General features: G+C 58.7%; 112 protein-coding genes and 1 pseudogene (1 of these 113 only partly in view). 63 read left to right on the top strand and 50 right to left on the bottom strand.

Features of this window, described 5'->3' with window-relative positions:
• From RUA4292_RS18355 to glyA, 8 genes and pseudogenes are all read right to left on the bottom strand, one after another.
• Positions 1-1,277, bottom strand: a pseudogene (locus RUA4292_RS18355) (glycine dehydrogenase); the annotation flags it as partial.
• A gap of 112 nt (positions 1,278-1,389) precedes the next feature.
• Complete coding sequence (gcvH, locus tag RUA4292_RS18350) at positions 1,390-1,755, bottom strand: glycine cleavage system protein GcvH (protein ID WP_058271403.1); 366 nt, start codon at positions 1,753-1,755, stop codon at positions 1,390-1,392.
• Positions 1,756-1,774: 19 nt separating this feature from the next.
• On the bottom strand, positions 1,775-2,869 hold the full coding sequence (gene gcvT / locus RUA4292_RS18345; RefSeq protein ID WP_058278895.1) for a glycine cleavage system aminomethyltransferase GcvT: 1,095 nt from the start codon (positions 2,867-2,869) through the stop codon (positions 1,775-1,777).
• A 16-nt stretch (positions 2,870-2,885) separates the two neighbouring features.
• The gene (locus RUA4292_RS18340) at positions 2,886-3,308 is read right to left on the bottom strand and encodes a universal stress protein (protein WP_058278894.1); all 423 of its coding nucleotides are present in this window, start codon (positions 3,306-3,308) and stop codon (positions 2,886-2,888) included.
• 79 nt (positions 3,309-3,387) lie between these two features.
• Entirely contained in the window at positions 3,388-4,758 is a 1,371-nt protein-coding gene (locus RUA4292_RS18335) for an alanine/glycine:cation symporter family protein (protein ID WP_058278893.1), read from the bottom strand.
• Between the two features lie 25 nt (positions 4,759-4,783).
• On the bottom strand, positions 4,784-5,728 hold the full coding sequence (gene lipA, locus RUA4292_RS18330) for a lipoyl synthase (RefSeq protein WP_058278892.1): 945 nt from the start codon (positions 5,726-5,728) through the stop codon (positions 4,784-4,786).
• A gap of 14 nt (positions 5,729-5,742) precedes the next feature.
• On the bottom strand, positions 5,743-7,125 hold the full coding sequence (lpdA, locus tag RUA4292_RS18325) for a dihydrolipoyl dehydrogenase (protein WP_058278891.1): 1,383 nt from the start codon (positions 7,123-7,125) through the stop codon (positions 5,743-5,745).
• A gap of 11 nt (positions 7,126-7,136) precedes the next feature.
• Positions 7,137-8,390, bottom strand: a complete 1,254-nt coding sequence (gene glyA / locus RUA4292_RS18320; RefSeq protein WP_058278890.1) for a serine hydroxymethyltransferase — start codon at positions 8,388-8,390, stop codon at positions 7,137-7,139.
• Positions 8,391-8,537: 147 nt separating this feature from the next.
• Here glyA and RUA4292_RS18315 point away from each other — a divergent pair, with 147 nt between their 5' ends.
• On the top strand, positions 8,538-9,140 hold the full coding sequence (locus RUA4292_RS18315; protein ID WP_058278889.1) for a helix-turn-helix domain-containing protein: 603 nt from the start codon (positions 8,538-8,540) through the stop codon (positions 9,138-9,140).
• Between the two features lie 71 nt (positions 9,141-9,211).
• On the opposite strand, the gene RUA4292_RS18310 is transcribed toward RUA4292_RS18315, so the two are convergent.
• The 3 genes from RUA4292_RS18310 to RUA4292_RS18300 form a co-directional block, all read right to left on the bottom strand.
• The gene (locus RUA4292_RS18310; protein WP_058273646.1) at positions 9,212-9,595 is read right to left on the bottom strand and encodes a carboxymuconolactone decarboxylase family protein; all 384 of its coding nucleotides are present in this window, start codon (positions 9,593-9,595) and stop codon (positions 9,212-9,214) included.
• 120 nt (positions 9,596-9,715) lie between these two features.
• The gene (locus RUA4292_RS18305) at positions 9,716-10,804 is read right to left on the bottom strand and encodes an aromatic ring-hydroxylating oxygenase subunit alpha (RefSeq protein ID WP_058278888.1); all 1,089 of its coding nucleotides are present in this window, start codon (positions 10,802-10,804) and stop codon (positions 9,716-9,718) included.
• Positions 10,801-11,688 carry a MurR/RpiR family transcriptional regulator gene (locus RUA4292_RS18300; protein WP_058278887.1) on the bottom strand — a complete coding sequence of 296 codons (888 nt, stop codon included), beginning with the start codon at positions 11,686-11,688 and terminating at the stop codon, positions 10,801-10,803. The genes RUA4292_RS18305 and RUA4292_RS18300 overlap by 4 nt, the downstream gene beginning before the upstream one ends.
• A 68-nt stretch (positions 11,689-11,756) precedes the next feature.
• Here RUA4292_RS18300 and RUA4292_RS18295 point away from each other — a divergent pair, with 68 nt between their 5' ends.
• The 7 genes from RUA4292_RS18295 to RUA4292_RS18265 all read left to right on the top strand — a co-directional run bounded on the left by RUA4292_RS18295 (position 11,757) and on the right by RUA4292_RS18265 (position 19,722).
• Positions 11,757-14,210, top strand: coding sequence for an FAD-dependent oxidoreductase (locus tag RUA4292_RS18295; protein WP_058278886.1), 2,454 nt, complete (start codon positions 11,757-11,759; stop codon positions 14,208-14,210).
• On the top strand, positions 14,210-15,292 hold the full coding sequence (locus RUA4292_RS18290; protein ID WP_058278885.1) for an alcohol dehydrogenase family protein: 1,083 nt from the start codon (positions 14,210-14,212) through the stop codon (positions 15,290-15,292). Before RUA4292_RS18295 ends, RUA4292_RS18290 begins: the two co-directional genes overlap by 1 nt.
• Entirely contained in the window at positions 15,289-15,867 is a 579-nt protein-coding gene (locus RUA4292_RS18285) for a dimethylsulfonioproprionate lyase family protein (RefSeq protein ID WP_058278884.1), read from the top strand. Before RUA4292_RS18290 ends, RUA4292_RS18285 begins: the two co-directional genes overlap by 4 nt.
• 88 nt (positions 15,868-15,955) lie before the next feature.
• A complete protein-coding gene (locus RUA4292_RS18280; protein ID WP_058278883.1) occupies positions 15,956-16,240 on the top strand; it encodes a cupin domain-containing protein in 285 nt (94 codons plus the stop codon).
• Positions 16,237-17,343, top strand: a complete 1,107-nt coding sequence (locus RUA4292_RS18275; RefSeq protein WP_058278882.1) for a mandelate racemase/muconate lactonizing enzyme family protein — start codon at positions 16,237-16,239, stop codon at positions 17,341-17,343. The genes RUA4292_RS18280 and RUA4292_RS18275 overlap by 4 nt, the downstream gene beginning before the upstream one ends.
• Positions 17,340-18,443, top strand: a complete 1,104-nt coding sequence (locus RUA4292_RS18270; RefSeq protein WP_058278881.1) for a mandelate racemase/muconate lactonizing enzyme family protein — start codon at positions 17,340-17,342, stop codon at positions 18,441-18,443. Before RUA4292_RS18275 ends, RUA4292_RS18270 begins: the two co-directional genes overlap by 4 nt.
• A gap of 1 nt (position 18,444) precedes the next feature.
• The gene (locus RUA4292_RS18265) at positions 18,445-19,722 is read left to right on the top strand and encodes an aspartate aminotransferase family protein (RefSeq protein WP_058278880.1); all 1,278 of its coding nucleotides are present in this window, start codon (positions 18,445-18,447) and stop codon (positions 19,720-19,722) included.
• Between the two features lie 228 nt (positions 19,723-19,950).
• Here the strand turns inward: RUA4292_RS18265 and hemC are convergent, their stop codons facing one another.
• Entirely contained in the window at positions 19,951-20,910 is a 960-nt protein-coding gene (hemC, locus tag RUA4292_RS18260; RefSeq protein WP_058278879.1) for a hydroxymethylbilane synthase, read from the bottom strand.
• 108 nt (positions 20,911-21,018) lie between these two features.
• Here hemC and hemE point away from each other — a divergent pair, with 108 nt between their 5' ends.
• Positions 21,019-22,062, top strand: a complete 1,044-nt coding sequence (hemE, locus tag RUA4292_RS18255) for a uroporphyrinogen decarboxylase (protein ID WP_058278878.1) — start codon at positions 21,019-21,021, stop codon at positions 22,060-22,062.
• 47 nt (positions 22,063-22,109) lie between these two features.
• Here hemE and RUA4292_RS18250 read toward each other — a convergent pair whose 3' ends face one another.
• Positions 22,110-23,219, bottom strand: a complete 1,110-nt coding sequence (locus RUA4292_RS18250; protein ID WP_058278877.1) for a CaiB/BaiF CoA transferase family protein — start codon at positions 23,217-23,219, stop codon at positions 22,110-22,112.
• A 66-nt stretch (positions 23,220-23,285) separates the two neighbouring features.
• Between RUA4292_RS18250 and RUA4292_RS18245 the strand changes: the two genes are divergently transcribed.
• The 7 genes from RUA4292_RS18245 (at position 23,286) to uvrC (ending at position 31,396) form a co-directional block, all read left to right on the top strand.
• Complete coding sequence (locus tag RUA4292_RS18245; RefSeq protein WP_145975013.1) at positions 23,286-24,608, top strand: TAXI family TRAP transporter solute-binding subunit; 1,323 nt, start codon at positions 23,286-23,288, stop codon at positions 24,606-24,608.
• A gap of 101 nt (positions 24,609-24,709) precedes the next feature.
• Positions 24,710-25,639 (top strand): ABC transporter ATP-binding protein, encoded by a 930-nt coding sequence (locus RUA4292_RS18240; RefSeq protein ID WP_058273632.1) that lies wholly within the window; start codon positions 24,710-24,712, stop codon positions 25,637-25,639.
• Positions 25,636-26,397: an ABC transporter permease gene (locus RUA4292_RS18235; protein WP_058273631.1), complete on the top strand. Its 762-nt coding sequence runs from the start codon at positions 25,636-25,638 to the stop codon at positions 26,395-26,397. Before RUA4292_RS18240 ends, RUA4292_RS18235 begins: the two co-directional genes overlap by 4 nt.
• A 104-nt stretch (positions 26,398-26,501) precedes the next feature.
• Positions 26,502-27,299 carry a S49 family peptidase gene (locus RUA4292_RS18230; RefSeq protein WP_058278875.1) on the top strand — a complete coding sequence of 266 codons (798 nt, stop codon included), beginning with the start codon at positions 26,502-26,504 and terminating at the stop codon, positions 27,297-27,299.
• A 168-nt stretch (positions 27,300-27,467) separates the two neighbouring features.
• Positions 27,468-28,430 (top strand): calcium/sodium antiporter, encoded by a 963-nt coding sequence (locus RUA4292_RS18220; protein ID WP_058278873.1) that lies wholly within the window; start codon positions 27,468-27,470, stop codon positions 28,428-28,430.
• 21 nt (positions 28,431-28,451) lie between these two features.
• The gene (locus RUA4292_RS18215) at positions 28,452-29,231 is read left to right on the top strand and encodes an SDR family oxidoreductase (protein ID WP_058278872.1); all 780 of its coding nucleotides are present in this window, start codon (positions 28,452-28,454) and stop codon (positions 29,229-29,231) included.
• A 290-nt stretch (positions 29,232-29,521) separates the two neighbouring features.
• Complete coding sequence (uvrC, locus tag RUA4292_RS18210; RefSeq protein WP_058278871.1) at positions 29,522-31,396, top strand: excinuclease ABC subunit UvrC; 1,875 nt, start codon at positions 29,522-29,524, stop codon at positions 31,394-31,396.
• Here the strand turns inward: uvrC and RUA4292_RS18205 are convergent.
• On the bottom strand, positions 31,393-32,277 hold the full coding sequence (locus RUA4292_RS18205) for a DMT family transporter (protein ID WP_058278919.1): 885 nt from the start codon (positions 32,275-32,277) through the stop codon (positions 31,393-31,395). The two genes, uvrC and RUA4292_RS18205, sit on opposite strands and share 4 nt — an antisense overlap.
• A 178-nt stretch (positions 32,278-32,455) precedes the next feature.
• Between RUA4292_RS18205 and pgsA the strand changes: the two genes are divergently transcribed.
• From pgsA to RUA4292_RS18190, 3 genes are read left to right on the top strand one after another with little or no spacing between them, the layout of a single operon-like run.
• Positions 32,456-33,124 carry a CDP-diacylglycerol--glycerol-3-phosphate 3-phosphatidyltransferase gene (gene pgsA / locus RUA4292_RS18200; protein WP_058278870.1) on the top strand — a complete coding sequence of 223 codons (669 nt, stop codon included), beginning with the start codon at positions 32,456-32,458 and terminating at the stop codon, positions 33,122-33,124.
• 3 nt (positions 33,125-33,127) lie between these two features.
• On the top strand, positions 33,128-33,373 hold the full coding sequence (gene moaD, locus RUA4292_RS18195; RefSeq protein ID WP_058278869.1) for a molybdopterin converting factor subunit 1: 246 nt from the start codon (positions 33,128-33,130) through the stop codon (positions 33,371-33,373).
• A 4-nt stretch (positions 33,374-33,377) separates the two neighbouring features.
• A complete protein-coding gene (locus tag RUA4292_RS18190) occupies positions 33,378-33,821 on the top strand; it encodes a molybdenum cofactor biosynthesis protein MoaE (protein WP_058278868.1) in 444 nt (147 codons plus the stop codon).
• A 49-nt stretch (positions 33,822-33,870) separates the two neighbouring features.
• On the opposite strand, the gene RUA4292_RS18185 is transcribed toward RUA4292_RS18190, so the two are convergent.
• The 4 genes from RUA4292_RS18185 to ubiA all read right to left on the bottom strand — a co-directional run bounded on the left by RUA4292_RS18185 (position 33,871) and on the right by ubiA (position 37,859).
• Positions 33,871-34,401 (bottom strand): hypothetical protein, encoded by a 531-nt coding sequence (locus tag RUA4292_RS18185; RefSeq protein WP_058278867.1) that lies wholly within the window; start codon positions 34,399-34,401, stop codon positions 33,871-33,873.
• Between the two features lie 173 nt (positions 34,402-34,574).
• On the bottom strand, positions 34,575-34,895 hold the full coding sequence (locus RUA4292_RS18180) for a hypothetical protein (protein WP_058278866.1): 321 nt from the start codon (positions 34,893-34,895) through the stop codon (positions 34,575-34,577).
• A gap of 1 nt (position 34,896) precedes the next feature.
• Positions 34,897-36,831: an OmpA family protein gene (locus RUA4292_RS18175; protein ID WP_058278865.1), complete on the bottom strand. Its 1,935-nt coding sequence runs from the start codon at positions 36,829-36,831 to the stop codon at positions 34,897-34,899.
• 65 nt (positions 36,832-36,896) lie between these two features.
• Positions 36,897-37,859: a 4-hydroxybenzoate octaprenyltransferase gene (ubiA, locus tag RUA4292_RS18170; protein ID WP_058278864.1), complete on the bottom strand. Its 963-nt coding sequence runs from the start codon at positions 37,857-37,859 to the stop codon at positions 36,897-36,899.
• A gap of 12 nt (positions 37,860-37,871) precedes the next feature.
• Here ubiA and RUA4292_RS18165 point away from each other — a divergent pair, with 12 nt between their 5' ends.
• From RUA4292_RS18165 to RUA4292_RS18110, 12 genes are all read left to right on the top strand, one after another.
• Positions 37,872-38,597, top strand: coding sequence for a 16S rRNA (uracil(1498)-N(3))-methyltransferase (locus RUA4292_RS18165; RefSeq protein WP_058278863.1), 726 nt, complete (start codon positions 37,872-37,874; stop codon positions 38,595-38,597).
• Entirely contained in the window at positions 38,594-39,442 is an 849-nt protein-coding gene (locus RUA4292_RS18160) for a GNAT family N-acetyltransferase (RefSeq protein WP_058278862.1), read from the top strand. The genes RUA4292_RS18165 and RUA4292_RS18160 overlap by 4 nt, the downstream gene beginning before the upstream one ends.
• Positions 39,439-39,966 (top strand): hypothetical protein, encoded by a 528-nt coding sequence (locus RUA4292_RS18155; RefSeq protein WP_058273616.1) that lies wholly within the window; start codon positions 39,439-39,441, stop codon positions 39,964-39,966. The genes RUA4292_RS18160 and RUA4292_RS18155 overlap by 4 nt, the downstream gene beginning before the upstream one ends.
• A gap of 64 nt (positions 39,967-40,030) precedes the next feature.
• Positions 40,031-41,401 carry a glutamate--cysteine ligase gene (locus RUA4292_RS18150; RefSeq protein WP_058273615.1) on the top strand — a complete coding sequence of 457 codons (1,371 nt, stop codon included), beginning with the start codon at positions 40,031-40,033 and terminating at the stop codon, positions 41,399-41,401.
• A 64-nt stretch (positions 41,402-41,465) separates the two neighbouring features.
• The gene (locus RUA4292_RS18145) at positions 41,466-42,587 is read left to right on the top strand and encodes a Hint domain-containing protein (RefSeq protein ID WP_233493491.1); all 1,122 of its coding nucleotides are present in this window, start codon (positions 41,466-41,468) and stop codon (positions 42,585-42,587) included.
• 65 nt (positions 42,588-42,652) lie between these two features.
• Positions 42,653-43,726 (top strand): phenylalanine--tRNA ligase subunit alpha, encoded by a 1,074-nt coding sequence (gene pheS, locus RUA4292_RS18140; protein WP_058278860.1) that lies wholly within the window; start codon positions 42,653-42,655, stop codon positions 43,724-43,726.
• Entirely contained in the window at positions 43,723-44,277 is a 555-nt protein-coding gene (locus RUA4292_RS18135) for a hypothetical protein (protein ID WP_058278859.1), read from the top strand. Before pheS ends, RUA4292_RS18135 begins: the two co-directional genes overlap by 4 nt.
• An 89-nt stretch (positions 44,278-44,366) precedes the next feature.
• Positions 44,367-45,161 (top strand): CE1 family esterase, encoded by a 795-nt coding sequence (locus RUA4292_RS18130; RefSeq protein WP_058278858.1) that lies wholly within the window; start codon positions 44,367-44,369, stop codon positions 45,159-45,161.
• Positions 45,162-45,202: 41 nt separating this feature from the next.
• The gene (locus tag RUA4292_RS18125) at positions 45,203-45,634 is read left to right on the top strand and encodes a cupin domain-containing protein (protein ID WP_058278857.1); all 432 of its coding nucleotides are present in this window, start codon (positions 45,203-45,205) and stop codon (positions 45,632-45,634) included.
• Between the two features lie 88 nt (positions 45,635-45,722).
• On the top strand, positions 45,723-48,119 hold the full coding sequence (gene pheT, locus RUA4292_RS18120; RefSeq protein ID WP_058278856.1) for a phenylalanine--tRNA ligase subunit beta: 2,397 nt from the start codon (positions 45,723-45,725) through the stop codon (positions 48,117-48,119).
• Between the two features lie 81 nt (positions 48,120-48,200).
• Complete coding sequence (locus RUA4292_RS18115) at positions 48,201-48,647, top strand: YtoQ family protein (RefSeq protein WP_058278855.1); 447 nt, start codon at positions 48,201-48,203, stop codon at positions 48,645-48,647.
• Positions 48,648-48,720: 73 nt separating this feature from the next.
• Entirely contained in the window at positions 48,721-50,328 is a 1,608-nt protein-coding gene (locus RUA4292_RS18110) for a GMC family oxidoreductase (RefSeq protein ID WP_058278854.1), read from the top strand.
• Here the strand turns inward: RUA4292_RS18110 and RUA4292_RS18105 are convergent.
• Positions 50,309-51,007: a glutathione S-transferase family protein gene (locus RUA4292_RS18105; RefSeq protein WP_058278853.1), complete on the bottom strand. Its 699-nt coding sequence runs from the start codon at positions 51,005-51,007 to the stop codon at positions 50,309-50,311. The two genes, RUA4292_RS18110 and RUA4292_RS18105, sit on opposite strands and share 20 nt — an antisense overlap.
• A gap of 217 nt (positions 51,008-51,224) precedes the next feature.
• On the opposite strand from RUA4292_RS18105, the gene RUA4292_RS18100 reads away from it, so the two are divergent.
• Positions 51,225-52,031, top strand: coding sequence for a mechanosensitive ion channel family protein (locus tag RUA4292_RS18100; RefSeq protein WP_058278918.1), 807 nt, complete (start codon positions 51,225-51,227; stop codon positions 52,029-52,031).
• A gap of 194 nt (positions 52,032-52,225) precedes the next feature.
• Here RUA4292_RS18100 and ald read toward each other — a convergent pair whose 3' ends face one another.
• Positions 52,226-53,344, bottom strand: coding sequence for an alanine dehydrogenase (gene ald, locus RUA4292_RS18095; protein ID WP_058278917.1), 1,119 nt, complete (start codon positions 53,342-53,344; stop codon positions 52,226-52,228).
• A 138-nt stretch (positions 53,345-53,482) separates the two neighbouring features.
• Between ald and RUA4292_RS18090 the strand changes: the two genes are divergently transcribed.
• Complete coding sequence (locus tag RUA4292_RS18090) at positions 53,483-53,941, top strand: Lrp/AsnC family transcriptional regulator (protein ID WP_058278916.1); 459 nt, start codon at positions 53,483-53,485, stop codon at positions 53,939-53,941.
• Positions 53,942-53,944: 3 nt separating this feature from the next.
• Here the strand turns inward: RUA4292_RS18090 and RUA4292_RS18085 are convergent, their stop codons facing one another.
• Positions 53,945-54,784 carry a CPBP family intramembrane glutamic endopeptidase gene (locus RUA4292_RS18085; RefSeq protein WP_145975012.1) on the bottom strand — a complete coding sequence of 280 codons (840 nt, stop codon included), beginning with the start codon at positions 54,782-54,784 and terminating at the stop codon, positions 53,945-53,947.
• A gap of 288 nt (positions 54,785-55,072) precedes the next feature.
• On the opposite strand from RUA4292_RS18085, the gene ppk2 reads away from it, so the two are divergent.
• Positions 55,073-55,990, top strand: coding sequence for a polyphosphate kinase 2 (gene ppk2, locus RUA4292_RS18080; RefSeq protein WP_058278914.1), 918 nt, complete (start codon positions 55,073-55,075; stop codon positions 55,988-55,990).
• A 60-nt stretch (positions 55,991-56,050) separates the two neighbouring features.
• On the opposite strand, the gene RUA4292_RS18075 is transcribed toward ppk2, so the two are convergent.
• A complete protein-coding gene (locus RUA4292_RS18075) occupies positions 56,051-56,998 on the bottom strand; it encodes a CAP domain-containing protein (protein ID WP_058278852.1) in 948 nt (315 codons plus the stop codon).
• Positions 56,999-57,291: 293 nt separating this feature from the next.
• A complete protein-coding gene (rpsU, locus tag RUA4292_RS18070; RefSeq protein ID WP_005614280.1) occupies positions 57,292-57,498 on the bottom strand; it encodes a 30S ribosomal protein S21 in 207 nt (68 codons plus the stop codon).
• Between the two features lie 111 nt (positions 57,499-57,609).
• Here rpsU and RUA4292_RS18065 point away from each other — a divergent pair, with 111 nt between their 5' ends.
• Positions 57,610-58,302, top strand: a complete 693-nt coding sequence (locus RUA4292_RS18065) for a COQ9 family protein (protein WP_058278851.1) — start codon at positions 57,610-57,612, stop codon at positions 58,300-58,302.
• Positions 58,303-58,357: 55 nt separating this feature from the next.
• Complete coding sequence (locus tag RUA4292_RS18060; RefSeq protein WP_058278850.1) at positions 58,358-59,344, top strand: NAD(P)H-quinone oxidoreductase; 987 nt, start codon at positions 58,358-58,360, stop codon at positions 59,342-59,344.
• 35 nt (positions 59,345-59,379) lie between these two features.
• Here RUA4292_RS18060 and RUA4292_RS18055 read toward each other — a convergent pair whose 3' ends face one another.
• Complete coding sequence (locus RUA4292_RS18055) at positions 59,380-60,237, bottom strand: DUF2189 domain-containing protein (RefSeq protein ID WP_058278913.1); 858 nt, start codon at positions 60,235-60,237, stop codon at positions 59,380-59,382.
• Positions 60,238-60,428: 191 nt separating this feature from the next.
• Between RUA4292_RS18055 and RUA4292_RS18050 the strand changes: the two genes are divergently transcribed.
• On the top strand, positions 60,429-61,412 hold the full coding sequence (locus RUA4292_RS18050) for a quinone oxidoreductase family protein (RefSeq protein WP_058278849.1): 984 nt from the start codon (positions 60,429-60,431) through the stop codon (positions 61,410-61,412).
• 92 nt (positions 61,413-61,504) lie between these two features.
• On the opposite strand, the gene RUA4292_RS18045 is transcribed toward RUA4292_RS18050, so the two are convergent.
• From RUA4292_RS18045 to RUA4292_RS18015, 7 genes are all read right to left on the bottom strand, one after another.
• Positions 61,505-61,978: a YHS domain-containing (seleno)protein gene (locus RUA4292_RS18045; RefSeq protein ID WP_058273690.1), complete on the bottom strand. Its 474-nt coding sequence runs from the start codon at positions 61,976-61,978 to the stop codon at positions 61,505-61,507.
• 194 nt (positions 61,979-62,172) lie between these two features.
• Entirely contained in the window at positions 62,173-62,439 is a 267-nt protein-coding gene (locus tag RUA4292_RS18040; RefSeq protein WP_058278848.1) for a hypothetical protein, read from the bottom strand.
• Positions 62,436-63,041 carry a glycerol-3-phosphate 1-O-acyltransferase PlsY gene (gene plsY, locus RUA4292_RS18035; protein WP_058278847.1) on the bottom strand — a complete coding sequence of 202 codons (606 nt, stop codon included), beginning with the start codon at positions 63,039-63,041 and terminating at the stop codon, positions 62,436-62,438. The genes RUA4292_RS18040 and plsY overlap by 4 nt, the downstream gene beginning before the upstream one ends.
• The gene (gene pyrC / locus RUA4292_RS18030) at positions 63,041-64,321 is read right to left on the bottom strand and encodes a dihydroorotase (RefSeq protein ID WP_058278846.1); all 1,281 of its coding nucleotides are present in this window, start codon (positions 64,319-64,321) and stop codon (positions 63,041-63,043) included. Before pyrC ends, plsY begins: the two co-directional genes overlap by 1 nt.
• The gene (locus RUA4292_RS18025; RefSeq protein ID WP_058278845.1) at positions 64,318-64,704 is read right to left on the bottom strand and encodes a hypothetical protein; all 387 of its coding nucleotides are present in this window, start codon (positions 64,702-64,704) and stop codon (positions 64,318-64,320) included. Before RUA4292_RS18025 ends, pyrC begins: the two co-directional genes overlap by 4 nt.
• Complete coding sequence (locus RUA4292_RS18020; RefSeq protein WP_058278844.1) at positions 64,689-65,207, bottom strand: hypothetical protein; 519 nt, start codon at positions 65,205-65,207, stop codon at positions 64,689-64,691. Before RUA4292_RS18020 ends, RUA4292_RS18025 begins: the two co-directional genes overlap by 16 nt.
• Positions 65,204-66,139: an aspartate carbamoyltransferase catalytic subunit gene (locus RUA4292_RS18015; RefSeq protein WP_058278843.1), complete on the bottom strand. Its 936-nt coding sequence runs from the start codon at positions 66,137-66,139 to the stop codon at positions 65,204-65,206. Before RUA4292_RS18015 ends, RUA4292_RS18020 begins: the two co-directional genes overlap by 4 nt.
• A gap of 759 nt (positions 66,140-66,898) precedes the next feature.
• Here RUA4292_RS18015 and RUA4292_RS18005 point away from each other — a divergent pair.
• The 6 genes from RUA4292_RS18005 to RUA4292_RS17980 all read left to right on the top strand — a co-directional run bounded on the left by RUA4292_RS18005 (position 66,899) and on the right by RUA4292_RS17980 (position 74,393).
• Positions 66,899-67,666: a uracil-DNA glycosylase gene (locus RUA4292_RS18005; protein ID WP_058278842.1), complete on the top strand. Its 768-nt coding sequence runs from the start codon at positions 66,899-66,901 to the stop codon at positions 67,664-67,666.
• Entirely contained in the window at positions 67,663-68,262 is a 600-nt protein-coding gene (locus RUA4292_RS18000) for a metallophosphoesterase family protein (RefSeq protein ID WP_058278841.1), read from the top strand. Before RUA4292_RS18005 ends, RUA4292_RS18000 begins: the two co-directional genes overlap by 4 nt.
• A complete protein-coding gene (locus RUA4292_RS17995; protein WP_058278840.1) occupies positions 68,259-68,879 on the top strand; it encodes a LysE family translocator in 621 nt (206 codons plus the stop codon). The genes RUA4292_RS18000 and RUA4292_RS17995 overlap by 4 nt, the downstream gene beginning before the upstream one ends.
• A 6-nt stretch (positions 68,880-68,885) precedes the next feature.
• The gene (gene moaB, locus RUA4292_RS17990; protein ID WP_058278839.1) at positions 68,886-69,428 is read left to right on the top strand and encodes a molybdenum cofactor biosynthesis protein B; all 543 of its coding nucleotides are present in this window, start codon (positions 68,886-68,888) and stop codon (positions 69,426-69,428) included.
• 106 nt (positions 69,429-69,534) lie between these two features.
• Entirely contained in the window at positions 69,535-70,989 is a 1,455-nt protein-coding gene (locus RUA4292_RS17985) for an efflux RND transporter periplasmic adaptor subunit (protein WP_058278838.1), read from the top strand.
• Between the two features lie 5 nt (positions 70,990-70,994).
• On the top strand, positions 70,995-74,393 hold the full coding sequence (locus tag RUA4292_RS17980) for an efflux RND transporter permease subunit (protein ID WP_058278837.1): 3,399 nt from the start codon (positions 70,995-70,997) through the stop codon (positions 74,391-74,393).
• Here the strand turns inward: RUA4292_RS17980 and RUA4292_RS17975 are convergent.
• Entirely contained in the window at positions 74,390-74,809 is a 420-nt protein-coding gene (locus tag RUA4292_RS17975) for an NUDIX hydrolase (protein ID WP_058273587.1), read from the bottom strand. The two genes, RUA4292_RS17980 and RUA4292_RS17975, sit on opposite strands and share 4 nt — an antisense overlap.
• 13 nt (positions 74,810-74,822) lie before the next feature.
• Positions 74,823-75,629, bottom strand: a complete 807-nt coding sequence (locus RUA4292_RS17970) for a protein-disulfide reductase DsbD domain-containing protein (RefSeq protein ID WP_058278836.1) — start codon at positions 75,627-75,629, stop codon at positions 74,823-74,825.
• Between the two features lie 145 nt (positions 75,630-75,774).
• On the opposite strand from RUA4292_RS17970, the gene RUA4292_RS17965 reads away from it, so the two are divergent.
• On the top strand, positions 75,775-76,329 hold the full coding sequence (locus RUA4292_RS17965; RefSeq protein WP_058278835.1) for a YqgE/AlgH family protein: 555 nt from the start codon (positions 75,775-75,777) through the stop codon (positions 76,327-76,329).
• Here RUA4292_RS17965 and RUA4292_RS17960 read toward each other — a convergent pair whose 3' ends face one another.
• A complete protein-coding gene (locus RUA4292_RS17960; RefSeq protein ID WP_058278834.1) occupies positions 76,330-77,280 on the bottom strand; it encodes an L-threonylcarbamoyladenylate synthase in 951 nt (316 codons plus the stop codon). It lies immediately after the preceding gene.
• A 137-nt stretch (positions 77,281-77,417) separates the two neighbouring features.
• On the opposite strand from RUA4292_RS17960, the gene RUA4292_RS17955 reads away from it, so the two are divergent.
• The 7 genes from RUA4292_RS17955 to RUA4292_RS17925 all read left to right on the top strand — a co-directional run bounded on the left by RUA4292_RS17955 (position 77,418) and on the right by RUA4292_RS17925 (position 83,928).
• Entirely contained in the window at positions 77,418-79,121 is a 1,704-nt protein-coding gene (locus RUA4292_RS17955; protein WP_058278833.1) for an acyl-CoA dehydrogenase family protein, read from the top strand.
• Complete coding sequence (locus RUA4292_RS17950) at positions 79,121-80,167, top strand: MBL fold metallo-hydrolase (protein ID WP_058278832.1); 1,047 nt, start codon at positions 79,121-79,123, stop codon at positions 80,165-80,167. Before RUA4292_RS17955 ends, RUA4292_RS17950 begins: the two co-directional genes overlap by 1 nt.
• Before the next feature lie 4 nt (positions 80,168-80,171).
• Positions 80,172-80,624 carry a DUF6173 family protein gene (locus RUA4292_RS17945; RefSeq protein WP_058273581.1) on the top strand — a complete coding sequence of 151 codons (453 nt, stop codon included), beginning with the start codon at positions 80,172-80,174 and terminating at the stop codon, positions 80,622-80,624.
• Between the two features lie 64 nt (positions 80,625-80,688).
• Positions 80,689-82,527, top strand: a complete 1,839-nt coding sequence (locus RUA4292_RS17940; protein WP_058278831.1) for a glycerophosphodiester phosphodiesterase — start codon at positions 80,689-80,691, stop codon at positions 82,525-82,527.
• Positions 82,514-83,074: a hypothetical protein gene (locus tag RUA4292_RS17935; protein ID WP_058278830.1), complete on the top strand. Its 561-nt coding sequence runs from the start codon at positions 82,514-82,516 to the stop codon at positions 83,072-83,074. Before RUA4292_RS17940 ends, RUA4292_RS17935 begins: the two co-directional genes overlap by 14 nt.
• Positions 83,075-83,142: 68 nt before the next feature.
• Positions 83,143-83,277: an aa3-type cytochrome c oxidase subunit IV gene (locus tag RUA4292_RS17930; RefSeq protein ID WP_058273578.1), complete on the top strand. Its 135-nt coding sequence runs from the start codon at positions 83,143-83,145 to the stop codon at positions 83,275-83,277.
• Between the two features lie 18 nt (positions 83,278-83,295).
• Positions 83,296-83,928, top strand: a complete 633-nt coding sequence (locus RUA4292_RS17925) for a hypothetical protein (RefSeq protein ID WP_058278911.1) — start codon at positions 83,296-83,298, stop codon at positions 83,926-83,928.
• Here RUA4292_RS17925 and RUA4292_RS17920 read toward each other — a convergent pair.
• Positions 83,917-84,249 (bottom strand): AzlD domain-containing protein, encoded by a 333-nt coding sequence (locus tag RUA4292_RS17920; protein ID WP_058278829.1) that lies wholly within the window; start codon positions 84,247-84,249, stop codon positions 83,917-83,919. The two genes, RUA4292_RS17925 and RUA4292_RS17920, sit on opposite strands and share 12 nt — an antisense overlap.
• Complete coding sequence (locus RUA4292_RS17915; protein ID WP_058278828.1) at positions 84,246-84,962, bottom strand: AzlC family ABC transporter permease; 717 nt, start codon at positions 84,960-84,962, stop codon at positions 84,246-84,248. Before RUA4292_RS17915 ends, RUA4292_RS17920 begins: the two co-directional genes overlap by 4 nt.
• Here RUA4292_RS17915 and RUA4292_RS17910 point away from each other — a divergent pair.
• The 5 genes from RUA4292_RS17910 (at position 84,961) to RUA4292_RS17890 (ending at position 89,421) form a co-directional block, all read left to right on the top strand.
• The gene (locus tag RUA4292_RS17910) at positions 84,961-85,902 is read left to right on the top strand and encodes a formate dehydrogenase accessory sulfurtransferase FdhD (protein ID WP_233493490.1); all 942 of its coding nucleotides are present in this window, start codon (positions 84,961-84,963) and stop codon (positions 85,900-85,902) included. The two genes, RUA4292_RS17915 and RUA4292_RS17910, sit on opposite strands and share 2 nt — an antisense overlap.
• A 111-nt stretch (positions 85,903-86,013) precedes the next feature.
• Positions 86,014-86,967 (top strand): AEC family transporter, encoded by a 954-nt coding sequence (locus RUA4292_RS17905; RefSeq protein ID WP_058278827.1) that lies wholly within the window; start codon positions 86,014-86,016, stop codon positions 86,965-86,967.
• Between the two features lie 59 nt (positions 86,968-87,026).
• Entirely contained in the window at positions 87,027-87,671 is a 645-nt protein-coding gene (gene mobA / locus RUA4292_RS17900) for a molybdenum cofactor guanylyltransferase MobA (protein WP_058278826.1), read from the top strand.
• On the top strand, positions 87,668-88,159 hold the full coding sequence (gene mobB / locus RUA4292_RS17895) for a molybdopterin-guanine dinucleotide biosynthesis protein B (RefSeq protein WP_058278825.1): 492 nt from the start codon (positions 87,668-87,670) through the stop codon (positions 88,157-88,159). The genes mobA and mobB overlap by 4 nt, the downstream gene beginning before the upstream one ends.
• The gene (locus RUA4292_RS17890) at positions 88,156-89,421 is read left to right on the top strand and encodes a molybdopterin-binding protein (RefSeq protein ID WP_058278824.1); all 1,266 of its coding nucleotides are present in this window, start codon (positions 88,156-88,158) and stop codon (positions 89,419-89,421) included. The genes mobB and RUA4292_RS17890 overlap by 4 nt, the downstream gene beginning before the upstream one ends.
• Here the strand turns inward: RUA4292_RS17890 and RUA4292_RS17885 are convergent, their stop codons facing one another.
• The 3 genes from RUA4292_RS17885 to RUA4292_RS17875 all read right to left on the bottom strand — a co-directional run bounded on the left by RUA4292_RS17885 (position 89,422) and on the right by RUA4292_RS17875 (position 91,521).
• On the bottom strand, positions 89,422-90,414 hold the full coding sequence (locus RUA4292_RS17885; RefSeq protein WP_058278823.1) for a hypothetical protein: 993 nt from the start codon (positions 90,412-90,414) through the stop codon (positions 89,422-89,424).
• A 14-nt stretch (positions 90,415-90,428) separates the two neighbouring features.
• The gene (gene greA / locus RUA4292_RS17880) at positions 90,429-90,899 is read right to left on the bottom strand and encodes a transcription elongation factor GreA (protein ID WP_058278909.1); all 471 of its coding nucleotides are present in this window, start codon (positions 90,897-90,899) and stop codon (positions 90,429-90,431) included.
• Between the two features lie 241 nt (positions 90,900-91,140).
• On the bottom strand, positions 91,141-91,521 hold the full coding sequence (locus RUA4292_RS17875; RefSeq protein WP_058273569.1) for a VOC family protein: 381 nt from the start codon (positions 91,519-91,521) through the stop codon (positions 91,141-91,143).
• A gap of 88 nt (positions 91,522-91,609) precedes the next feature.
• On the opposite strand from RUA4292_RS17875, the gene soxR reads away from it, so the two are divergent.
• From soxR to RUA4292_RS17855, 4 genes are all read left to right on the top strand, one after another.
• A complete protein-coding gene (soxR, locus tag RUA4292_RS17870) occupies positions 91,610-92,065 on the top strand; it encodes a redox-sensitive transcriptional activator SoxR (RefSeq protein WP_058278822.1) in 456 nt (151 codons plus the stop codon).
• Positions 92,066-92,200: 135 nt separating this feature from the next.
• Complete coding sequence (locus tag RUA4292_RS17865) at positions 92,201-93,847, top strand: electron transfer flavoprotein-ubiquinone oxidoreductase (protein WP_058278821.1); 1,647 nt, start codon at positions 92,201-92,203, stop codon at positions 93,845-93,847.
• A 104-nt stretch (positions 93,848-93,951) separates the two neighbouring features.
• Positions 93,952-95,664: a tetratricopeptide repeat protein gene (locus RUA4292_RS17860; RefSeq protein WP_058278820.1), complete on the top strand. Its 1,713-nt coding sequence runs from the start codon at positions 93,952-93,954 to the stop codon at positions 95,662-95,664.
• On the top strand, positions 95,654-96,475 hold the full coding sequence (locus tag RUA4292_RS17855) for a 4-(cytidine 5'-diphospho)-2-C-methyl-D-erythritol kinase (RefSeq protein WP_058278819.1): 822 nt from the start codon (positions 95,654-95,656) through the stop codon (positions 96,473-96,475). Before RUA4292_RS17860 ends, RUA4292_RS17855 begins: the two co-directional genes overlap by 11 nt.
• Here RUA4292_RS17855 and RUA4292_RS17850 read toward each other — a convergent pair.
• Complete coding sequence (locus tag RUA4292_RS17850; protein WP_058278818.1) at positions 96,468-97,466, bottom strand: polyprenyl synthetase family protein; 999 nt, start codon at positions 97,464-97,466, stop codon at positions 96,468-96,470. The genes RUA4292_RS17855 and RUA4292_RS17850 overlap by 8 nt on opposite strands.
• A gap of 56 nt (positions 97,467-97,522) precedes the next feature.
• On the opposite strand from RUA4292_RS17850, the gene RUA4292_RS17845 reads away from it, so the two are divergent.
• From RUA4292_RS17845 to RUA4292_RS24230, 3 genes are all read left to right on the top strand, one after another.
• Positions 97,523-97,738, top strand: coding sequence for a putative signal transducing protein (locus RUA4292_RS17845; RefSeq protein WP_037316655.1), 216 nt, complete (start codon positions 97,523-97,525; stop codon positions 97,736-97,738).
• Positions 97,735-98,508 (top strand): tRNA1(Val) (adenine(37)-N6)-methyltransferase, encoded by a 774-nt coding sequence (locus RUA4292_RS17840; RefSeq protein WP_058278817.1) that lies wholly within the window; start codon positions 97,735-97,737, stop codon positions 98,506-98,508. Before RUA4292_RS17845 ends, RUA4292_RS17840 begins: the two co-directional genes overlap by 4 nt.
• Before the next feature lie 121 nt (positions 98,509-98,629).
• Complete coding sequence (locus RUA4292_RS24230; protein ID WP_082637184.1) at positions 98,630-98,794, top strand: YdcH family protein; 165 nt, start codon at positions 98,630-98,632, stop codon at positions 98,792-98,794.
• On the opposite strand, the gene yddG is transcribed toward RUA4292_RS24230, so the two are convergent.
• From yddG to RUA4292_RS17790, 10 genes are all read right to left on the bottom strand, one after another.
• Positions 98,791-99,657, bottom strand: coding sequence for an aromatic amino acid exporter YddG (gene yddG / locus RUA4292_RS17835; protein ID WP_058278816.1), 867 nt, complete (start codon positions 99,655-99,657; stop codon positions 98,791-98,793). The two genes, RUA4292_RS24230 and yddG, sit on opposite strands and share 4 nt — an antisense overlap.
• A complete protein-coding gene (locus RUA4292_RS17830; RefSeq protein WP_058278815.1) occupies positions 99,654-100,601 on the bottom strand; it encodes a transcriptional regulator GcvA in 948 nt (315 codons plus the stop codon). Before RUA4292_RS17830 ends, yddG begins: the two co-directional genes overlap by 4 nt.
• Before the next feature lie 303 nt (positions 100,602-100,904).
• The gene (gene phbB, locus RUA4292_RS17825) at positions 100,905-101,627 is read right to left on the bottom strand and encodes an acetoacetyl-CoA reductase (protein WP_058278814.1); all 723 of its coding nucleotides are present in this window, start codon (positions 101,625-101,627) and stop codon (positions 100,905-100,907) included.
• Positions 101,628-101,814: 187 nt separating this feature from the next.
• Positions 101,815-102,990: an acetyl-CoA C-acetyltransferase gene (locus tag RUA4292_RS17820; RefSeq protein ID WP_058278813.1), complete on the bottom strand. Its 1,176-nt coding sequence runs from the start codon at positions 102,988-102,990 to the stop codon at positions 101,815-101,817.
• 183 nt (positions 102,991-103,173) lie between these two features.
• A complete protein-coding gene (locus tag RUA4292_RS17815) occupies positions 103,174-104,007 on the bottom strand; it encodes an EAL domain-containing protein (RefSeq protein WP_058278812.1) in 834 nt (277 codons plus the stop codon).
• A gap of 103 nt (positions 104,008-104,110) precedes the next feature.
• On the bottom strand, positions 104,111-104,299 hold the full coding sequence (locus tag RUA4292_RS17810; RefSeq protein ID WP_145975011.1) for a hypothetical protein: 189 nt from the start codon (positions 104,297-104,299) through the stop codon (positions 104,111-104,113).
• A 90-nt stretch (positions 104,300-104,389) separates the two neighbouring features.
• Positions 104,390-105,361 carry a sterol desaturase family protein gene (locus tag RUA4292_RS17805; protein WP_058278810.1) on the bottom strand — a complete coding sequence of 324 codons (972 nt, stop codon included), beginning with the start codon at positions 105,359-105,361 and terminating at the stop codon, positions 104,390-104,392.
• Positions 105,358-105,744: a hypothetical protein gene (locus tag RUA4292_RS17800; RefSeq protein WP_058278809.1), complete on the bottom strand. Its 387-nt coding sequence runs from the start codon at positions 105,742-105,744 to the stop codon at positions 105,358-105,360. Before RUA4292_RS17800 ends, RUA4292_RS17805 begins: the two co-directional genes overlap by 4 nt.
• Positions 105,745-105,804: 60 nt before the next feature.
• Positions 105,805-106,134 carry a hypothetical protein gene (locus tag RUA4292_RS17795; protein ID WP_058278908.1) on the bottom strand — a complete coding sequence of 110 codons (330 nt, stop codon included), beginning with the start codon at positions 106,132-106,134 and terminating at the stop codon, positions 105,805-105,807.
• Between the two features lie 92 nt (positions 106,135-106,226).
• Positions 106,227-106,286: the 3' end of a TlpA disulfide reductase family protein gene (locus RUA4292_RS17790; protein WP_058273552.1), read on the bottom strand. Its footprint extends 507 nt past the window's final position; 60 of the gene's 567 nt are visible here — the last part of the coding sequence; its start codon lies off the right edge, out of view; the stop codon is at positions 106,227-106,229.

Genomic DNA, 106,286 nt, shown 5'->3' with positions numbered 1-106,286 from the left:
TCCAGGCTTATCCCCACCTTGTTCTCCCCCCCCTTGCGCAGGTGGACCCCGCGGGCCTCGGCGGCCTCCATCACGACATTCTGCAGGTGGCCGACCTCGACGGTGTTCGTGTCGAAGAACACCTCTGGCTCGACGGCAAAGCCCGCCTCTTCCAGACCGGCGGCCAGACGCGAGGTCTTGCGGTGCACCGATTGCGCGATGGCCTTGATGCCGTCGGGGCCGTGATACACGGCATACATCGAGGCAATGACGGCCAGCAGCGCCTGCGCGGTGCAGACGTTCGAGTTGGCTTTCTCGCGGCGAATGTGTTGCTCGCGGGTCTGCAGCGCCAGGCGGTAAGCCTTGTTGCCGCGCGCGTCGATCGACACGCCGATGATCCGGCCGGGCATCGACCGCTTCAGCTTGTCACTGGTCGCCATATAGGCTGCGTGCGGGCCACCATAGCCCATCGGCACGCCAAAGCGCTGGGTCGAGCCGATGGCAATATCCGCGCCCATCTCACCCGGTGACTTCAGTAGCGCCAGCGACAGGATGTCGGCAGCAACAATGGCAATGGCTTTATGTTCGTGCAGCGCGGCGATCTCGTTCGTGAAGTCGCGCACATGGCCGTGGGTGCCGGGATACTGGAAGATCGCGCCAAAGACCGATCCCGCATCCAGCGTGTCCGGGTCGGCCACCTGCACGTCGATGCCCAGAGGCTCGGCGCGGGTTTTGATGACCGCGATGGTCTGCGGGTGGCAGTTCTTGTCCACGAAGAAGGCCGCGTTGTTGGCCTTTGACCGCCCGCCGCGTTTGGCCATCGCCATCGCTTCGGCTGCGGCTGTGGCTTCGTCCAGGAGCGAGGCGTTGGCCACGTCCAGCCCGGTCAGATCGCTGACCATGGTCTGGAAGTTCAACAGTGCCTCAAGCCGGCCCTGGCTGATCTCGGGCTGATAGGGCGTGTAGGCGGTATACCAGGCCGGGTTTTCCAGGATGTTGCGCAGGATCGGCGCCGGCGTGGTGGTGCCGTAATAGCCCTGGCCGATCAGCGAGGTCAGAACCTTATTCTTGCTCGCTACCTCTTTCATGTAGAACAGCGCATCGCGTTCGGTCATCGCCGGACCCCAGTCCAGCGGCTCTTTCTGCCGGATCGCAGGCGGGACGGTGGCGTCGATCAGCTGGTCCAGCGTCTTGAAGCCAATCACCTTGAGCATGTCGCGCATTTCCGTCGGGCTGGGCCCGATATGGCGGCGGTTGGCGAAGTCATAGGCTTCGTAATCAGTCAGTTTGAAGGCCATAGGTCATGCTCCTCAGGGAATGTCTCGCCCGGCCGCTCTGGCAGGAGCCTCCGGCGGGGATATTTTTAGCCAGATGAAGGGGCGGATCCGCGAAAGGACCCGCCGTTTGGGTTTACCCGATCAGGGCCTTGTAGCCGTCCAGATCCATCAGATCTTCCAGCTGCGCGGCATCCGCGATCTTGATCTTGTAGATCCAGGCCTCACCCTCGGGGTCTTCGTTCAGCGCGCCGGGGTTGTCGGCCAGCGCTTCGTTCACTTCCGTGATCTCGCCATCGACCGGGGCATACAGCTCGGAGGCGGCCTTGACGGATTCGATCACGCCGATCTCACCGCCTTTTTCAAACTCATCGCCTGCTTCCTGCTGCTCCACAAACACCACGTCGCCCAGCTGTTCAGCCGCGTGCTTGGTGATGCCCAGAGTGGCCGTGTCGCCTTCGACGGTCAGCCATTCATGCTCTTCGGAATAATAGGTTGCCATGTTTGTCTCTCTCCTGACTTCAACGCTTGTAATTCTGTTTGACGAAGGGCAGCGCCACGATCTGCGCCGGCTGCGGCTTGCCCCGGATGATCAGGTTCACCGTTTCGCCCGGCTCACCGTGGCCCTTGGAAACATAGCCCATCGCCACCGGTCCGCCGACCGTGGGGCCAAATACGCCCGAGGTGATCTGACCGATCGTATTGCCCTCGGCGCACTGGATTTCCACGCCCTGACGCGCTGGAGCGCGGCCATCGGGCTTGATGCCAACCAGCTTTTTAGCAGGGCCTTCGGCCAGTTCCTTCTGCACGCGGTCTGCGCCCGGAAAGCCGCCTTCTTCCTTGCGGCGCTTCTGGATCGCCCAGCCGAGGCTGGCCTCAATCGGCGAGGTGCTCTGGTCGATGTCATTGCCATAGAGGCACAGACCCGCCTCCAGCCGCAGGCTGTCGCGCGCGCCCAGACCGGCCGCTTCGCAATCCTCATGCGCCAGGAAGGCTTTCGACACTTCGATCGCCTTGTCCTCGGGGATCGAGATCTCGTACCCGTCCTCGCCGGTATACCCCAGACGCGAGATGCGGCAGTCTACGCCGTTGATCGGGGCCTCAGTGGTTTCCATGAACTTCAGGTCGCGGGCGGCAGGGCAAAGATCACCCACAACGTTTTCCGCCGCCGGGCCCTGCACCGCCACCAGCGCGCGGTCGAAGATCTCGATCACTTCGACGCCGTCTAGATTGTCCCGCATATGCGGAATGTCCTGATGGCGCAGCGCCGCATTCACCACCACGAAATAGTAATCGCCCGCATTCGACACGATCAAATCGTCCATGATCCCGCCATCCGCGTTGGTAAAGAAACCGTACCGCGCCTTGCCCGGCTTCAGGGTCGCGTAGGCCTGCGGGCACAAAGCTTCCAGCTTCTCACCCAAATTCTCACCGCGCAGGATCACCTGGCCCATGTGAGACACATCAAACAACGCCGCCTTCTCACGACACTGCTTATGCTCCCCCATAATCCCCAAAGGATACTGAACAGGCATCTCCCACCCAGCAAAATCAACCAACTTACCTCCCAACTCAACGTGCAAAGAATGCAATGGGGTGCGTTTTAATTCGGTCATATCTGTAGCCTTTCGATCAACGAGACTGGTCACGAACGACCATGACGGTGCAATGTGCGTTGCGCACGACACGGGCCAGGTTTGGGCCAATCTCATAATTCGGGAAATCGCCTTTGGTTGACGCCATGACGATCAGATCAAAGCCGTCCTTATAGGCCAGCTTCAGGATTTCGCGGTAGACGCTGCCTTCTTCGACATGCACTTGCACGTCAGAGGCGTTGCCGTGATCCAGTATGGCCTGAACCGCATTGCGCACATGGTCTTTGGCACCAGCGCCGTAGTTGGCAGGCAGGTTCGGCAATAGGATGATCTCGGGGATGACGGCAACCGCATGCAGTTCGGCACCGTAGAACTTCGCCTGTTCCAGTGCGACCGGCAGGGCCAGTTTCCACGAGCGGTCGTCGGTGTGGTCAATAGGCAGCAGGATTTTCGTGGCCATCACGTCTCTCCTCGAGATATGGAATTCTATTTCAAAGGCGGGGGGCCGGAATGGCCCCCCCGTATTCTTCAGGGCCGGATTATTCGGCAGGCGTGCCGCCCGGCTCTTCGGACTTGCCGCCCGAGGCAAAGAACTCTTTCGTCAGTTTGAAGACGATCGGGCTCAGCAGGGCCAGGGCGATCAGGTTCGGAATGGCCATCATGGCGTTCAGCGTATCCGCCAGCAGCCAGACAAAGCCCAGATCCCCGGTTGCGCCGAAGTAGATCGCGACAATCCACAGAACGCGGTACGGCATCAGGGATTTAACACCCAGAAGGAACTCGACGCATTTTTCGCCGTAGAACGACCAACCGAGGATGGTTGTGAAGGCGAAGATCGACAGAGCGATTGCGATCAGAGCACCGCCACCCGGCAGCGACGTGGCGAATGCCAGCGAGGTCAAGGCCGCACCGGATTCACCGGAGGTCCATGCACCTGTGGAGATGATCGCCAGACCGGTGATCGAGCACACGATGATTGTGTCGATGAACGTACCCAGCATCGCGATCAGGCCCTGGTTGACCGGACCTTTGGTTTCGGCTGCCGCGTGAGCAATCGGAGCCGAACCCAGACCGGCTTCGTTCGAGAACACACCACGTGCCACACCAAAACGGATGGCGGCCCAAACGGCTGCACCTGCAAAGCCACCTTCGGCGGCGGACGGCGTGAAGGCGTAGGTGAAGACCAGTGACAGCGCGTTGCCGATCTCGCCGATATTGATGATCAGAACCAAAAGGCCTGCAACAATGTATGCAATTGCCATGGCCGGAACCAGTTTACCAGCAACCGCACCGATGCGGGTGATGCCGCCCAGAATAACGGCTGCGGTCAGGACCATCAGAACAACGCCGGTGACCGAAGTGTTCACGCCGAAGTTCGATTCCAGAACCTGCGCCACGCCGTTGGCCTGCACGCCGTTTCCGATGCCAAAGGCTGCAACTGCGCCGAACAGGGCAAATGCAACGCCCAGCCAGGCCCATTTCGCGCCGAGGCCGTTTTTGATGTAGTACATCGGGCCGCCGACAAAATTGCCCAGCTCGTCTTTTTCACGGTATTTAACCGCGAGAACGGCTTCGGCATATTTGGTGGCCATGCCCACCAGGGCGGTCATCCACATCCAGAACAAAGCGCCCGGACCGCCCAGGAAGACAGCAGTGGCCACACCGGCGATGTTGCCGGTACCAATGGTTGCCGACAGCGACGTCATCAGCGCGTTGAACGGGCTGATCTGACCATCACCTTGGCCTTCGCGGCCAGCAAACAGCAGCTTGAAGCCGGTGCCGATTTTCAGGATTGGCATGAATTTCAGCCCGACCTGCAGGAAGAAGCCGACGCCAAGGATGAGGACCAGCATCAGCGGCCCCCATACGACGCCATTGATGGCTCCTACGATTGAATTTAACGCTTCCATGGTTTCCCTCCCATTTGCGTTTGGTTTATGCCCCGTTGGCGATGGCCCGCTGGCGGGCCTGATTGAGGGCGGCAAAATCTTCGTCGGCGTGGAACGAGGAACGTGTCAGCGGCGTCGCCGACACATGCAAAAAGCCCTTGGACCTTGCGATCTGTTCCAGTTGGGCGAACTCCTCCGGTGACCAGAACCGGTCAATTGGATGGTGTTTTGGGGTCGGCTGCAGGTATTGACCCACGGTCAGAAAATCGACCTGAGCCGCGCGCAGATCGTCCATGACCTGACGCACGTCATTCAGGCTCTCGCCCAGGCCAACCATCAAGCCGGATTTCGTGAAGATTTCTGGGTTTGCGCGCTTAGCATCATCCAGAAGTCGCAGTGAAGTATAGTAGCGGGCGCCGGGGCGAACGGTCGGGTACAGGTGCGGAACGGTTTCCAGATTGTGGTTGAACACGTCCGGGGCAGCATCGAACACCAAATCCGCCGCATCGCCTTTGCCCAGAAAATCGGGGGTCAGCACCTCGACCGTGGTGCCGGGGTTCTGATGACGCACGGCACGGATGGTTTGGGCGATATGCTCGGCCCCGCCGTCTGCCAGATCATCGCGGTCGACCGAGGTGATCACAACGTGGCGCAAGCCTAGTTTCTTAACCGCTGCAGCAACACGGCCCGGCTCGAACAGGTCCAGTGCATCGGGGCGTCCTGTTGAGACGTTGCAGAAGGAACAGCCGCGGGTGCAGACCTCGCCCATGATCATCATGGTGGCGTGGCGCTTGGACCAGCATTCGCCAATGTTGGGGCATGCAGCCTCTTCACAAACCGTCGTCAGATTGTGGTCGCGCATCAGGCGACGGGTCTCGTAATACTCGGGCCCGTCGACCTTTTTCTTGCGAATCCACTTGGGCTTTCGCGGGATGACGCTGTCAGCCTTTTTGGCTTTTTCCGGATGGCGGGTGCGAAGCTGGATGGTCATCTGGCTGTTCCCTCTCAGGCGTGGATTACGCGGCCCATGGCGTCCAGGCAGGCTTCCTTGACGGCCTCGCCCATTGCCGGGTGCGCATGACATGTTGAGGCGACCTCGCCGACGGTCGCACCCTTGGTCATGGCCAGAACCAGCTCGGCGATTAAGTCACCGCCATGTGCGCCGCAGATATGCGCGCCCAGGATTTTGCCATTTGGGTCGGCCAGTACTTTGACGGCTCCGTCTGTCTCGCCAGTCGAACGCGCGCGTGAGTTGGCCATGAAGGCAAACTTGCCAACCGAATATTCGGTGCCAGCCTCTTTCAGTGCTTCCTCGGTCAAACCGACCGAGGCGACCTCGGGGTCAGTATACACAACGCCCGGAACGGTGTTGTAATCTACATGACCGGCTTCACCTGCCAGCATCTCGACACAGGCGACGCCGTCTTCTTCGGCCTTGTGGGCAAGCATCGGGCCGGGGACACAGTCGCCGATTGCATAGATGCCGGGAACCGAGGTGCGGAACGACGTGTCCACCTGAATGAAGCCGCGCGGGTCGAGGGCTATCCCCAGATCTTCCAACCCAAGCCCGCGCGATACGGGGCGGCGTCCGACGGCGATCAGAACCTTGTCGGCTTCGATCACCTCTTCCTTGTCTTTGCCGACCCGGTCCAGTGTCAGAGTCAATCCAACGTTGGTTTTGTCGATGGTTTTCAGTGCGCGTCCCAGCTGAAGCTTCAGGCCACGCTTTGACAGGGCGCGCTGTGCGAGTTTTGCTATCTCGCCGTCGATTCCGGGTAGAATACGGTCAAGGTATTCAACAACCGTGACCTTCGCGCCCAACCGGGACCAGACCTGCCCAAGTTCCAGACCGATCACGCCAGCACCGACGACAACCAGATGTTCGGGTACAGTGTCCAGCGCGATTGCTCCGGTCGAGCTCAGTATGTTCTGCTCGTCAATCTCGATCCCGTTCAGCGGGGTTGGCTCGGAACCGGTCGCGATCAGGATGTTTTTGGCTTCATAAACATCGTCGCCAACTTTTACCTGTCCGTCAGAGGGGATACTGGCCCAGCCCTCGATCAGATCGACGCCGTTTTTCTTGAACAGAAACGCAATGCCCTTGGTCAGATCGCCGACGATCTTGTCCTTGCGCCCCATCATCGAACTCAGATCGATGCTGGCCCCCTCGACAGCAATGCCATGGGAGGAGAGATGTGCAAGCTCGGCATATTTGGCCGAGGAGGTCAGCAACGCTTTGGAGGGTATGCACCCCACATTCAGACAGGTTCCGCCAAGCGAACCGCGGCCTTCAACGCAAGCCACTTTCAGTCCCAACTGTGCGGCGCGGATCGCTGCAACATATCCGCCGGGTCCGCCCCCGATGACGATTAGGTCGTAGATACTCATTGAACGGTCTTTCAGTAGATCGGGTGGCTGGCGCAGAGCGCGCGGACTTTTTCGCGGGTTTCGGCTTCGATCCTCGCGTCGCCCTCGGGGGACTGAGCTAAAGCCTCGAGCACGTCGCCGATCAGGTGACCGATCTGTTTGAACTCTTCCGGTCCAAACCCGCGACTGCAGCCTGCTGCGGTGCCCAGCCGGATACCGCTGGTCACGGTAGGTTTTTGCGGATCGCCCGGCACGCTATTCTTGTTGCAGGTGAACCCGGCACGCTCCAGCGCGGCTTCTGCGTCTTTGCCGGTCACGCCCAGCGGGCGCAGATCGACCAGCATCAGGTGGTTTTCCGTGCCGCCCGAAACGATGTCACATCCACGCGCCATCATGACGTTTGCCAGCGCCGATGCGCTATCCACAACGCGTTGCATGTAGTCCTTGAATTCGGGCTTTAGCGCCTCGCCAAACGCGACAGCCTTACCGGCAATCACATGCATCAGGGGGCCGCCCTGAAGGCCGGGGAATACGGCCGAATTCATCTTTTTCGCCAGCGCCTCGTCATTCGTCAGAATGATCCCGCCGCGCGGACCGCGCAGGGTTTTGTGCGTGGTCGAGGTAACCACATGCGCGTGGCCGATAGGCGAGGGGTGCAGCCCGGTTGCGACCAGACCGGCGATATGTGCCATATCCGCCAGCAGCCAAGCGCCGACCTCATCCGCAATGGCGCGGAAGCGGGCGAAATCGATCTTTTGCGAATAGGCGGATGCGCCAGCGATGATCAGTTGCGGCTTTTCGGCTTTCGCCAGTTCTTCGACCTGATCATAGTCAATCAGACCGGCATCGGTCAGGCCGTACTGAACCGGGCGGAACCACTTGCCGGATTGTGCTGGTTTGGCACCGTGCGTCAGGTGGCCACCCGCATCCAGTGACATGCCCAGGATTGTGTCGCCGGGGCTGAGCAGGGCCAATTTAACAGCGCCGTTTGCCTGCGCGCCCGAATGGGGTTGAACGTTGGCGTATTCGCAGCCGAATAACTGTTTCAGACGATCGATGGCCTCGGATTCAACTTCGTCTACAAATTCGCAGCCGCCATAGTAGCGACGGCCAGGGTACCCTTCGGCGTATTTGTTGGTCAGGACCGACCCTTGCGCGTCGATCACAGCTTGCGAGACAATATTCTCGGACGCGATCAATTCGATCTGTTCAGCCTGACGTTTGCCTTCTCGCGCAATTGACGCAGCGACAACCGGATCTGCTTCGGTAAGCGACGTTTTGAACATGGTTTCCTCCTCAGGCACCGAATCCTCAGTACGAAATTTTGTTTCCTATAGTGGAATTCGTGCAGCTAAAGCAACATATATCTCACATTTGTGAAGTTGTGTGGTTTGAGGGAATTCTGTAACCTCCGGTAAAACAGGGAGATATTTATGGGCGACGAGACTCGCGGTGATGTTTCCTCACCGGAAGATCAGGACGAAGGTGAGGTTCTGGGGCGTTCCATCCGCGATGCACGACGTGCAAAAGGCTGGACTTTGGAGGAAGCCGGACGCGCGGCGGGAATCGGTCGGTCCACCCTGTCGAAGATCGAGAACAACCAGACGCGGCCAAGTTTCGACATCGTGCGCAGGCTGACACAGGCGCTGAATATGAGCACCCCTCAGCTGTTTCTGCAGTCCGGGCAATCGGGGATTTCGGGAAGGCGCGACTTTACCCCGAAAGGTGAAGGCGAGATAAAAAGCACACCGACCTATTTGCACGAATTGCTGTGTCCCGAGCTGACCAGCAAGCGGATGCTGCCCTATATCGCGACAATCAAAGCTCGCGACCTGTCAGAGTTCGAAAACTGGATCCGGCATACGGGTGAAGAGTTCATGTATGTCATCAGCGGCGAGCTGATCTTTGTATCAGAGCATTATCGCCCGCTGCCAATGAAGGCTGGTGACTCGCTTTATTATGACAGCGGGATGGGGCACGGGTGCATTTCAACCAGTGAGGAAGATGCGAAGGTGCTGTGGGTGTCACTCGAGTAAGCGCGACGCACAAGGCATGAATAAAAGCGGCCCCAGCGGCCGCTTTTTTGTAGGATAAGGCGGTCACTGGGTCAGGTGTGGCCCAGTACCTTGCGGGCAACGCGGAAACACTCCAGTGCTTGCGGGACGCCACAGTAGATGCCAATCACGTGGATGATGGCTCGGATTTCCTCGGGCGAGACGCCGTTGTTGATCGCGCCTTTGCAGTGAATTTCCCATTCATGCATTTTTCCAAGCGCGCCTATCATGGACAGGTTCATCATCGATCGCGTTTTGGCATCGATCACGTCATCGCCCCAGCCAAACCCCCAGCACCACGCCGTCATCGCTTCTTGAAACGGGCGGGTAAAGTCATCGGCCGCCGCCAGGTTCTTTTCCACATATTCTGCACCAAGCGTGTTCTTGCGCTGCTCCAGGCCTTTCAGGAACAGGTCTTCGTCGAAAATATCAGCCATTTAAGGTCTCCGGTTCTTCATCGCTTTGCGCGGTGTTCGCAAATGCGATCATATTGTGGGTTCGTTTTGAACTGTACCCGTTCGATCCGATCCTGCAGGTCACTTTTGGGCGCGCACAGATTACTCCACCGCCTCGCGCATCCATTGTTGCAACCGGGCAATTGAGTGTTCCGACATCACCCCACAACTGGGGTCCAGCACGAGCGGACCGGGGCGATACCCGCGGGATTTCAGGCCGCGATGGACGCTTTCGACCAGATGGATGTCTTCTTCGACCGTGGTTTCGCGGTCCTGTACGGCCAGTTGTCGGATCACCGCGCTTTCGGATCCACCCTCGGTGTACCAGCCGCGCCAGACGGTGCAGTGATCGGCATCAATGGCGCGCCAGTGATAAGTGTTAAGCACATTGCCGGGATAGCATTGGAACGAGAACATCGGCCACAAGAACCATGACTGATAGTCGCCCGCATGTGGCACCGACAGGTCGATCGGGTAGGTCATCTTGTCGAGGCTTTGGCATTCGGTCGTATGACGCAGCACGTAACCGCCGCCTGCATCGGGCTGGATGTCGTAGGTCTCCGGCTTGACCACACCTTCGGCAAAGGTCGGGTGGTTGGTCGGGCAATGATAGCACTCCGAGTAATTCTCGATACTGACCTTCCAATTGCAGTTTTCCGGGATTTCGACCCATTCCAGCGGTTCCAGATCATCGATATGCTGAACGAACGCGCGGATTTCCTCGCGCACGCCGGGGTACCATTCATCCATCGGGGCGGCGTTGTCGTCGAGGTTAACGAAGATGAATCCGTTGAACACCTCGGTCCGAACCGAAGTCAGGCCGATGGCGCTGCGGTCAAAACCGGGGACGGATTTGATATTGGGTCCGGCGCGTAATTGGCCTGACAGCTCATAAGTCCACGCGTGATAGGGGCAGACCACGACGCGGGTGTTACCAGCACCGGTGACCATTTCATGCGCGCGATGCTGGCACACGTTATAGAACGTTCGAATTTCGCCGTCTCGGCCCCGAATGCAGAACAGGTTTTGCCCAGCGATTTCAAAAGCAAAGTAATCGCCCGATTCCCGAACCTGCGCCACATGCCCGGCGAATTGCCATGTGCGGGCCAGAAGCCCCTGCATCTCCTGCTCGAAAATCGCGGGGTCCGTGTAGTATCGGGCGTCCAGTGAATGCGTCAGAGGTGCGTTCATTCGGGTTCCTCCGTGTAGAGGCCAAGCTGGTGGCGACGTTGGTGAAATCGTTCCACCCGTTCAACGATCTCATCGCTGGAAACGGCGATCACAAAGGACAGCAGCGTTTCCAGCAAGGCGATTGTCGAAACCGAGGACGGAAAGAACTGTGGTGTGTCGGCGGCAACGACAAAACCGTGCTGTGCATTCAGGATCACTGGGCTGGCCGGGCTGTCGGAAATGCCAACGACGGTCATTCCCTGTTGCCGCGCCAGTTTGATCGCGTCGATGACTTCAGTGCGGTAGGGGTGGCAGGTGATCGCGATCAGTACGTCTTGCTCATCCGCCCAAGCCAGATCGTCGACTGGGGTCGAGCCGGGGCGCGGGATGGCGTGAAACTGCTTCATGCCGGTTGAGGCCAGATAGGTGAAGTTTCGCGCGTTAGAATTGTTGACGCCAACGCCCAGTGTGAAAATCTGGCGACAATTCCAGATATCCTCGGCCGCGGCCTTCAGCTTTGCAGCGTCGATCCCGGCAAAGGTTTCTTCGATATTGCGGATCGCGGCGCCGATCATATCGGCATAGAGGCCGCCCAGTTCCCCTGACTTGCCGATGTCCTGCAACCAGCGGGCGCGGTCCGGAAATGACACACGTCCCTGCCGGATCGCATCCCGGAACGGGGCACGGAAATCTTCGTAGCCTTCGAACCCCACCTGCTGGGCCATCCGCACGAAGGTGTTCGGTTTTACTCTGGCGGCCTCGGCAATCTCGCGCACAGTAGAAACCCCAACGTCAGTCGGGTTTTCCAGCACGTAGCGCGCGGCCTTCTGCGCCTCGGGCGTCAGGGCGTCCCATTCTTCGGACAAGCGTTCCAGAACGATTGATGATACATTTGTGTCATTCATGATTGACGATGGTACATTTGTGGAATTAGCCTGTCGAGCAGAAACGCGACTCGGGAAGAGGAAAAATCATGTCCGAGAAGAATCTGCCGTCCCATGCCCGCGTGGTGATTGTCGGTGGCGGCGTCATGGGGGTCGGTCTGGCCTATCATCTGGCGCACGAAGGCTGGGGCGACGACACCGTCCTGCTTGAAAAGGCTGAGCTGACCAGTGGCAGCACTTGGCACGCCGCTGGGCAGATCACGCATTCGACGTCCAGTTTTGGGTTGGGCAAATGCGTCGACTACAACATCGGTTTGTATTCCGGCCTGCTGGAGGCTGAGACCGGCCAGCCGGTGACATGGCATGGGTGCGGATCGTTCCGTCTGGCCTATACTGAGGACGAGATGGACTGGTTGCGTCACACCCTGTCTGTGGGCCGGTCGCTGGGGTTCAACATTGAACTGGTCGGCCCTGAAAAGGTGGCCGAGCTGCACCCGTTCTACAATCTCGAAGGCGTTCTGGGTGCACTGCACACGCCGGATGATGGACATGTGGACCCGACCAACGTCACCATGGCGATGGCAACCGGGGCGCGTCAGAAGGGCGTGCGCATCTTCCGCAATTGCCGCGCCACCAACATCACGCAGGCCGAAAACGGTGAATGGGTAGTCGAGACCGAGCAGGGCACCATCACATGCGAGCATGTGGTGAACGCTGGCGGTACCTATGCCCGTCAGATGGGCGAATGGTCGGGGCTGCAACTGCCCATGACTTCGATGACACACCACTATTTTGTGACCGAGCCGGTGCCCGAGTTCCAGAATCTGGACAAGGAGCTGCCGGTGATTCGCGATGACCGAAAGGTCTCGGGCTATATCCGGATGGAGCAGCAGCGCGGCCTGATCGGGATATACGAGAAAGAGAACCCGAACTCGGTCTGGCATGATCATTGCCCCTGGGAATACGAGAACTGGCTGTTCGATGCGGATTACGACCGGGTGATGCCGTGGCTTGAAGAAAGCCTGAACCGCATGCCGATCTTTGCCGAGCTGGGTATTCAGCGCGATGTGCATGGGGCAATCTCACACCCGCCAGACGGCAACCCTCTGATCGGGCCTGCGCCGGGTGTGCGGAACTACTGGTGCTGTTGCGGGACGCAGATCGGCATCGGCTGGGGGCCGGGTCTGACCCGCGAGTTGGCACGCTGGATGGTGCATGGGGCCGCCGATATTTCGATGCGCGAATACGATCCGCGCCGGTTCGGCAGCTATGCGACCAAGGACTGGCAGGTGATCAAGGCCGAAGAGGATTATTGCCTGCGCCATGAAATTCCATTCCCACATTTCAACCGTCTGGAAGGACGTCCGATAAAACCGTCGCCGCTGTATGAACTGCTGAAATCCAAGGGCGCAGTGCATGAGGAAGTGTACGGATTCGAGCGCCCCCGTTGGTTTGCGCGGGATAGAGTGGAACAGTGCGATCACTATTCCTTCCGCCGGACCCCTGCCGACGACATGGTCGCGGTTGAGGTCAAAGCGGTGCGCGAAAGCGTTGGCATCATGGATGTCACGGCCTTCACCAAGGTCGAGGTTTCGGGACCGGACGCCTATGCCCTGCTGGACCGCTTGACCGCCAACCGGATGCCGCAAAAGGTCGGCTCGATCACGCTGACCCATATGCTGAATCGCCGTGGCCGGATCGAGCTGGAGACCACGATCGTTCGCATGGCCGAAGACCGCTTCTATCTGGTCTGCGCCGCCTTCTTCGAACAGCGTCTGCTGGACTATCTCGCGCAACAACGCGCAAAGGAGAATGTTCAGGTCACAGCCTTGTCTTCCGACTGGTCGGCCCTGTCGCTGAACGGTCCGAGGGCGCGGGACGTGTTGGGGCAGTGCACCGATGCTGATCTGACCAACGCTGGTTTCCGCTGGCTGTCAGCACAGGCAATAACCGTTGCAGGTCACAAGGTCTGGGCCTTTCGTATGTCCTATGCCGGTGAGTTGGGCTGGGAGCTGCACATGCCCAATGCCGCCTGCCTCGATGTCTACAATGCGCTTTGGGCAGCGGGCGAGCCCCACGGCATCACCGACTATGGCAGCTTCGCCATGAACGTGATGCGGATGGAGAAGGGCTTCAAAGGCGCGAGCGAACTGACCAACGAAGTCACGCTGGCCGAGGCTGATGTGCTGCGCTTTGCGCGCACGGACAAAGAGTATCTGGGCAAAGACAAAACCCTGAACTCGGATCTGCCATGGGTCTGCGCGTACTTGGAGATCAAGCCGGATGGTGAAATAGACGGCCACGGTGGAGAAGCGGTGATACTGGATGGACGTGTCGTGGGCTCAACCGCCTCGGTCGCCTATGGGCACACGGTCGGCAAGATCCTGGCCTTTGCGTACATCAAGCCCGAGGCTACCGACCCCGGCACCGAATTGGAGGTCGTCATCCACGGCCAGCCCCGCGCGGCCCGTGTTCTGGGCGAACCTGCTTATGATCCGCAAAGCCTGCTGCCCCGCACCGACGCTATTCTGGAGACTGCATAATGAGCTTGCCTGACACAATGAAGGCCATGGTCACGATGGGCCATGGCGGCTTAGAGCAAATGGTGCTGCATAAGGACTGGCCGCGCCCGGAACCCGCGTCCGGAGAGGTGTTGATCAAGGTCGCAGCCTGCGGGCTAAACAATACCGACGTCAATACGCGATCCGGCTGGTACTCAAAAACCGTGACCGATGCGACGACAGGCGACGCGTTCGAGGAAGTCAGTGACGAGGATCCGACATGGGGCGGCGCGCCCATCACTTTTCCCCGCATCCAAGGGGCTGACATTTGCGGGGAAATTGTCGCCGTGGGTGGCGGTGTCGATCCCGGGCTGATCGGTCAACGCGTTATCACCGATGGCTGGCTGCGCGACCCGTCTGATCCGGGCAATAAGGACAAAACGGGTTATTTCGGCTCGGAACGGGACGGTGGTTTTGCTGAATACGCCACGACCCTGGCGGTTAACGCGGTGCCGATCCGATCCGACCTGTCGGATGCCGAACTGGCCACGTTCTCGTGTTCCTATTCGACCGCCGAGGGCATGCTGACCCGCGCAAATGTAACTGACACTGACACGGTTCTGGTGCCCGGAGCCTCGGGCGGGGTTGGCGGTGCCTTGGTGCAACTGGCCAAACGCCGGGGTGCACGGGTGATCGCGATGGCGTCGGACGCAAAACACGCAGACGTTGCCGAACTGGGTGCCGACAAAATCTTGTCTCGTGCCCCGGAAAATCTGCGCGCGGCGCTTGGCGATGAAAAGGTCACCGTTGTGGCCGATGTAGTTGGTGGTCCCTACTGGCCAAACCTGATCGACGTTCTGGAGCGTGGCGGGCGGTACACCTGCTCGGGTGCGATTGCCGGGCCCATGGTCGAATTCGATCTGCGCACGTTCTACCTTCGTGATCTGACCTTCACCGGCTCTACTGTGATTGACCCCCAGGTGATGCGTAACATCGTTCAGTATATCGAGGCCGGTGAGATCAAGCCCGCCCTGGCTGCGACCTATCCCCTGGAAGAGTTGCGCGAGGCACAGGCAGCTTTCATTGCCAAGCAGCACACCGGCAACATCGTGGTGATCCCATGACGATGGGCGACGTTCTCGAAGCTGCCCGACAGCTGCATCAATCAAATCCTGAGCTATCAGAATTCGGAGCCTGGCCTGATGACCTGACGCCAACGGATCAGGAGCCAAACCAAATCCCTGCCGTTGAACTGATTCAGCGGACCGGTTTCCGGACCGGGGATGCAACGCGATCCCTTTCAGACGCGATCAGGGCAACCGCACATCTGGCGCGGTGGCAACACACCTATACGGAAGAGGAGGTCGGAGCCGATTTCCTTAATCGCTATGGCTATTATGAGCTGTTTGGCCCAACTGGGCATTTCCACTCGACCCAAATGCGCGGCTACGTCGCTTACTGGGGGGCGGGTCTGAATTATGATTGGCACAGCCATCAGGCCGAAGAACTCTATCTGATCGTAGGCGGTGGGGCGATGTTCCGCGTCGAAGAAGACGAGACTTACGTCGGCTCCAATCAGACACGACATCACAGCAGCTGGCAAAGCCACGCCATGACAACAACCGACGAGCCAATTCTGGCTTTCGTTCTTTGGCGAGGACAAGGATTGAACGACTTGCCACAAATGGATGCGGCATGAAAACCATTCCGATACCTATCTGGCCATCCCAATGCGGGCATGCCTGTGTTGCGAAATGGCCCAGTAGCCCGATTGAGGAGTTCCGTCTATGAGACCGCAAGCCGAAGCCACTCAGATGATTGATGACGCCCGCGTGCGTGTGACGCGATTTGACTTTGCACCGGGGGCCGAAACGGGATGGCATCGTCACGCAATGGATTACGTCATCACCGCCATAACGGATTGCCATATGCGGCTGGAACTGCCCGATGGTTCGGCCAATGAAGTGACGGTTGCTGCGGGAGTAACTTATCGCCGCGACGAGGGTGTCGAACACAACGTAATCAATGCCGGGGACGCGCCGATGACCTTTGTTGAAGTGGAACTGAAATGAAAATCACCCGTCTCTCGGTCTACCATGTCGACCTACCGCTCGAGCATCCCTACTGGTTGTCCGGTGGCCGGCTGAAGTTCGAAGTGCTGGATGCAACGTTGGTCAAAATCGAAACCGATACGGGTCTAATCGGCTGGGGCGAGGGTACGCCGTGGGGCCACACATATGTCCCAGCACACGGGCCGGGTATTCGCGCCGGGATTGAGACGATGGCGCCATTCATTCTTGGCATTGATCCGCGACGGGTGCTGGACGTCGAACGGGCGATGGATATCGCTCTGCCCGGCCATCTTTATGCCAAAAGCCCCATTGATATGGCTTGCTGGGATATTGCGGGTCAGGCCGCCGGCCTGCCAATTGCCGATCTGATGGGCGGCGGGTCTCGCACGCCGCGCCCGATTGCCTCGTCGGTCGGTGCGAAGACCGTCGAAGAAACGCGCGAAGTGATGGAGCGCTATCGCAACCGCGGCTACCTTGCGCATTCGGTCAAAATTGGCGGCGATGTAGAACGCGACATTGCCCGCGTCCGTGACGTGGAAAGCATCCGACGCCCCGGCGAGATCGTCCTTTATGACGTCAACCGTGGCTGGACCCGGCAGCAAGCCCTGCGGGTGATGAGCGCCTGTGAGGATCTGAACGTGATGTTTGAACAGCCCTGCGAGTCGCTGGACGATATCGCCGCGATTTCGGGCCGCCACGCCTCACCCGTTTCAGTGGATGAAAGTCTTGTAACCCTGCAAGACGCCGCCCGCATTGCCCGAGAAGGGTTGGCTGAGATGTTCGGAATAAAGCTGAACCGTGTCGGTGGCCTGACCAAGGCGGCACGGATGCGGGACATCGCGTTGGCGCATGGAATCGACATGTTCGTGATGGCCACCGGTGGTTCGGTTCTGGCCGATACTGAGGCGCTGCATCTGGCGGCCACCATTCCGGACGATAATTGTCACGCGGTCTGGGCGTGCCAGGATATGATCACCGTCGATGTCGCTGGTGGGCGAGGCCCCCGCAATATCGACGGCCACCTGCATTTGCCGGAAACGCCGGGACTTGGTGTGCACCCTGACGAAGATGCGTTGGGCGATCCCGTCGGGGTTTATCATTGAGGGTCATCAGGATAACGCTCTGGGCCGTCGATCTGACGAGTCATGAGACCTATCACATGGCTGAGGGTAAGACCTGCGCGACCGTGACCTCTCATATCCTGTGCCTTGAGACAGATACAGGCTTGAGCGGTTGGGGCGAGGTCTGCCCGATCCCGCATTACCTGCCAGCGTTTGCGGGCGGAGTGCCGGGCGCAGTGACAGAGATGGGCCGCGAGATTCTGGGCATGTCCCCCTTCGGGGTAGATGCGCCGATGCGAAAGCTGGACGGGTTCCTGCAGGGGCATCTCTATGCCAAGTCACTCGTCGACATCGCACTTTGGGATTTGTTCGGACAAGCGACGGGTCAACCAGTCTATGCGCTGCTGGGTGGGCGGACACGAAAGGACATGCCGCTGTACCACTCGATCACCTGTGTCGCGCCGGATGATATGGCGCGGATCGCCAAGACGGCTTACCAGACCGGCATTCGCCAGTTTCAGGTCAAGCTGGGGGTCGAAGGCGACTGGCAGGCCGACGCCGAGCGTTTGACCAAAGTGCGTGAGGCCGTGGGACCGGGTCCTCTGGTTTATGGCGACTGGAACTGCGGTGCGTCACGCCTGCAAGCTACGCGAACGGGCAGGGCGGTGGCCCACTTGGATGTGATGCTGGAACAGCCCTGCAAAACACTTGAGGACTGTGCGGCGGTTCGGCAGGCCACTGGTTTACCTATGAAGATAGACGAGAACGCCCATGATCTGGCGTCGCTGCAGCGTGCGCATGAGCTGGGTTGTTTGGATGCTGTCGCGCTCAAGCTTTCGAAGTTCGGCGGTTTGTCGGCCATGCGTCGGGCGCGTGATCTGACCGTGCATTTCGGGGCCGAAATCTGCGCCGAATGCACCTGGGGCTCGGATATAGTCACCGCCGCTTCGCTGCATTTTGCGGCCTCGACCCCGCACGGGTCACTGATGAACACGTGCGACCTGTCATCGTATGTGTCACCCCGCATTTGTCCCGACGCACCAAACCGTGAAAACGGCCGGATTGCGCCACCCGAAGGACCGGGGTTAGGTGTTGTGCCAGACCCAGAGGTTCTTGGTCCGCCAATATTGGAGATCGTTTGAGATGCTGAAAATCAACACCCAATCCGAATGGATCGCCCGCGCGAATGAGGTACTGCCCGCCGGTGGGTTTGGTAATTTCGATCCCGGTATCGTCATCGCACGCGGCGAGGGCAGCCGTGTCTGGGATGAGGATGGCAACGAATATGTGGACTACCTGATCGGTTCGGGCCCGATGTTGCTGGGCCATGGTCACCCCGAAGTCATAGAAGCCGTGCTGGAACAGCTGCCCAAGGGTATGACTTTCTTTGCCAACAACGCGCGGGGTATCGAACTGGCCGAAGCGATTGTTGACGCGGTGCCGTGTTGCAAACAGGTCCGCTTTGTCGCTGCGGGTGGTGAGGCGGATATGTACGCCATCCGCCTGGCCCGTGCCTTTACTGGCCGTAGCAAGATCCTGAAATTCGAAGGCGGCTATCACGGGATGAGCGCCGAGGCACAGATGAGTCTGGCCCCCAGCCGCCACGTCAACTTCCCACAGGCGGTCCCGGACAGCGCGGGCATTCCGGACAGCGTGGCCGAGCAGATGCTGATCGCGCCTTTCAATGATCTGGAAGCCGTTGCCAACCTGCTGGCCGAGCATGATGACGTTGCCGCGATCATGGTTGAGCCGTTGCAACGAATTGTCCCTCCGGCACCCGGATACCTTCAGGGATTGCGCGATCTCTGCGACAAACACAATGTCCTGTTGATTTTCGATGAAATCGTCACTGGATTCCGTTTGGCCTATGGCGGTGCACAGGAAAAATATGGCGTAACGCCCGATATCTGCACACTGGGCAAGATCATCGGCGGCGGTTTCGCCTTGGCCGCGCTGGGCGCAAGCGCCGAGATCATGCAGCATTTTGACAAAGCGAAAGTAGGCGAGGAAGGCTGGCTGATGCAATTGGGCACGCTGTCGGGCAACCCCGTCGCCTCGGCTGCCGGTTTGAAGACAATGGAGGTTTTGCGGCGCGACGGCATGTATAACCGTCTGCGTGAAATCGGTGCCGAGCTTCAGCAGATGCAGGTGGATGCACTGACCGGGGCCGGTATTCCGCATCAGATCTGCGGGGACGAAACGCTGTTCGACATCTATTTCACCGATGCGGACTGTCGCGACTACCGCAGCGCCAAACATGATGACCCCCGCCGTAACGCCATCTACAACGATTCGCTGCGCGCACATGGGATTTTCAAAGCCCCCGGCAAACTCTATCCGTCTCTGGCTGTGACCCAAGCAGATCTGGATCAGACGCGGATGGCCGTCGAGAAAGCGGTTCAGGCGATCAGCGCAGCCTGAGGTCCAAAAGGCCATAAAATTAAGCGGGCCGCTGTCATTTCTGACAGCGGCCCTAACTGGTTGGATTTCAGGGTCTGGTCTCGCCCCCTCGAATACCACTTAAAAGAGAACGGACTAAAAAAACTTTCGACTATTTCGAGACCGACCCGACTTCACAACCGGTATGAATACTTTATGCGCCATCAACGGCACTGTCTCAGTGAAGTAGTTCACTTTTCATAAACTTTTTTATTTTTTCCAATCAAAAAAGCCTGGGCCTGCCTGTTTCAGCAATGATTCTGCCATGGCGCGACCTATTTCCGGGCCGTCTGCGATCGACCCTGAGGTGTCCTCGGATATGGATTCGGATCCATCGGGGCGCAAAACCTCACCGCGCAGGCGTAGTTGATCACCTTTTATTTCTGCCAAACCCGCGATCGGCGTTTCGCAAGAGCCGTCCAAAGCTGCCAGTAATGCGCGTTCTGCTGCCAATCGCTGCGCGGTCTCAGCATGGTGGATGGCCTCGAGCATTTCGGCCGCACGGGAATCATCGCCACGGCGTTCGATGCCGATCGTGCCTTGGGCGATGGCGGGCAGCATATCTTCGGCGGCGATGGCGGTTGCGGGAACCTCCTCCATATTCAGGCGCCGGATGCCGGCCATGGCCAGAAACGTGCAATCGGCCACACCATCTGCCAACTTCTTAAGGCGCGTTTGAACATTGCCCCGAAACTCGACCACGTTCAGGTCCGGGCGACGGTTCAACAATTGTGCCCGCCGCCGCAGCGATGAGGTGCCCACAACTGCACCCTGCGCGAGGTCACGGATCGAGCTCAGGCTGGGTGAGATAAAGGCGTCGCGCACATCTTCGCGCGGCAGAAACGTGTCCAGGACCAGACCTTTTGGCTGTTCAACCGGCATGTCCTTGGTTGAATGCACCGCGATGTCGATATCTCCGCGCAGCATCGCCTCTTCGATTTCCTTGGTGAACAGGCCCTTGTTGCCAATCTCTTTCAGCGGGCGGTCCGCATCAATCATGGCGCGGTTGTCACCGGTGGTCTTGATCACCACAATCTCAAACGCGTCTTCGGGCAGATCAAAGGCTTTGCCAAGTCGCTCTCGGGTTTCATAAGCTTGCGTCAGCGCCAGCGGTGAGCCACGAGTGCCGATTTTGAGCGGTGATGCGGGGGTTGGCAGGGTCAGTGTCATGTGCACAGCTTTAGTCGCGTCACATTGCCCTGACAATGGGGGCAGACCTTGACAAATTGACGCCGAAGGCAGACCCGTTTGCCGCAAACCAGACGAGTGGGGACAAAGATGGCCGAGACAAAGAAACTGCTGCGGGCGCTGGCTGGCGAAGTACAGGACGTGCCACCGATCTGGATGATGCGGCAGGCGGGGCGTTATTTGCCGGAGTACCGCGCAACCCGGGCGCAGGCCGGGGACTTTTTGTCTTTGTGTTATAACCCCGAGTTGGCGGCCGAGGTGACGTTACAGCCGATCCGCCGCTATGGCTTTGACGCGGCTATCCTGTTTGCTGACATTCTGTTGGTGCCGCAAGCTCTGGGTGCGGATCTGTGGTTTGTCACAGGTGAGGGGCCGCGGTTGTCGACGATCACTCAGCAATCCGATTTCGATGCGCTGAAACCGGTATCGGATATCCATGAAACCCTGTCGCCGGTGTACGAAACTGTCCGAATCCTTTCGCGAGAATTGCCATCTGAGACCACCCTTATCGGGTTCGCAGGCGCGCCATGGACGGTTGCGACCTACATGATCGCCGGTCGCGGCACGCCAGATCAGGGACCGGCTCATGCGCTGCGCGAGGAAAACACCGCCCTGTTCGAAGCGCTACTGGAGCGGATCACGCTGGCCACCATCGAATATCTCTCGGCCCAAATCGAGGCCGGGGCCGAGGTGGTAAAGATTTTCGACAGCTGGGCCGGGTCGCTGAAGGGCGATGCCTTTCAAAAATATGCGGTCGAGCCTTGCCGTGTGATCACGCAGGCCATCAAGCAGCGCCATCCGGACATTCCGGTGATCGGTTTCCCGCGCGAGGCAGGTGATGGTTACATAGGTTTTGCCAGAACCACCGGTGTGGATTGCGTTGCGCTGGACAACTCCGTGTCGCCGGATTGGGCGGTCGACCATGTGCAGGTGGATGGCTGCGTTCAGGGCAATCTGGCCTCGTCACACATGGTGACCGGCGGACAGGCGCTGATGGATGAGACGCGTCAGATTGTTGAGGCGTTCTCGAAAGGACCGCATATCTTTAATCTGGGCCACGGGATCACACCCGATGCCGATCCCGATAATGTTCAGCTGATGATCGACACGGTGCGGTCGTGGCGGGACGCGTAGAGGGGCCAGCCCCTCTTGGATTTCGGCCAACTCACCCAGGGAAAATTTTAGCGAGGTGAAGGATCAAGAGACGCGTTGGTGGACAGCTGATCCAGAATATCCTGCCTGTGTTCGCCTCGGCGTGGGCTGGTTTTGGGCTGCCATGTCTCGGTCGAAAAGCGGGGCGCGGCCGCAGCCTGCAGCGTTCCGTCATGGTCGATCCAGGTACGGCGCGCGGCGTTCATGGGATGGGCTTGCGCCTCGACCGGGTCGAGTACGGGCGCGACGCAGGCGTCGGAACCTTGGAATATATCGGCCCAGTGGGCGCGGGGTTTGCTGGCGAATAAGTCGGTGAGCCGTTGCGTGAGTTTGGGCCAAAGTGCCGGAACATATTGGTTTTTGAATTCGGTATCGTTGGTGAGTCCCAGTTTTTGCAGGAATTCGGCGTAGAACTTGGGCTCAAGACACTGAACGGACATGAAGCCCCCGTCCAGGCACGCGTAAGTGCGGCTCCAATGCGGGCCATCCAGCAGGCTTTGACCGCGCGCTTCAGACAGGTTTCCGGTTTGGCGCATACTCATCAACAAGTTCATCATGTGGGCCGATCCGTCATAAATGGCGGCATCAACCACGGTACCCTGTCCGGTCCGCTGCGCATTGAGAAGCCCGGCAAGAATACCGGCAACTAAATACATGGCACCGCCGCCAATATCCCCGACCAGGGTCGCCGGGGTCTGCGGGGGCTGGCCCGCTGCTGATGCATACCACAATGCCCCGGACAATGAGATGTAGTTCAGATCGTGTCCGGCCGTTTCGGACAACGGGCTGTTCTGACCCCATCCGGTCATGCGACCATAGACCAGTTTGGGGTTCGACGCGTTGAACGTGTCGGGACCCAGTCCCAGTTTTTCCATCACGCCGGGGCGGAACCCTTCGATTAGCGCATCGGCCGAGGCGATCAGACGCCTTGCGATGCCCAGATCGGCGGCATCCTTCAGATTTAAGTCAATCGAGCGTTTGCCGCGATCCAGGATGGATTGCTCGGGCATACCCGGCACGGCGGGCTGGTCCTTGCGGTGGATCGTGATGACGTCCGCCCCCAGATCGGCCAGCAGCATGGCAGCGAATGGACCTGGCCCCAAACCTTCAATTTCAATGATCCGTATTCCGCTGAGCATGAGCCCTCTCCTTTCTGCGCAGGTTTTCGGGGATGCCCGGGGATTGCAAGCCCGGATTCTGCTGACTTGCCAGATGGTCACGCGATCCTTAGCGTTCCAAACGGGATGGAGAGCGAGGCTCGGATGCGGTTGTGGTTCCTTTTTGGTGGCGCCGTTGCGCTGGCGGTGTTGGTAGGCGTGTTTTCGCGCCTGCATCCCCCTGGCAGTATGATGTTGGCGGCGGGTCCAGTAGGCGGCGCTTATGAAACCGTTGCGCGGGACTACGCCGCAATTCTGGCGCGCGATGATATTCAACTGGAAATACTGGATACCGCTGGTTCGGTCGAAAATGCTGAACTGCTTAGTGCGGGCGATGTCGACGCTGCATTTCTACAAGGCGGTATCCGGGTTGATCCAAAAAAGGCTGAGGCCGTCGGGGCAGCGTTTTTTGAACCTATCATCTTTTTGGTCAACGAAGGCGCAACTATCCCCAAAAACCCCGCCTTGTGGACCGGTTTGAGGATCAACAGCGGCGCACCAGGCTCAGGTACGGCTGCGGCTTTTCGGGATTTCGAAAAGGCGGTCGGCTTGAATGAGGGGGACAATACACATTTCTCAATCCCCTATGCAAAAGCCGCGGCCGCTTTGTTGGACGGAGATTTGGATATCGCCGTCTATGTTGCGCCCATCGAAGCTCCCTATCTGAAGGCCGCATATGCAGAGCCGGGGCTTCGCGTGCTGGCGCTGGATCATGTTCAGGCGATCTCGCGGCGGTTGGAATACGCGACGGTGGTGACAGTTCCGGCGGGAGGAATGTCGTTGGACCCAGTTCTTCCGCCGCGACCGGTAGAGTTGATAGCGATCGAAGCCCGCCTGGTCGTGCGACCGGATTTGCACCCTGCGCTGATCAACCGTCTGACGATGGCGGCGATTGAATTGCACAGTGCCCGCGGAATTATCGCCGATCCGGGGGCATTCCCCAACCTCGAAGGTGCAGGGATGACGATCAACAATACGGCCCGGCAGCTAATTGTTGATGGTCCTTCGACATGGCATAATTGGCTGCCCTATTGGATCGCAGCACAGATTAACCGGGTTCTTTTGCTGTTGCTGCCGTTCTTTTTCATTGTGGTGCCTCTGATCCGGCTTGTGCCTATGGCCTATGCCTACGTGATGCGGTGGCGGGTTTGGCAGCACTACCCCGAAATCCGGGAAATTGAGGAGGAACTGGCCAACAATCCCGGTGTCAACGAGCTGCGCGAGATGCAGGCGCATCTGAACGCCCTAGATGAACGCCTCGCAACGTTGCGGCTGCCCGCGGCCTATCGGCAAGGACTGTACGATGCGCGGTTGCATGTCGAACTTGTACAAAAACGGGTGGCCGAATTGCAGCAGCATAGTCAGACCTGATCCAGCCGCGCGCCCACAAAAAAGCGCAGAACAATGTGCGGAATTGACCTGTTCTGTGACGGGCCGTCGGGGTAGTGTCCCCGCCAGAACAGGGAATGTGTATGACAACTATTCTGTCCATCAGGGATTTGCGTAAGTCCTATGCAGACGGATTCGAGGCGCTCAAAGGGGTGTCCTTGGATATCGAGCAGGGCGAAATTCTGGCGTTGCTGGGCCCAAATGGGGCTGGCAAGACAACGCTGATTTCCACCGTGTGTGGCATAACCACTCCGACTTCGGGCACCGTTACCGTAGGTGGGCATGACATCCAGACCGAATTTCGTGCCGCGCGCCGGATGATCGGGCTGGTGCCGCAGGAAATCGCGCTTGAGCCGTTTGAGAAAGTTTGGAACACGGTCCGGTTCTCTCGCGGCCTGTTCGGATATGGCAGCGACAATGCCCGGATCGAAGAGATCCTGCGCAAGCTGTCTCTGTGGGACAAGCGTAAAAACGCGATCAAGGAACTGTCCGGTGGCATGAAGCGCCGCGTGCTGATTGCCAAGGCCCTGGCGCATGAGCCGCGCGTTCTTTTCCTGGATGAGCCGACCGCCGGCGTAGATGTCGAACTGCGCAAGGACATGTGGGAGATCGTGGCCGAGCTGAAAAAGGCCGGGGTCACCATCATCCTGACGACACATTACATCGAAGAGGCCGAAGCCATTGCCGACAGGGTAGGTGTGATCGACAAGGGTGAGCTGCGGCTCGTCCAGGACAAGAACACCCTGATGGCCCAGATGGGCAAGAAACAGATCGAGGTTATGCTGGCCGATCCTATCCAGGCCATTCCCGACAGTCTGGCTGTGCATAACCTGACGTTGAACGGCAATGGCGATGCGCTGGTCTATACCTATGACACCCACGCGGACCGCACTGGGATCACCACATTGCTGAACGACGTGGCGCAGGCGGGGCTTGTTCTGCGCGACGTTCAGACCCGGCAGTCGAGCCTGGAAGAGATTTTCGTGAACCTGGTATCCGGAGAACCTGCATGAACTGGTCTGCCATCGCTGCAATCTACCGGTTCGAAATGGCCCGGTTCTTCCGCACTCTGGCACAGAGCTTTCTGTCGCCGGTCCTGTCGACCTCATTGTATTTTGTGGTCTTCGGCACTGCGATCGGCAGCCGCATCCAAGAGGTCGAGGGTGTATCTTATGGCGCGTTTATCGTGCCGGGGCTTATCATGTTGTCCGTTGTGATGCTGGCAATCTCGAACGCGTCTTTCGGGATCTACTTCCCGAAATTCCTTGGTACGATCTACGAACTGTTGTCGGCGCCAGTAAATTTCATAGAGATCGTAATAGGTTACGTCGGAGCCGCCGCTACTAAGTCGCTATTTGTCGGGTTGGTAATCCTTGTGACAGCCACATTCTTCGTGGACATACGCATCGAACATCCCTTTGCGATGGCAGCGTTCTTGATCCTGTCCTGCCTCAGTTTTTCGCTGTTGGGCTTTATCGTCGGGATATGGGCCAGCAACTTTGAGCAGATATCTTTGGTGCCCCAACTGGTTGTCACGCCACTGATCTTTCTGGGCGGCACGTTCTATTCGATCTCGATGCTGCCGCCGGTGTGGCAGACGATCACCCTGTTCAACCCGGTTGTTTACCTGATTTCCGGGTTCCGCTGGTCGTTTTACGGGTTGGCGGATGTGCCAATTGGTTTCAGCCTGCTGGCGATTCTGGTCTTCACGGGGACTTGTCTGGCTGTGATCGGCTGGATATTCAAAACCGGTTGGCGCATTCGCAGCTAGGGCGTTGCATTTTTGCCCGCCATGTGTGTGAATTTGGTTCACGTCACGTCTAAGGCCCGAAGGGTCCCTTGTTTAGGACCCAGCCGCACTCTACATCGGCACCCATGAAGCTCAGCCTGCCATTTGTCAAAAAGCAGCCCCTCGTGGCCGTGGTTCGCCTGTCCGGCGCCATCGGAATGGCGGGGCGTGGATCGTTGAACGACACCTCGCTGGCCCCCGTTCTGGAAAAGGCGTTTCGCAAGGGTAAACCTGCGGCCGTGGCGCTTGAGATCAACTCGCCCGGTGGATCGCCGGTACAAAGCTCTCTGATCGGGTCGCGAATCCGGCGGCTGTCGGAAGAGCTTGAGATCCCCGTTATCGCCTTCGTCGAAGACGTTGCAGCGTCTGGCGGCTACTGGCTGGCCGCTGCCGCCGACGAAATCTGGGCGGATGACAGCTCGGTCCTGGGGTCGATCGGCGTGATTTCGGCTGGGTTTGGCGCGCATGTCCTTCTGGCGCGGCAAGGCATCGAGCGGCGCATACATACGGCGGGTAAATCAAAATCAATGCTCGACCCGTTTTCGCCGGAGAAAGAAGAAGATGTCGCGCGGCTGCAAGCCTTGCTGGGTGATATCCACGCGAACTTCATTGACCATGTCAAAGCCCGTCGCGGTGACAAGCTGGATCAAAGTGCGGATCTGTTCACGGGCGAGGTCTGGCTTGCCAGACGTGCGCAGGAACTGGGCCTGATTGACGGCGTCGCGCACCTGAGGCCGAAATTGCAGGAGCGGTTCGGCGACAAGGTGAAGTTCCGCCGCTATGGCCTGCGCAAACCGTTCTGGTCGCGGTTCGGTTCCACACTTGCCCAAGACGCCATAACCGGAATTGAGGAGCGGGCGGCTTACGCGCGCTTTGGTTTGTGACGTGATTGTCAAGATTGTCACCCTTTTCCTGATTGTCATGGGTGTCCTGGCGATGTTCGGCAAACTGCGCTTTCCGGGGCAGAAGAAGTTGCAATCTGCAAGATGCTCGCGCTGTGGACGGTTCAGTATCGGTAAGGGGCCTTGCTCCTGCGAAAAAGGAGGCCGTACATGACGGCATGGCTGTTATCCGGCCTCGGCTTGCTGATCTTGCTTCTCGCAGGTGATGCTCTGGTCCGCGGCGCAGTGAACCTGAGCCTGCGCCTGGGTGTACCAGCCCTGATCGTCAGCCTGACCATTGTGGCCTTTGGCACCTCGGCCCCCGAGCTGTTAATCGCGATCAGTGCGATCAAGGAAAACGCGCCGGGGATCGCGCTGGGTAACGTGGTCGGGTCGAACACGGCAAACATCTTGCTGGTTCTGGGTTTGCCAGCCTTGCTTGCCACGCTGCACACCAGCGAATGCAACACCAGAAGAAACTATGTTTTCATGCTGCTGGCCACGGTGCTGTTCATCGGCCTGGCATTTTGCGGCGTGTTCAACATTGCCAGTGGTGCGATCTTGCTGGCTGCTTTGGGATTGGTCCTGCTTAACGCGTTCCGCGATGCGCGCGCGCATCGCAAAGCCTGCGGTGAAGCCTGCGCGGAAGAGGATGAGCTGGAAGGTCTGGAAGAGGCCGATCCGGACATGCCCTATTGGAAACTATCGATCTATCTGGCCCTGGGCCTGATAGGCCTGCCGATGGGTGCGCATCTATTGGTCGACAACGCCACGATCATTGCCCGCACATACGGCGTCAGCGAAACGATTATCGGACTGACGCTGATCGCAGTTGGGACATCCCTGCCGGAACTGGCAACGACTGTGATGGCGGCCTTACGTAGGCAAGCGGATGTCGCCTTGGGTAACGTGATCGGGTCGAACATGTTCAACCTTTTGGCCATCGTCGGTATCGCCACTTTGTTTGGACGTATCCCGGTGGACCCGGAATTCCTGCGTTTCGATCTGTGGGTCATGCTGGGCGCATCGCTTCTGTTGATCCCGTTCGTGTTCTTGAAACAAGATATCACACGCGGCTGGGGTCTGGTGTTGACGCTGCTGTATGCCGTCTACATCGTCTCGCTGTTGGCGTGACCTGAAGATAGGGGGAAATCCATGGCCCGAGCGTTGGTGACCGGTGCAGGTATTCGTCTTGGTCGGGCAATGGCCCTGTATCTGGCAAACCGGGGATATGACGTCGCAGTGCACTATGCGACGTCTGAACAACCTGCCGCCGAAACCGTAGCCGAGGTGCACGCGCTTGGGCGCAAGGCGGTCGCCTTGCACGCCGATCTGCTGGATGAGGCGCAGGTCCTGACCTTGCTGCCCCGTGCGGCAGAGGCGCTGGGCGGACCGATCACCTGTCTGGTGAACAACGCATCGATCTTTGAATACGACAACCTTCAATCCGCCACGCGGCAAAGCTGGGACCGGCATCTCGACAGCAACCTGCGTGCGCCATTCGTTCTGACGCAGGCCATGGCCGCGCAGGGGCTGAAGCCGGGCACGGACGAGGCGGGTGAGCCTGTTGCCACCGGGCTGATCGTGAACATGGTGGATATGCGGGTGCGCAAGCTCACGCCAGAGTTCATGACCTATACGATTGCCAAGATGGGTCTGTGGGCCTTGACGCGCACCTCGGCGCAGGCGCTTTCGCCAGCGATCCGGGTTAACGCGATCGGGCCTGGTCCAACGATGCAAGGTCATCGGCAAAGCCAAGAACACTTCAATGCGCAGCGCGCGAACACGGTGCTGGAGCGCGGGTCAAACCCATCCGATATCACCGCGGCTTTGGGTTATTTCCTGGATGCGCATGCGGTCACAGGCCAACTATTGTGCGTCGACGGAGGTCAGCATCTGGGGTGGAAAACACCGGATGTTCTGGGGCTTGAATAAGTAAAACTGCTGCAAGTTTTGCACCGCTCTCGGTTCTGTTACCTTCGCGTTACAAAAATGTCTTTTTTTTCATACACTTGCCTTGTGAATGAAATTAAATACAATGAAAACAATGAGTTAAATATTTGCTTATTTTTTGTGCAAATCAAGGATTCCTTAATGAATCAAGGGAAATTCGCCACGCTCAGAAACTTATCTTCACACTTATCCACAGAAACCGTGGATTTGTTTTCTCTTGATCTGGGGGCCACAAGATTGCAGCCATGGTCAGAGAATCATATCTCAGGCAAATGACAACAGACAGCGACTCGACCCCTGACACTCAATTGACCGGCTATGCCTGCATATTGCGGTATGTGAAGACGCTGGACAGCTCACCCGGTGTGTATCGGATGTTGGATGCGGACAGCCGGGTGCTGTACGTCGGCAAGGCGCGCAACCTCAAAGCGCGGGTGTCGAACTATGCGCGGCCGGGACATTCGGGGCGGATTGAGCGGATGATCGCGGCGACAGCCTCGATGATGTTCCTGACCACGCGGACCGAGACCGAGGCGCTGCTGCTTGAGCAGAACCTGATCAAGCAGCTCAAGCCCAAGTACAACGTGCTGCTGCGGGACGATAAGAGTTTTCCCAATATTCTGGTCGCCAAGGACCATTCCTTTCCGCAGATCAAAAAACACCGTGGCGCGAAGAAAGAGAAGGGGACCTATTTTGGCCCCTTCGCCAGTGCTGGCGCGGTCAATCGAACGTTGAACCAGCTGCAAAAGGCGTTTCTGTTGCGCAATTGCTCGGATTCCATGTTTGACGGCCGCACGCGGCCCTGTCTGCTTTATCAGATCAAGCGGTGCTCGGGGCCATGCGTTGGCCTGATCTCGGAAGATGAATACGGCGAAAGCGTCAAAGATGCCGAGCGGTTCCTGTCGGGGCGGTCGACCAAAGTGCAAGAAGAGCTGGCCGAACAGATGATGGCCGCGTCCGAGGCGATGGAGTTCGAACGCGCCGCCGGGCTACGGGATCGCATCCGGGCGCTGACGCAGGTGCAGACGTCCCAGGGTATCAATCCGCGCGGTGTGGCTGAGGCGGATGTGATCGGCCTGTATATGGACAGCGGGCAGGCTTGTGTTCAGGTGTTCTTTATCCGCGCCAATCAGAACTGGGGGAACAAAGATTTCTATCCTCGTGTCGGTGCGGATGTGTCCGCAGCAGAGGTGATGGAGGCGTTTCTTGGCCAGTTCTACGACAACAAGGAACCGCCCCGGCAACTGATCCTGTCGGACGCCGTCGAAAATGCCGATCTAATGCACGAGGCGCTGAGCGAGAAGGCAGGGCGCAAGGTCGAAATCCTAGTGCCTCAGCGCGGTGAGAAACAGGAACTGATTGCTGGGGCCTTGCGCAACGCGCGGGAATCCCTGGCCCGTCGGATGTCGGAAAGTGCCACGCAGGCCAAGCTGCTGCGTGGTGTGGCCGAAGCGTTTGATCTGGACAGCCCACCGAACCGGATTGAGGTTTACGATAACTCTCATATCCAGGGCACCAACGCCGTTGGTGGGATGATCGTGGCAGGCCCAGAAGGGTACATGAAAAACGCCTATCGAAAGTTCAACATTCGGGGTGATGACCTGACCCCCGGTGACGACTTTGGTATGATGAAAGAGGTTCTGACCCGCCGCTTTACTCGCCTGCAAAAAGAGGATCCGGATCGTGACAAGGGGTTGTGGCCCGACCTGTTACTGATCGACGGCGGCGCGGGGCAGGTGAGTGCTGTGCGCGAGATCATGGTGGAACATGGGGTCGAAGATATTCCTATGGTGGGTGTTGCAAAGGGCGTTGATCGCGATCACGGCAAGGAAGAGTTCCATCGTACCGGCCAGCGCCCCTTTGCCTTAAAACGCAATGACCCGGTGCTGTATTTTATTCAGCGTCTGCGCGACGAGGCGCACCGGTTTGCAATCGGTACTCACCGTGCCAAACGGGCCAAAGCGGTCGGCGCGACGCCGTTGGACGAAATCCCCGGAGTTGGTGCTGCGCGCAAACGGGCATTGCTGGCGCATTTCGGCAGTGCCAAGGCTGTTAGCCGGGCCAATCTGGCGGATTTGAAAGCGGTCGAGGGGATCTCAGCCGGGTTGGCGCAGAAAGTTTATGATTTCTTCCACGACAAGGGCTAGACCTTGCGCCCGCGCCACAGGATGTAGAGGCCGGAGGCCACGATCAGACCACTACCGATCCACATTGTCTGGTCCAGATCCTCGCCGAAAAAGATCACGCCCAAAGCAACACCGAACAGCAGGCGGGAATAGCGGAAGGGCGTGACGGCGGACACCTCTCCGGTTCGCATGGCCTTCATCAGGGATGTATATGCGATTGCGCCAAGGCCCACAGCTCCGGCGATATGCAGGCTTGTGATCAACGGCACAGGCGCGATGGGGGCCTGTTCCCAAAAGCTGTAGGCAAACCCGGCGACAAACACGCTGACAAAGCCATAGAACCCTAAAACTTCGGTTCCAAGGCTGGCGGGTGCGACCCGACTGGCCAGATCGCGACCAGCAAATCCCAACATCCCAAGCACGGCCAACAGAGACAAGATGGTGAAACTGTCTCCGGTTGGTTGGATGATGATCACAACGCCGATCAGGCCAACGAGAATGGCGCTCCACCGCCGCCAACCAACGGTCTCTCCGAATAGAAGCGCGGCACAGGCGACGACCACAAGCGGGGTGGCCTGCAGGATAACAGTAGCTGATGACAAGGGCGTCAATGTAATGGCCAGTACGTAGAACAGCCGCCCAAGAATTTCGAAAACCGCGCGGATCTTCATTGCAGGCGACAGCACATCCGGTTGCAGCAGCCGCGTGCCACGTGTCATTGCGACACAGGCAAAAATGACCGCGCCACCCAATCCGAACAGGACAAGAATTTGCCAGACGGGCAAGGCAACCGCCGCTGCTTTCAGCAGCGCGTCTTCCAGTGCGAAACATGCCATCGCTCCGATCATCCATGCGCTACCGATCAGGTTGGCGCGCGCGTCGGTCTCAATATTCGGGGTCATCAGTTCGTCTTTGCCATTGGGCTTGGTCGGCTGCACTCTGACGACAATCCGACCCGGGGCCAAGGCCAATAACCGGTGCCGCGCCGGACTGCGGCGCTTTGACCAAGCCTCTGTGATCGATACAGTTTTTTTCCACCCCGTCTTTCCTGTCCCCGGTCAGCGATGTAGGGTCTTCTTCATGAAGTGGAACCTGCCGAATATCCTGACCGTACTGCGCCTGTTGGCCGCGCCCGGTCTGGCCGTAATGTTTCTGTATTTCACCAGGCCCTATGCGGACTGGTTTGCGCTGATCCTGTTCTTGTCTGCCGCGATTACCGACTGGTTTGATGGGTACTTGGCGCGCGCGTGGAAACAGGAAACCAAGATCGGCGCCATGTTGGACCCGATTGCGGACAAGGCGATGGTGGTGATCGCGCTGATGATCCTTGTGGGTTACTCCGCTGAGCACTGGACGCCCTGGCTGGTGCTGCCTGCGACGGTCATCCTGTTCCGCGAAGTTTTTGTCTCGGGCCTGCGGGAATATCTGGGTGATACGGCCGGAACGCTGAAGGTCACAAAGCTGGCGAAATGGAAAACGACCGCGCAGATGGTGGCGATTGCCATTCTGTTTTCGCAGGGGGTTTTCGAGCACTATTTTGTGATGGCTACATTCGGCATGGATGCCGCAACGATGGATCAGGTTCTGACGGGTCAATTGGAAGACCTGAATCATATGCGCTGGCACCTTGAGGCGATGTTCTGGTCCGGTCGCATTGGGCTGTGGCTGTTGTGGATCGCGGCAGCGCTTACATTGATCACCGGCTATGACTACCTACGTAAAGCCATGCCCCACCTGAAGGAGAGCTAAGGGATGGACGTGCTGTATTTTGCTTGGGTGCGTGAACGGATCGGCCTGCCGAAAGAGCGGATCGAAACCGAGGCCGCAACCGTATCCGATCTGGTCGCCGAGCTGAGTGCGCGTGAAGACCGCTATGCTGCCGCATTTGCGGACCTGTCCGCACTGCGTGTGGCACTGGATCAGGAGCTGTCCGATTTTGACGCATCGCTTTCTGGCGTGCGCGAAGTGGCTTTTTTCCCGCCGATGACCGGCGGCTAAATCCATGCGCATCTCGGTTCAGGAAGAAGAATTTGATCTTGGGGCCGAAGCCAATACCTTCGCCGCCGGAGACGATGCCAACGGCGCCATCGTGACCTTTACCGGCGTGGTGCGCGATCTGGCATCCGGTGATCTGGATGTGATGGAGATCGAGCATTACCCCGGTATGACCGAACGGGCGCTCACCAAAATAGCCGAAGAGGCACAGCAGCGCTGGTCGTTGGGCGATGTTCTGGTGATTCACCGCCACGGGCGCCTTGCCCCCGGGGACCGGATCATGATGGTGGCTACTGCCGCGCGGCACCGCAAGGATGCGTTTGAGGCGGCAGAATACCTGATGGATTACCTAAAATCCCGCGCGCCATTCTGGAAAAAAGAAATCACCACATCCGGCGCGGAATGGGTCGCAGCCAAGGATGAGGATGAAGATGCGCTGACGCGGTGGTAGGTTCTGTGCCCGGCACCGGATTATCTGGTGCCGGGTCTATCATAGCGAGTTAGGTGCTTTGTTCGGTGTTACACTGCCGTGCCGCTTCGATGGCTTTTTTAGTACCATCCAGACTAACGGTGAATGCGAACTCTTTCTTCGGAAACACGGTCATTTCGTATTTGTTCATGACGTCATCCACAAACTGGGCGTTGTTCGCAAGGATGTATCCGCCTGTATATCCGTCGGCGAGATGCTTAGTCTTCTTGTGCGCCTCAGCTTCGTAGACGTTGCCGTCGAGTGACAGGAAGATCTTTTCCTTCTTACCCTTCAGGCCAATGTCGTTCTTCGTGAACACACCAAGATAGCCCATCTCGTGGTCCTTGGTCAGACCCATCTGAACGACGTTCTGGTTTTCGTCCATACGCTCGATCAGGCAGGACCCGCGGGAGTCATCCACAAAGATAGTCCAACCGGATTCTTCGCCCCAGTTGGTGAAGGTATCGTTCTCTGACGGTATGACGTCACTTGAAGCCCAAGCGGCTACAGCAGAGAAGATGCTTAGAGTCGCAGCGGTTGTTAATGATGATTTGAAATTCATAGTACACTCCAATTTTCTGGATAGTGAACAGTGATGTGCATGTGTAAAAAATGCACCAATTCCTAATATTGAATTTGTTTTAAGAATTGAAGGCGATTGCCTCGGATCGGCTGATTTGCGCCGAAGGTGCAGTCGGCCCCAACCGGGGTCAGCTATTAAGCCCGGGGCTGGGATCAATCCGCGTTGTTGATACGCCCGCGTAGTTCTTCCGCCTCTTGCCGGGCGGCGCGCAGGCCGTCCATGGCGGCGGCCAATTCGGCCTCGGTCTGGGTCAGCTGGTTGGTCAGTTCGGCCTCGCGCTGCTGCAGATAGGTGATGGCCTGGTCGCGGGTTTCTTCTGCCTCATGCAGCTCCTGGCTCATGCGGTCCAGATCGGCGACGTCGCTTTGCCGGACGCGCGACAGGCGATGGGCCAGCCAGTTGGCGAACCATCCCATGCTAAAGGCGGCAAACAATATGACGGCGGTCGCGATAATGAATTCGATTCTGTTCAATTTACTGGTCCCCTGCGCCCGAGTCGGTTTCCGCATCCGTTTCCGCGGCTTTGGCCTCTGGCTCTGCGTCTTGTGACGTCTCTGTTTCGTCTTCCATCGCTTCCAGCGCGGTTTGAGATTCGGCGGTGGATTCGGGCCGGATCAGGCGGAATTCGATGCGTCTGTTTTCTTCCCGCCCGATTTCGGTGTCATTGTCGGCGATTGGCTGGGTTTCACCATAGCCCAAGGCGGTAAAGCTGGCTGTGGGCACGCGCCGCGCGCGCAGTTCATTTAAGATGGATTGTGCACGCGACTGGCTGAGCTGCTGGTTCATCTCTTCGCGACCTTGGCTGTCAGTGTGGCCCTGAATCTCCAGCCGGATGGGTCCGCATTCCCGCAGGATGTCGGCGATCTGATTGACCGTATCGCGCGATTCGGCGGCGACCGTGGCAGAACCTGGTTCAAAGGCGATTTTGGAACCCGCCTGAACCTCGGCGATGCGCTCTTCGCAAACATCCGGGTCGGGCAGCTTGTCTGCGGGCTCGGGTGGCTTTTGATAGGTGATCGACAGGCTGAAATCTTGTGCCTCGCCCAGTTTTTCCGACAAAAGCCCCGAAACATAGGCCCGGGTTTTGGGATCGTGGCTGATGCCGTTCAGAACCACTTCGTCCGGTGTCACGGTTAGCGCGCCATTGTGCAGTTGCGACAATGCCTCAAGCCCGCTGAGAACGCGAATGGGCCAATCAGCGGGCAGGTCAGGGGCCACGCGGGTTGCGGTATGGACGTGTTCATAACCAAAGGCTGCACGGGCATAGCTGTCGACCATGTCGCGCTGGGTTTCATCCCCCAGGCGGCCGCGCATTTGCACCAGGCCTTCGGGACTTCGTGTTGCTGAGAATTCGGGCGGGCCGGATTGGTTTTCCGTTTCGGGTTCCGGCAGAACCGCGTGCAGGGCAAAGACCTCGGGCAGCGCGTTTTCCAGTTCACCGATCACCTGATCAAACAGCGCGGCACCAGTGCCTTCGGCCGCGACCAGAGTGATATCTGCATCTGACAAAGTCACCGTACCCTGGCCGATTTCTGACAGCGCCCGAATGCTTAACACGGCGGCGTCGGGCCAGCGAGGCGAGGGTTCACCCAGACCGATGGTGCAGGAATAAGGCCCGGTCAGACCAGCATCCTGGGCGGCTGCGACGATCCGGTCCCGCGCCTTTTCATCCTGGGCCGAACAGGCGTCGAATTGCCCGCCATTTTCGTCGATCAGATAGCGCAGGGTGAAGGGTGTAATGACCGGGCGCGGTGCGGAAATGGACAGGCCAATGCGCAGGCTGGGCGGTGCCGCGCGCGTCAGCTCTTGCTCCAGCCGTTCTTTTTCCTGCTGGCTGTCGGCAATTGCTGTCACCTTTACAAGCCCGGGGCTGGCCGAGATTTTGGCCCGCGGCAGTCGGGTCAGCGCCTCAACAGCAAAAGCGATCGCATCGTCCCAGCCTTTGGGCTTTGGATAGTCGGCGGTTTCCAGCAAATCAGATATCGGCCCGTCATTCAGCGTTCGCAATCTTTTCGTCAGTGCGTCGCGGTCTTCGCTCGCCGGGATCAGGCCAATAACCGAGATACCGCTGTCATTGCGGAGAATTTCGGCTGAAAAGCGTGGGGAGGCCAACTGCGTCGAAGGCGCGACTTCCATTTCATCAATCACGCGCGAGGTGTCGACCTCGGTCCCCGCCGCCGTCAAAGCGTTGAATCGTGTGGCCTCATCTGTGGCGGTGCCGGTCAGAACCACCCGCAGCCCGTCTGACTGTACCTCGGCCCAGTTATGGCCTTTTAGGTCCAGCGCACGCCGAACGGCGAATTCCGAGGCTTCTTCGACCTTTGTTACGGCAAAGCTTGCCGCCAGCAGAGACAGCCCGGCGGACGCAAGGAAGACAAAGGCAACGACGAAGAAATAAGGCAGACGCATGTGCGAACTATCGACTCCTCGGGTGAGTGTTCAGAACTCTTACAGAGGCCTCGGCCCGGGTGCAATCAGAGCAGCAAGGCGACGCAAAGGAATATCAGAGGAATAAGGCCGGTATCACGGTTGGCGCGGAACAATTGCAGCAGTTTGGCGTTGTCCTCGATATCAAGTCCCCGCAATTGCCATGCCATGTGCCACCCCATCGCCCAAGGCCCCCCAAGGGCCACTACCAGGGCAATGATTGACGCCTGGGTCGTCGCGGCGTCAATGATTGCCAGTCCCATAAGCGCCACTGTTGCCATCAGGAAATACTTCAACCACCGCGCAGTATCGGTGCCAAACAGCCGGGCGGTGGACTTGATCCCGATCAGCTCGTCATCTTCGGCGTCCTGATGGGCATAGATCGTGTCGTAAAACAGCGTCCACGCGATCCCGGCTAGGTACAGCGTGATTGCGGGTATACCCACGGTTCCCGTGTGGGCAGCCCAGGCCAGCAGGATGCCCCAGTTGAATGCCAGCCCCAGAAACACCTGTGGCCACCAGGTGAATCGCTTGGCAAAGGGGTAGATCGTCACCGGCAACAGCGACAGTACGCCCATCGCAATTGCGGCGTGGTTGAAGGTCAACAGAATCATCAGCGCCAGCAGGCATTGCAGTCCCATCCAGGTAACGGCCTGGCGCACACTGACCTGACCGGACGGGATTGGGCGGGACCGTGTGCGTTCGACCTGACCATCGAATTCGCGGTCGGTGATGTCGTTCCATGTACAGCCAGCACCGCGCATCAGAAATGCGCCGAACGCGCAGCCGATGGCGATCCACAGATCCTCCCACCGCGGGGTGCCGTCGCTGAGGATGGCCAGTGCCAATCCCCACCAGCAGGGAATCAACAGCAACCACGTGCCGATGGGCCGGTCAGCGCGGCTCAGGCGCAGGTAGGGGCGGGTGAACGCGGGCGCATATGTATCGACCCAGTTGCCGCTGACAGCGTCGGCAACCTGACCGTCTGGTGTTGGGGCATTGCCTTGCATATGTAAGGTCTCATGAGTGCAAAGATCAGACTGTATGTAGAGCACCCTCTGGGTCAGGGGCAATCGGTTCCTTTGACGCGCGAGCAGGCCCATTACCTGTTTGGCGTTATGCGCCTGTCCGTCGGTGGACATGTCGCGCTGTTCAATGGGCAGGACGGAGAGTGGCTGGCCGAGGTAATAGTGGCAGGCAAGCGGGGCGGCGTCTTGTCCTGCGTTGAGCAATCCAAACCGCTGCAACTGCCCCCAGACCTGTGGTTCCTGTTCGCGCCGATCAAAAAGGCGCGGACTGACTTTATCGTTGAAAAGGCAGCGGAAATGGGAGCGGCGCGGATCATGCCGGTGCAAACGGAATTCACCAATTCGGAACGCATTCGTCAGGACCGCTTGCAGGCGCACGCCGTTGAGGCGACCGAGCAATGCGGTGGAACATTTGTGCCCGAGGTGGCTGATCTGCAGCGATTGGATCGCGTGTTGGAAAGCTGGCCCGAAGGGCGGCAACTGATGTTCTGCGATGAGGCCGAGGTAGGCTCGGCCCTACGGTTGGCTGGCAATGAAACGGACCAATCCTGGGCTATTCTCATCGGCCCCGAAGGTGGCTTTTCCGAGCGTGAACGCGCGAGGCTGGCCGCGTTGCCATATTCACATGTGGTCAGCCTTGGCCCGCGCATCCTGCGCGCCGATACGGCTGCCGTAGCGGCGCTGACCATGTGGCAGCAGGCGCTGGGGGACTGGGTGTGAACTGGCAAGAAGCGCAAGGCGCAGACGTTCCAAAGATCGACAGGTTCCTGTTCGAACACATCCAGACGTCCATGTTCCCTCTGGCGAACCTGCGGGATTTCGGCTTGCGCGGCTCAGACCCGCGCGCCGTGAACTTGTGGAAATTGGGTGAAGGTCCGCGGGCGGTTTTTGGAATCACAAATGAAGGTATGGTTCTGCCGCAATGCCCAGAATGCTCGGACGAAGACCTGAGCCATGCGATTCGCCTGATCCGAGGGCGCAAGTTGTTCGGTCTGGCGGCTGAGGCCACTCAAGCTGGTCGGATCATGCAGCTTGCGGGATGGGAAGACCGGCCTGCAACCCTAAACAGTGACGAGCCGGGATTCTCGCTGGATCTGAATCAACTTGTCATGCCGGACGCCACCGGCGCGAAACTGGTGCCGCTGGATGAACTGGACCGATCCATAACAGTGGGATGGCGACAAGACTACCTGATCGAAGCAATGGGCTTTGACCCCGAACGCGCGCAACCTCAGGCACAAAAAGATATCGCTGCCTATATCGAACGCGATTCTCATCGGGCCTTGTTGATGGATAACCAGCCGGTAGGAATGACCGGGTTCAACTCGCGTTTGCCAGAGGTTGTCCAGATTGGGGGCGTGTACACGCCGCCCGATCTTCGGGGGCATGGATACGCCCGACTGGCAGTGGCGCTGCATCTACGCGAGGCGCACAGCAACGGCGCAACCCGCGCTGTTCTGTTTGCCGCTAGCGATGCTGCCGCGCGTGCCTATATAGCAATTGGGTTCCGGCCAGCAGGCCACTATTCCCTGATTCTGTTCAAAAACCCCGAGGACACGGCATGAGTTTCATCCGACCCGAAGCCAAACTGGCCCTGTGGCGCTGGCGCGAAGTGCTGGTGGCAGGGGTCGTCTTGTTGGTCGGCCTCAGCTGGATCGGCGGACCCGGTGGATTGCTGGGTTGGCTGGGCTGGGTTCTGATCGCAGTCTCGGTGGCGCTGGCCGTTATTGGCATTCAACGGGCCCGGTTCCGAACCGGTGCAGGTGGCCCTGGTCTGGTGACAATCGATGAAGGTCAGATCACTTACCTGGGGCCGCTGACAGGCGGCATCGTTGCGACACGTGAAATCGAGCGCCTTGCGCTGGACCCGACATCGTCCCCGGCGCATTGGATTTTGGATCAACAGGGTCAGCCGACGCTTCACATTCCTGTGAATGCAGAAGGCGCCGAAGCTCTGTTCGATGTGTTCTCGGCTCTTCCGGGCTTGAAAACTGAACAAATGCTGTCGGAACTGAACGGTGGCGCGACGCATCCTGTGGTTATTTGGGAACGCACGCCTCTGCGTCCGGCCCATTTGAGGCTGCATTGACACTGGCGCGGTTTAAGACCACGACTGACCAAACGACAGACACATCAGGATCGGAGCACGGTTCATGTCCATTCCCCAGTCCGGCGGCGGACCGATCGAACGCCATGAGCAACTGGCCGAATATCTGGAATCGGGCTGCAAGCCCAAACAGGATTGGCGCATCGGAACCGAACATGAGAAGTTCGGCTATTGCAAAGACACGCTGAAACCGCTGCCCTTTGAGGGCGAGCGCTCTATCCTTGCCGTGCTGCAGGGTTTGCGTGATCTGCACGGCTGGGCCCCGGTGGAAGAGGCCGGCAAGCTGATCGGGCTGGAAAAAGACGGCGCCAATGTTTCGCTGGAACCCGGTGGGCAGTTGGAATTGTCAGGCGCGCCGCTTGAGACCATTCATGAAACTTGTGACGAGGTGAACGCGCATCTGCGCGATGTGAAGGATATCGCGGACAAGATCGGTGTCGGCTTCATCGGCCTTGGGGCCGCCCCGATCTGGACCCACGAGGAAATGCCGCTGATGCCCAAGGGGCGTTACCGGCTGATGAATGACTACATGGAAAAGGTCGGCACCATGGGCCGGTCGATGATGCGCCGGACGTGTACGGTTCAGGTCAATATCGACTTTGGATCCGAGGCTGACATGGTGCAGAAACTGCGCGTCGCGCTGGCGTTGCAGCCGGTGGCAACCGCACTATTTGCCAATTCGCCGTTCTTTGAGGGTAAGCCAAACGGCCAAAAAAGCTGGCGCAGCTATATCTGGCGGCATCTGGATGATGCGCGCACCGGGATGCTGCCTTTTGTGTTCGAAGACGGGTTCGGGTTCGAGGCTTGGGTCGAATACGCCTTGGATGTGCCGATGTATTTCGTCTATCGCGACGGCAAGTATATCGACGCGCTGGGCCAGTCCTTCCGTGACTTTCTGCAAGGCAAACTGCCTGCATTGCCGGGCGAAACGCCGACTTTGTCAGACTGGGCTGATCACCTGACCACAGCCTTCCCCGAGGCGCGGATCAAGAAGTTCATGGAGATGCGCGGGGCCGATGGTGGCCCATGGCGGCGCCTGTGTGCCTTGCCCGCATTCTGGGTGGGTTTGACCTATGATCAGGGTGCGTTGGATGCGGCCTGGGATCTGGTCAAAGGCTGGGACGCCGAAACGCGCGAAGAGCTGCGGGTTGCCGCGGCCCGGGACGGTTTGCAGGCGCAGGTCGGCGATATCAACATGCACGATCTGGCTGGTGAGGTGGTTTCGATCGCCCAAGCCGGCCTGAAATCCCGCGCCTTTCCCGGTGCAGGTGGGTTGGTACCGGATGAGACGCATTTCCTGAATGCGCTCAAGGACAGTATCGAAACAGGCAAGGTTCCGGCGGATGAATTGCTGGATCACTATAACGGCGACTGGAACGGCGATCTGACCCGGATTTATCCCGATTTCAGTTACTGACTGTCTCTTAGGTCTGTTGCCTTTAGGAGAGTATTTGCCAATTAACGCGATGTGACCTTGCCATGTGGCAGGGTCCTGCGAGTATGATTGGCGGGATATTCCCGAGCGTGATGGCGTCATGGCCCGTATCAGCGAACTGCATTATTCCAATGCCTATGCCGCCCAAAGCGGTGTGTCCGAGTTCCTAGAGGTTGCGCTGAGATCCGATGAGGATCCGGCCAATTTCACTGTGTCCTTCTATCAGGCGAATGGTCAGGTTGGGATCGAAATTCCGCTGGATCACCCGTCGGTTCAGGTTTCGACAGACCCTGACAACAACGAACAAGTCTTTGTGATTTCAGCGGACTTCTTTCCGATCTTGCTGACCGATCCCAATGGCGGTGGCTCTACCAACTATGAAGCTTATGCGCTGACCAATACGTCGACGGGCGAGGTCATTGATTTCTACGATATCGGTGGCGGAACTACAGATATCGTCGCTCAAAACGGGTTGGCCGCCGGCGAAACTTCGGAAAATCTACCGGTTCTTGTCGGGCCGAACCAAACCACAACGACCCTGCAATTCAATCAGCCCAACCCGGACACACTGGTGCATGCGCCGCTCTCACCCGGCGATTCAGGCGCGCCGTGTTTCGCGGCTGGCACGTTGGTCGACACGCCAGACGGCCCGCGCAGGGTTGAAACTCTGGGGCCGGGTGATCTGGTATTAACGCAGGACGATGGTGCTTGCATCATTCGCTGGGCCGGTGGCTGCACTGTTTCAGGACGGGGTCGTTTTGCACCCGTTCGCATCCGTTCCGGCGCGTTGGGGGCCGAAAAGGACATTTACGTCTCGCCGCAACACCGTCTGCTGGTCGCAGGTTGGCAGGCGCAACTGTTGTTCGGAGAAGATGAGGTTCTTGTCGCGGCCAAATCAATGGTCAATGACACGACCATCACATCCGCGCCTTGCGACCTTGTCCACTATGTCCACCTGTTCTTTGACCGGCATCAACTGGTGTCGACCTCTGGTCTGATCTCGGAAAGCTTCTTTCCCGGGGCGCAGGGCCTGTCGAGTCTTGCTCGCGAAGCCGCAGACGAGCTGTTCGCCCTGTTCCCCGAGCTTTTGGATCAGCCACAAACTTATGGCCCGACCGTGCGCCCGGTCCGGTGCGGCCCACAAGTGGCAATGCTGCGGGCGATCTGATCCGCCCCTCTTGCTTTCGCAGACTGCTGTGATAGCAGAGCTTCAACAGCATTCAGGGAACCGTCATGGACGATCTTAAGGGAAAATATCTGGGTCAGATCGCCGATGCAGGCGACGAAAACGCACTCGAAGCGATCCGTGTCGCAGCTGTCGGCAAAAAGGGCGAGGTCGCGCTGAAGATGCGTGAGCTGGGCAAGATGACGCCCGAGGAACGCCAGGTTGCAGGCCCCGCGCTGAATGCCCTGAAGGATGAGATCAACTCGGCCCTGTCCGCCAAGAAAGCCGCTTTGGCCGATGCCGCCCTGGATGAGCGTCTGCGCACAGAATGGTTGGACGTCACCCTGCCGACCCGCGCGCGCCGTCAGGGGGCGATCCATCCTGTTAGCCAGGCGACCGAGGAGCTGACCGCGATCTTTGCCGAACTGGGCTTTTCGGTGGCCGAAGGACCGTGGATCGAAGACGACTGGTACAACTTTGACGCCCTGAACATCCCCGGCCACCACCCCGCGCGGGCCGAGATGGACACGTTCTACATGCACCGCGCCGAGGGTGACAATCGCCCGCCGCACGTGCTGCGCACCCATACCTCGCCGGTGCAGATACGCTCGATGGAGAAACAGGGCGCGCCGATCCGCATCATTTGTCCGGGCGGCGTGTACCGCGCCGATTATGACCAGACCCACACGCCGATGTTCCATCAGGTCGAGGGTCTGGCCATCGACAAGGACATCTCGATGGCGAACCTGAAATGGGTTCTGGAAGAGTTCGTGAAGGCGTTCTTCGAGGTCGATGATGTCGAACTGCGCTTCCGCGCCTCGCACTTCCCCTTCACCGAGCCATCGGCCGAGGTCGATATCCGCTGTTCCTGGGATAACGGTCAGCTGAAGATCGGCGAGGGCGACGACTGGATGGAGATTCTGGGGTCCGGCATGGTCCACCCCAAGGTGATCGCCGCAGGCGGGATTGATCCCGAGGTCTATCAGGGCTTTGCCTTTGGCATCGGTATCGACCGTCTGGCAATGCTGAAATACGGCATCCCGGATTTGCGGGCGTTCTTTGACAGTGACCTGCGCTGGTTGCGCCACTATGGGTTTGCGGCGCTGGATATGCCGAACCTGCATGGTGGTTTGTCGCGTTGAGCGAAGTTGAGGTGATCACGGCATGCGAAAACGTGTGCCGTGATTTTGGTCTATTCGGCGAAATCCTCAGTAGTCTTGAACCCTTTGTGCCTGTGCTAGCGGCATTGGTTGCGGCTTGTGGTGCATATTTGATTGCTGTGCGGGCTTACGCGCAGCAAAAAGAACTTGATAGAAATTCTCGCATCGTTGAAGAAAAACAAAGGGTTTATCAAGAATACCTAAAAACCATAGCGGATGAATTCGGTATCATTGGTGGAGAGGTGGATCAGGAAAAGCTCCGCAAACTTCGATTTGAAATAGTTCGACGCCGTATTGAAATCCTCTGTATTGGATCGGACGAGGTCGTTCGGTTGGTCAATCAAGTCTCAGATACTAGAAGTGGCTGGAAAACAACGGAAGATATTGAGAACTATTGGAATTGTATTGCTGAACTCGCGTTTATTATGCGGAAAGACTGTTTTCCCGATACGAAGGCCACAGTCGACGACTTTTTGGTAGCGCTTCCTTTTTCCTTTAAGGAGCAAGCTGGAGATATAGCGGAAACTCAATGAAGCTTGGCAAGTTCTCACGTGAAGCAATCGCTACTTTTCTGACAATTATTTTACGTGACAGCGGGCGAAGGCTCGCTAGGTTTCTGTGGATGATTTACCGACTGTTTTGCCTCTTTCTGCTGACTGCTACCCAAGCCGCCGCCGTGGACACTTGTCACGGCGATACCGCCTGTGACCTCGGCGACCGCTCATACCACGTGTTGGAGCCGGACGACTGGGACAGTGAAACACCCTTGCCAGTGCTGCTGCATTTCCACGGCTGGGCACGGCAGGGGACGGTGGTGGTGAACCATGAACGCATCGCCGGAGCCACAAAGCTGCGCGGTGTGTTGCTGGTGGCCCCGAACGGGTTGGGAAAAAGCTGGGATTTCTGGACCTCGGACACGCGCGATGTCCCCTTCGCTGATCGGGTGCTTGAGGATGTGGCCAAACGCTATCCGATTGATCCGGAACGCATCTATGTCTCGGGCTATTCCTTTGGCGGTGCGATGGCGTGGCGCTATGTGTGCCAGTCGGGCAATGACACGGCTGCTTTGATGGCGGTCGCGGGGTCGATCCGTCAGACCGAGCACTGCCCGCAAGCTCCGGCCGAGGTGCGCCATGTGCACGGGACCAGCGACACCGTGATGGATTTCCCTTTTGGGCCGGGCGGGGACACGACTTATCCAGTGGCGCTGTGGCGGCAGAAATATGGTTGCCACAACGCCACCCCGGGCGGGGATTGGAGCGTCGTGCCGATCCTGACGCTCAGCCGGATGGAATGGACCGATTGCGCGCAGGGGCAGGTGGTGCTGGACACACATTCCGGTGGACATTTCATTCCCCACGGCTGGATCGGACGGCAGTTGGATGAGCTGCTGGGGCGCGAGCCGACATATCCCTGATCATTTGACTTGCAAAGGTATTTCCAGCTTGGTTGCCCGGAATGATCCGAAAATGGAACTGCCCGATGCGAACCTTGCTGCTAAGCGCCCTGATCCTTGCAACCACACCTGTTCTGGCGCGCGATACGTATCCGCCGGTTGAGGTTCTGTTGCAGGCCGATAAGTCCGTGATTGGTGAACCGCTGGAATACCCCGAAGGCAAGGCGCAGATAACCATGGCCATCGTGACCATGCAGCCCGGCCAAAAAACCGGCTGGCACCGGCACGAGGCCCCATTGGCGGCTTACATGCTAGAGGGTGAAATCACCGTGATTTACGGAGATGCCGGGACCAAAACCTACAAAACCGGCGATGCGTTGGTCGAGGCATTCCGCTCCCCTCATGCCGGGGTGAACTCAGGCGAAGATATCGCTCGGATTCTGGCGGTGTTTGCCGGTGCAGAGGGCGTTTCCAACACGGTCGCGGAAGAGTAGGCACCCAAGCCCCCCGCACCCTCTTTCCCCTGTCCGCAATATCCGTTAAACGCGGTCTGACCCTAGATTTACTGGCGGATACCGACCGATGAAATTCACTCTTTCCTGGCTGAAAGACCACCTCGACACCGATGCGTCGGTGGATGAGATTGCAGAGACGCTGACCGATCTTGGACTGGAAGTCGAAGAGATCGTGAACCCTGCGGACCGTCTGGCAGGCTTTACGCTGGGCTATGTGAAACACGCGGAAAAGCACCCGGATGCGGATAAGCTGCGCGTTTGCACGGTCGCGACTGATGAAGGCGATCTGCAGATCATCTGCGGCGCGCCCAACGCACGCGAAGGTATCACGGTCGTGGTCTGTAAGCCGGGCATGTATATCCCCGGTCTGGATCTTACGATCAGCGTGGGCAAAATCCGCGGCGTCGAAAGCTTTGGCATGATGGCCTCGGAGCGGGAGCTGGAGCTGTCAGAAGAACATGACGGCATCATCGAGCTGCCCTCGGGCGAAGTCGGCGACAAATTCGTCGACTGGTTGGCCGAGAACGAGCCGGCAAAAGTTGATACGATGATCGAGATCGCGATCACGCCGAACCGCCCCGACGCGCTGGGCGTAGCCGGGATCGCTCGCGATTTGGCTGCACGTGGCGTCGGTACGCTGAAAGAACGCGGCTATACACCGGTGCCGGGTGAGTTCGAAAGCCCGATCAACGTAACGATCGACGAGGATACACGGGACGGTGCGCCGCATTTCACCGGCCGCCTGATCAAAGGGGTCAAGAATGGCCCCAGCCCGCAATGGCTGCAGGATCAGTTGAAGGCAATCGGCCTGCGTCCGATCTCGGCTTTGGTGGATATCACCAACTATATGACGTTCGACCAGAACCGCCCGCTGCACGTTTTCGATGCGGACAAGGTGCAGGGTAACCTGCGCGTTCACCGAGCCAAGGGCGGTGAAAAGCTGGTTGCGCTGGACGAGAAAGAATACACTCTGCAGCCCGGTATGATGGTGATTTCGGACGATAAGGGCCCGGAGTCGATTGCCGGGATCATGGGCGGTGAGGAAACTGGTTGTACCGAGGACACCGTGAATGTGTTCCTTGAAAGCGCGTTTTGGGATCATGTGCAGATCGCTTTGACCGGCCGTGCGCTTAAGATCAACTCGGACGCGCGCTATCGGTTCGAACGTGGCGTGGACCCTGAATACACGCTGGAAGGGTTAGAACATGCGACGCAGATGATCCTGGATATCTGCGGTGGCGAAGCCTCGAAAGTGGTCGAAGCTGGCAAGGCACCGGATCACTCGCGGGCCTACAAGCTGGACGCTGAACGCGTGCAGTCGCTGGTGGGCATGGACATTCCGGAAAGCGAGCAACGCCAGACCCTAACCCGCTTGGGCTTTCGTCTGGAAGGCGAGATGGCGCATGTCCCCAGCTGGCGTCCCGATATCATGGGTGAGGCCGATCTGGTGGAAGAGGTCGCGCGTATCGCATCCCTGACCAAACTGCAGGGCAAGCCGCTGCCGCGTGTGACGGATGGTATTCCCAAGGCGGTGATGACCCCGACGCAACGGCGTCAGTCGATGGCGCGTCGCACTTGTGCGGCGCTGGGGTACAATGAATGCGTCAGCTATACGTTCATCGATCAGGCTTCGGCTGCCTTGTTCGGTGGCGGGGATGAAGCGACGCAGTTGGAAAATCCGATCTCGTCCGAGATGAGCCATATGCGCCCCGATCTGCTGCCCGGTCTGCTGCAGGCCGCCGCCCGCAATCAGGCGCGAGGGTATGCAGATGTCGCGCTGTTCGAGGTTGGCCCGGTTTTCCATGACGGCGAACCTGGCGATCAGAAAACCCAGATTACCGGGCTGCTTGTCGGTCGCAACGGCCCCAAGGACGTGCACGGTGCCTCGCGCCCAGTTGACGTGTTCGATGCCAAAGCAGATGCCGAGGCCGTGCTGACGGCCATTGGTGCACCCGCCAAGGTGCAGGTCCTGCGCGACGGTGACGCCTGGTGGCATCCTGGTCGTCACGGCAAAATTTGTCTGGGTCCCAAAAAGGTGTTGGGCGTCTTTGGGGAACTGCATCCACGGGTGTTGCAGGCGATGGGCATCAAAGGCCCGGCGATGGCCTTCACCATCTGGCCAGAAGAGGTGCCTCTGCCGCGTAAATCCGGCGCTACCCGCGCCGCGCTTGAACTGCGTGATTTGCAGGCGGTCGAGCGGGACTTTGCATTCGTCGTCGACGAGAGTGTCGAGGCGCTGACATTGGTGAACGCCGCAGCCGGCGCCGACAAAGCTTTGGTTGAGGACGTCCGCGTCTTTGACGAATTCATTGGCGGCAGCCTGGGTGAAGGCAAGAAATCACTGGCCATTACCGTGCGCCTGCAGCCGACGGATGCGACGCTGAAGGAAAAAGACATCGAAGCGGTCGCCGAAAAGATCATCGCCAAGGTTACCAAGGCAACAGGCGGTACATTACGCGGTTGATGCCTGGCCGCCGCTGGCGGGAGTGTTTTTGAAAAGATGAAGGGGCGGTCGCGCCCTTTCTGTTTTTGCGGAGGACAAAAGATGCTGAACGTTTACCTATCTGGCGAAATCCACACCGACTGGCGGGAACAGATCATTGAGGGTGCTCAGGGTCTGGATATCACTTTCAACAGTCCAGTCACCGATCACGCGGCCAGCGACGATTGCGGTGTGGCCATTCTGGGGGCCGAGCCGAACAAGTATTGGCATGACCACAAGGGCGCGATGGTCAACGCGATCCGCACGCGCAAGGGTATTGCGGATGCCGATGTGGTAGTGGTCCGGTTCGGCGAGAAGTACAAACAGTGGAATGCAGCCTTCGATGCGGGTTATGCTGCGGCTTTGGGAAAGTCCTTGATCGTACTGCACGGCCCTGATCACCAGCACGCGCTGAAAGAAGTGGACGCTGCGGCGCTGGCCGTGGCCGAGCACCCGGGCCAAGTGGTTGATGTTCTGCGCTATGTTCTGACGGGCGCCCTGCCAAAATAACTCACGCTACGTTTTGCTTGCCGGATTTCAGGGCACTTTCTACCGTCTGATAGGGCAGTAGGGGAGAGCAGCCATGGAATTCGATTACGTCATCGTGGGCGGCGGGTCCGCTGGTTGTGTGATGGCCGCGCGGCTGAGCGAACAACCAGACTCAAGCGTTTGCCTGATCGAAGCGGGCGGGGCGGGTGAGGACCTGGTGATACGGGCTCCGGCCCTGGTGGCAGCCATGGTGTCGGGGCGACCCAAGCTGAATAATTGGGCCTTTCAAACGGTGCGCCAGCCCGGGTTGAATGGTCGGAAAGGGTTTCAGCCACGCGGCAAAGCGCTGGGGGGCTCATCGGCGATCAATGCCATGCTTTACGTGCGTGGTCATCCCAGCGACTATGATGAATGGGCGAATTTGGGGTGTGAAGGTTGGAATTGGAAGAATGTCCTGCCTTACTTCCGCAAGACCGAGGGCAATGCGCGCGGTGCGGATGATCTCCTTGGCGGTGATGGTCCCTTGCACGTGTCGGACCAGTCCGAGCCGCGTGCCATCTCTCGTGCGTTTGTCGAAGCCTGCGGCCAGCAACAAATTCGCGAGACAAAGGATTTCAACGGGCCGGAGCAGGAAGGCGCAGGCCTGTATCAGGTCACGCAGTTCCACGACGGGGCGCATAAGGGTGAACGTTGCTCGGCGGCTGCGGCCTATTTGCGGGGCGTCAAATCTCGGCCGAACCTGACAATCATGACAAGGGCAGAAGCCCAGAAGATCCTTTTTGACAAAAAGCGGGCAACCGGGGTTTTGCTGCGTCAGAAAGGCAAAGAAGTCGAAGTTCGCGCCCGCCGGGAAGTCATCCTTTCGGGGGGTGCATTTGGTTCGCCACAATTGCTGATGTTGTCCGGTATCGGGCCTGAAGACGAGTTGAAACAGCATGGTATTCCTGTTCTGCACGACTTGCCCGGCGTTGGTCAGAATCTGCAGGACCATCTGGACTATGTCCTCAGCTATCATTCGAAACGTAAGGATGTCATCGGGCTGACCCCGGGCGGGCTATGGAACCTGGCCAAGGCGGGGTTGGACTGGCGCCGCACCGGAGAGGGGCTGTTTGCGACTCCCTTTGCCGAAGGCGGCGCGTTCTTCAAATCCGATCCATCCGTTTCCAAGCCGGATCTTCAGCTGCACTTTGTTGTTGGAATCGTTGACGACCACATGCGCAAGATCCACTTGCCGCACGGGTATTCGTGCCATGTCTGTGTGTTGCGCCCGTTCAGCAGGGGCAGCGTTGGGCTAACCTCGGACCGGGCAGGAGAGCCGCCGCGTATTGATCCGGCTTACCTCAGCGATGACCGCGATCTGGATCTGTTGAAGCGCGGGGCTCGTATCATGGAATCAATTCTCGAATCCGAACCGCTGGAACCCTGGCGTAAAAAGCGGCTCTATGCCCATGACGGCAGTGATCGGGCCTTGGAGGCTGATATCCGCAGCCGTGCCGACACGATCTATCACCCGGTGGGCACCTGCAAGATGGGGATCGACGATATGGCCGTTGTCGATACCGAAGGTCGGGTTCATGGGGTCGATGGGCTGCGGGTGGTGGACGCTTCAGTCATGCCGACTTTGGTCGGTGGCAATACCAATGCGCCCACTATCATGATTGCCGAAAAGATCGCCGAAGCAATCAGTCCCGGGGCGGCGTAACCAGGCCTTTTTGCACCGCCGGTCGCTCTAGGAACCGGTCGAGATACGCCACCAGATTGGCGTGGTCTTCCCAACCAACAAGGTCGTGGGCATTGTAGAATTCGAGCCCGCGCAGCCACGGCGCGATTGCGATATCGGCAATCGAATAGTCTCCGGCAATCCAATCCTGGCCTTCAAGCTGTTGGTTCAGGACATTCAGCAATCGCTTGGCCTCGTTCACGTAGCGTTCGCGGGGGCGCGGGTCGTCGATCTCGCTGCCTGCGAATTTGTGAAAATAGCCCAGTTGCCCGAACATCGGACCGATGCCGCCCATCTGGAACATCACCCATTGGATCACGCGATATTTGTCGGCTTTGGTTTGACCCAGAAACTTGCCGCTTTTCTCGGCGAGATATATCAGGATCGCTCCGCTTTCGAACAGACCAATGGATTCTCCGTCCGGACCATTCGGGTCGATGATCGCCGGGATTTTGTTGTTGGGGTTCAATGACAGGAATTCGGGGCTTTTGACATCTGAGTCCGAAAGCGTAACCCGATGGGCTTCATAGGGCAGGCCGGTTTCTTCCAGCATGATCGACGCTTTGACGCCGTTCGGCGTGGGGAAAGAATAGAGCTGAATCCTGTCGGGAAACTGCGCAGGCCAGCGGGCTGTTATCGGGTGAGAGGCGGTGTCCAGCATGGGGGGCTCCTGTCATGGGTTGCCAGCAATAGTTAGGTACACCTGCCCAGTCTTGCCAGTATCCGGGCTGTGCATACAAGGTCAGGGACTGTGTGCGTGAGAACAACGGGGAAAACCTGCGTATCTCACACCTAGACCGACGCGCGCTTATGGATCACTATTCCACCAATCCCGCGCTGAGAGACGCGGGTTTGCCGTGAATCGAAAGGAGATGCGCGTGGATGATGTCGTAACACAGGTGGGTGCCTTTGCCCCGCTGATCATAAGCGCAGTCAAAGCGCTGGTAGTACTGATCCTCGGATGGAGCATTGCTGGCGCCATTGCCGGTGTAGTCCGGCGCAGGATCAATGCGACACCGCATATTGATCAGACGCTTGGGAATTTCGTCGCCAGTCTGGTGAAATGGGTCATATTGGCCATGGTACTGGTTGCAGTGCTGGGCATCTTTGGCATTCAGGCGACAAGCATCGTCGCCATTTTGGGTGCTGCTTCTCTGGCCATTGGTTTGGCCCTTCAAGGAACGCTGAGCGATCTTGCTGCGGGCGTTATGCTGGTTGTCTTCCGCCCTTACAAGCTGGGTCAGTATGTCGATATCGGCGGCACCGCAGGCACCGTTAAGGATCTGAACCTGTTCACGACCGAGCTGGTGACGCCGGACAACGTGCAGATCATCGTTCCCAACGGACAATCCTGGGGATCGATCATCACAAACTACTCGGCGCATGACACGCGGCGTGTCGATCTGGTGTTCGGCATTGATTACGGTGATAGCGCTGATGAGGCGATGAAGATCATTCTGGATGTCGCGAAGGCCGATGACCGAATTCACTCAGATCCAGAGCCGTGGGTGCGCGTGACCAACCTGGGCGACAGCTCGGTCGATCTGACCGCACGCCTGTGGTGCAATGCCGCCGATTATTGGGACCTGAAGTTTGAGATCACTAAGGCCGTGAAAGAGGCGTTTGACGCCAAGGGTGTGTCGATTCCGTACCCACATACCGTGGAAATTCGGAAAGAGGGCTAAACCCTCCCGCCCGTCGAGCGGGAATTGGAAATGCCCTCCTCCGGTTGGGCCCGGCGCCGCGCATTTAGCGCGGCGTTTTTTTATTGATGCAAAAGTCGTTCGATCAAAAGAAAAGCGGCGCGCCAAAGGCGCGCCGCCATGCCCAACGCTGCAAAGCAGCCGCTTCAGCGGCAACTTTCAGGGGCGGGAGTGCTTCAGGCGTTGACGATTGCCTCAGGCGAGACAACGTCCAGACCCAGCGCCGTACCAACAGCTTCGTAAGTCAGCTGACCGGCATGGACGTTCAGACCTGCCAGCAAATGCGGGTCGTCCTGACATGCTTTCTTCCAGCCTTTACCCGCCAGTGCCAGCAGGAACGGTATGGTCGCGTTACCCAATGCGATGGTCGAAGTCCGCGCAACCGCGCCCGGCATGTTGGCAACGCAGTAGTGCATGACGCCGTCCACTTCATAGATCGGGTCAGCATGGGTGGTCGCTTTGGAGGTTTCAAAGCAGCCGCCCTGGTCGATGGCAACGTCAACCAGAACCGCGCCGGGTTTCATGGTGGACAACTGCGCGCGCGAGATCAGCTTGGGTGCCGCAGCGCCAGGAATCAGAACCGCACCGATGACCATGTCGGCATCCTGGATCAGCTCGGCCGTTGCGCCGGCTGTGGAGTACTGGCTCTTGAAGGTGCCGCCAAAGACGTCGTCGAGGTAACGCAGGCGTGGCAGCGACCGGTCCAGTACGGTGACATCAGCGCCCATGCCGGCCGCGATCTTGGCTGCGTGGGTACCAACAACGCCGCCGCCGATCACAATGACTTTGGCCGGGCCAACACCGGGAACGCCGCCCATCAGAACGCCGCGGCCGCCATTGGCCTTTTGCAGGGTCCACGAACCGACCTGAGGTGCCAGACGACCGGCAACTTCGGACATCGGCGCCAGCAGCGGCAGGCCGCCGTTGCGGTCAGTTACGGTTTCATAGGCAATCGCGGTGCAGCCCGACGCCAGCAGGTCGTGGGTCTGGTCTGGATCAGGTGCCAGGTGCAGGTAGGTGAACAGCAGCTGGCCTTCACGCAGCATCTTGCGCTCGACCGCCTGGGGTTCTTTGACCTTTACGATCATGTCCGCGGTCGCAAAAACTTCTTCTGCGGTGTCGACGATGCGCGCACCTGCGGCAACATACGAGTCGTTGTCAAAGCCGGAACCCATGCCGGCATTGGTTTCAATGATGACCTCGTGGCCGCGCGCAACAGCTTCTTGCGCAGCGTTTGGGGTCATGCCAACACGGAATTCCTGGGGTTTGATTTCCTTGGGGCAACCGATTTTCATTTCTCGCTCCTCCATTCATAAACTGCCCAAATTATGTGCAATTCGGGATGCAATTTCTATGAAACTCTGCCCGTCATTCGGGTTTTCTTTGCGAGAATCTTCGGTATTATTGGAATTTCTTGCAAAGGACTTGCGCGTATGAGCCTCGATACGACCGATAGAAAGATTCTGGCCGCCCTGCAGAGAAACGGCAGGATGTCGAATGCCGAGTTGTCAGATCAGGTGAATCTGTCGCCGTCGGCGTGTCATCGGCGGGTCCAACGGCTTGAGGCCGAAGGGTACATCCGAAACTATGTTGCGCTGCTGGATGCACGCAAGATGAACGTCCCGACCACCGTGTTTGTTGAGATCACCTTGCAGGGCCAGGCCGAAGAGCTTTTGGATGCGTTCGAAAAAGCGGTGGCGCGCATTCCGGACGTTCTGGAGTGTCATCTTATGGCGGGGACGGCGGACTATATTCTGAAGGTCGTCGCCGAGAACACCGAGGATTTCGCCCGAATTCACCGTCAGTACCTGTCGCGTTTGCCCGGCGTAGCGCAAATGCAAAGCTCATTTGCCTTGCGCACTGTGTTTAAGACGACGGCCTTGCCGGTGTGACCGTCAGACTGGGGTCGGGTAGGTGAACAGGATCAGATGCATGGCATTGAAGCCGAAATGCATCATAACGGGCACCCACAACCGACCGGTCGCATAAAATCCCAAACCACAGGCCGCGCCAAGAATCGCGGCATAAGCGACCAGGGCCTGACCCCCTGCAAAATGCGCCAGACCAAACAGAAAGCTGGCCAGAGTCACACCAAGTGCTGCACCAAGTTTGGACGCAATAAGCGACTGCAGGTACCCGCGGAAAAAAGCCTCTTCCGTCAGGCAGGTCAGAAACAGGTTCGACAATGCAAAAATCAGCCACCAAGGCGGTAGGCTGAGTTCTGGCCGGATGGCCTGCGCGGCCAGCCCAAAGGCGAAGAGGGCGGGCAAGGTCGCGAGGCCCACCAGCAACGGTGTTCTCTGGACAGGTCTCGCTGAATCGGTCATTCCCGGCCAGGCCAGCAGGACCGCGAACAGCACCATTGGCTTGTCCAGATTCAAGTACATTGAAAACGCCGAGCTGTCCGGCCCGGCGTAGATCCGGTCAAGTACCAGCAGGTTTTGAAATCCGGGCACCAGATGCGCGCCCAATGCAAGACACCAACCGATCAACATGACGTGGCCAACCGCCGCGCCGGTGCCTGTGAGATGGTTCAGGGCCGCAGCACCCAGCAATCCAGCTGCAACAACTCCAACAGCCAAAGGCGTGACCAGCCCCATGGCGAGGGCGGCAAAACCAAACACCAACAGCAGCGTCAGGCCAAGTTGCCGCCGGCCCGAGGCCGCACTGACCATGCCGGCGATCAGTATGAACCAGGGCCATATCAATGGCAGAAGAGATACAAAATGCGCCACGGCTCTCTCATGTATTCAGGTGCGTATTGATGCCGTCGGACACCCCCAAATGGCAAGGCCGTGCAGGGGCAGCCTGTGCCTAACTGCTGGCGTTGCGTCAATTCAGACGCTTGTATCCAGGCGCAGGTCGGTTCAATTATAGGGATGACCGTACATCTGCCTGTTTTACGGCACCGCACCAACTTGATATTGAACCGGCGCGGAGCGTTCATCAATTATTTCTGATGACATCAGGCGGTCACACTCTCTGGGTATGGTCGGAACCCGTTGACTGATAAGGAGCAGATCTTGGCTTACCAACAAAATGACGCCCCAAAAGACTGGCTGGAAGCCGAGCTCGAAGACACGTTGGACGAAGATTTCGAAATCGAATTCAGTGAGCCGATGCTGTCGATGGAAGTTCGCAAGATCTACAAGGAACAGCATCCCGACATGTTGGACCGCAAGGTCTACTTCCAGAACCTGCTGCGATTGCAGGCCGAACTGATCAGAGTGCAGGATTGGGTTCAACATACCGGCGCCAAAGTGTGCATCCTGTTCGAAGGTCGCGACAGCGCCGGTAAAGGGGGGGTAATCAAGCGGATTACCCAGCGCCTGAACCCGCGTGTTGCGCGTGTGGTTGCGTTGCCTGCACCGAGTCGCAGGGAACAAAGCCAGTGGTATTTCCAACGCTACGTGCCGCACCTGCCCGCAGCTGGCGAAATCGTTCTGTTCGACCGGTCCTGGTATAACAGGGCCGGTGTCGAACGGGTCATGGGTTTTGCCAGCGAAGATCAGGTCGAACAGTTCTTTCAGGACGTTCCCGAATTCGAACGGATGCTGGTCCGGTCGGGGATCATCCTGCTGAAATATTGGTTCTCGATCACCGACGAAGAACAGCAGTTGAGATTCCTGATGCGCATTCACGATCCGATGAAGCAGTGGAAGCTGTCGCCGATGGATCTGGAATCGCGCATTCGGTGGGAATCCTACACCAAGGCCAAGGAGGACATGTTGTTCCGCACGAACATATCCGAAGCGCCCTGGTACATCGTCGAAGGCAATGACAAAAAGCGCGAGCGCCTGAATTGTATTGAACACCTGCTGACCAAGATCCCGTATTCGGATGTGCCGCAGGAAAAGGTCGATCTGCCAGATCGAAAGTACAACCCGGAATATGAGCGCCGGATTCTGCCGGACGATCTGTACGTTCCAAAGGTCTATTGAACTATAGAAGTAGAAATTGGTGCGAGGCAGGGTCGCCCCCGCCCCGCACCGTGGTATCCGTTAAGCGGCGTCCATCATGCAGTCGAAATCATAATAGTTGAACACAAAGACATCACCTGAGTTGTCGCCGGCCATGTCAGAACATGTCTCAACATCGTCCACAGGATTGTCATCGCCGGTCATCACCATATCGAAATCGTCGGTTTCGGGGTCCGCATCGGCATAGTCCGTGTCGTTCCAATCAAACTGGTCGAACTGCGCCTGAATCGATTGGGCGAATGCCCGGATCTCGGCAAGAAACTCCTGAACGTCAAAACATGCGACTTCTTCCGGTTCTTCGGTTCCAGGTGTTTCAGGCTCCGGCTCTTTGGTCTCGGTGACATCGGTGTCAGGCGTTTCTGGTGCCGGTTCCTTGGTGTCGGTATCCGGCGTTTCGGCTACGGGTTCCTCAGGCTCGGTAACCTCGGGTTCTGGCACTTCGGCAACCGGCTCTTCGGGCTGCGGGGTTTCTTCAACCGGTGGCGTCGGCGCCGACGGAGTGGCAGAGCCGTTGTCCAGCATGACCTCCCCCTGGGTGGCAGCAAAGTTCTGCGTCACCATCACAGCGTCAAAACCCTGCATGTCGCCGGTTTCAATGCCGATTCCGATATATTTGAAATCCGGGTTCAGAATATTGGCGCGGTGACCGGGGCTGTTCATAAGGTTCTGATGAAGCTGGGCGATGTCATCGCTGATGCCTGGCGCGCCGCGCTCGGATTGCCAGGCGATGTTTTCACCTGACCGCCAGTTGCCCGAGAAGTCGAACCCGGCCATTTCCATCCGCTGCGTGGCGCTGGAACCACCCGAGCCGGTGTGGCTGAACCTGTCAGTTTCCAGCATCCATTCACTGTGATCCTCGGACGAGTCGTTCAGCCGCGTTTCAAGCTGTAGGGGGTCCAGCCCGCGGGATGTGCGCTCTTGGTTAATCAGCGCCAGCATTTCTTGTTCGATACTACTTGCAGTCGACATTTTTGCCTCCGATTGGTTTTTTGTCGTGGTAGACGGCGCCAGTTACAAAGGCTCGATACGGCCTTCATAGGGATGGCGTGTTCAGAGGCGAGTTTTGGCGGGTCAGTGCTACCGCCACGGGATTCGCTGCGCTGCAAAATGCCGGGCAAAATGTTGCTGAGGGGGAAATGGCAGCTTGTCGCGCGTGGGCGGCCCGAGTCGGCATAAATCATCCGACCCTAAAAACGACAAACCCCCGGGCGATGCCTCGGGGGTCGTCAAATAGTGTCATCCAAAGCTGGACGAGCGAGGTTTTAGAGCAAACCTTCGCGCTGTGCTTTCTTACGTGCCAGTTTACGGGCACGGCGGATCGCTTCAGCTTTCTCGCGCGCTTTTTTCTCGGACGGTTTCTCGAAATGTTGCTTAAGCTTCATTTCGCGGAACACGCCTTCGCGCTGCAGCTTTTTCTTCAGGGCACGAAGCGCCTGATCGACGTTATTGTCGCGAACACTAACCTGCATGTGGTTGTCACCACCTTTCTAGATAGAGTTGCAAGGAAATTGCAGGAATTGGCCGTATAGCAAAGCCGTTCTATCTTGTCTAGTACTGGTCCCCAGAACCGGAGAACCGCCATGACCACCACATATGAAGACACCAAGCAGCAGTTGTTGGACGCGATTTTGATCCATGTGCCGTTTGACGGCTGGTCCGAAGCCAGCTTTCGTGCAGCTATCTTAGATTGCGATATAGATGACACGCTGGCGCGCGCGATTTGCCCCCGTGGCGCGGTTGATCTGGCACTGGCCTTTCACGCGCGCGGCGACGCGGCGATGGAGGATCGGCTGAAGTCGTCGGACCTGAGCGAGTTGAAGTTCCGCGAGCGAATCGCCGCTGCGGTTCGGTTCCGGCTTGAGGCGGTTCCGGACAAAGAGCTTGTTCGCCGGGGTATGACGTTGTTTTCGCTGCCCACCCACGCAGCCGATGGGGCAAAAGCCTTGTGGCAGACCTGCGATCTGATCTGGGACACGCTGGGCGATTCCTCGGAAGACGTGAACTGGTACACGAAACGGGCGACGTTGTCGGGCGTCTATTCCTCGACCCTGCTGTTCTGGCTGGGCGATGATTCCCCCGATCACCAGAAAACCTGGGAGTTTCTGGATCGGCGGATAGACAACGTCATGCAGTTCGAAAAGATCAAGGCGCAGGTGAATGACAACCCGTTGTTCAAACCGTTTCTGGCGGTGCCGAACTGGTTGGCTGGTCAGGTAAAAGCGCCGACAAAGATACGGGCTGATTTGCCGGGTATGTTGAACCCGCGCAAGTAAGCGTCTGGGCCTTCCAGAAATTGCCTGCTAGGCATTGGGCAAAGGAGATTTGCCCATGACCCAGATGATGCGCGCTGTCGAAATCACCAAACCCGGTGGTCCGGATGTTCTGCAACTGACGGAACGCCCGGTGCCGGAACCACAAGCCGGGCAGGTGATCCTGAAAGTGGCCTATGCGGGTGTGAACCGCCCGGATGCGCTGCAGCGTGCCGGGGCCTATGATCCGCCGCAAGGCGCCAGCGATTTGCCGGGGCTTGAAGCATCGGGTGAGGTTGTTGCCGTTGGTGCCGGGGTCGAGGGTCTGGCTATCGGCGATCAGGTCTGTGCCTTGCTGCCCGGTGGCGGATATGCGGAATATGTGGCCACACCCGCTGCGCACTGTCTGCCAGTTCCTTCGGGAATGGGGATGAAAGAGGCCGCGTGCCTGCCCGAAACCTTCTTTACTGTGTGGTCCAACGTTTTCACGCGCGGCGGTCTAAAGGCAGGTGAGCGTTTTCTGGTGCATGGCGGGTCCAGCGGCATTGGCACAACAGCGATCCAGCTGGCGAACGCGTTTGGTGCGCGGGTGTTTGCAACCGCCGGATCTGCTGAGAAATGCGAGGCCTGTGTGAACCTCGGGGCCGAGAGGGCGATCAATTACCGGGATGAGGACTTCGTGGGCGTCATGCGGGCTGAGGGTGGGGCGAACCTGATCCTCGACATGGTTGGTGGCGACTATATCCCGCGCAACGTCAAAGCTCTGGCCGAGGATGGGCGTCTGGTTCAGATCGCTTTCCTGCAAGGTCCGAAGGTCGAGTTGAACTTTGCGATGATGATGGTCAAACGCCTGACCCTGACTGGCAGTACTTTGCGCCCTCAAAGTGATCTGGCAAAGGCGAAGATTGCGCAGGATTTGCGCGAGGCTGTCTGGCCATTGCTGGAGGCTGGGAAGGTGGCCCCCGTCATGGACAGTGAGTTTGATCTGGCCGAGGCGGCAGCCGCCCATGCGCGGATGGAAAGCTCGGGCCACATCGGCAAGATTGTCCTCAAGGTCGCTGGTTAAAACTTTGGCGCGGGTAGATCCCGCGCTTTTTCCGATCAGACCACTGCGCGGCGGTAAAGATGCCAGGTTGCATGGCCCAGGACTGGCATGACAACGATCAGCCCCAGCAGCATCGGGATGGCTCCGATGATCAACAGGGCCGCTACGATGAACCCCCATGCCAAAATCACACCGGGGTTATGCCGCAACACCCGGACCGACGTCACGACCGCCACCGGCAGACCGACCGGACGGTCCAACAGCAATGGAAAGCTGACGACGCTCATGGCCAATGCGACCAGCGCGAATAGAAACCCGATCGCATTGCCGAAAATGATCATGGACCAGCCTGCGCCGGTGGTGAATACCTGAGTCACGAAAGCCCCGAGTGAGGTGGGCAGATCAGGCCCAAGCGTATGCACATAGATGCTCTGCGCGACCATCAGCCAAATCAGCAGCAGCATGACCAGATAGAACCCCAAGGCCAGAATTGCACCGAAGGACGGGGACCGGAAGACGCCCAAGGCGTCCAGCCAATGGACCTCGCCGCTTTGCTCGCGTTTGCGGCTGATTTCGTAAAGGCCCACGGCTGCTATCGGACCAACTAGTGCGAAACCCATGATAAGCGGTGCCAGAAGGGGAACCATGTTGCGATTAAGGCCGAACCCGAACATCAGCAGACCTGCGATCGGGTAAACCAGTATGATGAAAATCGCATCCGCCCGTGTTTCCAGAAAATCATTGTACCCGGCCTGCAAACAGGCCTTCAGGTCCTGCATCGTCAGTGTTTGCACCTGCGGTAGATGCCGGGTGTCCGCGCTGCCGATGTGGTGCACGCTTTCGGTAATATGATCGCCGGTCGCGCCGATGTTTCGGGCGGCCCAACTGATCGGATTTCCTATTGTTTTGGCCATCTTGATCCCCTCCCTTTGCCAGTGCGCAACGGGTTGAATCCGGCGGTGGTTGCCTTTGGCCGGACCAGCCGGCAACGCTCAGGCCCCAGTATAGCACAGTTTTTCCCGTTGTGGTTGCGCGGCAGCGAAAACCTACCAATTGCCCTGTTTCACAGGCGTGTTAGCTTGGCGTCAGGCAACAGGAGGTCAGCATGCAGCAAACGGCAAGAACCGTCGTCATTCATGAAAACGGCGGTCCCGCAGTTCTAAAGATCGAAGACCGGCCCTTGGGCGACCCCGGACCCGGCGAGGTTCGCATCCGCCACCGGGCCTGTGGGCTGAACTTCATTGATGTCTATCAGCGCACCGGGTTGTACCCGATGGATTTACCGCACGCGCTGGGCATGGAAGCGGCAGGTGTGATTGAGGCCGTTGGCGAAGGTGTTACCCATCTGAAATCGGGCCAACGCGCGGCTTATGCCGCAGCACCCGCCGGGGCCTATTGTGAAGCGCGCGTGATGCCAGCGGCGCAGGTGTGTCCGATGTCCGAAGGGATTTCTTTTGACGCGGCTGCGGCGATGATGCTCAAGGGGATGACGGTCGAGTATCTGTTTCACCGGACAACGCCTTTGAAACGGGGTGACACGGTTTTGTTTCACGCGGCCGCCGGTGGCGTTGGTCTGATCGCCTGCCAATGGGCCAAGTCCGAGGGCATCACCCTGATCGGAACAGCCGGAACAGACGAAAAATGCAGCCTCGCGCAGTTCAACGGGGCTGCGCATTGCATCAACTACCGGACAGAGAACTTTGCCGAACGAGTGGCCGAAATCACCGGGGGCAAAGGTGTGGATGTGGTCATGGATTCCATCGGCGCGGACACGTTCAATGGCTCGCTGGACTGCCTGAAACCCCTGGGAATGATGATCTCATTCGGCAATGCCTCAGGTCCGGTCCCGCTGATGGATATCGGTATTTTGGGCAAGAAAGGTTCCTTGAAAATCACCCGACCGACGTTGTTTACCCATATCGCCGACCCTTCCGTTTGTCAGGCAATGGCACGGCGGCTGTTCGGCAAGGTTGAGGGCGGCGAGGTCAAAATCCACATCGACCAGCGGTTCCCGTTGGATCAGGTGGCCGAGGCGCATCGGGTTCTTGAAGCGCGTCAGACTACAGGCAGCACGGTCCTGGAGCCGTAAGACCGACTGAGCCCGGCTCGTTGGTGTTTGATCTTGAAACGAAAAGCGGCGGCAGAATACTCTGCCGCCGCCTATTTGGGGAATGTCAGAAATTATTGCTGCAGTTCCGCCGGTGTTTTATCCGCGATGGTTTCCCAATTGGCGCTGGCTTGTTCGACAAAACCAGGGATGTCACCTTCCCAGCGCTGCTGGATGTCTTGCGACAGGTTCAGGTACAGCTTGTTGTCGACGATCTTCCAGTAGGTCGGGTCACCGTCAAACTTGAAGCCCATCGCAGCGCCGAATGCGCAGTAGCCGCCATATGCAGGCAGGTAGGCCTCGGGGTTTTCTTCGAACGCGGCTTTGTTTTCTTCATTGGCAAAGCGATACATTGCGTCGTTGTGCAGTGTGGTGATGCGGTAGTCACCTTTGGTCGGCTCGCCAGCGGTGAAGTAGGCAACGGGATCATAGCCCTGCATGGCCAGACCGGTCGAGCTTGCGTTCAGTTCAACACCAGCGGCCAGAGCCGAGCTTGCAATGGCAACAGACAGAGCGACGCCGCCGATAAGAGATTTGAACTTGTTCATTGTTTTCACCTTTCGTGAAGGGGCCGCCACGTGGCGCAGAAAATTGCGCCCAGACGACCCAAGAGTTTTTTGTCCGTGAGACCCGCAATTGGCCGTCACGGAACCCAAGTGGGCAGGCGGCTCATCACGTTCAAAGCAATCAATTGTGAATGTGCAGGGGCGAAGAGGCATTGTTCACAAATGCAGGGTAGGCCTTAGGTATCGGGCGCCAGATCCAAAACGAATTCGGTGACTTTTTCCGCGGGCATTTCGCAGGGGTGAAGAAGAGATCCGCGTTTGGTCAGATAAAGGTTCAGGCTGATGTAGTCGCGGCCGTCCAGTGCGCGTGCGACAAGTTTCTGCGACTTGCCGTCTGAAAATTCCGTTCGACTGACGATATACCGCCTGCCGTGGGCACGCCCGGTCGACGACCCCTTGGGGATGGCAAAAAAAGCGTTAAGGAAGGCGTTCGGGGCGCTCAAGACTGCCCGATTTTTGGTTCAGTGCCGGATTTGATGCGGGCAATATTCGCGCTGTGGCGCCAATAGACCAACAGGGTCAGGACGCCAGCCAGTAGCAGCGTTTGCGAACCTGTCAGCAGAAGGGTCCAGATAGTGGACGTTGCCGCCGCTGCAAGTGCCGCAAGGGATGAGATGCGCCAGACTGCAGCAGCAACCAACCAAGTCAAACAACAGGCTACACCGACGCGCCAATCCAACGCCAGCCAGATCCCCAGAAACGTGGCGACCCCTTTGCCGCCCTTAAATCCCAGCCAAACCGGAAAGCAATGGCCCAAAAGTGCTGCCAGCGCTGCAATCTGCGCGGCATCCTCGCCCGCCAGTGCGCGTGCTACTAGAACGGCAACCCCGCCTTTTGCGGCGTCGAAGATCAGGGTCAGGGCAGCGGCGGTCTTGTTGCCCGTCCGCAGAACATTGGTTGCGCCGATATTGCCCGATCCGATGTTGCGCAGGTTGCCCAGCCCCATCACCTTGGCCGTGACCATACCAAACGGGATCGATCCCATCAGGTATCCAAGTGCCGCCCACAGGATCAGCTGGGTCATTGTACTGTCGATGATCGGCATCAGGGTCTCCGGTAAACTTCTTGTCCTGCAACGAAAGTTGCGGTGACCTTACCCTGCATGCGCTGGCCGTCAAACGGTGTGTTCTGAGATTTGGATTTGAGCGAGAACCGGTCCAGCACAAAGGGCACATCCGGGTCAAACAGCACCAGATCCGCAGGCGCGCCTTCGGACAGACGGCCACTGCCCAGCCCCAGTCTTTTCGCCGGATTCAGCGCCATAGAGCGGAACAGTGTCGGCAGGTCCAGCTGCCCGACATGATACAGCCGCAGGGCGGCGGGCAGCAGGGTTTCCAACGCTACCGCGCCGGAGGCCGCCTCTTCAAACGGCAGGCGTTTGCTTTCCTCATCCTGAGGCGTGTGCATAGAACTGATCGTATCAATCAGACCGGTCCGCACCGCTTCGATTACCGCTTGCCGATCATCCTCAGATCGCAACGGCGGCTTGACTTTGAAGAAGGTCCGATAGTCGGCCACGTCCAGCTCGTTCAGCGTCAGGTGGTGGATCGACGTGCCTGCGGTGATATCCAGACCGTTCCGCTTGGCCCGCTCCAGCGCGGGCAGGGCGCGGGCGGTGGTGATCTGGTCGGCGTGATAGGTTGCCCCGGTCATCTCTAGCAGAGCGATGTCGCGGTCCAGTCCCATCCGCTCGGCCATTGGTGAGACGGCGGGCAGGCCGCGCAGCACGGCGAACTTACCACTGGTGGCTGCGGCACCATTGCTGAGGATGGGTTCTTGCGGGTGGGCGATGACCAGCGCGCCACAGGCCCGGGCATAGGTCAAGGCACGGGAAAAAACCTTGGTGTTGGCGATCACGTGATCGCAGTCGGTAAAGGCGACAGCACCGGCATCCTGCAGGAACCCGATCTCGGTCATTTCGCGGCCTTCGCGACCCTTGGTCAGCGCGGCCATTGGCAGCACGTTCACCGGTGCGTCGGCCTGCGCTCGCCGTGTGACGAACTCCAGACTTTCGGGCGTGTCGATAGCGGGGCTGGTGTCGGGGCGGGTGACGATAGTGGTTACGCCCCCGGCCGCAGCGGCCAGACCGGCGGATTTATAGCTTTCCTTGTGCCGCTCACCCGGTTCACAGACCTTGACGCCGATATCGACGATACCGGGGGCAAGACATTGCCCACCACAATCGACAACCTGAGCCTCCAGCGCCGGAGCAGCCCCTTCGCCGCGCGTAGCAATCCGACCGTCGGATACATGCAGCCAGCCAGGGCTGTCGGTGCCGGTTTCCGGGTCGATCAGGCGGGCATTAGTGAAAAGAGTATTGTTCATGCCATTGCCCTTTCGATGGCGGCTTTGGTCGCCGCTGGATCTGCCTGGTACTTGATCAGGTGTTTGTCGCCGCCCTTGGTGACGATCTGGACAAAGCTGCCCATGAGGTTGACCGCCTCTATCTGGTTCAGCGCCACATTGCGCGGGCCGGGGCCGGTTAGGGTGGTGTCCGTCATTTGCCATGTGGTGGTCAGTTCTTCTGAGGCCAGGTACCATGCGCGAAAGGCAACCGCAGCGAGACCCGCGGGCGCCCCGGTCCAGACGTAGGGGTTTCCGACCAGCCACAGCACGATCATCGCGACAGCCATGGCCCCGGCGGCCAGCCATGTATTCGTGCGGATATACGCGCCTTTGTCGGGGGTGAACGTCACAGGATCAGCCATAGGATGCCTCCGATGACCACCAGCACCACTACTGCCAGCATGACCGACCCAATACGGCCGGGTTTGTCGTCCTGTGGTGGCGTTTGCGGGGCCGAGAACGGTTTCGCGCTTTCGGTTTTAATTGCTCCACCGGTCCAGCTTGTCGCCTCTTCTGTGTAAAGGCCGATCAGTTGCACTTTGGGGTCCGGTTGCAAAGTGGCGGCACGTCCCTGAAACGCAGCACTGCGCACGACCATGACCCAGCCTTCAATGCTTTCCAGCGCAGCTCGGTCCAGCTGATCTTTAGGGATACCGCACCCTTCGTTGAGATAGCCAAAAAGACCCAGTTCCTCGAGGTCCGAGACAGGAAATACGTCGATCTGGGTCTGATCCAGACCCTCGACACCCAGAATCTGGTCTGCCGCACCGGGTTCGCGGAGGAACTTTGCCTCTTCCGGGCGCATGTCCAGCTGAAACAAGCGCAGGACGCCGTGTTCATGTGGGGCGACGTTCAGATCACTCATGCGGCCTCGCGCAAGTTGCGGGCCAACAGTTCCATTGCGGCCATGCGAACGGCGACGCCCATTTCGACCTGTTCCTGAATAACGGACCGGTTGATGTCGTCTGCCAAAGTGCCATCGATCTCGACCCCGCGGTTCATCGGGCCGGGGTGCATGACGATGGCGTCCGGTTTGGCCTGCGCCAGTTTGGCGGCGTCGAGGCCATAGCGGTGATAGTACTCCCGCTCTGACGGGATAAAGCCGCCGTCCATCCGCTCTTTCTGAAGGCGCAGCATCATGACGACGTCGACGTCCTTGAGGCCCTCGTTCATGTCGTCGTAAATTTCAGCACCAAACTCGGCAAACTGGCTTGGGAGCAGCGTCGGTGGTCCAATTAGACGAATACGGTTTTCCATTTTGCCCAGCAGGATCAGGTTTGACCGCGCCACGCGGGAATGGGCGACGTCGCCGCAGATCGCGATGTTCAGGCGGTGCAGGCGACCTTTGGCGCGGCGAATGGTCAGAGCGTCCAGCAGAGCCTGCGTCGGGTGTTCATGTTTGCCGTCACCGGCATTCAGCAGCGCGCAATTCACCTTCTGCGCCAGCAGGTCGACCGCGCCGGAATGCGGATGGCGCACCACCAACAAATCGGGGTGCATAGCATTCAGCGTCATCGCTGTGTCGATCAGCGTCTCGCCTTTTTTGATCGAACTGGCCTGCATCGCCATGTTCATCACATCCGCGCCCAGCCGCTTGCCTGCGATTTCGAAACTGGCCTGCGTGCGGGTTGAGTTCTCGAAGAACATGTTGATTTGGGTCAGCCCTGACAGCACGTCGGAATGCTTGGTCGACTGGCGGTTCATGTCGACATACTTCTCGGCCAGGTCGAGAATGGCAGTAATATCGGATTGCGACAGGTGCTCGATGCCAAGAAGGTGACGATGGGCGAAACGCATTGGCGGGCTCCTGTCTGACAATCGCGCCGCTTATAAGAAGCCGCGCTGCTCAAGGCAACCTAAGGTTCGGTTCCCTCGGGCAGTTTCTCGCATCCGCCTTCGGGCAGGCACTGTTCGCCCGGTTTGCACCACTTACCATATCCGCAGTCGACGGCCTTGACGGGAACACAGCCTTGGTTTTTGGAACACTTGAACCCCTGACGGCACTGCGATCCGGTTTTTTCGCAAAGATACCAGCCGGGGCGTGAACATCCGCCACCCGGCAGGCAAGACGATCCGGATCCGCAAATGCGACCGTCGTCGCATGTCAGTGAAGGCAGTTCCAGAATGTCAGGTGTATTGCGCTCGCATTCGCCACGGGCATTGCAGATGCTGCCGCCGGGGCAGTCCAGGCGCGACCTGCACTTATTTTGCCCCGCTGGTGCGCATCGGGTGCCGCCTGCCACGCAGCGCTCGAATGGGCCGCAGGTACGGCCGCCGCCGCAATAGGTGCCGCCCAATGGAATGCAGTGCCCGTCAAAGCTGCATCTTTGCCCGCCCGAGCAGCATGTGTTGCCACATTTGAATTGGCCCGCGCGGCACTGGCCATATCTGTCTTTGAACTGCGCAGAAGTAGGACTGCTGAGAATGATCAGCAGCAAACCAAGAAACAAGAATCGCAATACAGACAACATGAATATGGCAATCGTCGGCGCGATGGACTGACCAATCAAGGTCTATCTGCTTTCCCTCGTTCAAAAGGTGGTTAGATTGAGGGGTATGGAATCGGCTTTGGACTATCATACTGCCCGTGCTCTGCTGGAATGGCAGATCGAGCTGGGCGCAACGGATGCTATCGGTGATGCACCGGTGGATCGCTATGCGTTGCCGGATACTGCGCCCAAAGCCAAGAAACCCGCAAAGGCCCAGACCGCACCGGAAAAACCCAAGCAGGTTGATCCGGTTGTGGTTGCGAAATCTGCGGCACAGTCTGCAGGGTCACTGGATCAGTTGCAGGCGGCCATGGACGCGTTTGACCATTGCGAGTTGAAACGCGGTGCGCGGCAGTTGGTCTTTGCCGCCGGCACCCCGGGTGCGCGGGTGATGATTATCGGAGAGGCCCCGGGCCGCGATGAGGACCGCGAGGGCAAGCCTTTTGTCGGACGCGCCGGTCAGTTGTTGGACCGGATGCTGGACGCGATTGATCTGAATCGGACCGAAAACGTCTATATCACCAACGTCCTGCCGTGGCGCCCACCGCAGAACCGGGATCCAAAGCCCGAAGAGATTGGCATGTTGAAGCCGTTTCTCGAACGGCACGTGGCCTTGGCCAAACCCGAGGTTCTGGTGGTGATGGGCAATATCAGCTGTCAGGCTGTTCTGGGTAAACGGGGGATCACACGGCTTCGCGGTCAGTGGGATCAGGCGATGGACTTGCCGGTTATGCCGATGTTCCATCCTGCATATCTGCTGCGACAACCACAGATGAAGCGGCAGGCATGGGCTGATTTGCTGGAACTCAAAGCAAGGCTGGAGGGCAAGGCATGAAGATCCTCGCATTCTCGGACCTGCATATGGCGCGAAACCGTGCCGCAGACGTTGTTGCAGCAAGCGATGAGGCCGATCTGGTTATCGGAGCCGGAGATTATTGCAACATGCGGCAAGGGCTGGATGACGCGATGGCGATGCTCTCTGCTATCAATGCGCCGCTGGTTCTGGTTCCGGGCAATGCCGAAAGTGCAGGCGAACTGACCGACGCAGCGCCTGAAGGCGTGCATGTTTTGCACGGTACAGGCATGACCGTGGATGGGCTGCGTCTGTTTGGCCTTGGTTATGGCGTACCGGTGACGCCATTCGGTGCGTGGTCCTGTGATATGACGGATCCTGAAGCGGCTGAGTTGCTGAATCGTTGCGAAGGAGCTGACATCCTGGTCGCGCATTCTCCGCCCAAGGGTCACGGCGATCTTACATCGACGGGTGATGCGGTAGGTTCGGTGGCGGTCCGTGACGCAATCGAGCGGTTGCAGCCGCAAATTGCCCTTTGTGGCCATATCCACGACAGCTGGGGTTACCGAGGCGCAATCGGCGTGACGCAGATCGCCAATCTTGGCCCCACAGTAAATTGGTTCGAGGTCACCACGTGATTGATACAGTTACGCTGCTGGCGTTCATCCCGGCGGCAATTGCCCTGAATCTGACCCCCGGGGCGGACATGATGTTCTGCTTTGGGCAGGGGCTGCGGTCCGGGGCGCGGCCTGCAATCGCCGCCAGCGCAGGTATCTCCGTCGGATCGATGGTTCACGTTCTGGTGGCGGGTCTCGGTCTAGGAGCGGCTGTGGCGACGATGCCCTGGCTGTTCGATGTGATCCGCTGGATGGGCGTTGCTTATCTGCTGTATCTCGCCTGGGGGGCGTTTCGGAATGGGGCGGTCTCTGCGGATGCTCCCTCCGGTCCCACCCAATTGGCATTCCGGGACGGGCTGGTGGTGAACCTGACCAACCCTAAGGTAATTCTGTTTGTTCTGGCTTTTATCCCTCAGTTCTTGAACCCGGCGGCGGGATCGATCCTGCTGCAGTTCCTGATTTTCGGGTCCATCATTGCGTTGGGCGGATTTGTGGTGAACGGGCTTGTTGGAATATTTGCCGGTGGTGCGGGGCGGGTGCTGATCGCAAACCCGCGCGCCTCACGCATCATGGGCTGGGTGACCGGGGGAATCTTCACAGCCCTCGCCATCCGGCTTGCCATCTTGGAAAGGGCCTGAGGAAACATGTCGCGCATTGATGAGACCAAAGATTTCATTCCGGTCCGTATCGCCGTGCTTACCGTTTCGGACACGCGGTCGATGGATGAGGACAAATCCGGCCAGACACTTGTTGATCGCATCGAAAGGGCAGGGCACAGGGTTGCCGATCGCAGCATCATCCGCGATGAGCGCAGCGAGATCGCCGATCAGTTGCGCGTCTGGATTGCGGATCCTGAGATAGACGTGGTGATTTCGGCCGGTGGTACGGGCCTGACGGGCCGCGACGTAACGGTCGAAGCGCATCGCGATGTCTATGAGAAGGAAATCGAGGCTTTCGGCACGGTGTTCACAATCGTTTCAATGGAGAAGATTGGAACGTCGGCCGTGCAATCACGTGCGACCGGTGGGGTCGCAGGCGGCACATATCTATTTGCATTGCCCGGCAGCCCGGGCGCTTGCAAGGACGCCTGGGACGGCATTTTGGAAAAACAGTTCGACTACCGCCACCGTCCCTGCAATTTCGTCGAAATAATGCCCAGATTGGACGAACATTTGCGACGGAAGTAGACTGGTCGCACGTTAAACCGTTCATAACCGCTTTGTGGCTTGGCATTTTTTGCTGCCCAGCTACCTTTTGCTAATGGCAGCCTGATGCAACCGGGGTGAATTTTATATGCGATTTCTGAGGCAAAGCCTTGTTGGAGTCTTTTTGACGTCGTTGACGGTGGCCCTGTTGTTTGTGGCGGCACAGATGATTTCGGGTGCCGTGCAAGACGTTCTGACACGGGAAGAGTCCGCTCCGCAGGCCCGCGAGCGTGTCTTTGCCGTTTCTGTTCGGTCCGCGGAATTGGAAACCGTCACCCCAAATCTCGAAGCCTTTGGCGAGGTTCAAAGCCGTCGCAGGTTAGAACTGCGCGCCGCGCTGGGCGGGCGTGTTGTCGGGCTGGCCGAAGATTTTGAAGATGGCGGTGTGGTAACAACAGGCGAAGTTCTGGTTGAACTTGATCCCGCAGACGCCCAATCCGCACTGGATCGGGCAAAATCCGACTTGCTGGACGCGCAGTTTGAAGAGCGTGACGCGGAGCGGTCGCTGCTGCTGGCGCAGGATGAATTGAATTCGGCCGAGGCACAGGCAGAGCTGCGTGGGCGCGCCTTGCAGCGCCAGCAGGATTTGCAGACACGTGGCGTCGGGGCCGCAGCATCTGTGGAGGAGGCCGAACTGGCCAAGGCCGCCGCACAGCAGGCGGTGCTGGCGCGGCGGATTGCGCTGGCTCAGGCAGAATCCCGCGTCGATCAGGCGACCACCCTGTTGTCACGAGCCCGCATTGCGCTTGAGGCTGCTGAACGCGATCTGGATGATATGACAATCCGCGCCCGGTTCGGGGGCACCTTGACGGATGTAACACTGGTCGAAGGACGGCTGGTGTCCGCGAACGAAAAGCTGGCGGAACTTGTCGACCCCAATGCGTTGGAGGTGGCATTCCGCGTCTCAACCGCGCAATACGTCCGATTGTTGGACGCAGCCGGTGATCTGATCGACGCACCGGTGACAATCTCGCTTGAGGTCACGGGCACCGACCTGACCGCACAAGGCCGCATTAGCCGCGACAGCGGATCGGCGGGCGAAGGGCAGACCGGGCGTTTGATCTATGCCCGACTGGATGAGGCGTCGGGGTTCAAGCCGGGTGACTTTGTTACTGTCACCGTGCAGGAACAACCGTTGGACAACGTAGTGCGGTTGCCATCGTCGGCCTTGGATGCGGTCGGAACGGTGTTGGTTTTGGATGAAAATGACAGGCTCGAAGCGCTTCCGGTGCAACTGATCCGGCGTCAGGGCGATGAGGTTTTGCTGCGCGGCGATGGGCTGGTGGGGCGTGAGGTCGTGATCGGCCGGACACCTCTACTGGGATCGGGCGTACGTGTCCGGCCCCTGCGGACAGATGACAGCGCCGGGGCTGCACCGGATATGGTTGAGCTGTCCGAGGAACAGCGCGCTAAGTTGGTAGCTCAGGTCGAGGCCAGCACCCGCATGCCAAAGGACGTCAAAGAACGGGTTCTGGGCCAATTGAGTGAGGCCAAAGTACCGGCCTCATTAGTTCAGCGGCTTGAAAACCGGGCGGGGGGTTAAGCGCCATGATGCGCGAGATCCCCAGCGCGGCAGGCGGCATCCTCAGTTACTTCACGCGTCACAAAACGGTGGCAAACCTGCTGCTGCTGGTGATGCTGGTACTGGGTGCGGCGGCAATCCCGAATATGCGGGCGCAGTTCTTTCCCGATGTGGTTCTGGAACGTGTCGACGTGAGTGTGGACTGGGATGGGGCTGGTCCCGAAGATGTGGACAACGGAATCATTCAGGTGCTTGAGCCCGCCTTGCTGGCGGTCGAGGGTGTCGCCAGCACCGAAGCGACCTCGCGCGAGGGGCGCGCCAGCATTCGGCTGGAGTTCGAGCCGAATTGGGACATGTCCCGCGCAGTTGAGGAGGTCCGGACTGCCGTCGACAGTGTCACCAGTCTGCCCGACGATGCCGAAGAACCAACAATCCGGCGGGGTGCCTGGCGGGACCGGGTTACAGACGTGGTTGTCACCGGGCCTGTCGATCCTGATCAGCTGGCCAAGTTCACGGACGAGTTGATCAACCGTCTTTTCGCAGTCGGGGTTACCCGTACCACGATTCGGGGGCTTGCTGCGCCGCGCATCGTGGTCGAGATACCGACCGCCCAACTGATTGCCAACGACATCACCCTGTCCGAGGTCGCATCAGCTGTCGCGGCCGAGGTCAACGCAAACCCAGCAGGTGATGTGACCGGCGCGAATGCCCGTATTCGCACGGGTACGGAAAAGCGCACACCCGAAGAAATCGAAGGTATCGCCCTGCGCAATTTTGCGGACGGATCCAAGTTGCTGGTGGGCGATGTAGCGCAGATCCGTGTGGAGGGGGTCAATCGCAATCGCAGCTACTTCGTGGGCGAAAACCCGGCAATGTCGGTCCGCGTAGATCGCTCAAACCTGGGTGACGCGATTGAAATCCAGCACGCGGTCGAAGACGTTGTGACGGAAATGCAGGCCAGCGTTCCCGAAGGCGTGACGATCGAGCTGATCAGAACCCGCGCTCAGGCGATCACCGACCGTCTGGATATTCTGGTCGACAACGGCCTTGTTGGCTTGGGCCTTGTGGTCTGTCTTCTGTTTCTGTTCCTGAATGCGCGGATCGCCTTTTGGGTCGCAGCAGGTATTCCGGTTGCCATGTCTGCCGCGATTGCCTTCATGTATATCGGCGGGCTGTCCATCAACATGGTGTCCCTGTTCGGCCTGATTATCACGCTGGGCATTGTTGTGGATGACGCCATCGTCGTAGGTGAGCATGCCGATTTTCGCGCGCGCCGATTAGGTGAGGCCCCAATGGTGGCCGCTGAACGCGCGGCGCGGCGCATGGCGATGCCGGTCTTTGCGGCGACTCTGACGACAGTGATCGCCTTTTTTGGCCTGACCCTTGTCGGCGGCCGGTTCGGAGAGTTGATCCGCGACATCCCCTTTACCGTTATCGCGGTTTTGATTGCGTCGCTGATCGAATGCTTCCTGATCCTGCCGAACCATATGGCGCATGCCATCGCGCATTCCACGAAAGAGCACTGGTATGATCTGCCCAACCGCGTGGTCAATCGCGGGTTCCGCTGGGTACGGGATCATCTGTTCCGACCGCTGATCGCCTGGGTTGTCTGGGCACGCTATGTGGTGGTTGCCATGATGGTGGTGATCCTGGCCAGCCAAGTTGCCCTGTTCATTCGAGGTGATGTGAACTGGCGGTTCTTTAACGCGCCCGAGCGCGGCTCGGTCACGGGCAACTTCATAATGGTCGAAGGTGCCACCCGCGCCGAGACTGTGGCCATGATGCATGAGCTGCAGCGTGCGACCGAAGAGCTGGGCCAGATCTATGAAGAACGCCACGGTCGTAACCCGATCGACTACGTGCTGGCCGAGGTTGGCGGGTCCGCAGGATGGGGATTGGCCGCCGCTGATGGAAAAGACGCAGATTTGCTGGGTGGTATTTCCATCGAGTTGATCGACGCGGATCTGCGCCCCTATTCCAGCTTTGAGTTTGTGGGTGAGTTGCAGGATTTTGTACCGCGCCACCCGAAGGTTGAACTGCTTAGCTTCCGGGGATGGCGCTCTGGGCCGGGTGGCGATGCCATTGACGTTCAGTTCTATGGCGCGGATGTGAATACGCTCAAATCCGCATCAGAGGATTTGCAGACCGAGCTTTCAAAATATCCTGAAGTTTCGGCGCTGGAAGACAATCTTGCCTATGACAAGGAAGAGTACATTCTGGACCTGACAGCGCAGGGTCAGTCGCTGGGGTTCAGGATCGAAATGCTGGGACGCGTGTTGCGTGACCGGTTAAACGGGATCGAGGCGGCGACCTTCCCGGATGGCCCGCGCAGTGCCGAGATCAGGGTTGAACTGCCCGAAGGAGAGCTGACCGCCGATTTCCTGGAGCGCACTCTGATGCGAACACCCGATGGAGTGTATGTGCCGTTGGCCGATATCGTGTCGGTCGAGCGAAAGTCCGGCTTCTCGACCGTCCGGCGCGAAAATGGCCTGCGGGTGATATCGGTGAATGGCGACATCTCGGAAGATGACCCGACGCGCGCGGCTGAGATTGCACGTGCCATGGGCGAGGAAATCCTGCCGAAAATCGCCTCGGAACGACAGGTCGAATGGCGGATGGCCGGTCTGAGCGAACAGGAAGACGAGTTCCTGTCCGAGGCGCGCACCGGCTTGATTCTGTGCCTGACGGGTATCTATCTTGTACTGGCCTGGGTGTTTGCCAGCTGGACGCGGCCACTGGTGGTGATGGCGATTATCCCATTTGGGTTGGTCGGCGCGATCTGGGGGCACTACCTGTGGGAAGTTCCGCTAAGCATGTTCACGGTCGTCGGTCTGCTGGGGATGACGGGGATCATAATCAACGATTCGATTGTTTTGGTGACGACCATCGACGATTACCAGAAAGAGCGCGGGCTTGTGCCTTCGATAGTTGAAGGCACCGCAGACCGGTTGCGGCCTGTGATGCTGACGACGCTGACCACGGTTCTGGGGCTGACCCCGTTACTGTATGAAGGGTCGCAGCAGGCGCAGTTTCTTAAACCCACAGTCATTACTTTGGTCTATGGGCTGGGCTTTGGAATGTTGCTGGTCCTGCTGCTAGTCCCGGCGTTGCTTGCCATTCTGAACGATCTGTCTCGCCCAATGACCGCGATGCGTCGGGCGGCACGTGCCCCGGACCGTGTGGTGCAGGGGACGTTGGCGTGTTCGGGCCTCGCCCTGCTTTCATGGTTTACGGTCACGATGGTGTGGCCCGCAATTTACGGCGCGCCCATCGGGTTCTTGTCCGGGCTTTATGCGGGCGAGGATGGCATGGCTATTCTTCGGATGGGCTTGGGCGCATTCGTTACAGGTGCCGCGCTGATACTGTTCCTCAGCGTGGCAGTCTCTGGCTTGCTTTATACCCGGCTCAAAAGGCCCGCGACCTAAGTCCGGCGCAGGGCGGTTTCCAGCAGATCGATGACACGGTTGCTCATCTCTAGTTCGCCGCGGCGGATCTGATCCACAGGGAACCAACGCGCATCGAGCGCGTCGTCACCTGCAATGGGGTCGCCGGTTTGATACTGACAGGCCACGCCTACCAGCAGGTAGTGTGTCTGGACGTCGCCGTTTTCGTTCCAGCGCAGCAAATCAAGATTGTCTAAGTAGTGCTGAGGGTCTGCAATGACCGAGGTTTCTTCGCGCAGCTCTCTTTGCGCGGCTTGCAGAACAGTCTCGCCCCATTCCACATGGCCACCGGGAAAGCCCCACAGGCCAGCATCGGGTTGCTTGCTGCGTTGAACCAGCAGCACTTGGTCCTGATGCAGGACTACTGCCAAAGCGCCGATTTTTGGAGTTTGTGTCATGAAATCACCGGGCTTAGCTTGCGCTGCATCCCCGAATGTCGACTGCGTGATTTGCACCCAACACGGTGATCCGAATTTCCGACCGATCCAGCGCAAACGGTCCACCGGATGCATTAATCACCTCAGAGGTTGCGATCAGAGTGTTGCCGGTTCGCGTCGTCTCGGTCTGCGAAGCCCAGAGCGCCGGGTTCCCCGGCTCGATCACGGCCACCTCGCGACCGCCTGCCGAGGGCATGGTCACCCGGGCCTCGATCTTCATCCCGTCTGATGTGGGTGAGAGGTGACAGGTGGTTTGGGCCACTCTGGCCTCGTGTTCGGAAAAGGGCCTTTGTGCCAGTGCAGCGGCGATGGTGGGGTTGCGCCCGGCGTCTGCGTTCAGCGTGTGGTCGAAATCCAGCTGTTCCGGGATGCAAACATCCTTGCAGACGCCCAGATCCATCGTTCCCTGCAGGCGTACGGGCTTGGCCGGGTTTTTCGGCGTGATCTCGACTGGCAAAACCAGTTGGTTTTCGTAGCCGATTGATTGCAATCCGTTCTGGTCAAAAACACTGGGTGCGGGCCATGTAATCGACACATCCCCGACGTTGTTCGAACGGTTCCAGTCGAATTGCGGCGGAATGCCAGCATCCCCCGGCGCACGCCAATAGGTTTTCCAACCGTCCTGCAGCGTCACACGCACGGCGCTGAGGTACGTTCCTTTAGCGGTGCGTCCGCCATCCAGAATATCCAAAGCGGCAATGGGGCCGTTGACCTGCGCTGTTGCAGGTAAGGCCAGACCAAAGGTTATGGCGATTGCTGGTAATACATTTTTTACGCTCATGGTTCATAAATGCGCGGTTGCGGCACAGAATCCAAGTCACGTTCCGGTAACCGGGATGAAATCTGCGGAAATGTGCGCTGATCCCTTGCCAATCCGGGTGACCAAGGGTCATTGTTGAAGCATACCTGATAAGAGATGTCGGCCCATGGATCTTACCGGAAAACTGTTGATTGCGATGCCTGGCATGGGCGATCCGCGTTTTGATCATTCGGTGGTGTACCTGTGCAGCCATGGCGAAGATGGTGCTATGGGGTTGATTATTAACAAACCTTCGGATCTGCGGCTGAAAACTCTGTTGAGTCAGCTCAACATCCCCTGCCGGATTCCGGTTGTGGGTGAACGTTTGGTCCATTTCGGCGGTCCGGTCGAGATGTCGCGTGGTTTTGTCCTGCACAGCTCGGATTACGAGGCGAACCTGCATTCCATGCACATCACGGATGAGTTCAGCATGACGGCAACGCTGGACATCCTAGAGGATCTTGCCTCGGGGCGCGGGCCTTTGAACTCCACTTTGGTGCTGGGCTATTCGGGTTGGGGACCTGGTCAGCTTGAGGATGAGATCGCGATGAACGGCTGGCTCACGACCGAGGCGTCGTCCAAGCTGGTCTTCGATGTAGCCGATGATGAGAAATGGGGAGATGCGCTTGCGACTTTAGGCGTTGACCCCTTGATCCTGTCTGCCGAGTCCGGACGCGCCTGATCAGCCGTTACGCGGGGCGGCAGCGCGGCGCAGACGGTCGTTAATGGCCGCACCCAAATCATGTTCGGGAATTTGGGTCACCGCAATTGGTCTGCCGGTGTCATTCAGGGTGTGCAGTGCGGCGAACAGGTTGGCAGCGGCCTCGGCAAGATCACCTTTCGCTGACAGGTTCAGATCGCAGTCCACCGGGCCAAACCCCAGTAGAACTTCATCGCCTTGGGCGGTGCTGGCGTTCAGACGAACGGGCGCATCCGGAGCATAATGCGATTGCAGCTGGCCTGGCGCGTTCAGCGCATCACCCGGCTGGTGGTGGTGCAGCTGAGTATCCAGAACCACCTCGATCTGTTCCAGCGAAACGCCGCCGGGGCGCAAAAGGGCAGGCTCGCCCGCAAGGCCCACGATGGTGCTTTCCAAACCGACCCCGCAAGGCCCATCATCCAGCACCGCAGCGATGCGCCCATTCAGGCCGGACAGGACGTGCGCGGCTGTGGTCGGGCTGATTTGCCCGGACGGATTGGCAGATGGCGCGGCGACCGGGCCGTCGAATTCGGACAGTAGCGCACGGGCCGCAGGGTGGGCTGGCACTCGCACGGCGAGAGTGTCCAGCCCGGCTGTCACCAGCGATGAAATCCCGTGATCCGGTCGCAGTGGCAGAACCAGAGTCAGCGGTCCGGGCCAGAACGCGGCCACTAAGGCCTCGGCCTGATCGGACCATGTCACGAACCGCTGGGCGGCTTCAATCGAGGCCACATGCGCAATCAACGGGTTGAAGCTGGGTCGTCCCTTGGCGGCATAGATGCTTGCCACCGCTTCTCCGTTACGGGCATCCCCGCCCAAGCCGTAGACCGTCTCTGTCGGGAAAGCCACCAGAAGGCCTTGCCGCAGCAGGTCTGCCGCCTGCGCAATTCCGGCAGGATCGGCGTTTAATGTCAGAGTGCCGTTGGGGATCATTGGTGGTGACGCCGCGTTTTGATTGCGTATAGCATTTGGACCGATACCTATTCGGTGGAACCCAGATGCATAAAGGTGGGCGGTGGAAATTCCAAGCCCGTCGGCGTAAACGCAATCAGACAGCCTAGAGGGAAGACATGCCATATCGCGCCCCAATCTCTGATTATGAATTCTTGTTCCGCCACGCGGTTAATTTTGACAAGATCGCTGCTACCGAGAAATTCTCGGAAGCCAGCGACGATGTGGTCAGTGCCATTCTGACCGAAGCCGGAAAACTGTGCGAAGAGGTGATGGCCCCTCTGCAACGCCCCGGTGATCTTGAGCCCGCGCGCTTGGAAAACGGCGTGCTGCGTACCTCGACCGGGTATGCTGGTGGCTGGAAAGCCATAGCCGAAGGCGGCTGGGTCGGGATGAGTGGTGATCCGGATTATGGCGGCATGGGTCTGCCGATGACGCTGACCACCGCCGTGAATGAAATGATGTCTGCCGCCTGCCTGTCGCTGCAACTTGCGCCGCTGATGACACAGGGCCAGATCGAAGCGCTGGAACATCACGCCAGCGATGAGCTCAAGGCGCTGTATCTGCCTAAGATGATGGCAGGTGAATGGTCTGGTACCATGAACCTGACCGAACCACAGGCCGGGTCGGATGTGGGGGCGTTGACTTCGAAAGCCGAAGCCAACGGGGATGGCACCTTTTCTGTGACAGGGCAGAAAATCTTTATCTCATGGGGTGACAACGATTTTGCTGAGAATGTCTGCCATTTGGTACTGGCGCGCCTGCCCGATGGCGTTCCCGGAACCAAGGGCATTTCGCTGTTCCTGGTGCCCAAGCTGCTGCCGGATGAGAACGGCAATCCCGGTGTGGCCAATGATCTGAAGGTCGTATCGGTTGAGCACAAGATGGGCCTGCACGGCTCACCAACCTGCGTGATGCAGTTTGACGGTGCCAAAGGCTGGCTTGTAGGCAAGGAACATGGCGGCATGGCCGCGATGTTCACCATGATGAACAACGCGCGCCTAGGTGTTGGCGGTCAGGGTGTGGGTGCAGCCGAAGGTGCCTATCAGCACGCGCTGGCCTATGCGTTGGAGCGGAAACAGGGCAAAACCCCCTCGGGCACCATTATCGACCACGCGGATGTGCGTCGGATGTTGATGAGCATGCGTGCTGACACTTTTGCTGCGCGTGCGATTATGCTGGCCAACGCCGCGGCCATCGATATGGCCAACGCAACGGGCGACGTTGATTGGATGTCTCGTGCCGCTCTTTTGACGCCGATTGGCAAGGTTTTTGGCACCGAGACGGGAATGCGCGTATCTGAGACCGGTGTTCAGGTCCACGGCGGTATGGGCTTCATCGAAGAATCCGGTGCGGCTCAGTATTACCGCGACGTCCGCGTGACCGCGATCTACGAAGGCACCAACGGTATTCAGGCGATGGATTTGGTGGCGCGCAAGATGATGGATGGCGGCGAGGCGGCCTCGCGCCTACTGGACGAGATCGAAGATCATGCCGAACAGGCGCGGGCGACCATGCCCGAACTGGCTGGCCCGGTTTGGGAAGCGACCGAAAGCTTGCGCGAGACGACCGAGTGGATGGTGGCGCAGTCTGATTTGAACAACCGGTTTGCCGGGGCGTTGCCCTATCTGCATGCCTTTGCCCGCGTTTTGGGTGCACATTACCACCTGCAGTCGGCTCTGGCTGAACCGGGTGGCCCGCGCTTTAAACTGGCCCGGTATTACATCAACGCGCTGCTGCCTGAATATGCCGGACTGCTTGTTCAAGCACAGAACGGGTCGGATGATGTATTCGGGCTCAGCGCCGAGGAGTTTGTATCCTGATGGACGGAGATACCCCTTTGGCTATCAGATATCCCTGGTCTGAGCCTCCAGCCGAGGGCGAGGCGACCGAGGTTGCCGAAGGTGTTCTGTGGATGCGTTTGCCGCTGCCCATGGCGCTGGATCACGTTAACATTTACGCGCTGGACGATGGCGACGGCTGGACCGTGATCGACACAGGAATGTCGTCGAACAAAACACGGCGCATCTGGGAAAAGCTGATGGCAGGCCCGTTGGCGGGCAAGCCGATCACGCGGGTGGTTGTGACTCATCATCACCCCGATCACGTGGGCAATGCGGGTTGGTTCCAATCCGAACATGGCGTGGAACTGGTGGCGTCGCGAACGGCCTGGCTGTTTTCGCGGATGCTACAACTGGATGTTCAGGAAAGCTGGCCCCAGGAGACGCTGGACTATTACCGCAGTGCAGGAATGGCACCCGACGTGCTGGCCAAGCGGATGGCCGAGCGCCCCTTCAATTATTGCGACACTGTTTATCCGATGCCGCTGGGTTTCACCCGGATCAAGCAAGGCAGTGTGATCCGCATGGGTGGGCGCGACTGGGATGTTCATATGGGCAATGGTCATGCACCAGAACACGCCACGTTCTGGAGCCGAAACGACAATCTGGTGGTCACCGGCGATCAGATCCTCAGTTCGATCAGTCCCAACCTGGGTGTCTATGTCACCGAACCTCTGGCGGATCCGGTTGCTGAATGGCTTGAGGCCTGCGAACGGCTTCAGGGGCTGGCGCGACCCGATCATCTTGCGCTGGGCGGGCACAAGCTGCCATTCACCGGGCTGCCCATCCGGATGAGGCAACTGATCGACAACCACCACAGTGCATTGGATCGTTTGGAAAAGTATTTGGACCAGCCCAAGACCGCTGCCGAATGTTTCATGCCCTTGTTCAAACGGCAGATCAGCGGTGGCGAGTATGGGCTTGCGCTGGTCGAAGCGGTTGCACATCTGAATCATCTTTACCACATTGGAGCTGTCACCCGGACGCGCCGCGCGGACGGGGCGTGGGAGTTTCAGCGCAAAGGGTAAAGCTATGCAGGATCAGATCGAAACCTCGGCCGAGGCCGCCGAAGCCGCAGCTTTGCCGCGCTGCTACGAAGTGCATTCCGACCCCGAAGCAAAGTCAGGCGCAAAAGACCTGCCCGGTCCGTTGCAAAAACCGGTTGAAACAAAAAGCCCCGCGCAATGGGCGTATGAACGTCTGATCCTCTATATCCAGAATTTCGAGAAGACCCTGACAGGCGACCAAGAGGTTGCGATGGGATTCACCGGCGGGGACGCAGGCGTCATGCGGATCGAGGGGATGGGGTATTTTGATCCCGATATCATCACCTTTTATGGGTCCGATGCGACCGGCGCGCGCACTCAGCTTGTACAACATGTCAGCCAGTTGAACGTGATGCTGCGGGCCCTGCCCAAATCGGTCGAGGACAAACCCGCTAACCGGATCGGGTTCCGTCTGGCGGCGGATCTGGAAGAAAGCTGATCACCTGACTTGCAATTCACGTCTGCGCAGCCTTGAATGAGTTTACCATTCAAGGGGGCCTCGCGTGACCACTTTCTCTGCCGTTACAAGTGCCTACAAAGGTGCGTGGGCCCGTCGCCGTGTCTTTGTGCCGATCTATCTTGTTGTGCGCCTGCTTTTGGTTGCGCTGATTGCGCCCGGCGTGGCGATCACGGTGAATCTTGCCGTATCGCTATCCAACCAGACGGCGCTGACTGATCAGGCGATCGCTGCATTCATCCTGTCTCCTGCCGGGTTTATTGCGGCCGTTGTGGTGCTCAGCCTGTTTCTACTGGCCGAAGTGTTTGTCTTCTCGGTCATGGCCGGGTCGCTGCGGATGGCAGAGCCGGACCCATGGCGCGCCGGCAGTTCTTCGATCAGGCTGATCCTGTCGCGGCTTCCATCCCTGTTCGGATTTGCGGTGCGCTTTGTTGTGCGCGTTTTGCTGTTGGTTCTGCCCTTTGCGATCGTTTCTGCCGTGATCGCGTGGTGGACGCTGACTGAATATGACATCAACTATTATCTGACATTCCACCCGCCCTCATTCTGGGTGGCTGTGGTGCTGATCGTGGCGGTTGCGCTGTCTATGGCCTGGGTGTTGATCCGACGCCTGTCAGCCTGGGCTTTGTCGCTGCATTTGGTTTTGTTCGAGGGCGTTCACCCCGGACATGCGTTTGGCATCAGCGCCAGCCGGATGGAAGGTAAGCGCGGACGCCTCAAGATAGAATTGGCCATCTGGCTGGCTGTGCGCCTTGTCATCGCCGCCGTGATCGCCTGGGTGGCCGGGCTTTTGTTCGCGCTGGTGCCGCTGCAAGGCGCAGCCAATCTGAGATTGGCCCTGATTTACAGCTTGGCCGTCGCCGGTATCTGGTCGCTGGCCGGACTGGTATTGGCAGCCACAGCTCTGGGCGCATTGGCAGTGCTGCTCGATGGATTCTTTGATATCCAGACATCAGAACCACCGCGTCCTGAGCCGCGCAACCTGCGCAGAACAATGGTCACGGCTGTTGGGGCCGCCATCGTTGCTGTTCTTGTTGGGATATGGTTCGGGCAGAACCTTCTGGAAAGGGTGCAGGCACCGGACCGTGCAGAGGTTATCGGTCATCGCGGCGCTGCCGCGCTGAAGCCCGAAAACACGATGGCCTCGGTTCTCAAGGCGATTGAGGACGGGGCAGACTGGGTTGAGATCGACGTGCAGGAAACTGCGGATGACGTGGTCATCGTCGCCCATGACAGTGATTTCATGAAACTGGCCGGTGTTAACCTCAAAGTGTGGGATGCCACGATGGAGGATATCGATCAGATCGACATCGGTAGCTGGTTTGGCCCTGAATACGCAGATGAGCGGACGCCGACGCTGCGCGACGTGCTGGAGGCCGCGAAGGGCAAGGCCAAGGTCATTATCGAGCTGAAATACTACGGCCACGACGTAGACCTTGAGAATCGGGTTGTCACTCTGGTCGAAGAGCTGGGCATGCAGGACGACATTGCAACGATGTCCCTGAAATACCCGGCAGTGCAAAAGATGAAGACGATTCGCCCCGACTGGCGCGCCGGTGTTTTGGCCGCGACTGCTGTGGGTAATATCTCAGGTCTCGAAGGTGATTTTGTTGCGGTGAACGCCGCGATGGCGACGCCGGGTTTGGTCAATTCGGTCCATGCGGCGGGTAAGGATATCTATGTCTGGACAGTGAATGATCCGCTGCAAATGTCGGCGATGGCGTCAATGGGGGTGGATGGGCTGATCACGGACCGACCAGCGATGGCGAATGGAGTTCTGCGTGTGCGCGCCGAAATGGGGCCGGCAGAGCGGTTGTTGCTATGGCTGGCGACGACCTTTGGCATGTCCTTTGATACTGAGGCGATGCGCGATGAAAGCCCTTAAACTGGCAGCAATCCTTTTGTTGAGTGCCGCGCCAGCCTCCGCGCAAGACGTCATGCGCAGCTTTGAGCTACCAGCACATCGCGCCCTGATGGCGGAGCGCAGCAGCGCAGAGTTGACCCCGTTTGAAACGGATGGCTGTTCGGGTGGTCTTTCAGCCAGCTGGCGCTTTGTGGCGGATACGTTCCCCAGCTTTCGGGGACTGTATGAGGCGCACCCACCGTGGGAATACTGCTGTGTGACCCATGATCGCGCCTATCACCGTGCTGGCGGGGCTTTGCGGGCCGAAGACAGCTATGACGCGCGCCTGTCCGCAGACGACAGCCTGCGTGCCTGCGTCAAACAGCATGGGACAGACCATGCCGAGGAATATGCCGAACGCTATGAGATGACGGCCGAACAGATTCGCACCGCCCATTCCGTTACCGCCGAGGCGATGCACGCGGCGGTCCGATTTGGCGGCGGCCCCTGTTCGGGCCTGCCCTGGCGTTGGGGTTTTGGGTATCCGGGGTGCTCGGTGTTTCCTCCTTTGTCCCCTGCGCGCGAATGACGTGGTGACAGGCCCCGGATTTTCCATTATCCAACATTTCAAACACGCGAATTAGGATTCTGAGACTCATGGCTGAACACAAGCACGGCGAAATGGATATCACTGTTCAAACCAAAACCTTTGATGGGTTCGTCAAAGCCACCACATGGTGTGTGGTTGCCATCGCCCTCCTTTGCCTGTTCCTGGCGGTCTTCGCCGCATAATCCAAAACGGGGTTGACCTTGATCCGGATTTTGATTGCCTGCCTGCTGGCAGCAACTGTTGCTGGCTGCACGGGATCGCAGCGCCCGCAAGCCGACCGGGCCGAGGTCGTTGCCCGATCCTATCGTGATCCGGGGCCTTCGACCCTGACGCTGTATACGATGATCAGCACGCGCACCGGGTCTGGTGCCCATACTTCGTTGATGATCAGCGGCAGCGAGCGGGTGATCTTTGATCCTGCGGGGTCTTTCCGCGCAGATGTGGTTCCGATCAAGGACGACGTGCTGTACGGTATCACCCCGAATGCCGAGCGCGCCTATCGCAGTTCGCACGCGCGCGAGACACATTATGCGCGTATCCAGACGATTCAGGTAAGCCCGCAACAGGCCGAGATTGCCTTGCAGCTGGCCAAACAATCCGGTCCGGTCGCTGGCGCCTATTGTGCGAATTCCACCGCGTCGCTGCTGAAGCAGGTTCCGGGGTTCGAACAGATCGACGTGACCTTTTTTCCGGTCAAGCTGTCGGATCAGTTCGGTCAGATTCCGGGTGTTGTGACAACGGAGTATCGTGAGAACGACGATGCCGACCTGCAAAAAGGTCTGGCCGCCAACAATGCGGCACTGAACCAACTGGAAACGGTCTCAACCCAATAAGTACAGCAACACGTACAGGATTGCGGCGCCGCTGAAGATTGCTGCCAGCACATTCTTTGTGATCACTCCAACGCTTAGCGCAACCGCGGCGGCCGCCATCCGTGGAATGTCGGGCTGCCCTTCGGTTGCGGTTGGCCAAACAACCAGCGGTGCAATCAGGGCGGGCAGGATGGCGACAGCGGTATAGCGCAAGTGGCGCAACAGCCAGGGAGGCATCGGGCGATCCCCGACGAGGCCGATAAAGACAAACCGCAAACTGTAACTGCCAATGGCAAGTCCAATGATGATGGACCAGATCGTGACCGGATCAACAGGGGTCATTGTGTGGCCTTTCTGCGTTCGGCGAACAATTCGGCCTGAGCACCGGCCATCATGCCGGCACATCCGGCAATCAGCAGGCCCAGATTGTATGGGATGCCAGCGGTCATCAAAGAAACGAAAATGGCGACCAGCGCAGCCACCACATGGGGTAGGGTGCGCATCATTGGCCCGATCATTGCCAGAAATGTAATCGGCAAGGCAAAGTCCAGCGCCCAGCTTTCGGGAATGCGTGTGCCAAGAACCGCGCCCAGGTAGGTCGCCAATATCCATAGCGGCGTGATGGGTGTGACCGAGCCCACGAAATAAGCCATGCGCTGGGGCACTGTCATCCTGGGTTCTTTTTCAAACTGCACAATCGAACAGGCATAAGACTGATCGACAGTCAGGTAGGCGGCACAGGCCCGCTGCCACATCGGCGCAGCGCCCAGATAGGGCGTCAGTGACGCTGAATACATCGCCATCCGCAGGTTCACCGCCAGGGCAGAGACAAGAATAATGGCCGTCGGCGTCTGATCCTGCAGCAATTGCAGTGCGGCAAACTGCGCAGCACCCGCAAAGACGGTGGATGTGAACGCCATGGTTTGCACGATACTCAACCCGGCCTCGGTTGCGAACACGCCGAACAGGGTGCCAAACGGGATCGCCACAAAAATGAACGGGGTCCCGTCGCGAAAACCCTTCCAGAAGTATGACTTGGATGTGGTGTCTGCCATGGCTAAATCCTATGGTGATCCCCGCAGCAGTAGCGGTCTTGGGAAAGGGTTGCAATTGGCCACGGAACAGAACCAGTCAGGCTACATCATCGCCCCAGATCCCGGTGCGCCCCGCCTGACCCGCGCCGTTGAAGGCGTGGACCAGAATGGTGAGGTCAGCCAGATCTCGGTGGTCGAGGAACGCCCGCTGACGATTTTCTTGAATTCGCAAGAGATCGTGACGGCGATGACGATCGGTGACTACCCCGAGTATCTGGCGCTGGGGTTCCTGCGCAATCAGGGGATGCTGCTGGTCGATGACGACATCACGCGCGTCGATTACGATGAAGATCTGGAAACTGTAGTGGTACGCACTGCGCGCGAGACCTCGTACGAGGACAAACTGAAGAAAAAGACCCGCACCAGTGGCTGTGCGGTCGGCACGGTGTTCGGTGACATGATGGAAGGATTGGAGAACGTGCGCCTGCCGCAGGTCTCGGTCCGCACGTCGTGGCTCTATGATCTGGCGGCCAAGATCAACCGCACCCCGTCGCTGTATCTTGAGGCTGGGGCGATCCACGGCACTGTGCTGTGCCGCGAAAACCGCCCGCTGGTCTATATGGAAGACGTGGGCCGTCACAACGCTGTCGACAAGATCGCGGGTTGGATGCTGTCAGAACATGAGGGGGCTGAAGACAAAATCCTCTACACCACCGGACGCCTGACCTCGGAAATGGTGATCAAGACCGCGATGATGGGCATCCCGGTTCTGGCGTCGCGATCGGGCTTCACCGCATGGGGCGTAGAGATTGCGCGCGAAGTCGGACTGACACTGATCGGTCGGATGCGTGGGCAGCGCTTTGTATGTCTTTCAGGTGAGGACCGACTGATGCGTGATGTGGATCCGGCGACTGTGGCGGTCGAAGATAAGAAACACAAAAGGAAAAGTTCCCAGTCCTGAAATCCGTTGGGTAACCAGTCGTTCTGAGAAAAATCTGCAAGTTCCGGAAGATATACACTAAGGTGGAGCAACTCAGAGTGGAATTTTGGATGGTTGCCACGTAGGGAAGCTATGGAATTAATCAGTTTAATTGCACCGGTCTTCGCGGTGATCTTGACGGGGTACGTGTTTTCTTGGACGAATCTTCTGGGTGAAGACACGTCAGAAGCTCTGGTGCAGTTTGCGGTTTACGTCCTGATCCCCGCCATCATGTTTTACCTGATTGGTCAGGAGGAGTTTGAGAACCTTCTAAACTACGGTTTCTACGTGTCGTATGGCGGTACGATACTGGCTCTTTTTGCCGTCCTGTTCATCGGTTTGAAGGCGCTGACGAGTTTTCAGGTCGGATCAGCAACCGTTTTGGCCTTTGCTGGCGTTGCCTCGAACACAGCGTTGGTTGCGCTGCCCATCCTCCATGCGATTTTTGGATCAAAGGGGGCGCTGCCGGCCGTATTGGCAAATCTGGTGGTCGCCATTCTGCTGTTGATCATGACCACCATTCTAGAGACCTCGGCCGGGCACAAGGCAAGCGCCAAGACACCCATTTACAAGATCCTCCTTAATGTTTTGAAAAACCCGATAATCGCGGCAACGTTGTTGGGCGTTCTTTACTCTTTCACAGGTATTGGGTTTTCTGACGCCGTCTCGGATTATTTAGAGCTTATGAGCCAGGCGCTTGCAGCTGTTGCGCTGTTTGCGATCGGGTTCACCACAAGTGTTCGCACGATTGTTCAGACTGGACCGATGATCCTGTTCTTGACAGTAATAAAACTTCTCGTTGTTCCGGGGGTGGTGCTGCTTGCGGGGCATTTGATCGGCCTGGATCCGCTTTGGATCATTGCGGCGACGGTCTCTGCAGCAGCGCCCACGGCAAAGAGCATCTTTTTGCTGGCCAAACATTATGATCAGGAGCCGCAACTCGCCGCTCACATCGTGTCGGCGACCTCGTTCCTGGCGGTCGGGACTTTGATCCTGTGGCTGTTTGTCCTGCATCATCTGCATCCTACCGCGTTCCAATTGAATTGAGTTCGCTCTACAAAGTTGCGATCTATTGATCACTTGGACGCAAGCAACAAGGTGCAGCAATGAACACCCCTTTGGGCGTAATCCTCGCAGGCGGCCTCGCCACCCGTATGGGCGGCGGCGACAAGGGTCTGTTGCAGATCGGGGGCCAAAGCCTGCTGTCTCATGTCATTGACCGGTTTGGCCCGCAGGTCGGCGGTCTGGCGCTGAACGCCAATGGCGACCCCGAGCGGTTCGCCGATCTGAACCTGCCGGTTCTGCCCGATACCATTGAAGGTTTCGCCGGGCCGCTGGCCGGCGTTCTGGCTGGACTCGACTGGGCTGCTAAGCAAGGCGCCGACAGCATAGTCACAGCCGCTGCTGATACGCCGTTTTTTCCACGCGATCTTGTGGCGCGGCTGACCGACGCTGCCCAAGGGCAAACACATCCTCTGGTGCTGGCCACCACGCCGCGCACCGGGGATGAAGCGCTAAAGTCCGGCGGCGGCAAGCGGGTCAACAGGCATCCGACATTTGGGCTCTGGCCTGTCGCGCTGCGCGATGATCTGCGGGATGCCTTGAATGACGGGCTGCGCAAGGTTGTGCTGTGGACCGACAAACATGACGGTCGTGAAGCTTTGTTTCCTGCGGAACCTTTCGATCCCTTCTTCAACGTCAACACGCCCGACGATTTGGCGCGGGCGCAAAAACTGCTGGAGCAGGCATGAGGGTCTACGGCGTCACCGGCTGGAAAAACGCAGGCAAGACCGGCCTAGTGGAGCGGTTAGTGACCGAGATTACCGGGCGCGGCTTTTCAGTTTCGACGGTCAAACATGCCCATCACGCGGTCGATGTCGACCAGACCGGCACCGACAGCTTCCGCCATCGAGAAGCCGGTGCGTCCGAGGTGTTATTAGCATCCGGCAAGCGTATTGCCGTGATGCAAGAACTGCGCGGAGCACCTGAGCCGCCTTTGGCTGATCTTCTGGCTCGGCTGCTCCCGGTCGATCTCGTACTGATCGAAGGGTTCAAACGAGAAAGCCACCCCAAGGTCGAAGCGTTTCGTGCCGAGGCCGGCAATGCGTTGATGGCCCCGGAAAACAGTACGATCCGCGCTGTCGCCAGCGATACGCCCCTGCAGTTACAGGTTCCGGTGTTTGATCTGGACAACACCGCCGCAGTCGCGGATTTCATCTTGAAAGAGGTCGGATTATGACGCCGCCAAACATCACGCCTCCGCCCCTGCGAAATGATTGTTTTGCCTTGCCTGCCGGGGTCAACTGGACACCTGTGGACGACGCGCTGGCCTTGTTGCGATCTCGGTTGACGGTGGTGACTTCGGTCGAAACGGCTCTGATCGGGCAGGCTGTGGGGCGGATACTGGCAGAAGACGTTATTGCGAAACGTTCAAACCCGCCGCAACCAAACACGGCCGTGGATGGTTATGGGTTTTCCGGGGCTGCACCCGAGGGTCCCCAAGTGATGCCGCTGCAGGATGGGCGCGCTGCGGCTGGCATTCCGTTTGATGGCTCGGTGCCACATGGCAAGGCGCTGCGCGTGTTGACCGGCGCAGCGCTGCCTACTGGCGTGGATACGGTCATACTAGAAGAAGACGTGACCGTTCAGGATGGTCACATCGCCTTTCACGGCCCGCTGAAACAGGGCGCAAATACCCGCAAAGCTGGCGAAGACGTGGCCGAGGGCGATTTGGTTCTGCCTGCCGGGCGCAAGTTGACCCCCGCAGACATGGCCCTTTTGTCGGCTGCCGGGATATCCGAAGTCGCGGTACGCAAGACGCTGCGCGTTGCGGTGCTTTCAACCGGGGATGAGCTGGTCGAACCCGGAACGCCCGCCGGACCCGGCCAAATATTTGATGCCAACCGTCCGATGTTGTTGTCGATGATCGCGCGACTGGGCTATGAGCCGGTGGATATGGGGCGCGTGTCTGACGACCGGGAAGATCTGCGCAACAGGCTGGGCAAGGCGTCGGAACAGGCCGACGTCATTCTGACCAGCGGCGGCGCGTCCGCCGGGGATGAGGATCACGTCTCGGCCCTGCTGCGAGAGGCCGGTGCGATGCAGGAGTGGCGCATTGCGCTAAAGCCCGGCCGCCCCTTGGCGTTGGGTATGTGGAACGAAACGCCCGTATTTGGCCTGCCGGGTAATCCCGTCGCTGCCAAAGTCTGTACGTTGATCTTTGCCCGCCCTGCGCTGGGTCTGATGGCGGGCGAGGGCTGGTCCCAGCCGCAGGGGTTCGACCTGCCAGCCAATTTCGAGAAGCGCAAAAAACCGGGGCGGCGCGAGTACTTGCGGGCCCGTGTCCGAGACGGTTGGGTCGAGGTTTTTGCCTCGGAAGGGTCGGGTCGTATCAGCGGCCTTAGCTGGGCCGAGGGGTTGGTCGAGATTCAGGATGGTGCATGCCACATCAGGCCGGGCGAACTGGTGCGGTTTATTCCCTATGGCAGCTTTGGGCTGTGATCAATCGAAGGTACCTGCGACACGCCCCAGCAGCATGAACGCACGGGCGGTTCGCGTGTCGCCCAAAGCGGTCAGGTCCGCGTCGCTGGCAACCGGTTCAAATTCAACGATCATGTGATCAAAACGGCGTAGGAAATGATGCACGGCGTCCCGGAATATCGGGTCCTGCTTCATCCGCGCTGCCGTCAGTGCCAGCGAAGACCGGTCCCTGATCCCGCCCAACGCGGCAACCGCGCGGCCGCGCGCACCCTGTGCGAATTGCCGCCAGATTTCGGGACGCGCCATATCCGGGCGCAGGTCATCCATATAGATGCCTTCCTGGCTCAGCAGTGTAAGCACGTCTTGCGAAGCCTGCACCAGTTGGGCGGTCTTGCGATCCCGTAGCGCCAGCCTAAGGGCGTCGAACCCTTCAGCATCATCCTGCGTTTCCGGGAAATTCAGCGCTCGAATGAAGGTATCGGTCGTCAATGGCGGCGCGATATCTTCGGCCGGGGTGCCAAGTTCCAAAGACGTCTGGTCGCCTGTGGCAACAGATGCTTCGCCGCGAACCGGTTCGGTCCGTTTCGACGAAAACGTCGCCAGCGCGGTTTCTGCTTTTTTGGCGGTCCCGGCGATTTCGTCCAGCTTTTTGCTGACACCGGGTTCTTGCAAGCTAGCGGCGCGCTGTTGCTGAATCACGTAAGCGTGACGGATTGCATCTATCGCTGTCTGCAGCCGGGCGCTTTCTTCGCGCATGACGCGACTGGCGCGCATCGCCATAGCGGCGACCCAAATCATCGCCACCGGCATGAAAACAGCCAGCAGGGTCACGACGAATCCGCCGCCATCGACCTTGTCGGGAAGCACCAGAAACACAATCGACACGATTAGCCAAACCACGCTAAGCGCGATGGCAACAATCTCGATCTCGGTTACCGAAGGATGCGAAGGCTTGTCATATATCCCCAAAGGGGTTGGCCGTTCGGGATCTTGTTCGGGATTGGGCTCTGACATGGTCAAGGCTCCGGTCAGGCATACTCGATACTTAGAACTTCATAGGACCGCACACCGCCGGGGGTGCGTACTTCGACACTGTCGCCTTCTTCCTTGCCGATCAATGCCCGCGCGATGGGGGATTTGATATTCAGCAGGCCGTTTTCGATGTTGGCTTCGTATTCGCCAACAATCTGCCAGGTCTTTTCCTCGTCAGTGTCTTCATCCACCAGGGTGACCTTTGCGCCAAATTTGATCGCGCCGTTCAGTTTGGCGGGGTCGATCACATCGGCAAGCGACAGAATGCCTTCCAGCTCTTTGATGCGACCTTCGATGAAGCCCTGCTTTTCGCGGGCCGAATGATACTCGGCATTCTCTTTCAGGTCGCCCAGCTCGCGCGCTGTTGCGATGGCTTCGATGATCGCCGGGCGCTCGACGGACTTGAGGTTTTTGAGCTCCGCCCCAAGCGCGGCATTACCCGCAGGCGTCATTGGAATTTTTTCCATGTTCTTGTCGTCCACGCATAAATTGGTTCGCCCCGCCGCATGAGACACGCGTCGGGGCGATTTGATGGGTCGTCAATTAACTGACCCAAATGAGGCGTGAATTGCAAGGGGGCTTGGTCGCACAACGCGCGGATTACGGCCTATGGTGTTCGGGAAAAGTTTGAATCGCCAATACCCTGCCACGCTCGTGGCTCTCGGGGCATTGGCGATGAAGAATCTATCGGGTGTTTCCCAGAACTCCTTAATCGTAGCTAATCACTTCGAATTCGATGTCATTGTCGTCATTGAAATAGAACCGCCGACCCGGTTCATAATCAGCATGGGACTTGGGCGTAAAACCGGCGTCGATCACCTTCTGCTCGGTCGTGTCGATGTCTTCGACCAGAACGCCCACGTGGTTCAGCCCTCCGACGATGTCATAGCTGCTTTCCCCGGACGGTTGTGGATCGCTGGGCGCGTAAAGCGCCAGATAGGTGTGCTTGGAGCCCACGTGAACCGTGTAACCGCCTGCAATTGCCGGGCCTTCCCAGCGTGTTTTCCAACCGAACACCTTGTGCATCCACGCGGCCGAGGCCTGCGGGTCGCGAACGGTGAAGTTGGTGTGTTCAAGTGTCGCCATCATGGGATCTCCTTCGTGTTTTGAGGCTTGTCCCGACTCACCATAATTCCTAAACCTAACTTTAGATCAAGGGATTTTTCAGGAGGATGTGATGGCGGCTTCGGAAGGGTTGGCAATTGGCGCATTGGCCCGACGCACAGGCTTGGCCGTTTCGGCGATCCGGTACTATGAGGCGCAAGGTCTGATATCGCCCTGGCGCAATGCGGGCGGGCAGCGGCGATATCAGCGCGCAGATATCAGGCGCCTGAGTTTTGTGATGATTGCGCAGCAGTTCGGCCTGACCTTGCCCGAGATCCGCGAGGTCCTGTCTGGCCTGCCTGGAAACCGCACGCCAACACCGCAGGATTGGCAGGACATCAGCAAGGGGCTAAGGGCCCATCTGGACCAGCGAATCGATACCCTGACGCGCTTGCGCGACAATTTGGATGGCTGCATTGGCTGCGGATGTCTAAGCCTGCCGAAATGCGCCCTCTACAACCCGGATGACCGCGCAAAATCCAATGGTAGCGGTCCCAGGTACCTGATGGGGGACTCACCAGAGGCATAACTGCCGCATTGCAGCAAAGTTACGCCGTGTTTTGATTGACCAAGGTGTTTGCGACCATGTAATCAGCCGTGAAACAAAATTGCGCAGAGCATGCTGTGAAAGCGCCAATTCGGAAAGTTAGCTAGGGAGCCCGCGATGGCCGAGATTGAACGCGAAGCGATGGAATACGACGTGGTGATCGTGGGCGCAGGCCCCGCGGGCCTGTCGGCGGCCATCCGTCTGAAACAGCTGGATGCCGACCTGAACGTCGTGGTTCTGGAAAAGGGCTCGGAAGTGGGCGCGCATATCCTGTCGGGCGCGGTTCTGGACCCTTGCGGGCTGGACGCACTGATCCCGGACTGGAAAGAAAAAGGCGCGCCGCTGAACGTGCCGGTGCATGAAGATAACTTCTACATGCTGGGCGAGGCGGGCAAGATTCGCATTCCCAACTTCCCAATGCCGCCGCTGATGAACAACCACGGCAACTACATTGTTTCGATGGGTAATGTTTGCCGCTGGATGGCTGAACAGGCGGAAGAGCTGGGCGTGGAAATCTTCCCCGGCATGGCGTGTTCGGAACTGGTGTATGGCGACAATGGCGAAGTCAAAGGCGTCGTCGCCGGTGTCTTCGGCCTAGAGCCTGATGGATCATACGGGCCGCAGACCGAGCCAGGTATGGAACTGCATGGCAAGTACGTCTTCCTGTCGGAAGGTGTGCGCGGTTCGCTGTCCAAGGAAGTCATCGCCAAGTATGACCTCGCTGCTGGCAAAGAGGTGCAGAAATACGGCGTGGGCATGAAAGAGATCTGGGAGATCGACCCGGCCAAGCACAAGGAAGGCTCGGTCACGCACACCATGGGTTGGCCGCTGGGCAGCAACGCGGGCGGCGGGTCATTCATCTACCACCTTGAAAACAATCAGGTCTATGTCGGTTTCGTGGTTCACCTGAACTACAAGAACCCGCATCTGTATCCGTACATGGAATTTCAGCGCTTCAAGCATCACCCGATGGTGGCCGAGCTGCTGAAAGGCGGCAAGCGCGTCGCTTACGGTGCCCGTGCGATCACCGAGGGTGGTTATCAGTCTATGCCCAAGCTGGTTGCGCCGGGCGTGGCTCTGTTGGGCTGTTCCGCAGGCATGGTCAACGTGCCGCGCATTAAGGGCAACCACAACGCGATGTTGTCGGGCAAAGCGGCGGCTGAAGCGGCGTTTGACGCCATCAAGGCCGAGCGTTCGGGTGATGAACTGACCGCCTATGAAACCGACGTGCGCGAAGGTGCAATCGGCGCAGACCTGAAGAAGGTGCGCAACGTCAAGCCGCTGTGGTCGAAATACGGCCTGACCGCCAGCCTGATGCTGGGCGGCATGGATATGTGGACTAACACGCTGGGCTTTTCGCTGCTGGGCACGCTGGGTCACGGCAAGAACGATGCTGAATCGACCGAAGAGGCCAGCAAGCACAAGCCCATCGATTATCCAAAGCCCGATGGCAAGCTGTCCTTTGACCGTCTGACCAACGTTTCCTTTGCGATGACCAACCATGAGGAAAGCCAGCCTTGCCACCTGAAGTTGGCCGATCCGGAAATCCCGGTCAAAGTAAACCTGCCCAAGTTCGACGAACCGGCGCAGCGCTATTGCCCGGCCGGTGTGTACGAGATGGTCGAGGATGAAGATGGTGCGCGATTCGTCATCAACTTCCAGAACTGCGTCCACTGCAAAACCTGCGACATCAAGGACCCCAGCCAGAACATCACATGGACCACGCCGCAGGGCGGGGATGGACCGAACTATCCCAACATGTAAGCGAAAACATGGGCAATGGCGGGGTCGTGAAGGCTCTGCCATTGCCTCTTTCCGGTCAAAGCCCTAGCTTGTTGTCCAGTCAACGATAGCAAGGCAGGATTTTGGTGGCTTCCCTCGTTCGTCGCGCGGCATTTGCCGCGCTGTTAACCTCGGCATTTGCATTCCCGGCGCTGTCGGACTCTGGCTCCGGGTCGTATCTGGCCGGGCGTCAGGCGATTTATCAAAGCGATTATATTTCTGCCGAGAAATACTATGCGCAGGCCCTGCGCGCCGACCCTGAAAATGGCAAACTTCTGGAAAACGTCGTCGTAGCGCGTCTTGCATTGGGTGAGATTGAGCGCGCGCTGCCGGTTGCGCAGTCAATTGGGGCGCTCGAACTGCCAAGTCAGGCGGCAAAGATGGTCATTATGGCCAACCTGATCGACGACGGAAAGCTCGATGAGCTGCTTGCACGTGATCCTGAAACCCAAGGCGTTGGGCCACTAGTAGATGGCTTGGTTCTGGGTTGGGTCTATGTGGCGCAAGGTGCCATGACCAAAGCGATGGAAAAGTTCGACGAAGTCGGCACCCAGGAGGGGCTTCTGGAATTCGCGCTTTACCACAAGGCGTTGGCGCTGGCGTCGATTGGTGACTTCGAAGGGGCCGAAGAGATTTTTGCGGCAAACAACGGGGCAGTGTCGCGGTTCTCGCGCCGGGCGGCCTTGGCCCGGACCGAAGTATTGTCGCAGCTGGACCGCAACGAAGACGCCCTGCAATATCTGAAAGACGTTTTCGCGGCGGGCAGCGACCCATCCATCGAAGGTTACGTGGCGCGTTTGAAGGCGGGTGAAACGTTGCCGTTTACACACATACCGTCGGCGCAGGACGGTATGGCTGAAGTGTTCTTTTCTGTTGGTGCCGCGCTCAGCAGCGAGGCGTCACAGGACTATGTACTTCTCTATGCCCGGATTGCCGCTTTCCTGCGCCCGGACCACGTGGACGCAATCCTACTAAGCGCCGAGTTGCTGGATGCACTGGAACAATATGACCTGGCCGTCGAAGCCTATCGCACGGTGCCGTCCACCAGTAGCGATTACCACGCGGCCGAGTTGGGCCGGGCCGAGGTTCTGAGCCGTTCGGGAAAAACGGACGCTGCGGCCGAAGTTTTGCAGAACCTCGCGGCGCAAAGCCCCAGCCTGCCCAGTGTGCATGTGGCCCTGGCTGATCTGCAACGGCGGCAAGAAAACTATGTCGATGCCGTTGGGACCTATGACACTGCTATCGACCTGACAGAGCAGGGTGTCAGCGGCAACTGGTTTTTGTATTACGCCCGCGGTATCTCGCATGAACGTCTCAAGCATTGGGAAGCGGCTGAGGCCGATTTCCGTCGCGCGCTGGAACTGAACCCTGATCAACCACAGGTTCTGAACTATTTGGGCTACTCGCTGGTCGAACGGCAGGAAAAGCTGGACGAAGCACTGAACATGATCGAACGCGCTGTCGCGGCGCGCCCTGATAGCGGCTATATTGTCGACAGTCTTGGCTGGGTTCTGTTCCGACTGGGCCGCTATGACGAAGCCGTCGCGCATATGGAGCGTGCGGTCGAACTGATGCCGGTTGATCCTGTGGTAAACGACCACCTTGGCGATGTCTATTGGGCAGTGGGCCGCGCGCGCGAAGCTGAATTTCAGTGGAAGCGTGCTCTGTCCTTTGTTGATCCAGACGACACGGATGGTGAGGCCGACCCCGAGCGCATTCGTCGCAAGATTGAGGTGGGCCTGGACGCGGTCTTGACCGAAGAAGGCGCCGATCCCCTGAAAGTCGCCAATGGCAATTGAGGGTTTTGCGCCCGCCAAGATCAACCTGACCCTGCATGTGACCGGCCGACGCGATGACGGATATCATCTGCTGGACTCTCTCGTCGTGTTTGCAGATGTCGGGGATAAGCTGGAATTCACGCTGGGGTCAGAGCTGTCGATGTCAGTGGCCGGTGAACACGCCAAGGGCGTTCCGGCGGATGACCGAAATCTAGTCTGGAAAGCCGCCGTCGCTGCTGGATGGACCGGGCATATCAACCTGAACAAAGCGCTGCCCCACGGTGGTGGCATTGGCGGCGGATCATCCGACGCCGCGGCGACATTGCGCATGATTGCAGATCAGGGCGTGGCTATCCCCAGCGAAATTGCCCTGACCCTTGGTGCGGATGTGCCGGTTTGCATGATGGCAAGGGCCACCCGGATGCGCGGCATCGGCGAGCGGTTGCAGCCGGTCTCAATGCCGCAATTGCCGGCGCTTTTGGTCAATCCTGGTGTTGAAGTCCCAACCGGTGCCGTATTCTCTGCCTTGCAGAGCCGCAACAACCCGCCAATGCCCGATGATATCCCGGTCTTTGAAACGCCCAAGGCATGCGCGGATTGGGTGCAGGAACAACGCAATGACTTAGAGCCGCCGACAAAGGGCATCGCACCCGAGGTTGCCCGGGTGCTGGATGATCTGTCGGATACGAAAGATGTTCTGCTGGCTCGGATGTCAGGTTCGGGTTCGACCTGTTTTGCGCTCTACCCAACCATGAAAGCCGCCCATTTCGCAGCTTACGAGATTGGCGCGGCGCACCCCGATTGGTGGTGCCGCGCCACGCAGCTTAATTGAGGCGCGAAACCACGTAGTCGGCCAGATCGCGCAGCAACGACCGGATCTCGTGATCCGGCAGCGCATCCAGCGCGGTCTTGGCTTTGGTGGCCCACCCAAATGCATCCGACCGTGTGGCGTCCAGCGTGCCGTATTTGTTCATCAGGCTCAGCGCATGGTCCAGATCGCCGTCTTCCTGACGGCCTCGACCAATTGTACGCTCCCAAAAGGCGTGCTCTTCCGGGGTGGCCTGTGCGATAGCCTTGATGACGGGCAAGGTCAGTTTGCGCTCGCGGAAGTCGTCGCCGATATTCTTTCCGGTCGCCTTGCTGTCACCCTGATAATCCAACAGGTCATCGGCAATTTGGAACGCAATTCCCAGCGCATCGCCGTATTCGTATAGCGCCTTAACCTGATCCTCAGCCGCGCCAGCAATCACGCCGCCCACTTCGGTCGCGGCGGAAAACAGCGCGGCGGTCTTGCCGCGCACGACCTGCAAATAGATTGCCTCGGTAGTGCCCAGATCGGTGGCAGCTGTCATCTGCAACACTTCGCCCTCGGCAATGGTGGCCGAGGCATTGGCCAGAATGTCCAGCACCCGCAGCGACCCGGTCTCAACCATCAGCTGGAAACTGCGGGAAAACAGGTAGTCGCCGACAAGAACGCTGGATTTATTGTCCCACAACAAGTTCGCCGTGGGGCAGCCACGCCGCTGTGCGCTTTCATCAACGACATCGTCGTGCAACAGGGTTGCGGTGTGGATGAATTCAACCGTCGCGGCCAGTCGCACGTGATGATCACCTGGATAGTCAAACATCCGCGCCGCCGCCAGCGTCAGCATTGGGCGCAGACGCTTGCCGCCTGCTTCAACCAGATGCGCAGTCACTTCCGGGATGCGCGGTGCGTGTTCCGAGGCCATGCGCGTGCGGATCAACTGGTTTACGGCATCCATTTCGCCGTCCAGAATCTCGGCCAGTCGCTCATGCGGTTTCGAGATCGTGTCGATGTTCATCACTCTCCTGATACAAGGCTCGACTTCCGCCTTGCCTTGCCCTTACATCCATCCCCATGAAAGAACTTTTGCGCAGCACCGATCCGACGATTCTGGCCTTTGCTTCTGCCCTTCTTGAGGGCGAGGATATAGACTGCTTTCAGATGGACGTAAATATGAGCATCCTCGAAGGAGGCATAGGAATCTTTCCGCGCCGCCTGATGGTGCGAGCCGACGACCTGACCCGCGCAGAACGAGTAATGCGTGACAACGAAATCCCGCTGGGCAGATGAACCTGTTTTCCGATAGTGAATTGACCAAAAATGACTTTCTGGGCGGGCGTGTGCGTTTGTGTCAGCCACGCGCAGGGTATCGTGCAGGTGTTGACCCGGTTCTGCTGGCAGCGGCGGTCCCGGCGACACGTGGTCACACTGTGCTGGAATTGGGCTGCGGCGCGGGTGCCGCGATCCTGTGCCTGCTGGCCCGTGTGCCGGGTCTGCAGGCCGTTGGGGTCGAGTTACAGGCAAGCTATGCAGAATTGGCACGCCGAAACGCCGCGGAAAATGACGCGCCGCTAGAGGTACTCGAGGCCGATATCAGTGCATTGCCAGCTACGCTCAAACAGCGGCAATTCGATCATGTACTCGCAAACCCGCCTTATTACCGTGCTGGTGCGCATAGCGCGGCCGATAACACGGGGCGTAGTATTGCGTTGGGCGAGCAAACGTCTTTGGAGACATGGATTGACTGCGCGGCCAAGCGCCTCGCGCCTCGTGGGTACTTGCATATGATCCAGAAAGCCAACCGTCTTCCCGACATATTGATGGCATGCGAAGGGCGGCTGGGATCGGTCGAAATCCTGCCGCTGGCTGCCAGAGCCGGTCGTAAGGCCGAACTGGTAATTTTACGGGCCAGAAAGGGTGGCCGCGCCGATTTTCAGCTGCATGCGCCGGTCGTTTTACACGACGGGGATCGGCACGAACGTGATGGGGAAAGTTATACGCCAATGGTCTCAGACGTATTGCGCGAAGGGGCCTCGCTGCCGGGGTTTTCTGATCAATAGGCATTAACCAGCCGAATTTGTCGGATTTATTACAGATTCTGTGCGTCTGCGGCGTGACAGGCTGGAAACGATGTGGTCAACTTCTTACGTGAACCTGAGACACCAACGAAGGAGTATCGCCATGAGCGTGAGCGCACATCTGACCGAACTGAAGAAAAAGCACGAAACTCTCGGTCTTGAAGTTGAACAAGCCCAACGCTCGCCAGGCATCGATGATCTCCATATTGCTCAACTCAAAAAACAAAAACTAAGGCTAAAAGAAGAGATCGAACGCCTGTCAGCCTAGGTTTTCATACTCGCCCGCGCGGCAATGGCCGCGCCGCCAGTAATCAATAGGGCCGCGATCGCCAGACCCCAGGACGGGGCGGCGGTCCCGGCCACAACCAAAGCTAGCGTAGACAACAAGGGTGCCGCGTACGACGCCGTCCCCAAGAGCTGTATGTCGCCTTGCTTGACCCCGATATCCCAGACATAGAACGCCAACCCCACCGGCCCCAGGCCCAGTGCGATCACGGACGTCCAGCTAAAGGCACTGTCAGGCCAGACGGTATCTTCGACAGCAAGGTGCAGCAAACCGGATGCTATGGCGGTCGCAATACAGAAAACGGCGACAGAGCTGGTTGGTGTATCGCCCAGCCGACGCGACAGGACCGAGTATCCAGACCACGTCAACGCGCATAGCAAGGCCAAGGCGTAGCCGGGCAGGTGGTCGGTCTGAAACCCTGTGCTGCCGCCTCCGGCGATGATCACGGCAGCCCCTGCAAACCCCAGACATGCGCCAAACAAATGTCCCATGCGCAGGTGTTCGCCCGGCAAAAGCCCGGAAAACAACACGATGAGCAACGGCCAGAGATATGCGATCAGGCCAGCCTCGGCCGCCGGGGCCATGCGAAGGGCCGAGAAATATAGCGCGTGATAGCCGAACAACCCGATTGTGCCGAACAGATAGGTAGTCCACGGCACGTCCCGCAATTGCCGCAACCCACCGCTGCGCCAAGTCCAGATCAGGCCAAGTGTTCCACCAATCGAAAAGCAGATTGCATTCAGCAACAGTGGCGGCGTGGGGGATGACCCGACGGTGAACAAGGCCAGCAGCGACCACAGCAAGACGGCGGCAAACCCGATGGCTGTAGCGCGCGATTTGGTCATAGGCTTTGAACCTCTTGGACCGGGATGATGTTGAATTCGTCCGAGATATGCGCGGTCTTTTCGATCTCGGCCATGAACCAGTCGCGGAAAGCGGTGATTTGGGGCCTGTTTTCTGCACCTGGCAAGCACAGAAACCGAAACCGGCCTTGTGTTTCGATAGCCGTTTTGAACGGAGCAACAAGACGTCCCTCGGTAAGATCCTTCAAGATCATAGCCCGGCGACCCAGTACCACGCCAACGCCCGCAACCGCAGCATCAATTGCGTGGTCTGCGTTCGAAAAATGCGCCCCATGCGTTGGGGCATAATCCACTCCGACTGCGCGGAACCAGGTTGGCCAATCGCTTGGCGGTTGCAGGAACGCAATCGAATCGTCAAAGATCAGTGGTGCGTCCCGCAGGCTGTCGGGGGTGGGGAATTGCTCGGCCAGATCTGGTGTCATCACCGGGGTCAGCCATTCCTTGCGAACTTGCAGGGAATACAATCCTTCATCCCCCCCGTAACCAAATCGAATGGCCACATCCACGTCATCACGTTCAAGGTCCATAATCCGCAACGTTGCTGAGAATTTCAGGTCAATCTCGGGATGCGCCCGTGCAAAATCATACAGGCGCGGTGCCAGCCATTTGGCTGTCAGCGCCGGGCCTGCTGTCACGGTCAGCGAGGTATCGTTGCCCTGTCGGCGAGCAGCTTGCCATGCCGTCTGCAGTGCGGCGAATCCTTCGGTCGCGCCGGGGGCAAGGGCGCGTCCGGCCTCGGTCAACTCAACCGCGCGGTTCAAGCGGTGAAACAAGGGCCGGCCCAGATGTTCCTCCAGTGATTTGATCTGGAAAGACAGGGCTGCCGGGGTCACGCGCAACTCCTTTGCGGCTTTGGCAAAGGACATGTGGCGTGCTGCGGCGTCGAAGGCACGCAGGGCGGTTAGCGGGGGAAGATAGTCGCCCATCAATACACAAGAATGTCTTAACTGAAACCCAAGGAAAGTTCGTTTGTCGCCTTTCTTGATAAGGCGCATATTGGGTTCAAGTCAAACACAGCTGAACTGAAAGGATGACTGCCATGATCGAAATGACGACCAACCCCGCAGCTGCCCGCGCCTTTCAGCGGGCCCATGCTGAACGTGGCAAGATTATCAAACACGCCCTTATGTGGCTATTCGGTTCCCGCTGAACGCAGCGCGCGCGTTCTTACGGGATAAAAAAGGGCCGGTCCGCAATGGACCGGCCCGTTGTCTTTTCTGCGCCTCAGATCAGACGAAGAATTGTGCACCGTTGGCCGAGATGGTCGAGCCATTGATGAACTGAGAATCGTCGGATGCCAGGAACGCCACGCAGCGCGCAATTTCCTCGGGCTCACCCAGACGGCCAGCCGGGATTTGCGCGATGATCGATTCTCGCACTTTCTCGGGTACCGCCATAACCATGTCGGTGCCGATATAGCCCGGGCAGATGGCGTTGGCGGTGATGCCTGCGCGCGCGCCTTCTTGCGCCAGCGATTTCACGATACCCAGATCGCCCGCTTTGGTCGCGGCATAGTTCACCTGAGCAAACTGACCCTTCTGACCATTGATCGAGCTGATGACGATGACGCGGCCAAACTTACGCTCGCGCATACCGTTCCAGACAGGGTGCACTGTGTTGAACACGCCGGTCAGGTTGGTGTCGATGACCTGGTGCCACTGTTCGGGGGTCATCTTGTGGAAAGGTGCGTCACGGGTGATGCCTGCGTTTGCGACCACGATGTCGATCGCGCCAACCTCGGCTTCGACTTTTTCAATTCCGGCCTTGGATTCGTCGTAATCAGCGACGTTCCACTTGTAGGTAGCGATGCCGGTCTCTTCGGTGAACTTCGCGGCGGCTTCGTCGTTCCCCGCATAGGTGGCTGCAACATTGTACCCTTCGGCCTTGAGCGCCTTGGAAATTGCTGCGCCGATGCCGCGGGAGCCGCCGGTAACGAGTGCTGTACGTGCCATTTAGGAATCCTCCAATTAAAGTCGTCTTGGTAATGCTGTTACTTTGAGAGGTGATCGTGCGCAATATTGTTTCGTCATGATTTTCTAAATTCCGCGTGGCAATATCGTCGCATCTTTGGGTTAAGGCCCCTATGTAACAAAAAAGGGCGCCCAAGGGACGCCCTTTTCTATTCGCTTGTCAAAGCACTTAGTCGCGCTCCACGCACAGGGCGACGCCCATGCCGCCACCGATGCACAAGGTCGCCAGACCTTTTTTTGCGTCGCGGCGTTTCATTTCGAAGAGCAGCGTGTTCAGAACGCGGCAGCCGGACGCGCCAATCGGGTGACCGATGGCAATTGCGCCGCCGTTCACGTTCACGATCGACGGATCCCAGCCCATGTCCTTGTTCACGGCGCAGGCCTGTGCGGCAAACGCTTCGTTCGCCTCGACCAGATCCAGATCGTCAACGGACCAGCCCGCTTTTTCCAGCGCTTTGCGCGAAGCGTAGATCGGGCCCACGCCCATGATCGACGGATCCAGACCGGCGGTTGCATAGGATGCGATACGGGCCAAAGGCTCGATCCCGCGCTTTTCAGCATTCTCGGCGGACATCAGCAGGGTCGCCGCCGCGCCGTCATTCAGGCCAGATGCGTTTGCGGCCGTGACCGAACCGTCCTTTGCGAAGGCCGGACGCAGCTTTGCCATCGCTTCCATGGTGGCGCCATGACGGATGTATTCGTCAGCATCCATCACGATGTCGCCCTTGCGGGTCTTGATGGTGAAGGGCGTGATTTCGTCGGCGAACTTGCCAGCCTTTTGCGCGGCTTCAGCCTTGTTCTGCGAGGCGACGGCGAATTCGTCCTGCATGTCACGGCTGATCTGCCATTTCTCGGCGACGTTTTCAGCGGTCTGGCCCATGTGATAGCCATTGAACGCATCCCACAGACCATCGCGGATCATCGTGTCGATGTATTTCATGTCGCCCATTTTTTGACCGGCACGCAGAGCGGCGGCGTGGGGCGACAGAGTCATGTTTTCCTGACCACCGGCAGCAACGATATCGGCGTCGCCCAGTTGGATGTGCTGTGCGCCCAAAGCAACGGCGCGCAGGCCCGAGCCGCAAACCTGGTTGAGGCCCCAGGCCGCACTTTCTTGTGGCAGACCGGCATTGATATGCGCCTGACGGGCGGGGTTCTGACCCTGAGCTGCTGTCAGAACCTGTCCCAGAATGGTTTCGCTGACTTCGCCCTTTTCCACGCCTGCGCGTTCGACTACGGCCTCCAGTACGGCGGCCCCAAGATCATGCGCGGGTGTGTTTGCAAACGAGCCGCCAAAGCTGCCCACTCCGGTGCGCGCGGCGGATGCGATTACTACGTTGGTCATTTAGACAATCCTTTACCGTCAAGGTCCTGCGGGATATTCGACGGCGCGGATCGCACAGAGATAACTCTGTGGCAGTGAGAGCGCCTCATGTTCCCCGCTCCAACTCCACATGGCATAGCGCAACGCTGCAGTTGCAGCAACGGTCAGCTTGTCTCAGGTCGGGCGTGGACCGGATAAATCACTCTAACTGGCTGTATGTTTGCGCTTTTCCGCCTTCCATGGGGCGGAAACGGTCGGGGCGCCAAACAGAAACCCCTGCAGGCAGTCGACGCCGTTAGCGATAAGGAATTCGGCATCCTTCTGTGTTTCGACTGATTCGGCGGTCACCAGAATCTCGAATTCCCGCGCCACGGCAATCAAGGCCCGCACCAGCGCCTGATTGTCCGGATTTTCGCCGATTCCGTGGATGAACTGGCCGTCGATCTTGACAGCATCAAAGAAAAACTCGCGAAAATTGCGAAAGCTGAAATTGCTTGCCCCAAAATCATCAAGCGCAAAGGCGATGCCGCGTGGCTGCAGCCGGTCCATGAAATCGATCACCAGTTCAGGCACCGTCATGGCCGAGCTTTCTGAGATTTCCAAAATCAGCCTTTCGCCGATATTGGCATCTTTCTTCAAAAATCGCTCCAGCACACGCGACCATCGAGCATAACCGATCGAACGGGCAGACATGTTAATGGACAGGCGAATGTCGGGGTTTTTGGTCAGCGTCCGCAATCCCATTTCAAGCGCGACACAGTCCAGTTCGCGCCCGATTGGAGTGTTTTCCAGTTGTGGCATGAACTCGCGCGCGGGGATGACCCGACCGGTTTCGTCCAGCACACGGATGAAGCCTTCGTAGAAGGCGACGCCATGCGACCTGTTCGCCTGCATCACCGGTTGAAAGGCCAGTTTGCATTGTTTGTGCTTCACCGCCTCGGTCGCCATTTCAATCGTCGAGGCATCGCGGGATTGGACCGCCGCGTTCAAGGGGCTGTCCCCACCTTCGGGCAAATCTGCCAGTACCTTCTTCCGCATATGCAACCCGTTTCCTTCAACGCCGCCGGTCCGGTGACGATTTCAGAGGAAAGGTATGAACCCGCGGTTAAGACAAACGCAATTGATTGAAGTCAGGCTTGGGTCAACGTGTCGTTTCCCAGATGCGTCCCAGCGCTGCAAAGCCACCGACCAGCGCACCCATGAACCCCAAAAGCATCATGCCAAAGCCCAATGCGACGATCCCGGTCGCACCGCCAGCCAGAGCCGTCAACATAGCGAGCACCACTCCGGTAAGACCCATAACGGTGGAAAGGGTTGTCAGTTTGGTCATGTTGCCTCCGGTTACTCGCACTGCACACATCGTTTGGACATGGGACGCGAGGGCCGGATTTCAAGAATCAGGTCGGATAGATCGGCGGTATCAGGCCTGTTTTGCCTGCGTATTGGGCTGTTTGGTGTCGAATTGTTCGAATCCGGGCGTTCCACGATCTTCCGGGTGGCGGTCCAGATGCTTGGCCTTGATCTGTTCGGAATTGTCCCGGCTGCCATCATGGCTGTAGCCGGGGGGTGCAAAGCAATAAGCCAGCCGCTGACGCATTGTCAGGCCCGGTTGTGTCGCGTCGCGCCAAATTCCAACCCACTCATGAAAAGCCACGCGCAGCGGGTTGAACGTGCCGATATTGTGCACCAGGCCATAGTCGACGCGGTCATCTTCCTGTTCGGGGACGAAAGTTCCGAACAGCTTGTCCCAGATGATGAAAACGCCAGCATAGTTGCAGTCCAGGTAGCGTGCGTTGCGACCGTGATGGGCGCGGTGGTGGCTGGGCGTGTTCATCACCGCCTCGAACCAGCGGGGCATCTTGCCGATGGCCTCGGTATGAATCCAGAATTGGTAGATCAGGTTCAGACCACCGACGAACAGCACCATCGCCGGATGGAAACCCAGTAGGATCAGAGGCGCGCGAACCACCATCATGAAGGTAAAAGTATAGGTCCATGTCTGACGCAGGGCGGTGGTCAGGTTGTAGTGCTGCGAGCTGTGGTGGTTCACGTGGCTGGCCCAGACCCAGCGAATGCGGTGACCAAAGCGGTGCACCCAGTAATAGCGGAAATCATCCAGCACAAAGCACAGAAGGATAACGGGGATAGAGGTGCCCAGGTTCAGCGGCGTGATCTGCCACAGCCACATGAAGAATGCATAGGCGATGAATCCCAACAGAAAGCCGGATGCGATGTTGCCTGCCCCCATGATCAGCGATGTGACAGCGTCCCGCGTCTCATAGCGGCCGCCGCGTCCTTTGACGGCGATCCACAGAAACTCGGCCAGAATGGCAGCTATGAAAAAGGGGACGGCCCACTGCACGGCGTCCGGGAAAGTCACGTGGTCGGTCATGCGGGCTCCATCAGGTGCTGCCAGTGGCGGCGTTCGCGTTCATCAAGGTGGATTATGGCTTTGGGCGTTCCAAAGTCGTGGAATTGAACCTCGAACCCTTGCGGGTGATCCAGCAGATCAAAGTCCAGCAAGTGCCGGGCAACGGTGTCTGCGCCAAAAGACCACAGCAGACCATTTCCTGATTCGGTTCGGATCAGGGCCGCGTGCCCGTCATGTGCAACGGTGACATCGATGATCGCATCATCCGGCGCATGGCGCAGCCATTCTGACCACGCCAATTCGGGCGATAGCACGCGCAATCGGGATCTACCTGACAGGTGCAGCAACAGGGTTATCCCGGCGATGCCTCCGACCACCAGAACCAATAGAATTTCAAGCGGCATTCCGTCCTCCTGCGCGGCAGAGTGCAAAGCGGCAGGCAGGCTGTCAAAGGTGGCGTCGCGTCAGCTATGTTCCAAACTGTCCAGAACCTCATACTGGACAACTCGCTGGACAAACGGCACCAACCCGTCCGGCCCCGAGGCGCGATCCTTTAGGTGAATACAGATATCGGGCCTGCGCGCCGCGATGATGCCCACCATCTCGCCGCGTATCCTGTCATCAAGACCGGCACCCATGATCGCGCAGGCGATGCGCGGCTCTTCGTCCAGTTGCCGTTTGACTTCTTCCTGATCATGCGCGCCAAGCCATTGGATCGGAAGGTGATCCAATTGACGCGCAACATCACCGATCACGTTGGGCAATTTTCCAATCAACAGAACTACCGGTTTCATCGTCGTCTCCCCTTCCTTCAGGTTGCAAACGAAAACCGGCCCATCTGGGCCGGTTTCAGCATAGCACAAAACGTTCAGGAAGGCCTGATGCTTCAGCTGTTGCCCTCGACAAGGGTTGAAACGATGGCCTTGGCGCTGTCCGAATTCCACTC

The sequence above is a fragment of the Ruegeria atlantica genome (genome assembly GCF_001458195.1).
GTDB classification, from domain to species: Bacteria; Pseudomonadota; Alphaproteobacteria; order Rhodobacterales; family Rhodobacteraceae; genus Ruegeria; species Ruegeria atlantica.
The sequence above is the reverse complement of the archived record's forward strand: the minus strand, read 5'-3'. Positions and strand labels throughout refer to the sequence as shown.

What these genes read in the sequence shown, in the direction of transcription:
- RUA4292_RS18150 (WP_058273615.1), top strand. Translation starts at nt 40,031, where the DNA reads ATGTCCATTCCCCAGTCCGGCGGCGGACCGATCGAACGCCATGAGCAA.
- RUA4292_RS18290 (WP_058278885.1), top strand. Translation starts at nt 14,210, where the DNA reads ATGAGCTTGCCTGACACAATGAAGGCCATGGTCACGATGGGCCATGGC.
- RUA4292_RS17955 (WP_058278833.1), top strand. Translation starts at nt 77,418, where the DNA reads ATGCCATATCGCGCCCCAATCTCTGATTATGAATTCTTGTTCCGCCAC.
- moaD (WP_058278869.1), top strand. Translation starts at nt 33,128, where the DNA reads ATGGACGTGCTGTATTTTGCTTGGGTGCGTGAACGGATCGGCCTGCCG.
- RUA4292_RS18315 (WP_058278889.1), top strand. Translation starts at nt 8,538, where the DNA reads ATGGGCGACGAGACTCGCGGTGATGTTTCCTCACCGGAAGATCAGGAC.
- RUA4292_RS18000 (WP_058278841.1), top strand. Translation starts at nt 67,663, where the DNA reads ATGAAGATCCTCGCATTCTCGGACCTGCATATGGCGCGAAACCGTGCC.
- RUA4292_RS17845 (WP_037316655.1), top strand. Translation starts at nt 97,523, where the DNA reads ATGAAAGAACTTTTGCGCAGCACCGATCCGACGATTCTGGCCTTTGCT.
- mobB (WP_058278825.1), top strand. Translation starts at nt 87,668, where the DNA reads ATGAGGGTCTACGGCGTCACCGGCTGGAAAAACGCAGGCAAGACCGGC.
- RUA4292_RS17945 (WP_058273581.1), top strand. Translation starts at nt 80,172, where the DNA reads ATGCAGGATCAGATCGAAACCTCGGCCGAGGCCGCCGAAGCCGCAGCT.
- RUA4292_RS18215 (WP_058278872.1), top strand. Translation starts at nt 28,452, where the DNA reads ATGGCCCGAGCGTTGGTGACCGGTGCAGGTATTCGTCTTGGTCGGGCA.
- RUA4292_RS17890 (WP_058278824.1), top strand. Translation starts at nt 88,156, where the DNA reads ATGACGCCGCCAAACATCACGCCTCCGCCCCTGCGAAATGATTGTTTT.
- RUA4292_RS18275 (WP_058278882.1), top strand. Translation starts at nt 16,237, where the DNA reads ATGAAAATCACCCGTCTCTCGGTCTACCATGTCGACCTACCGCTCGAG.
- RUA4292_RS17985 (WP_058278838.1), top strand. Translation starts at nt 69,535, where the DNA reads ATGCGATTTCTGAGGCAAAGCCTTGTTGGAGTCTTTTTGACGTCGTTG.
- RUA4292_RS18165 (WP_058278863.1), top strand. Translation starts at nt 37,872, where the DNA reads ATGAGTGCAAAGATCAGACTGTATGTAGAGCACCCTCTGGGTCAGGGG.
- pgsA (WP_058278870.1), top strand. Translation starts at nt 32,456, where the DNA reads ATGAAGTGGAACCTGCCGAATATCCTGACCGTACTGCGCCTGTTGGCC.
- RUA4292_RS18025 (WP_058278845.1), bottom strand. Translation starts at nt 64,704, where the DNA reads ATGGCTGATCCTGTGACGTTCACCCCCGACAAAGGCGCGTATATCCGC.
- RUA4292_RS17820 (WP_058278813.1), bottom strand. Translation starts at nt 102,990, where the DNA reads ATGACCAACGTAGTAATCGCATCCGCCGCGCGCACCGGAGTGGGCAGC.
- rpsU (WP_005614280.1), bottom strand. Translation starts at nt 57,498, where the DNA reads ATGCAGGTTAGTGTTCGCGACAATAACGTCGATCAGGCGCTTCGTGCC.
- RUA4292_RS18090 (WP_058278916.1), top strand. Translation starts at nt 53,483, where the DNA reads ATGAGCCTCGATACGACCGATAGAAAGATTCTGGCCGCCCTGCAGAGA.
- RUA4292_RS18005 (WP_058278842.1), top strand. Translation starts at nt 66,899, where the DNA reads ATGGAATCGGCTTTGGACTATCATACTGCCCGTGCTCTGCTGGAATGG.
- RUA4292_RS18060 (WP_058278850.1), top strand. Translation starts at nt 58,358, where the DNA reads ATGACCCAGATGATGCGCGCTGTCGAAATCACCAAACCCGGTGGTCCG.
- RUA4292_RS17905 (WP_058278827.1), top strand. Translation starts at nt 86,014, where the DNA reads ATGGAATTAATCAGTTTAATTGCACCGGTCTTCGCGGTGATCTTGACG.
- RUA4292_RS18065 (WP_058278851.1), top strand. Translation starts at nt 57,610, where the DNA reads ATGACCACCACATATGAAGACACCAAGCAGCAGTTGTTGGACGCGATT.
- RUA4292_RS18110 (WP_058278854.1), top strand. Translation starts at nt 48,721, where the DNA reads ATGGAATTCGATTACGTCATCGTGGGCGGCGGGTCCGCTGGTTGTGTG.
- RUA4292_RS17840 (WP_058278817.1), top strand. Translation starts at nt 97,735, where the DNA reads ATGAACCTGTTTTCCGATAGTGAATTGACCAAAAATGACTTTCTGGGC.
- mobA (WP_058278826.1), top strand. Translation starts at nt 87,027, where the DNA reads ATGAACACCCCTTTGGGCGTAATCCTCGCAGGCGGCCTCGCCACCCGT.
- RUA4292_RS18115 (WP_058278855.1), top strand. Translation starts at nt 48,201, where the DNA reads ATGCTGAACGTTTACCTATCTGGCGAAATCCACACCGACTGGCGGGAA.
- RUA4292_RS18015 (WP_058278843.1), bottom strand. Translation starts at nt 66,139, where the DNA reads ATGCGTTTCGCCCATCGTCACCTTCTTGGCATCGAGCACCTGTCGCAA.
- RUA4292_RS17950 (WP_058278832.1), top strand. Translation starts at nt 79,121, where the DNA reads ATGGACGGAGATACCCCTTTGGCTATCAGATATCCCTGGTCTGAGCCT.
- RUA4292_RS17875 (WP_058273569.1), bottom strand. Translation starts at nt 91,521, where the DNA reads ATGATGGCGACACTTGAACACACCAACTTCACCGTTCGCGACCCGCAG.
- RUA4292_RS17920 (WP_058278829.1), bottom strand. Translation starts at nt 84,249, where the DNA reads ATGACCCCTGTTGATCCGGTCACGATCTGGTCCATCATCATTGGACTT.
- RUA4292_RS18050 (WP_058278849.1), top strand. Translation starts at nt 60,429, where the DNA reads ATGCAGCAAACGGCAAGAACCGTCGTCATTCATGAAAACGGCGGTCCC.
- ald (WP_058278917.1), bottom strand. Translation starts at nt 53,344, where the DNA reads ATGAAAATCGGTTGCCCCAAGGAAATCAAACCCCAGGAATTCCGTGTT.
- soxR (WP_058278822.1), top strand. Translation starts at nt 91,610, where the DNA reads ATGGCGGCTTCGGAAGGGTTGGCAATTGGCGCATTGGCCCGACGCACA.
- gcvH (WP_058271403.1), bottom strand. Translation starts at nt 1,755, where the DNA reads ATGGCAACCTATTATTCCGAAGAGCATGAATGGCTGACCGTCGAAGGC.
- RUA4292_RS18240 (WP_058273632.1), top strand. Translation starts at nt 24,710, where the DNA reads ATGACAACTATTCTGTCCATCAGGGATTTGCGTAAGTCCTATGCAGAC.
- pheT (WP_058278856.1), top strand. Translation starts at nt 45,723, where the DNA reads ATGAAATTCACTCTTTCCTGGCTGAAAGACCACCTCGACACCGATGCG.
- lpdA (WP_058278891.1), bottom strand. Translation starts at nt 7,125, where the DNA reads ATGAGTATCTACGACCTAATCGTCATCGGGGGCGGACCCGGCGGATAT.
- glyA (WP_058278890.1), bottom strand. Translation starts at nt 8,390, where the DNA reads ATGTTCAAAACGTCGCTTACCGAAGCAGATCCGGTTGTCGCTGCGTCA.
- RUA4292_RS18285 (WP_058278884.1), top strand. Translation starts at nt 15,289, where the DNA reads ATGACGATGGGCGACGTTCTCGAAGCTGCCCGACAGCTGCATCAATCA.
- RUA4292_RS18300 (WP_058278887.1), bottom strand. Translation starts at nt 11,688, where the DNA reads ATGAATGACACAAATGTATCATCAATCGTTCTGGAACGCTTGTCCGAA.
- RUA4292_RS18235 (WP_058273631.1), top strand. Translation starts at nt 25,636, where the DNA reads ATGAACTGGTCTGCCATCGCTGCAATCTACCGGTTCGAAATGGCCCGG.
- lipA (WP_058278892.1), bottom strand. Translation starts at nt 5,728, where the DNA reads ATGACCATCCAGCTTCGCACCCGCCATCCGGAAAAAGCCAAAAAGGCT.
- RUA4292_RS18295 (WP_058278886.1), top strand. Translation starts at nt 11,757, where the DNA reads ATGTCCGAGAAGAATCTGCCGTCCCATGCCCGCGTGGTGATTGTCGGT.
- RUA4292_RS18185 (WP_058278867.1), bottom strand. Translation starts at nt 34,401, where the DNA reads ATGAATTTCAAATCATCATTAACAACCGCTGCGACTCTAAGCATCTTC.
- plsY (WP_058278847.1), bottom strand. Translation starts at nt 63,041, where the DNA reads ATGCCGATCATCGACAGTACAATGACCCAGCTGATCCTGTGGGCGGCA.
- RUA4292_RS18250 (WP_058278877.1), bottom strand. Translation starts at nt 23,219, where the DNA reads ATGCTCAGCGGAATACGGATCATTGAAATTGAAGGTTTGGGGCCAGGT.
- RUA4292_RS18310 (WP_058273646.1), bottom strand. Translation starts at nt 9,595, where the DNA reads ATGGCTGATATTTTCGACGAAGACCTGTTCCTGAAAGGCCTGGAGCAG.
- RUA4292_RS18265 (WP_058278880.1), top strand. Translation starts at nt 18,445, where the DNA reads ATGCTGAAAATCAACACCCAATCCGAATGGATCGCCCGCGCGAATGAG.
- uvrC (WP_058278871.1), top strand. Translation starts at nt 29,522, where the DNA reads ATGACAACAGACAGCGACTCGACCCCTGACACTCAATTGACCGGCTAT.
- RUA4292_RS18175 (WP_058278865.1), bottom strand. Translation starts at nt 36,831, where the DNA reads ATGCGTCTGCCTTATTTCTTCGTCGTTGCCTTTGTCTTCCTTGCGTCC.
- hemE (WP_058278878.1), top strand. Translation starts at nt 21,019, where the DNA reads ATGGCCGAGACAAAGAAACTGCTGCGGGCGCTGGCTGGCGAAGTACAG.
- RUA4292_RS18220 (WP_058278873.1), top strand. Translation starts at nt 27,468, where the DNA reads ATGACGGCATGGCTGTTATCCGGCCTCGGCTTGCTGATCTTGCTTCTC.
- RUA4292_RS17810 (WP_145975011.1), bottom strand. Translation starts at nt 104,299, where the DNA reads ATGACCAAACTGACAACCCTTTCCACCGTTATGGGTCTTACCGGAGTG.
- pheS (WP_058278860.1), top strand. Translation starts at nt 42,653, where the DNA reads ATGGACGATCTTAAGGGAAAATATCTGGGTCAGATCGCCGATGCAGGC.
- gcvT (WP_058278895.1), bottom strand. Translation starts at nt 2,869, where the DNA reads ATGACCGAATTAAAACGCACCCCATTGCATTCTTTGCACGTTGAGTTG.
- RUA4292_RS17830 (WP_058278815.1), bottom strand. Translation starts at nt 100,601, where the DNA reads ATGGGCGACTATCTTCCCCCGCTAACCGCCCTGCGTGCCTTCGACGCC.
- RUA4292_RS18055 (WP_058278913.1), bottom strand. Translation starts at nt 60,237, where the DNA reads ATGGCCAAAACAATAGGAAATCCGATCAGTTGGGCCGCCCGAAACATC.
- RUA4292_RS17805 (WP_058278810.1), bottom strand. Translation starts at nt 105,361, where the DNA reads ATGACCGACCACGTGACTTTCCCGGACGCCGTGCAGTGGGCCGTCCCC.
- RUA4292_RS18125 (WP_058278857.1), top strand. Translation starts at nt 45,203, where the DNA reads ATGATCCGAAAATGGAACTGCCCGATGCGAACCTTGCTGCTAAGCGCC.
- RUA4292_RS17935 (WP_058278830.1), top strand. Translation starts at nt 82,514, where the DNA reads ATGAAAGCCCTTAAACTGGCAGCAATCCTTTTGTTGAGTGCCGCGCCA.
- RUA4292_RS17910 (WP_233493490.1), top strand. Translation starts at nt 84,961, where the DNA reads ATGGCTAAATCCTATGGTGATCCCCGCAGCAGTAGCGGTCTTGGGAAA.
- greA (WP_058278909.1), bottom strand. Translation starts at nt 90,899, where the DNA reads ATGGAAAAAATTCCAATGACGCCTGCGGGTAATGCCGCGCTTGGGGCG.
- RUA4292_RS18205 (WP_058278919.1), bottom strand. Translation starts at nt 32,277, where the DNA reads ATGACCCCGAATATTGAGACCGACGCGCGCGCCAACCTGATCGGTAGC.
- RUA4292_RS18230 (WP_058278875.1), top strand. Translation starts at nt 26,502, where the DNA reads ATGAAGCTCAGCCTGCCATTTGTCAAAAAGCAGCCCCTCGTGGCCGTG.
- RUA4292_RS18105 (WP_058278853.1), bottom strand. Translation starts at nt 51,007, where the DNA reads ATGCTGGACACCGCCTCTCACCCGATAACAGCCCGCTGGCCTGCGCAG.
- RUA4292_RS18305 (WP_058278888.1), bottom strand. Translation starts at nt 10,804, where the DNA reads ATGAACGCACCTCTGACGCATTCACTGGACGCCCGATACTACACGGAC.
- RUA4292_RS17975 (WP_058273587.1), bottom strand. Translation starts at nt 74,809, where the DNA reads ATGACACAAACTCCAAAAATCGGCGCTTTGGCAGTAGTCCTGCATCAG.
- RUA4292_RS17965 (WP_058278835.1), top strand. Translation starts at nt 75,775, where the DNA reads ATGGATCTTACCGGAAAACTGTTGATTGCGATGCCTGGCATGGGCGAT.
- RUA4292_RS17800 (WP_058278809.1), bottom strand. Translation starts at nt 105,744, where the DNA reads ATGCCGCTTGAAATTCTATTGGTTCTGGTGGTCGGAGGCATCGCCGGG.
- RUA4292_RS17815 (WP_058278812.1), bottom strand. Translation starts at nt 104,007, where the DNA reads ATGCGGAAGAAGGTACTGGCAGATTTGCCCGAAGGTGGGGACAGCCCC.
- hemC (WP_058278879.1), bottom strand. Translation starts at nt 20,910, where the DNA reads ATGACACTGACCCTGCCAACCCCCGCATCACCGCTCAAAATCGGCACT.
- RUA4292_RS17795 (WP_058278908.1), bottom strand. Translation starts at nt 106,134, where the DNA reads ATGAAACCGGTAGTTCTGTTGATTGGAAAATTGCCCAACGTGATCGGT.
- RUA4292_RS17960 (WP_058278834.1), bottom strand. Translation starts at nt 77,280, where the DNA reads ATGATCCCCAACGGCACTCTGACATTAAACGCCGATCCTGCCGGAATT.
- RUA4292_RS17980 (WP_058278837.1), top strand. Translation starts at nt 70,995, where the DNA reads ATGATGCGCGAGATCCCCAGCGCGGCAGGCGGCATCCTCAGTTACTTC.
- RUA4292_RS17855 (WP_058278819.1), top strand. Translation starts at nt 95,654, where the DNA reads ATGGCAATTGAGGGTTTTGCGCCCGCCAAGATCAACCTGACCCTGCAT.
- ubiA (WP_058278864.1), bottom strand. Translation starts at nt 37,859, where the DNA reads ATGCAAGGCAATGCCCCAACACCAGACGGTCAGGTTGCCGACGCTGTC.
- RUA4292_RS24230 (WP_082637184.1), top strand. Translation starts at nt 98,630, where the DNA reads ATGAGCGTGAGCGCACATCTGACCGAACTGAAGAAAAAGCACGAAACT.
- RUA4292_RS18020 (WP_058278844.1), bottom strand. Translation starts at nt 65,207, where the DNA reads ATGAGTGATCTGAACGTCGCCCCACATGAACACGGCGTCCTGCGCTTG.
- RUA4292_RS18340 (WP_058278894.1), bottom strand. Translation starts at nt 3,308, where the DNA reads ATGGCCACGAAAATCCTGCTGCCTATTGACCACACCGACGACCGCTCG.
- pyrC (WP_058278846.1), bottom strand. Translation starts at nt 64,321, where the DNA reads ATGAACAATACTCTTTTCACTAATGCCCGCCTGATCGACCCGGAAACC.
- RUA4292_RS18130 (WP_058278858.1), top strand. Translation starts at nt 44,367, where the DNA reads ATGATTTACCGACTGTTTTGCCTCTTTCTGCTGACTGCTACCCAAGCC.
- RUA4292_RS18335 (WP_058278893.1), bottom strand. Translation starts at nt 4,758, where the DNA reads ATGGAAGCGTTAAATTCAATCGTAGGAGCCATCAATGGCGTCGTATGG.
- RUA4292_RS17865 (WP_058278821.1), top strand. Translation starts at nt 92,201, where the DNA reads ATGGCCGAGATTGAACGCGAAGCGATGGAATACGACGTGGTGATCGTG.
- phbB (WP_058278814.1), bottom strand. Translation starts at nt 101,627, where the DNA reads ATGGCACGTACAGCACTCGTTACCGGCGGCTCCCGCGGCATCGGCGCA.
- RUA4292_RS17850 (WP_058278818.1), bottom strand. Translation starts at nt 97,466, where the DNA reads ATGAACATCGACACGATCTCGAAACCGCATGAGCGACTGGCCGAGATT.
- RUA4292_RS18075 (WP_058278852.1), bottom strand. Translation starts at nt 56,998, where the DNA reads ATGTCGACTGCAAGTAGTATCGAACAAGAAATGCTGGCGCTGATTAAC.
- yddG (WP_058278816.1), bottom strand. Translation starts at nt 99,657, where the DNA reads ATGACCAAATCGCGCGCTACAGCCATCGGGTTTGCCGCCGTCTTGCTG.
- RUA4292_RS18155 (WP_058273616.1), top strand. Translation starts at nt 39,439, where the DNA reads ATGAGTTTCATCCGACCCGAAGCCAAACTGGCCCTGTGGCGCTGGCGC.
- RUA4292_RS17885 (WP_058278823.1), bottom strand. Translation starts at nt 90,414, where the DNA reads ATGTCAGAGCCCAATCCCGAACAAGATCCCGAACGGCCAACCCCTTTG.
- RUA4292_RS17970 (WP_058278836.1), bottom strand. Translation starts at nt 75,629, where the DNA reads ATGAGCGTAAAAAATGTATTACCAGCAATCGCCATAACCTTTGGTCTG.
- RUA4292_RS18190 (WP_058278868.1), top strand. Translation starts at nt 33,378, where the DNA reads ATGCGCATCTCGGTTCAGGAAGAAGAATTTGATCTTGGGGCCGAAGCC.
- RUA4292_RS18280 (WP_058278883.1), top strand. Translation starts at nt 15,956, where the DNA reads ATGAGACCGCAAGCCGAAGCCACTCAGATGATTGATGACGCCCGCGTG.
- RUA4292_RS17915 (WP_058278828.1), bottom strand. Translation starts at nt 84,962, where the DNA reads ATGGCAGACACCACATCCAAGTCATACTTCTGGAAGGGTTTTCGCGAC.
- moaB (WP_058278839.1), top strand. Translation starts at nt 68,886, where the DNA reads ATGTCGCGCATTGATGAGACCAAAGATTTCATTCCGGTCCGTATCGCC.
- RUA4292_RS17930 (WP_058273578.1), top strand. Translation starts at nt 83,143, where the DNA reads ATGGCTGAACACAAGCACGGCGAAATGGATATCACTGTTCAAACCAAA.
- RUA4292_RS18045 (WP_058273690.1), bottom strand. Translation starts at nt 61,978, where the DNA reads ATGAACAAGTTCAAATCTCTTATCGGCGGCGTCGCTCTGTCTGTTGCC.